The following is a 96,066-nucleotide window of genomic DNA, read 5'->3' as shown; positions in this document are numbered from 1 at the left end:
GGGGGCCTGTGGGGGTCCAACGGGGCCGTGCCCCCGGCCGCGGGGCCCGGGCCGGGTACAAGGGCCTACCCCCGCCCCCGCCCGGGGGCGGGGCCGGGGGCCCGCCCGCCTCGTCCTCCCCCACCACACCCGCCGTCCCCCGCGCCGCCCGCACGTCCAACCGCATCGGCCGCCCCAGCCCCACCCTCCCCAGCTCGTCCCGCAGCTGCCGCTGCACCAACGCCGGCTCCGCAGCCCCGGCCAACGAGATCCGGATCCGCCGCCGCCCGACCCGGATCCGCAGCCGGTCGATCCCGTCCAGACCTGCCGCCCGGTCCGTCAGCAGGTGCCCGACACCGGTCCGGTCGATGGCCGCCGTCGTCCCTCCGTACGGCCGCAGTACGAGCCACCTCCGCAGCCCGGGGGCGACGGCCAGCCACAGCAGCCACCCACCGAGCAGGGTCGCCGCCCCGGCCCCCACCAGCACCCAGAGGTCGTCGAGGTGCCGCGTCGCCAGCTCATCCGCGATCTGCGCCCGCCACCTCCGCGCCGGCTGCCCCACCCGCACCGCGACCACGTCGTACAGCAGGGCACCCGCCACCACCAGCACCGCCGTCGCCACCAGCGCGGCCGCGGCCGTACGAGGCGCCCGCAGCCGCCGTACCTTCCCCGACCGACCCCCCGGACCAGCCCCCTGGTCCGCCCCCTCGGTCCCCTTCGCCCCGGAAGCCTCCGTACTCACGACGCGCCCCCTGTCACCAACTTCTCGACCACGACCACCACTTCCGACACCCTGGTCCCGGTCAGCCCCACCACCCGCTCGGCGATCCGCCGCCGCACCGCCCCGGCCAGTGCCGCGATGTCCGACGGAAACGGCAGCTCCACCGTGACCCTGACCGTCACCGTGCTCCCCGGCACGGTCACCGAGACATGCGGCGGCGCCCCCTTCGCCCGCCCGGCGGGCCAGGCCTCGGCCAGCACCTCCCGGACGGCCCGAGCCGCGATCCGGGCGTACACCCGATCAGCCACCCGAAGCCGCCCCCGGCGTCCGGGCACGGAACCCGAAGCCGGACCGGCGACCGAACCGGAAGCCGAAGCCGGAACCGACGCGGGCCCCGCCATCAGCGGCGCCGGTCGCGGCCGCGGAGCAGCTCCCCGAGGTCGCCCAACTCGATGTCGCCCTCCAGCAGGCGCCCGACCACGAAGCCGACCAGTCCGAGCACGGCCACCAACAGGAAGGCCGCGAACCCGCCGAAGTACCCGGCGAAGCCGAGGGCCATGCCCACCACCAGGCCGACGATGGCCAGGTTCATCCGCTACTCCCTCGTCTCCCGCTACCTCGTCCAGCCGGACCCCGGCCCGCCGCCTCCGCCACGGGCCTCACCATCGCGCCGCTACTTGAGCTTCGGCCGCTGACCTGACGTCGCGACCGGTTCCTCTTCCTCCTCGTACTCCGGTTCGTCCGGCAGGTGGACGTCGTTGACCGCGATGTTGACCTCGACGACTTCCAGGCCGGTCATCCGTTCGACCGCGTTGATGATGTTCTCCCTGACCTGCCGGGCCAGTTCGGGAATGACCACGCCGTACTCGACCACCAGGGCGATGTCGATCGCGGACTGCTTCTCGCCGACCTCGGCCTTGATGCCCCGTCCGACGCTGGGCTTGCCGCCGGGCACCCGGTCCCGCATCGCGCCGAAGGTGCGGGCGAGCCCGGAGCCGAGCGCATGGATGCCGGTGACCTCACGGGCCGCCATCCCGGCGATCTTCTCCACCACACCGACGGCCAGCGCCGTACGGCCGCGTTCCTCCACCGGCTTGGCGCCGCCCCCGGCGCCGGGCGGCGAACCGGGGGGCGGACCGCTGCCGGCGTGCTTGTGCATGGTCGCGGGCGTCGGAGTGTCAGGCATGGGCACATCTCCCGTCGTACGGCTCCAGCTATATCGCAAACCTCCCCAACTCTGGCATTCCGCCGCGTCCCCCGCCCGCCGAGCGGCGCCAACCCGACGCCCGTCCGGCCGTACGCGGACCCCCACGGCCGTACGACCCCGCACCCCGACCGGAACGCCCCCGGCGCCGCCGGCGCCCCCGGAAACACCGAAAGGGCCCGCCCCCGGGAGATCCCCCCGGGGGCGGGCCCTGCGTCGGTGCCGTACGGCGGTCAGTCGCCGATGCCGGCGAGCTCCCGCAGCCGACGGGCCTGCGCCGCCCGTTCGGCCGAACGCTGCTCGTCGAAGGAACGCCCGGCGGCCCCCTGCAGCAGGGCCTTGGTCTCGATCACCGCTCCGCGCGGAGCGGCCAGCAGGGCCGCCGCGAGGTCGCGGGCAGCCGCCTCCAGTTCCTCCCCCGACACCGCCAGGTTGGCCAGCCCGATCGCGGCGGCCTCCTCGGCACCCACCCAGCGTCCGGTCGCGCAGATCTCCAGTGCCCGCGCGTAGCCGACGAGTTCGGTGAGCGGCTTGGTGCCCGCCAGGTCCGGTACGAGGCCCAGCGAGGTCTCCTTCATCGCGAACCGGACGTCCTCGGCGACCACCCGCAGGTCGCAGCCGAGGGCGAGCTGGAAGCCCGCTCCGACGGCGTGGCCCTGGACCGCCGCGATGGAGATCAGGTCCGGACGGCGCCACCAGGTGAAGGCCTCCTGGTACGAGGCGATGGCGTCGTCCAGCTCCCCGTCGGCGGAGGCGGCCAGCTGGAGGAAGGTGGGCTCACCCGGGATGCCCTCGGGGGTGAACATGGCCCGGTCCAGCCCCGCCGAGAAGGAGACCCCCTCCGCGCGCAGCAGCACCACCCGGACACTGCCGGGCAGCTCGCGGCCGGCGTCGGCGAGGGCGCGCCAGAGCGCGGGCGACTGGGCGTTGCGCCGCTTGGGCTGACACAGGGTGACAACGGCGAGTTCGCCTTCGATCTCCAGGCGGACGCCGTCCCGCTCCCAGCTCGGGGCCTGCGGGTCGGTGGCGGGGGCGGTCATGCGGGGACCTCCGGTGGCGAGGGACTTGGCTACCGGAGAGTAACAAATCTGGGCGCGCCAGGGCAGGGCCCCGACCCCGGAAAGATCGACAGGGCCACGAAGACCGGCAATGAGTGAAAGGAAAACGAACGGAGAAAAGAAACGGGGGACGGGCGACACCCCGGACATGACGATCGGCGGCCGGTCCACACGACCCGAGGGCGGACGCCCAGCCGACGCTCAGCTGACGTCTCCTCGGTCGGCGCCCTGCCGCCGCGTCATCCAGCCTATGGCTGACGAACCGTCAGGAACCTGCCCCGGCAGTCGCCTTGCTCTTGCCCCGCGTGGCACCGCCACGACCCCGGAGAATGACTCCGGATTCGCTCAACATCCGGTGCACGAAGCCGTACGAACGACCGGTCTCCTCCGCGAGAGCGCGAATGCTCGCCCCGGAGTCGTACTTCTTCTTGAGATCGGCCGCGAGCTTCTCACGCGCGGCACCGGTCACCCGGCTGCCCTTTTTCAGAGTCTCGGCCACCCGTGCCTCCTCGTAGCGTTGCTCGGTCAGATTCCCATGATCACCCATCCACCGCGTCCTGGCCACCCATTCGACAAGGTCGATGTCGGAAATGCGTGGTCCGCCGGTGGTGATCCGAGCGCATCGGGGCGCTCACACAGAGTGTGCGCCCCCAGGTGGAAGTCGCCATTCGCCGAGAAAGAGCTGATCAGCAGCGTCGGCCCGACCACGATCGAGTGGCGGGCCGACGGGAAGTCCTCAAACGGAATCCAGGTCTACTTCATTCCCGGACACGCCGAAAGGACTAGATATTCTCATCCGAAAAGCGGATGTCGCGTCTACTTCCGGTCAGGCGAGGGAGACCAGATCGGCGTAGGCCGGGCTCCAGAGGTCCTCCACCCCGTCCGGCAGCAGGATGATCCGCTCCGGCTGGAGCGCGTCGACCGCGCCCTCGTCGTGGGTGACCAGGACGACCGCCCCGGCGAACTCGCGCAGCGCGCCCAGGATCTCCTCGCGGCTGGCCGGGTCGAGGTTGTTGGTGGGCTCGTCGAGCAGCAGCACGTTGGCGGAGGAGACCACCAGGGTGGCCAGCGCCAGACGGGTCTTCTCGCCGCCGGAGAGCACCCCGGCCGGCTTGTCGACGTCGTCGCCGGAGAACAGGAAGGAGCCGAGGATCTTGCGGATCTGCACCAGGTCGGTGTCCGGGGCGGCCGAGCGCATGTTCTCCAGCACGCTGCGGTCCGGGTCCAGGGTCTCGTGCTCCTGGGCGTAGTAGCCGATCTTCAGGCCGTGGCCGGGGATCACCTCGCCGGTGTCCGACTGCTCCACCCCGGCGAGCATCCGCAGCAGGGTGGTCTTGCCGGCACCGTTCAGGCCGAGGACGACGACCCGCGAACCGCGGTCGATCGCCAGGTCCACGCCCGTGAAGATCTCCAGCGAGCCGTAGGACTTGGAGAGGTCCGCCGCGGTCAGCGGGGTCTTGCCGCAGGGGGCCGGGTCCGGGAAGCGCAGCTTGGCGACCCGGTCGTTCTGGCGCACCTGCTCCAGCCCGGACAGCAGCTTCTCGGCACGGCGGGCCATGTTCTGCGCGGCCACCGTCTTGGTCGCCTTGGCGCGCATCTTGTCGGCCTGGGCGTTGAGGGTCGCGGCCTTCTTCTCGGCGTTGGCCCGCTCGCGCTTGCGGCGCTTCTCGTCGTCCTCGCGCTGCTGCTGGTACTGCTTCCAGCCCATGTTGTAGACGTCGATGGCCGACCGGTTGGCGTCCAGGTAGAAGACCTTGTTGACGACCGTCTCGACCAGGTCGACGTCGTGCGAGATGACGATGAAGCCGCCCTTGTAGGTCTTCAGGAAGTCCCGCAGCCAGGCGATCGAGTCCGCGTCCAGGTGGTTGGTGGGCTCGTCGAGCAGCAGCACGTCGGAGTCCGAGAAGAGGATCCGGGCCAGCTCGACGCGGCGGCGCTGACCACCGGAGAGGGTGTGCAGCGGCTGGGCGAGGATGCGGTCCGGCAGGCCCAGCGCGGCGGCGATGGTGGCGGCCTCGGCCTCGGCGGCGTACCCGCCCTTGGTGAGGAACTCGGTCTCCAGCCGGGCGTACTTCTTCATCGCGTTGTCCTGGGTGGCACCCTTGCCGTTGGCCATCCGGTCCTCGTTCTCGCGCATCTTCCTCAGCACGGTGTCGAGGCCGCGGGCGGACAGGATGCGGTCCTTGGCGAGGACGTCCAGGTCACCGGTGCGCGGGTCCTGCGGGAGGTAGCCGACCTCGCCCGAACGGGTGACGGTACCGGCGGCCGGCAGGCCCTCGCCGGCCAGCACCTTGGTGAGCGTGGTCTTGCCTGCGCCGTTGCGGCCGACCAGGCCGATCCGGTCGCCGGCGGCGACCTTGAAGCTCGCGGACTCGATCAGGATTCGGGCACCGGCACGCAGTTCGAGGGCGTTGGCGGAAATCATGGCTGGGTACTACTCCTGGGACGTGGGCGGGCGGCCGGGTGCGACGGACCCGGGGCCGGTTGACGTGAGGGGGACTTCATCGACGGTCGGCGCGGCCTTCGTGGCGCCGCCGCCCGCTATTGCCCGGAGAAAATAGCCATGGCGGCAAGTCTACCGGGCCCCGCACGGCCCCCGGGGAGTCGCCGGCCAGGGGGTGCCCGCCGCTCCGCGGGCCGTCCCGGCTACTGCGGCTGCGCGGCCGGCCGATCCCCCACGGGGGCGTCGATGGCGTCCGGGGCGGGGGCGGGCGCTCCCGCTCCCGCGCTCGCCGGAGCCTGGGCCTGGGCCGCCGACGGATCCGCGCAGCCGCCCTGCGGACGGACCGCCGCGAACGGGGCGTCCACGCTGCCGCAGGCCGTCTCGGGCGCGGCTGCCCTGGTGTCGAAGACCCTGGGCGGGACGATCGGGCCGTCGGTGATCTCCACCCTGCTGCGGTCCAGGACCTTGACGGTGGCGGTCGGGCCGGTGTTCGTCGTCCAGCCGCTGCTGTCCAGCCGGTAGCCGGTGATGCCGCCGGAGACGGCCTGCCCGCCGCTGTTGGCGCAGGTGCGCGGGACGAGCACGGCGTAGTCGGTGTGGACGGCGCGCAGCGGGTCGTAGACGCAGCTGCCGGACGGCTTGTCGTTGTAGCGCAGGTCGCCGTCGGCGTCGCGCAGGCCCATGGTCAGGTTCGGCGTGACCAGGGCGAGCCAGGGCGAGCCGTCCCGCTGGACGGTGTGCAGCGCGGCCGCGGCCCGCTGCTTGGCGAGCGCCGTGCGCTGGGCGTCGGTCCGCTTGTCGGCGCCGGGCTCGCCGTCGCCGCGCAGCCAGTCGGCCAGGCCGGGCACCGCCCGGTGCCAGCGCACCTCGTGGTCGCCGGGGCGCACCGAGGTGACCAGGCCGTCGTCCCAGACCACGATCGCGTTGTCGCCGGCCATCGCCAGGTGGAGCGCCTCGGCGCCCTCGCGGCGGTAGGACCAGGCCTGCTCGCCGGTCTGCTTGTGGAAGGCCTCCAGGCCGGGGCCCACCCGCAGGTCGAGGTCGGCCGAGCTGAGCGACTCGGAGTTCACCGGCGCCGCCCCCGCGTCGCCGGGTCCCGCCACCCGGTCGCCGAACGGCACCGGCTTGTTCGCGTGCGCCGCCGCTCCGGCCGCAAGGACCAGCATCACCGCCGAGACAGGCAGGATCGAGCGGGGGGTCAGTACACGCAGCGGCTTCCAGGACACCGCCGGAGCGTACCTTTCGCCGGGCCCGCGAGTCAGCCCGGTTCCGCCGCCCGCCCGTCCCGCCCAGCGCGCGCCCGGCACCGTGCGCCCTCCCCGCATGCCCGCCCGCCCACCTGCACCGTCGGGGCTCCGGCCGCTGCGCGGGGCGTGCCGGAGCGGGCCGGACGGGCCCGACCGGACCGTTACAGAGCTGATACATGGCCGCCGGTCGCCGAGCGTTGCGACAGACGGCGTTCGAATGGCGCCCACTTTAGGGTGACATTCGGCTTTTTCGCCCTCCGTCGGCCCTACTGTCGGCGAGCGGGGCGCCACGGTCCGTCCACGCCGAGACCGGGCGCCCCGCTCACGCGACGTCCGGAGGAGAGAGCATGCGAATCGGCCGCCTGACGCTGGCCGCCGCCACCCTGTTGCTGATGGCCACGGCCAGCGTTCCTGCCGGGACGCCGTTCAGCCAGACCGAACGGCACACCCTCTCCTCGGACGCCGTCGAGCCACGCGGCGCGGCCCCCCGCCCCCTGGTCCAGCGACCGGCGCACGAGCCCCCGTTCGGCGCCTTCGTCGGTTCCTGGGACGACTACATCCCGCAGATCGGCCGGTACGCACAGTGGCTGGGCGACGCGAACATGCAGGTCGGCCACACCTATCTGGCGGGCAACGGCTGGAGCGACGTCGAGGGCGAGCCGTTGGTGCTCGGCCTGTGGTCGCAGTGGCGGCAGGCCGACCCGTCCCGGCTGCTGGTGCTCGGCGTGCCGATGCTGGTGCCCAACGAGGCGGACGTCCCGGACGGCGAGGTCGCCAAACTGCTCGCCCAGGGGGCGCGCGGAGACTTCGACGGGCACTTCCTCAAGCTCGCGCGCCGGTTGGTCGCGCTGGGCGGCGCGGACACCGTGCTCACTCTCGGCTGGGAGATGAACGGCACCACGTACACCCACCGCTGCAAGCCCGACCCGTCCGCGTGGAAGGGGTACTGGCGGCGGATCGTCGGGGTGATGCGCTCGGTGCCCGGGCAGCGGTTCCGCTTCGACTTCGCCCCCAGCCGGGGTCTGGACGCCGTCCCGTGGACCAAGTGCTACCCCGGCGACGACGTGGTCGACATCATCGGCATGGACAACTACGACCAGCCCGCCGGGGGCACCTTCGACGACTACGTGCGCGAGCCGTACGGCCTCCAGGACCAGGTGGAGTTCGCCGCCAAGCGCGGCAAGCCGGTCTCGTACCCGGAGTGGGGGCTGTTCCGCAACGGCGACAACCCCGAGTTCGTGCAGCGGATGGTCGACTGGATCCGCACCCACGACACCGCTTACCAGACCGTCACCGACTACTGCCCGCACGGCTTCTTCCAGTGCGACCGCAATCCGCGCTCGGCGGCGAGGTTCAAGCAGCTGATGTCCGGTTCGAAGGGGGCGCCGGAGCCGTCCGGCGTACCGACGGCGCCCACCGCCCCCGTAGCGCCGGGCGTACCCGCGGTGCCGGGCCCGCCCGAGGCGCCCGAGACGCCGGCCGTGCCGACCGCCCCCGCCGTGCCCGGCGGTGCCGCCGCACCGAGCCGGACGGCGAGCCCGTCGGCCCGGCCGGCGACCGGCAAGTCGACGGGCAGGCCGACGCAGGCGGCGCACGCCCGGCACTGAGCGGTCAGCTGCGGCGGCGGGCCAGCAGCGCCTCCTTGAGCCGGGGGAAGCGGGTGCGCAGCTGGTGCGCCGCCGCCTGCCGGGTGCGCACCGCCCCGGCCCGGGCGGCGGCCGCCGGGGCCGCCCCCACCGGGCCGAGCAGCAGCCGCTGGTTGGACAGCCGGTCCGGCCGCCAGCGCTGCTTGTACGGCTCCTGGCCGCGCAGCAGGCCGAGCACCGGGACGCCCGCGCCGACCGTCTCGTCCAGTGCGGCGCTGAACAGCAGCCCGGCGATGTCCAGCCGCTCGCGCAGCACCGGGTGCGCGCCGTACATGTACAGCCCGCCGAAGGACGGGCAGAGCAGCAGCAGGTTCACCGCGACGAGCTGGCCGTCCAGGTGGAACCGGTGGACGGTGGCCTTGCCGGCGGCGACCAGACCGGTGGTGGAATCGGCCAGGTGCCGGGAGAACCGCTCGGTGCGGTGCTCGGGGGTGACACCGCGCGCCTGCCACTGCAGGAAGTGCAGCCGCAGCAGACTCTCCAGGGCCTGCGGCACCTCGGCCGCCGGGGTCGTGCTGACCGTCACCCCGGCCTCGGCGATCTTGCGGAGCTTCACCCGGCTGCGCTGGGCGGTCTTGCCGGGCACCCGCTTGAGCAGTCGCTCCATCGACACGGCCGGCAGGTACTGGCAGAGCGAGTCCTGGTGACGGCGGCGGCTGCCGCGCCAGTGCTGGTACACCCGCTGCACCGCCGCGTCGGGGTGCACCTCGCGCAGCTCCAGCCAGTGCCAGGGGCGGGTGAGCGGGAGGGTGGCGGCGAACTCGGCGGCGGCCCGGTCGGCGAACTCGTCGTCGAGCAGGACGTCGGTGTAGTCGATCAGCCCGCCGCCGAGGCCGGTCAGGCCGCCGAGCGGTCCGCCGCGGCGCAGGAAGGCGCCCGCGCCGACCAGCCGGCCGCCCCGGCGGACCAGCACCACGAGCAGGCTGCCCGGGCGGCCGTAGTGGCGCCACCAGGAGCGCTGCCAGGCGGCGGCCTGGAAGAAGGTGGCGGTCCGACAGCGGGCGGCCAGGTCGTCCCACTCCTCGGCGAGGGTGTCCAGGGCGTCGTCCTCGCGCCGCAGCTCGGTGGTCCAGGACGGCGCGGTCGACTGGGTGGGCAGGCTGCTTCTGCGGGTCTCGGTGCTCATCGGCCGCTCCCGGCCGGGGTCTTGGCCTGGGCGACGGACTGCTGCGGCACTGCGGGCTGCTTCGCCGTCGCGGGCGGCTCCTCGGCGGGGGCCTGCCCCGCGGCCGGGGGCTGCTCCGCCGCGGCGGGTTCGGCAGCGGGCTTCTCGTCGCCCTGGGGGTCGGCCTGGCCGTCGGTCTTCTCGCCCGCCTTCTCGTCGGCCTTCTCGTCGGCCTTCACGCCCGCGGCCCCGGACTTCGTCCTGGCCTTGGTCTTGGCCTCGGCCCCGGCCTTGGGCTCGGCCTCCCTCTCCGGCTTGGCCTCCGTCTTGGTCTCCACCTCGGTCTTGGCCTCGGTCTTGGCCTCGGTCCCCGTCTTGGTCTCCACCTCGGCTTTGGCCTCGGTCTTGGTCTCGGCCTTGGCCTTGGCCTCGTCCTTGGCCTCGGGCGTGACCCCGGCCTTGGGCTCGGACTTGGCCTCGGGCGTGGCCCCGGCCTTGGGCTCGGACTTGGCCTCGGGCGTGGCCCCGGCCTTGGGCTCGGACTTGGCCGGCTCCTCGCCGCGCGGGCGCGGCGGCGTGGGCGACGCGGCCGGCGTGGAGGCGGCGGGGACGCGCGCTGCCGGCGCGGCCTGCGGCGTTCCGGGGCTCGCGGCGGCCTCCGGCGTCCCGGCGCCACCGCGACGGCGGGTCATCATCACCAGCGCGCCCACCAGCAGCCCGGCCGCGCCGCCGACCGCGACGTCCAGCTTCCCCGAGGGCGTGGTCGGCTTGTCCGGCGCGGCGGCCGGGGCCAGCGTCACCAGCCGGACGTTGGTGTCCTTGCTGCTGGAGTTGGCGAAGGTGACCAGCGAGCGGGCCACCGCGTCGGCGGTCCTGGCGGCCTCCTGGGGGCGCTGCCCGGTGCCGGTGATCTCGATCATCGGGGCGTCCGGGGAGGTCGTCCCGTGCACCAGCGACGCCAGCTGGGACCGGGTGTGGCCGGTCTCGGCGGCCGCCACCGCGAGTACCTGCGGCTGACCGGCCAGCCGGCCGTACGCCTGGGCGAAGTTGGTCGCGAGCGCGGCCTCCCCGGGGATCTGCGCGACCACGAGGACGTAGGCGTTGGCGGCGTACGACGGGTGCGCCGCGACGGCGTACCCGGCGCCGGCCGCGGCGCCCAGCGGAACCGCGAGCACCACCGGCCACCAGCGGCGGACCAGGCGGCGGGCGCTTCGGCGCGGTGTGGTCATGGGTTGGCTCCTTGGGTCTGGTACGGCGTTCCGGCGGTGGCGGGCGGTCAGCCGCGGGCCAGCCGGTCGTAGAGGGCGCCCAGGTCGGCGGCGACCCGGGCGATGTCGTAGTGGCCGACGGCCGGGGGGTGCGGCAGCGGGTCGGCGGTGTGTTCGCTGAGCGGCCGCAGGTCGCGCAGCGCGGCGGCGTAGGCGGCGGGCTCGGAGGGGACGCGGCGGGCCTGCGGGGCGGCGCTGGGCGGCAGTTCGTCGAGCGCCGGGCACGCGCTGTGCCGTACCGGCAGCCCGGCCGCGAGACCCTCCAGGACGCCGAGGCCGAAGGTCTCCGCGGTGGAGGGGGCGGCCAGCACGTCGATGGCGGCCAGCAGTTCGGGCACGTCGTCGCGCTCGCCGGTGAGCACCAGCCGCTCCCGCACGCCGAGTTCGCCGGCCCTGCGCTCCAGCGCGGCGCGCTCGGGGCCCTCGCCGACCAGCACCAGCCGGGTGCCCGGGTCGAGGTCGGCGAGCGCCTCGACCAGCACGTCGAAGCGCTTGCCCGGGACCAGTCGGCCCACCCCGCCGACCACCCAGCTTCCGTGCGGCAGGCCGAGTTCGGCCCGCAGCCGGCGGCGTACGGCGGCCCGCTCGGCGGGCGGGAGGCGGTAGCGGGAGGTGTCGACGCCGTTCGGGATCAGCTCGATCCTGGCCGGCGGGACGCCCCAGGAGCGCAGCGTCTGGGCGACCTGGCGGGAGACCGCGACGGTGGTGCTGCCGAGCCGCTCGGCCGCCAGGTAGAGGCCCTTGACGCCGCGGGTGACCGGGCGGCCCTCGATCTCCCCGGCGTGCAGCGAGTGCTCGGTGGAGACCACCGCGCGCACCCCGGCCAGCCGCGCGGCCGACCGGCCGTACACCTGTGCCCGGTAGAGGTGGGTGTGCACCAGGTCGTAGTGGCCGGCCCGGACCAGCCGGACCAGCCGGGGCAGTGCGCCCAGGTCCCGGTTGCCGCGCATGCCGAGGTGGTGGACGGTGACGCCGTCGGCGCGCAGCGCGGCGGCGACCGTGCCGGGGTTGGTCAGGGCGAGCACCTCGCACTGCTGGTGCGCCGGCAGGTGCCGCAGCAGCAGGTGGAGTTGCCGCTCGGCGCCGCCGGCGGCCAGGCCCGTGACGATGTGCAGCACTCTCACGGCCGGCGCTCCCGACGGCCTCGGCGCAGCTCGGTGACAGCGTCGCGCAGCCGGTGCCGGCCCTGTTTGGCGCGCAGCCGCCAGGCGCCGTCGCGGTCGCCGACGTAGCAGCGGGGCAGGGCGAAGCGGCCGGTGAGCGGGGAGTGCGCGATGGCGCAGGCGTAGTCGTACCCGGCGTCGCGCACGGCCAGGGCGGCGGGGAGGTCGACGGCGCCGTACGGGTAGCAGAAGCCGGTGACGGGGCCGCCGACGGCCTCCTCCAGCAGGCGCCGGCTCTCCCCGGCCTGGGTGGCGAGGGCCTCGGCCGGCAGTCCGGGCAGTGCCTCGTGGCCGAGGCCGTGCGAGCCGATCTCCCAGCCGGCGTCGGCGAGTTCGGTGACCTCCCGGACGGTGAGCAGCTTCTTGCGCGGCCCTTCGGCGTCCCAGTCGTTGTCCCGGCCGAGCAGGTCGGCGACCACGTACGCGGTGGCGGTGAAGCCGTACGCCTGGAGGATCGGCACCGCGTACCGGGCGAAGTCGGCGTAGCCGTCGTCGAAGGTCAGGCCGACCAGCCCGTCGTCCCGGCCGAGGGCGCGGGCCCTCATCAGTTCGCGGACCGAGACGCCGTGCCGGCCGCTCCGGTGCAGCCAGGCGATCTGTTCGGCGAACCGCTCGGGGCTGACGGTGAGCCGGTAGGGGTCCTCCTTCTCGACCGCCACCGAGTGGTACATCAGGATCCACGGTGAGGCGGCGCCCGGGATCGGCGGTTCGTCGGCCGGGCGGCGGTCCCTGGGCGGTCGTGCCCGGTGCGGTGGTGCGTTGCCGACGCTCGCCCGGGCCGAACGGACGGTTCCCCGTTCATTGTCCATGGGGACGCTTCCCTTCTTCGGCGACGGTTGGCGGGTTGCGGACGGGCCTCAGGGCCCGGGTGACGGCGAGGACCGGGCCGCGCACCTCGCGGGCGCCGAACCCGGTGCCGAGGGCGGCGAAGGCCAGCGCGACGACGAGGCCTCCGAGGAGGGTCGAGAACAGGGGGTCGGCGGCCAGTCCGGCGGCGGCGGTGCCGAGCACGGTGGCGCCGCCGGCGGCGGCCACCAGCCGTCCGTGGCCGCCGAGCACCAGGCGCAGCCGCAGCGGGATGCCGCGCAGCACCAGGCCGTGCAGCAGCAGGGCGGCGGCGGCGGTGATGCCGGCCGCGTTGCCGGCGGCGAGCCCGAGGGCGCCGAAGCCCGGTGTGGCGAGCAGGCCGGTGGTGACGGTGACGCCGAGGCCGAGCACCATCGCGGCGGCCGGGTACCAGTCCAGCAGCCGGCGGCGGCCGTCCTCGGGGCCCGGGTCGTCGGCCCTGCGGACCACCGGGCACAGCGAGAAGTACGGTCGGATCATCACGCCGATCAGCGCCTGGGCGGGCAGGCCGACGCTGTACACCCGGATGACGTCGGCGGTGGCGGCGGTGTCGTGCGGGCCGAAGGCGCCGCGCTCGAAGAGCAGCGAGACCACCGAGGGGGCGCAGGCCATCAGGAAGGCGGTGCCGAACAGGACGACGGCGGCCGCCTGGCCGAGGTCCTTCTCCACCCGGTCACGGGCGGCGGTGAGGTCCCCGGCGGCGAGCGCCCGGGCGACCAGCGGGAAGGTGACGGTGCAGATCAGGATGCCCGCCGTCATGGCGAGCTGGGAGACCTTGGCGGCGTAGTTGAGGTGCGAGATGGTGCCGGGGGGCAGCGCCGAGCCTAGGTAGCGCTCGACGAACACCTGGGACTGCCGGGTGAGGGTGAAGGCCGCCACCGGCAGCAGCGCGAGCGGCATCAGCACCAGGGCCCGGCGCGAGCGGCGGCCGCGGCCGGTGCCCTGCCCGCCCGGAGTGCCCTGGCGCAGCCGGCGCAGGAACGGGCCGACCAGCAGACCGGCCATCAGCAGGCTGCCGGCCGCGACGCCGAGGGCGGCGGAGCGCACCCCGAGGAAGGAGTGCAGGCCGAGCAGGACGGCGAGGATGCCGAGGTTGTACGCGACGTAGATGCCGGCCGGGGCGGTGAAGCGGTGGTGGGCGCGCAGCGCGGCGGCCAGGTAGCCGGCCATGCCGAAGGGCAGCACGGTGATCGCGGTGATCCGGGTGCAGGTGACGGCCAGTCCTGGGTCGGTGAGGCCGGGGGCGAGCAGTGCGACCAGTCCGGGGGCGCCGAGGGCGGCGGCCAGGGCGAGGCCGCTGAGCGCGATCAGCAGCCAGGGCAGGGTGGCGCGGACCAGTTGGCGGACCGGGTCGGGGGCGTCCGGGTCCTCCTCGCGCAGCACCAGGGCGAGGGCGAAGGCGGGCACCATGAGGAAGGACATGGCGTCCTCGATCAGCAGCGGTGCGGCGGTCTCGGGGACGGTCCAGGCGACCAGGAAGGCGTCGGTGCCCTGGTTGGCGCCGAAGTAGCGGGCCAGCAGGAGGTCGCGCAGCAGGCCGAGGCCGGAGCCGGCGGCGCTGAGCACGGCGGTGATGCCGAAGGCCTTGGCGAGGAAGCCGCGCCGGGGGGGCTGCTGGGGCGCGGCGGCCGGGCCCTCCCCGGGGGCCGCGTTGCCGCGGGGGGCCGGGAGGCCGGTGGCGAGGGGGGCCGGCGGCTGGTCGGTGGTCACCGGGCAGCCTCCACGGTGGCCCGCTCTCCGCCGGGTGGCCCGGGGTGGGGCTCCCCTGCGGCGGCGCGGGCGGCGAGGCCGAGGACGACGGAGGTCAGCACGGTGGTGGTGCCGCCGATGTCGGCGTACAGGAAGTCGATCAGCACCCAGGAGAGCAGGGCGAGCGCGGCGAGCCCGGGGCCGCGACGGTGGCGCAGGCAGCCGAGCAGGAGGGTGAGGAAGAGCGCGGCGTAGGCGCTGATGCCGATCAGGCCCTGCTCGCTGAGCACCAGGAGGTACATGTTGTGCGGGGAGAGCAGCGGCTCGCGCTGGAAGCCGATGGTGGCGTCGGCGGCGTCGCTGCCGGAGGACAGCCGCAACGGGGCGTGGCTGTCGCGCAGTTGCTGGAAGGCCTTGGGCCCGGCGCCGTGCACGGGGTGGTCCTGCCAGATCCGGCCGGCCGTGGCCCACAGGTCGTAGCGGTCGGAGACCGACTGGTCGGGGGCGGCGGAGACGGAGCCGATCGAGCTGAGCCGCTTGGTGACGCCGGAGCCGCCGAGGCCGAGGCCGCCGACCAGGACGACCGCGGCGGCCAGGCCGAGGACGGCGCCGCGCACCAGCAGCCGGGCGTCGGCGCGCAGCAGCAGCACGGTGGCGGCGAGGCCGGTGGCGATCCAGCTGCCGCGGCTGAAGGAGACGGCCAGCGGGAAGGCGAGGAAGGCGGCGGCGGCGAACATCGCGCGGCGCAGCCGGACGTCGCCGCCCGGCCCTCGCTCGCCGAGGGCCAGGGCGAGGGCGGCGAGCAGCCCGTAGCTGACCACGCTGGACATCGCCATGATGTCGAGCGCGCCGAAGGTGCCGACGGCCCTGATCGGCTGGCCGGTGTAGGAGGCGCCGGTGTGGGTGAGGTACTGCTTCGCGCCGACCACGCCCTGGACCAGCGCGGCGAGCACGAAGGAGCCGAGGACCAGGCGCTGGTCGGTGCGGTCGCGCAGTGAGCAGAGCACCGCGGCCGGGACCAGGACGAACACCTGGGTGAGCCGGACGAAGCCGGTGACGCCGGCGGCGGGGTCGATCGAGCCGACGGTGGCGACGGCGGCGGCGACCACGACGGCGCCGAACAGCGCGCAGGTGGTGCGGTCGATCGCGGGCAGCCGTCCGCGCAGCAGGTTGAGCGCGGTGAGGGCGACCAGGGCCAGCGAGGCGAGGTCGGCGGCGGTGACGTGGACGGCGGCGGCGACGTCCTTCTCTCCGGTGGGCACGCAGACCAGCAGGACGGTGACCGCTGCCAGGCCACTGGTGCGGTCCGCGACCGCCGGGAGGGCCTTCCGTAAGACCGGGCGGGGGAAGGCGGGGAGGGTCAGGGCCACGCGGGGTCAGCTCCCGTCCGGGTGGAGCATCACGGCCGCGGTCCGGCACAGGATCTTGACGTCCTGCCAGAGGCTCCAGCTCTCGATGTAGCGGTTGTCGAACCTGGCCCGGTCCTCGATGGAGGTGTCCCCGCGCAGGCCGTTGACCTGGGCCAGGCCGGTGAGGCCGACCGGCACCCGGTGGCGGTCGGCGTACTCGGGGTGGGCCTGGCCGAACCGCATGACGAAGTACGGGCGTTCGGGGCGCGGGCCGACCAGGCTCATGTCGCCGCGCAGGATGTTCCACAGCTGCGGCAGCTCGTCCAGCGAGCTCTTGCGCAGCAGCCTGCCGACGGTGCCCATCCGGTGGTCCTGGGAGATGTTCCAGCGGGTGGCGGACTCGTGCTCGTTGCTCGGGCGCAGGGTGCGGAACTTGAGGACGGTGAAGACCCGGCCGTCCAGGCCGGTGCGCTGCTGGCGGAAGAGCACGCCGGGGCCGGTGTCGAAGCGGACGGCGAGGGCGCAGAGCACCAGGACGGGGGCGAGCAGCAGCAGGCCGGTGGCGGCGGCGGTGACGTCCAGGGCGCGCTTGACGGCCCAGCCGGGGCGGCGCGTCGCCGGGCGGCCGACCCGCAGACAGGGGAAGCCCCACAGGTGGTCGCCGCCGGTGACCGGGGTGGTGGGCAGCGAGCCGTACTCGCGCAGTGCGGGGACCAGCCAGACCTGGCAGCCGAGCCGGGCGGCGTCGCGCAGGGTGGCGGCGGTCTCGGCCTCGTCGGCGGCGCCGGCGGTGGCGATGACGTGCTGGACGCGGTGCCGGCGCACCTCGCGTTCCAGTACCTCGCGGCCGCCGAGCACGGGCAGGTCGGTGCCGCCGGGCAGCAGCGGCGGGTCGGCGTCGAGGAAGCCGACCGGGCGCATCCCGTACTCGCGGTGCTCGGACAGCGCGGTGGCGACCCGGCGGCCGAGCCGTCCGGCGCCGAGCACCAGGACGGGGCTGGGGTGGTTGCGGCGGAGCCGCCGGACCAGGTGGTAGAGGACGGCGCGGCCGGCGGCGGCGATCAGCAGCTGGGCGCCGAGCAGGGCGGTGAGCCGGGCGGGGCCGGCCGGGCCGCAGTCGGGCCAGTGGTCGCCGAGGCAGCTGGACAGGGTGACGGCGAAGGCGGTCGCGACCACGGCCCGGGCGGCCAGCGCGGGCAGTTCGTCCAGGACGGAGAGGCTGAGCCGGGAGCGGTAGAGGCCACCGGCCAGGTTGAGCAGGAGCAGCAGGGGCAGGAGGGCGGGGACGCCGAGCAGGGGGTCGAGCGGGGCGGCCGGGTCGACGGCCCGGTTGGCGATGCCGCCGGCGGAGCAGAGCGCGATGACGTCGGCCTGGACCAGGGCGAGCGACAGGGCCAGCCGGGAGCGGACCGCCCCGCGGGGCCGGCGGGGCGGCGTGACCGCCCGGGGGTACGTCGTCCCCGCCGGGCGGTCGAGCAGCCCCGTGCCGGGCCGGCGGGGGCCGGACAGGGGTCCACCCGCTCGCGGCACACTGTCGTGGTCAATGGTCATCAGCGCACGATCTCCCCTGCGGTGTGCCCGGGGTGACGGCGCCCCGGCACCGGCTGGCGCGGGGCGGCCGTCCCGGCCCGGTGGGCGCGGTCCTGACAGCACCTGCTGCCGCTGACGGCTTTCGGGCGTCCGGTGGCGGGGCCGATCGCGAATGGACCGATCACACAGGGACCGATCCCGAATGGAACGATCGCGAATGGGCCGGTCACGAAGGAATCGGTCACAACGGGCTCAGCCGAGAATTCCCGGCAAGAAATCCGAGCGAAGCAGGCAAAATCCGACAATACAGAACCAGGCCGTACAGTCCGGAAGTTGACTTGCCGTTTCATTCCAGCCGCCCATTAATAGGTATTTCGGATTTGACGCCTCGCCCCCGCGTCCGGTCGGGGGTGCGAATACGACAGCGCCGGAAACGGCGGGCATTCACGGCATGTGAAACGATCAGATCCGCTCTGGGACACGGGCCCGGCGCCGCCCCGCCGCCGGGCCGGCGCCCAGCAGGTGGCGGTAGAGGACGTCCACCTGTTCGACCACGGTCCGCACGTCGTGCCGGCCCGCCACGTGTTCGCGCAGCCGGGCACCACGCCGCTCACATTCGATCGGATCGGACAACGCGTCCCCCATTCGGGTGGCAAGCGCCCGTACGTCCTCGGGCGGGACCACCGCGTGCCCGAGCTCGGACGGCGGCAGGCACTCCCGGGCGCCGGACACGTCCGTCAGCAGCACCGGACGGGCGGCCGCCATCGCCTCCAGCGGGGCCAGCGCCATCCCCTCCCAGCGCGAGGGCAGCACCACCAGGTCGGCCGCCGCCAGCCACGGGCGCGGGTCCGGCACGTCCCCGACCAGCCGGATCCTGGCGGGCTCGGCGGTCCCCCGGACCAGCTCGGCCACCCGCTGCTCCTCGGGGCCGCCGCCGACCAGCGCCAGCCTGGCCCGCGGCACCCGGCGCAGCACCTCGGGCCAGGCGGCCAGCAGCACGTCCTGGCCCTTCTGCCGGCACAGCCGTCCGACGCACACCGCGAGCGGGGCGTCCAGGTCCAGGCCGAGCGCGATCCTGGCGGCGCGGCGGTCGGCGGGTGCGTAGTGGCGCACGTCCACACCGTTGGGCACCACCGCCCAGTCGGCGTGCAACCCCGCGGCCACGCCGTCGGCCCGCTCCTGGACGCTGACGCACAGCAGCCGGTGCGACCAGCGGGTGGCGAAGCGCTCCCAGCGCAGGGTGGCGGCGGCCAGCGAGCCGTCCACGGCGGCGAAGGACCAGGCGTGCGGCTGGAAGACGGTCGGCACCGCGCCGCGCACCGCGAGCCGGCCGGCCAGCCCGGCCTTGGCGCTGTGCAGGTGGACCACGTCGGGCCCGGCCGCCCGGACGATCCGGCGCAGCCGCCAGGCCTCGGCGGCCGTGCCGGGGCCCGGGGAGCGCCGGGCAGGCCAGTCCTGGACCAGCGCGCCCACCGCGGCGGCCTCCTCGGCCAGCCGCCCGCCGCGCGGGCAGGCGACCAGCACCCGGTGGCCGGCCTCCCGTTGGCCCCGGACCAGATCGGCGACGACGCGGGCGACCCCGCCGTCCACCGGTTGCGAAATGTGAAGGATCGTCATATGCACGGCGGCGAGCCTAGGGTGGCTCCCCCGTGCCGGGCGGCCCCCGTCACCCGCAGGTGGCGGTTCGGCCACCCGTACGGCTTTCGGCTCGTACGGGTGGCCGAGCTGCCCGAATCATCGAGCGATTCGATCGCCCTGACGGATTTACCCGCGTGAATCGCGCGGGCGGGGATTCCGTTGCCCGACGAGGCCCGCCGGAAGCCGGTGGCCCCGGCGGGCCTCGGTGAAACTCAGCGGGCCTCGGCAGGCCTCAACGGGCCGCATAGGCCTCAATGGGCCTCATCGGGCTCCCGCCGGCCTCAGCGGACTTCGTCGGCGAGGTTGGCCAGCACCTCGTCGTGGATCCGGTTGAGGCCCTTCGGGGCGAAGGTCCGCTCGAAGAAGCCGCCGATGCCGGTCGCGCCCTGCCAGGTGGCGGTCACGGTGACCTTGGCGCGGCCCTCGCCGACGGCGGCGACGGTCCAGGTGATCACCATGCTGGAGTTGGCGTCCTTCTCCACCAGGCAGTCGGGCTGGGGCGCCGAGACGGTGAAGAGGCAGTCGCGCACCCGCTTCTCGGTGGCCTGGAGCTTCCAGTGCACCTGGGTGCCGGCGCCGGTGCCGCCGACCCGCACCTCGTACTCGCTGTACTGCGCGGGCAGCAGCTTCGGGCGGGTCACCTGGTAGTCGGCCAGCGCCTCGTACACCCGCTCGGGCGCGGCGTCGTAGACCCGCTCGGTGGTGGCCTGCACCTGTCCCATGACCTTGCTCTCCTCGTGTGGTGGGTACGGTCTGTCCGGCAAGCCAATCACAGGGTCGCGCCCGCGACGCGGCGGGATAGGGTGGCCGGTGTGCTCGATCTGGTGACTGCTGTGCGCTACGTCGACCCGCTGCGGGCCGGCGGCTCCGTCCCCGGCGTGGTGGAGACCGACGACCTGGGCACGTACGTGGTCAAGTTCACCGGGGCCGCGCAGGGCCGCAAGGCGCTGATCGCCGAGGTGATCGTGGGCGAGCTGGCCCGGCGGCTGGGGCTGCGGGTGCCGGAGCTGCGGCTGGTCGACTTCGACCCGGCCGTCGCCGCGGACGAGCCGGACGCCGAGATCCAGGACATGCTCAAGGCCAGCTCCGGCCTCAACCTCGGGATGGACCTGCTGCCCGGAGCCCGCGACTTCCGGCCGGGGATGATCGCGGTCGACCCGGCCGAGGCCGGCCGGGTGGTCTGGCTGGACGCCCTGACCGGCAACGTCGACCGCACCGTGCACAACCCCAACCTGGTGGTCTGGCACGGGCGGCTCTGGCTGATCGACAACGGCGCCGCGCTGATCTTCCACCACCGCTGGGCGGGCGCCGGGGCGGCGGTCGGCAAGCGGTACGACCTCAGCGCGCACGCGCTCGGCGGCTCGGCCCCGGACGTCCGGCTGGCCGACGAGGAACTCGGGCCGCTGGTCACCGTGCCACTGCTGGAGGAGGTGCTGGCGCTGGTCCCGGACGAGTGGCTGGCCGACGAGCCGGGCTTCGACTCGGCGGACGCCGTCCGGCACGCCTACGTCGCCCACCTGGCCGCCAGGGTGGTGCTCTCCGGACAGTGGCTGCCGGAGGGCTTCGCCACACCCGAGCAGCTGCGCGAGGCGGAGCGGCGCCAGGCGGCCAGGACCCGGGCCGGGCGGCCCGCCTGGCTACAGGAGGTGCCGGACCTGCACGGCAAGCCGTCGGTGGAGACGGTCTGGGAGAACCACGTCGACGAGGGCTGACCGGGCCGGGCGGCCGTGGCCTCCCGGACGGTGGTGCTCCGGCATGTGGGCATCCCGGTGTGTCGGCATCCCGGTGTCCGTACGCCGGTGGGCTCCGGTGGGCTCCGGTGGGCTCCGGTGGGCTCCGGTGAGCGAACGCGGCCGGGGAGCGGGACCTTGTGGTCCCGCTCCCCGGCCCGGCTTGTTCGGATGTGTCCGCGGTCAGCGCGTCAGCGCCACCACTGGACCGACTTCTCGGCGTTGATCAGGCCGGCGCCGTAGAAGCCGTTGTCGTTCACGCCGCCCTCGCAGGTGGCCTTGTAGGCACCGGTGCCGCCCGGGTTGAACTCGCCGCTCGGGCACGGGACGGACTCGGCGTGGGTGGTCAGCATCTCGGTCAGCTCGTCCGGGCTGGCCCACGGGAAGGTGCTGGCGAGCAGCGCGACCACGCCGACGGCGTGCGGGGTGGCCATCGAGGTGCCCTGCATGTAACCGTACTTGCCACCGGGGAGGGTGGAGAGGATGCGGCCGTCCTTGTCCGGGGTGTTCGGCAGCTGGTAGCGGCGGTCGCCACCGGGCGCGGTGACGGACACGACGCCCTTGCCGTAGCTGGAGTAGTACGCCTTGACGCCCTCGGAGCCCACCGAGGAGACGGCGACGACGCCGGGCAGCTCGGTCGGCAGCGACAGGCAGTCGTTGGTGATCGGGCGGGTGCCGGGGGTGGTGTCGTCCGGGCTCGCCACGTCGACGGTCTTGTGCGCCAGGTCGATGTTCTCGTTGCCCGCGGCGGCGACGTTGAGGACGCCCTTGCGCTGCGAGAAGGCGACGGCCTTGCGGACGGCGTCCGAGATCGCGGCCTGGTCCTTGTCCGTCTTGCAGTTGAACATCCACGGGTCGACGAAGTAGCTGTTGTTCGTCACCTTGAAGCCGTGCTCGCCGGCCCAGACGAAGCCGCAGACCGCGCTCTCCGGGTAGATGAACCCGCCGTCGTCGACGACCTTGACGGCGGCCAGCTTCACGTTCGGCGCGACGCCGACGATGCCCTTGCCGTTCTTGGCGGCGGCGATGGTGCCGGCCACGTGGGTGCCGTGGTCACTGTTGGTCGGCTGCCAGGCCTTCCAGTCGGTGTTCGGCTTGCCGTCGATGCAGGAGACCGACTGCGCGGCGTCCACGTTGGCGGCGAGGTCCTCGTGGGTGGCGTCGATGCCGGAGTCCAGCACGCCGACGGTGACGTTGCGGCTGCCGGTCGAGATCTTGTGCGCCTTGTCCGCACCGATCTGACGCATGTCCCACTGGTAGGCGTCGTACGGCTCCTGGCCCGCGGCGGGCGCGGCGGCCGGCTCGGCGGCGACCTCGGCCTTGCCCTGGTCGGCCGCGACGATGCCCTTGGTGCGGCTGGCACCGACCGAGTCGACGCCCTTGGCCAGGCGCAGCTTCTCGGCGAACTTGGTGTCGTTCGAGCGGGCGATCACGACGCCGATCTGCTCGTACGACTGGACCACCGTGCCGCCGAGGCCGGCGACGGCCTTCTCGACCTTCTGCACCTGCCCGTGGTTGGCCTTGGTGTTGACGACGTAGCTGAGCAGCGGACCGGTCGTCGAGTCGGCCACGGGGGCCGCGACGGCGGTGCCGGCCGGCAGCGCCAGGGCGCCGGCGGTGGCGAGCACGAGGCCCACCGCCGCATACCGGGTGCGGCTGATCCGGGGAACTCTCATGGGGGTTGGCCTCCCGAGTCGTCAGGCGGCAGCTGCGGTTGGCAGGTGCACTGGGAATGACCGGGACGCTAATGAAGATTTACTGAAAAGCGCAAGGGGTAGTCATCTAATCGTCACATCTGAACCAAGAACAGGGGTTACCGGCCCTCGGAGTTCAACAAGGGCAACAGAGTTCCAGAGTGTTAAAAAGTGATGGTTCGCCGACGTGCGGCCGCGCCCGTCACACCGGGGTTCACACCGTGGTTCACGGCGTGCTTCGCAGCACGGTCCGCAGCGTGGTCCGCGCCGCGGTGACCAGCGAGGAGCCGGCGAGGGGGCAGCGGGGGGAGCAGCCCGGATCGCAGCGCTACAACGCGTACAACCGAAGCGCGTTGCCGGCTGCGATCTGCCGCGCCACCCGCTCGGCGTCGGCCGCGGCGCAGGCGCAGTCGGCCTGCCAGCTCGCCAGCACCCCATGCAGTCCGTGTCGGAACTGACAGGTGCCCACCAAATACAGTTCGGGCAACCCGTAGGCATCGGTGGAGAACAGCAATTTCCCGAACGGGGCCAGCTCCAGCATCTCGCCCAGCACCGCCGCCACCCGCGGACCGGTGTACGAGGCCGTCAGCCCGAGGTCGGTGTACACCGTCGGGAAGGCCTGGGCCAGCCAGGCGGCCTGCCGGTGGTACGGGTAGCCGTGCAGCAGCACCAGCGGGACGCCGCTGGGCTCGGCGGCGCGCACGAAGTCCGTCAGCAGCGACGGATCGGCCCCGTGCAGTGTGAGGTCGGGGTCGCCGAAGCCGGTGTGGAGCTGGAGCGGCAGACCCAGCCCGGCGCAGACGTCCACGGCCGTCCAGAGCAGGTGGTGCAGCAGCACCGGGTCGGTCAGCCGGCCGCTCCCGCCGCGCAGGTGGGCGCCGGCCGCGGCCACCACGGCCGTACGGTCCGGGCGTTCGGCGGGGGCCGCCAGGCCGTGCCGGTAGGCGAGCACCGACTTGACCGCGACGGCCCCGGCGGCGGCCGTCGCCAGCGCCTCGGCGACGGCCGCCGGCCAGGCCTCGGCGACGGACGTCACCGTCTCGGCCACCGACTCCAGCCGGACCACCTCGTACACCGACGCCCCGGTGGCCTCGGCGAGTTCGGGCAGCGGCAGCAGCTCGTGGCCCGCGGCGGCGGTCAGCCCCGTGTCCACCAGGCAGATGTCCAGCCCGGCCGCCGCCAGCAGCCGCCGGGTGGCCTCGGGGGCGCCCAACTCCCGTCGCCGGGCCAGGTAGTCGGCCGCCGGGGCATGCGCCGGCAGGCCGAGCACGGGCGGGCACCAGCGCCGCACCGCCAGGCCCAGCGCGCTGTCGAAGGGCGAGCAACCGGGCGCGGGCGGACGGTCGGACTCGGTGAGCAGCCCGGCCAGGGCGTCGTCGGTGAGCTCGGCCGCCACCACGCTGTGGCAGTGGTGGTCGACCAGCGCGGGCTCCTCCGGCCGGGCCACCGCTCAGTACCGCCAGCGGGTCGCCGCGACCAACTCCTCGGGTGTGGCGGCGGCGTACTGCGCCTCCTCCGCCCGGCGCACCGCCAGCACCGCCTGGTGGAGCGGCTCGCCGAGCGTCTCGCGCAGCACCGCGGAACGCTCGTACGCGGCGATCGCCTCGGCTGGGCCCGCCGGCAGCCGGGGCACCGTGCCCGGCTCGGCGGCCGCCGGATCCCCGGTGAACTCCGGTGGCAGCGCGCGGCGCTGGTCCAGCCCGGCGAGGCCGGCCGCGATCACCCCGCCGACCACCAGGTACGGGTTGGCGCTCGCGTCGAAGCACTTGACCTCGGCGTTGGCGGCGGCGGCCCGCTCCCCGGTGGAGCCGGTCACCAGGCGCAGCGCGGCCTCGCGGTTCTCCAGGCCCCAGCACTGGTAGGCGCCGGCCCAGTGCCGGGGGACCAGACGCAGGTACCCGGCGGGGCTGGAGCAGCCCAGCACCAGCAGTTCGGGCAGCGCGTCGAGCACCCCGGAGAGGAAGCCCTCGGCCTCGGCGGTCAGGCCGTGCGGACCCGGGCCGCCGTGGCCGAGGTTGCGGCCCTCCCGCCAGAGGCTGACGTGCAGGTGGCCGCCGTTGCCGACGCTGCCGGCCTCGACCACCGGGGCGAAGGAGACCCGCAGGCCGTGCCGGGCGGAGACGGCCCGGACGGTGTGCCGGACCAGGACGGAGGTGTCGGCGGCGGCGACCGGGCCCTCGGGGGCGACCGAGACCTCGAACTGGCCCGGGGCGTACTCGGGGTGGATCTGGAGGACGCTCAGCCCCTGCCGGCCGAGGGCGCGCAGCACGTCGCGCAGGTAGTCGGAGAGGTCGGTGAGCCGGTGCATCCCGTACGCCGGCCCGTGCGTCGGGTAGCGCGGCTCCTCCGGTGGCGCGCCGGCCAGGGCGACCGTCCACTCGACCTCGATGCCCGCCTTGAGGCTCAGGCCGCGCGCGGCCGCCGCGGCCTCGGCTCCCCGGGCGAACAGCCGCTGGCAGCCCGGGTGCGGGGCGCCGGCCTGGGTGTACCTGTCCCCCGGGGCCCAGGCCCAGCCGGGCTGGGCGGCCAGGGGGACGATCCGGTCGAGGTCCGGGTAGAGCCTGAGGTCCCCGGTGGGGCCGCCGATGATCGGGCTGGTGGTGATCGCGTCGTCGGCGAGGAACACGTCGAAGCAGGGGGCGGTGCCGACGCCCCACTGCGCGGTGTGCACCAGGCCGTCGAGCGGCACTGCCTTGACCCGGGTGATGCCGGCGTTGTCCACCCAGGTGACGGCGACGGCCTCGACGGCCTCGGTGCGCAGCCGGTCGGCGGCCTCCTCGGCGCGCCGGGCCCGCTCGCCGCGCGGTGGCAGCGCGACGGCCGCCGCGGTGCCGAACCGTTCGGCGGCGACGGGCCGTTCGGCGGCGGGCTGCTCGGCGGGACCGGGCGCGGTGGGGCCGGCGGTGGCGGTTCCGGTGGTTCCGGTGGTCATGTCCTCATGCTGCCCCGCCGACGGGGGCCGGGTAACTCCCCTATCGGGTGGTCCGCTTGGCCGCCCTGTTCACCCGTTCACTCGTTCGGGGCGAACCTGGCGGTCAACTCCCCCGCCGTGATCCGTTCCAGGGTGTCGGGGGCGGCGTCGGTCGGGCCAGGGTGGAGCCGGTAGAGCGTGCCGCACACCCCCGCCGGGGCGGGCACGTCGGCGTGCACCAGGGCGGCGAACGCCCGGGCTCCGGTGAGGCGTTCGGCGATCAGCCGGGCGGTGTCGTCCGGCGGCCGCTCGGTGTGCCGGTCGCTCCGGCCGCCCGCCCGCAGCCGTTCGGCGAAGGCGGCCACCCGTTCGTCCGCGCCCCGGCGGTAGACGTCGAGTCCGCGGCCGGTCCGGTCGCGGACCAGCACCTCGTCGCTGCCGGCCGCGCCGACGGCGCAGGCGAGGTCCCACAGGGTGGCCCGGGTGCCGGGCGCGAAGTGGGCCGTGACGTCGGCGGCCAGTGCGCCGATCTCGGCGTGGTGCCGGGCGAGGTTGTGGAACCCGGCGGCGGCGCCCACGTCGAGGTCGGTCCAGGTGTGGCTGCGGGTCCCGAGGTCGACGATCATCGGCACGCGGATCCTGGCGCTCCCGGCGAGGTCGAACCGCTGGCGGACGCTCCCGGGGTGGAAGCCGCCGGTGCGCCGGCGGGTCGCCTCGGCAGGGGTCAGCGCCATGAACCCGGCGAAGGCCTCGGTGAGGTCCTCGAAGGGGACGTCGTTGTAGCTGAACACCACCACCACGGCGTACCGGGCACCGGCCTCGCCCAGCGCGGGCAGGTCGAGGTCGACGAACTCGGTGGCGCCGTGCGGCGGCGGGGCGCTGGTGTAGTCGCCGGAGTGGACGGCGGCGCGCGGCCCGGTGACCAGCCGGGTGTAGTCGCACAGGCCGGCGAACCGCCACTCCTCGTCGTAGAAGGCGACCGACAGGTCGAGGTCCACCCTCTGGTGCGGGCGCTGCATCCAGTGCAGGAAGAGCCGCAGCCGCTGCCCGTCCGGGAGGGGCTGCACGCTGCCGCGCGGCACCGCGACCAGGGTCCTGGCACTGGCGCGTTCGGCGAAGGGCACCACCAGGTCGGCCAGCGCGGCGTCCAGCACGGCCACCTCGTAGCGCTCCGCACCCCGGGCCGACTCACCGGCCCGGCGCAGCAGTTCGGCCTCGATCAGGGCGCAGACGGGTGCGCTGAGCGCGGCCGGGACGGGCGTTCCCGGGTCGGCGCGGGCATGCGCCGAGGCGACCCGGCCGCGCGGGAAGTACAGCCGCCGCTCGCCGTACTCGCGCGGCGCGCGCAGCCGCCCGTACGCGCCGAGCAGCGGTCCCGGGGCGACCGCGCGCAGGGCGGCGGGCAGCGCCCCGGCGAGTTCGGCGGGCAGTGGCTCGTCGGGCAGCCAGGTGGCGTGCACCCGCAGCAGGTGGTGCAGCCGGCGCACCAGTTCGCCGGGGCGGCGGGCCAGCAGTCGGACGGCGGCGGGCAGGTCGCCCTGTCCGAGGGCCTGCTCGACCCGGGCGGCGAAGGTCTCCACGGTCAGCCGGGTGTGGCCACCGGGGGCCTCCCGCCCCGCCCCCGAACGGTTTTCCGGCTCCGACCCCTTCCTACTCGCGAGTAGCCTCGCTACAGTGGCCGGACACGCACCACACCGCCGGGCTTCGGGAGCCGCACCGGCGGCAGGCCGCGGTCGCCGTTTCTCCGGCGCTCGCACGGTGCGCCTTCACCGGCAGGTGCCGCGGACCGCGGCGGGCCGGGTTCCTCCTCTCATTCAGGGTCGCTTCCTTCACCTTCGAGCGCCTGAACACCACGGCACATCCGCAGTTCGGCCGGAGCGGACCGGCGGCTGCCCGGGTGCGCCGACACCCCCGTCATCTCCCCAGCCCCCGCGCGTGGACCCTCCTCCGGCGGCTGCCGCCCCCGGCGTACGGGCGCGGCGGCGTGCCCGCCGGAGCACGCGCGGGCCCTTCATGACTAGGAGTCAGGACAGATGGAGCGTCCCTTCCCCACTGTCGCCGTCGTCGGCCTCGGCACGATGGGTGCCGGCGTCGCGGTGGCGGTCGCCAAGAGCGGCCGCCGGGTGATCGGCATCGAGGCCACCGAGGAATCGGCCGCCCGGGCGCTGGCCCGGATCAAGGAGGCCACCGCGCACGCGGTGCACCGCGAGCGGCTCACCACCGAGGAGCGCGCCGGACTGCTGGACCGAATCTCGGTCGGCCACGAGCTGGCGGCCGCCGCCGGGGCGGACCTGGTGATCGAGGAGGTGCCCGAGCAACTGGAACTGAAGCGGGAGGTCTTCGCCGAGCTGGACCGGATCTGCCCGGAGAGCACCGTGCTGGCCACCGGCACCACCGCGCTGTCGGTGACCCGGATCGCCGCCGCGACCGCCCGTCCGGAGCGGGTCCTCGGCCTGCACTTCTTCAACCCGGTGCACGGCATGAAGCTGGTCGAGGTGGTCCGCACCGTGCTGACCTCCGCGCGGACCGCCGAGGACGCCGCTGCCTTCGCCCGCGACCTGGGCAAGGAGCCGGTGGCGGCCGGCGACCGGGCCGGCTTCGTGGTGAACGGCCTGCTGTTCGCGTACCTGAACCAGGCCGCCGCGATGTTCGAGTCCAAGTACGCCTCGCGGGAGGACATCGACGCCGCGATGCGGCTCGGCTGCGGCCTGCCGATGGGACCGCTGGCGCTGCTCGACCTGATCGGCATCGACACCGCGCGCACCGTGCTGGAGGCGATGTACGAGCAGTCCAGGGACCGTCTGCACGCGCCCGCCCCGATCCTCGGCCAGCTGGTCGCGGCCGGACTGCTGGGCCGCAAGACCGGCCGCGGCTTCTACGCCTACGAGGCGCCGGGCTCGTCCAAGCCGGTGGACGCGGCGGCCGGACCCGCGCTGCCGAAGGTGCCGGGCCGGGAGGTGCGCACCGTCGGCGTCTGCGGTTCGGGGACGATGGCCACCGGTATCGCCGAGGTGTTCGCCAAGGCCGGGCGCCCGGTGCTGCTGGCCGCCCGCAGCCGGGAGAAGGCCGAGCGGGCCAAGGCGCAGCTGGCGAAGTCGCTGGAGCGTTCGGTGGCCAAGGGCCGGCTGTCCGCCGAGGCCCGGGACGCCGCGCTGGCGCTGGTCACTCCGGTCGGCCGGTACGCCGAGCTGGCCGAGGTCGACCTGGTGGTCGAGGCGGTCGCCGAGGACCTGGCGGTCAAGCGGGAGCTGTTCGCCACCCTGGACGGGATCGTCAAGCCGGGCGCGGTGCTCGCCACCACCACCTCCTCGCTGCCGGTGATCAGCTGCGCGACCGCCACCTCGCGGCCGCAGGACGTGATCGGGATGCACTTCTTCAACCCCGCCCCGGCGATGAAGCTGGTCGAGGTGGTCTCCACCGTGCTGACCGCGCCGGACGTCACCGCGACCGTGCTGGCGCTGACGGCCGAGGTCCGCAAGCACCCGGTGGAGTGCGGCGACCGGGCCGGCTTCATCGTCAACGCGCTGCTCTTCCCCTATCTGAACGACGCGGTGCGGATGCTCCAGGAGCACTACGCGACGGTGGACGACATCGACACCGCGATGAAGCTCGGCTGCGGGTACCCGATGGGTCCGTTCGAGCTGCTGGACGTGGTCGGCCTGGACGTCTCGCTCACCATCGAGCAGGTGCTGCACCAGGAGTTCCGCGAGCCCGGGCTGGCCGCCGCACCGCTGCTGGAGCACCTGGTCGCGGCGGGCTGCCTGGGCCGCAAGACCGGCCGCGGCTTCCGCGACCACGCGCGCCGGTGACCACGCCGCAGGCCGGGGGCGGCCCGTACGAGGCACCGTACGAGACGCCGCGCGAGAGCCCGTACGGGGTGTCGTACGGGTCGTCGCTCGGGGCGCAGCCGGCCGGACCGCACTCCCCCGGGCCGCAGCCACACGCGGGCGCGGCGCCGGGGAACAGCGCCCCGCCGTACGGCTCCGCGCCCTCAGCGCCCTCAGTGCCCTCCACTCGTCCCGGTTGGAGCCCGGGGACGGTGTCCTCCCGCTGGCCCCGCCCGGCGGTGGCCGGCCCGGTCACACCGGTCCGGCGGGGAAGGGCCGCGGCCGCGCCGTCCGGGCCGTGTAGCGTTCCGGACATGGATCGGGTTCAGTCAACCTCCCCGCAGCACCCCGCCGGGCCGCACCGCGGCGCCGACCGGACCGCCTCCTCGACCGGGGGCACCGGGCCTGACGGCGGGCCGGGCAGCCGCCGGGCGGCGGCGCAGCGCCAGCAGATGCGTCAGGACCTGGCCACGGCCGCGATGGAGCTGTTCGCCTCGCAGGGCTACGAGGAGACCACGGTCGACCAGATCGCGGCCGCCGCCGGGGTGGCCCGGCGCACCTTCTTCCGGTACTTCCGGTCCAAGGAGGAGGCGATCTTCCCGGACCACGACGACACCCTGGTACGGGTGGCCGACCTGCTGGCCAGCGCCGAGCCGGAGGAGCACCCGCTGGACGTGGTCTGCCGGGGCATCAAGGAGGTGCTGCGGATGTACGCCTCCACCCCGGGGGTGTCGGTCGCGCGGTACCAGCTGATCCGTCAGGTCCCGGCGCTGCGCGAACGGGAGATCGCCGTGGTGGCCCGCTACGAGCGGTTGTTCACCCGCTACCTGCTGGGGCGCTTCGACACCGGCGAGTCCATCCCGTCCGGCTGGCAGCGCGGCGGCGAGGACGACTCGATGCTGGCCGAGGTCTCCGCGGCGGCGGTGGTCGCGGCGCACAACCACGTGCTGCGGCGCTGGCTGCGGGCGGGCGGCCGGGGCGACGTGGAGGAGCAGCTGGACCACTCCTTCGAGGTGATCCGGCGAACCTTCTGGGCCTCCAGCGCACCGGGTGCCAGACGCCGGGGATCGGTGGTGGCACCGGGTGCCAGTGGGACCCCCGGGGACACCGGCGCCGAGAGCGCACTGAGTGCCAGTCCCGGAGGTGAGGTGCTCATCACAGTCGCCAGGACGGACGCTCCACTGGACGTCGTGGTGGACAGCATCCGGGCCGCACTGAGTGGCGCCCGACAGCTGTAAGCGCAGCATTCACGCAGGTCAGAGCGATATCGAGGGCCCGCGCCGAACGGTCGGCGCGGGCCTTCCCCATGCCCGCGCGACGCGCGTCACGCAGCCTCCGAAGCCGTCGGAATTCCTGGCACCCGGTGTCTTTACGAGTGGCACAGGGTGCCACTACCTTGTTACCCACCAGTCGCGGCGCCGCGGCTCCCCACCTCGGCGCGCCGCGGTCCGGCGTTCCCACACCCCGGGAACAGTGCCAGAACGGCCCGGTCCACCCCCGGGCGCCAGCCTGACCCGCCCACCACCCACTTCAGCGAAGCCGGTGTCCGCTCCCGGCTCCCCCAGACGCCCTGTGCCCCTCACACAGGTACGCCTTCGGAGGCAGCCATGCAGGAAATCCTCGACGCGATCCTCAGCCCCGACACCACGTCGGCGGACTTCGCGGCGATCAAGCTCCCCGAGTCCTACCGGGCCGTGACGCTCCACAAGGACGAGGAGCAGATGTTCGCGGGCCTCGCCAGCCGCGACAAGGACCCGCGCAAGTCCCTTCACCTCGACGACGTCGCCCTGCCCGAGCTGGGCCCGGGCGAGGCCCTGGTCGCCGTCATGGCCAGCGCGGTGAACTACAACACCGTCTGGAGCTCGATCTTCGAACCGGTCTCCACCTTCGGCTTCCTGGAGCGCTACGGCCGGCTGTCGCCGCTCACCGAGCGCCACGACCTGCCGTACCACGTGGTCGGCTCCGACCTCGCCGGCGTGGTGCTGCGCACCGGCGCCGGGGTCAACGCCTGGAAGCCGGGCGACGAGGTCGTCGCGCACTGCCTGTCGGTCGAGCTGGAGTCCCCGGACGGCCACGACGACACGATGATGGACCCGGAGCAGCGCATCTGGGGCTTCGAGACCAACTTCGGCGGTCTGGCCCAGCTGGCCCTGGTGAAGACCAACCAGCTGCTGCCCAAGCCCGGTCACCTCACCTGGGAGGAGGCCGCCTCCCCCGGCCTGGTCAACTCCACCGCCTACCGCCAGCTGGTGTCGCGCAACGGCGCCGGCATGAAGCAGGGCGACAACGTGCTGATCTGGGGCGCCAGCGGCGGCCTCGGCTCGTACGCCACCCAGTACGCGCTGGCCGGCGGCGCCACCCCGATCTGCGTGGTCTCCAGCGACCAGAAGGCCGAGATCTGCCGCGCCATGGGCGCCGAGGCGATCATCGACCGCTCGGCCGAGGGCTACCGGTTCTGGAAGGACGAGCACACCCAGGATCCGCGCGAGTGGAAGCGCCTGGGTACGAGGATCCGCGAGTTCACCGGTGGCGAGGACGTGGACATCGTCTTCGAGCACCCGGGCCGGGAGACCTTCGGCGCCTCGGTGTACGTCACCCGCAAGGGCGGCACCATCGTCACCTGCGCCTCCACCTCCGGCTTCATGCACCAGTACGACAACCGGTACCTGTGGATGTCGCTCAAGCGGATCGTCGGCTCGCACTTCGCCAACTACCGCGAGGCCTTCGAGGCCAACCGCCTGATCGCCAAGGGCAGGATCCACCCGACCCTGTCCAAGGTCTACTCCATGGAGGAGACCGGACAGGCCGCCCTGGACGTGCACCACAACAAGCACCAGGGCAAGGTCGGTGTGCTCTGCCTGGCCCCCGAAGAGGGCCTCGGCGTACGCGACGCGGAGTTCCGCGCCCGGCACGTCGACGCCATCAACCGCTTCCGCAACGTGTGAGACGGGTCCGATGACTGAGCCCCAGAAGCGTGACCGTCCCTGGCTGATGCGCACCTACGCCGGCCACTCCACCGCGAGCGACTCCAACGCGCTCTACCGGCGGAACCTGGCGAAGGGCCAGACCGGTCTGTCCGTCGCGTTCGACCTGCCGACCCAGACCGGCTACGACTCCGACCACGTGCTCGCCCGCGGCGAGGTCGGCCGGGTCGGCGTCCCGGTCGGGCACGTCGGCGACATGCGCACCCTGTTCGACGGCATCCCGCTCGAACGGACCAACACCTCCATGACGATCAACGCCACCGCGATGTGGCTGCTGGCGCTCTACCAGGTGGTCGCCGAGGAACAGGGCGCCGACGTCGCCAAGCTCACCGGCACCACCCAGAACGACATCGTCAAGGAGTACCTGTCGCGCGGGACGCACGTCTTCCCGCCCGGCCCGTCGGTGCGGCTGATCACCGACATGATCGCCTACACGGTCGGCAGCATCCCCAAGTGGAACCCGATCAACATCTGCAGCTACCACCTCCAGGAGGCCGGGGCCACGCCCGTCCAGGAGATCGCCTACGCGATGTGCACCGCCATCTCGGTGCTCGACGCCGTGCGCGACTCCGGCCAGGTGCCGGCCGAGCGGATGGGCGAGGTGGTCGCCCGGATCTCCTTCTTCGTGAACGCCGGTGTGCGCTTCGTCGAGGAGATGTGCAAGATGCGCGCCTTCGCCCGGCTGTGGGAGAAGGTCACCCTGGAGCGGTACGGCGTCACCGACCCCAAGCAGCGCCGCTTCCGCTACGGCGTCCAGGTGAACTCGCTCGGCCTGACCGAGGCCCAGCCGGAGAACAACGTCCAGCGGATCGTCCTGGAGATGCTGGCCGTCACCCTCTCCAAGGACGCCCGGGCGCGGGCCGTCCAGCTGCCCGCCTGGAACGAGGCGCTCGGCCTGCCGCGGCCCTGGGACCAGCAGTGGTCGCTGCGCATCCAGCAGGTACTGGCGTACGAGTCGGACCTGCTGGAGTACGGCGACCTCTTCAACGGCTCCGAGGTCGTCGAGACCAAGACCGCCGAGCTGCTGGCCGGTGCCGAGGCGGAGATCGCCAAGGTGCTGGAGATGGGGGCCAAGGCCGGCAACCGCGGCATCATCCCGGCCGTCGAGTCCGGCTACCTGAAGTCCAACCTGGTCGCCTCGCACGCCGCCCGCCGGGCCCGGATCGAGTCCGGCGAGGACAAGATCATCGGGGTGAACTGCTTCGACACCACCGAGCCGAGCCCGCTCACCGCCGACCTCGACACCGCGATCATGGTGGTGGACCCGGCCTCCGAGCAGTCCGTGCTCGCCGCCCTGGAGGCCTGGCGCGCCGGGCGCGACGAGACCGCCGTCCAGGCGTCGCTGGCCGAACTCAAGGCCGTCGCCGCCACCGAGGCCAACCTGATGCCGGCCACGCTCGCCTGCGCCCGGGCCGGCGTCACCACCGGAGAGTGGGCCTTCGCCCTGCGCGAGGTCTTCGGCGAGTACCGCGCCCCCACCGGCGTGGGCGGCGCCCCCGTCGCCGTGGCCGCCGAGCCCGGCGGCGAACTGGAGCAGGTCCGGGCCGCCGTCGCCGCGACCGCCGAGGAGCTGGGCGCGGGCAGACTGCGCCTGCTGGTCGGCAAGCCCGGCCTGGACGGGCACTCCAACGGCGCCGAGCAGATCGCCGTCCGGGCCCGCGACGCCGGGTTCGAGGTGGTCTACCAGGGCATCCGGCTGACCCCGGAACAGATCGTCTCCGCCGCCGTCGCGGAGGACGTGCACTGCGTGGGCCTGTCCATCCTCTCCGGCGCGCACAGCGAGCTGGTGCCCGACGTCCTGAAGCGGCTGCGCCGCGCCGGGGTGGAGGATGTCCCGGTGATCGTTGGTGGCATCATCCCGGCAGCGGACGGCGAGGCCCTCAGGGCCGCCGGCGTCGCCGCCGTGTTCACCCCGAAGGACTTCGGCATCACCACCATCATCGGCCGGATCGTGGACGAGATCCGGCTGGCCAACAAACTCCAGCCGTGGACGCCCGCACCGACCGCGGCCACGAACTGACCAGCTGACCAGCTGACCACTGGGAAGGAACCCTCGATTCTTATGACTGCTCCCCACCCGTCGCCCGCCACCACCCTTCCTCCGAGCGGCTCCGCCGCCGGCTTCGACCGTCTGCGCCCGCGCCGCTCGTGTCTCGCCGTGCCGGGCAGCAACCCGCGCTTCCTGGAGAAGGCCCAGGGCCTGCCCGCCGACCAGGTCTTCCTCGACCTGGAGGACGCCTGCGCCCCGCTGGTCAAGGAGAGCGCCCGCCACAACATCGTCGACGCGCTCAACAACGGCGACTGGGGCGGCAAGACCCGCGTCGTGCGGGTCAACGACTGGACCACGCACTGGACCTACCGGGACGTGATCACCGTGGTCGAGGGCGCCGGCCCCAACCTCGACTGCATCATGCTGCCCAAGGTCCAGGACGCCGGGCAGGTCAAGGCGCTCGACCTGCTGCTCACCCAGATCGAGAAGACCATGGGCTTCGAGGTCGGCCGGATCGGCATCGAGGCTCAGATCGAGAACGCCAAGGGCCTGATCAACGTCGACGCCATCGCCGAGGCCTCGCCCCGGCTGGAGACCATCATCTTCGGCCCCGCCGACTTCATGGCCTCCATCAACATGAAGTCGCTGGTCGTCGGCGAGCAGCCGCCGGGCTACGGCGCCGACGCCTACCACTACATCCTGATGCGCATCCTGATGGCCGCCCGCGCCAACGACCTCCAGGCGATCGACGGGCCGTACCTCCAGATCCGCAACCAGGAGGGCTACCGCGAGGTCGCCCGCCGCTCGGCCGCCCTCGGCTTCGACGGCAAGTGGGTGCTCCACCCGGACCAGGTCGCCGCCGCGAACGAGATCTACTCGCCCTCGCAGGAGGACTACGACCACGCCGAGCTGATCCTCGACGCGTACGACTACTGCACCTCCGAGGCGGGCGGCGCCAAGGGCTCCGCGATGCTCGGCGACGAGATGATCGACGAGGCCAGCCGCAAGATGGCACTGGTCGTCTCCGGCAAGGGCCGGGCCGCGGGCATGCAGCGCACCACCAAGTTCGAGATCCCGGAAAGCTGAGGGCCCGAGGCATGCAGTTCGGACGCACCTACGAGGAGTTCGAGGTCGGCGCGGTCTACAAGCACTGGCCCGGCAAGACCGTCACCGAGTACGACGACCACCTCTTCTGCCTGCTCACCATGAACCACCACCCGCTCCACATGGACACCAACTACGCGGAGAAGACGACGGACTTCGGCAGGAACGTCGTGGTGGGCAACTACGTCTACTCGCTGCTGCTGGGCATGTCCGTCCCTGACGTCTCCGGCAAGGCGATCGCCAACCTGGAGATCGAGTCGCTGCGCCACGTCGCGCCGACCTTCCACGGCGACACCGTCTACGGCGAGACCACCGTGCTCGACAAGTGGCCGTCCAAGTCCAAGGACGACCGCGGCATCGTGTACGTCGAGACCAAGGGGTACAAGCAGGACGGCACGGTCGTCTGCATCTTCCGCCGCAAGGTGATGGTGCCGACCGAGACGTACACCAAGGAGCGCGGCGGCGAGCAGCCCGGCCGTCCGACCCCGCTCTCCTGATCCTCTCCCCTTTATAAGGGGGACCCTCCGTCCGTGGAGGATCCCCCCTGCCGAGAGACCCCGGACGGGCAGGCCGCCGTCATCGGCCGCGCCCCACCCGGTACCGGGGGCCCTGCTGCCGCAGCCACGCCGGCAGGGCCCCCGCAATCCCCCCCCCCGGGGGGATTCCCCGACCTTCCGCAGACCCTCAGACCATTTCGGAGCCGCACGATGGGACGCCTCGCACAGACCGAAGGCCTCACCGAGATCCAGCGGGACATCCTCGCCACCGTGCGGGATTTCGTCGACAAGGAGATCATTCCGGTCGCGACCGAGCTGGAACACAAGGACGAGTACCCGACCGCCATCGTCGAGGGCATGAAGCAGCTCGGCCTCTTCGGTCTCACCATCCCCGAGGAGTACGGCGGCCTCGGCGAATCGCTGCTCACCTACGCCCTGGTGGTCGAGGAGATCGCCCGCGGCTGGATGTCGGTCTCCGGCATCGTGAACACCCACTTCATCGTGGCGCACATGATCAACGCCCACGGCACCCAGGAGCAGAAGGACCACTTCCTGCCGAAGATGGCGGCCGGCGAGATCCGCGGCGCCTTCTCGATGTCCGAGCCGGGCCTCGGGTCCGATGTTTCGGCCATCTCCACCAAGGGCGTCAAGGACGGGGAGTTCTACGTCCTCAACGGCCAGAAGATGTGGCTCACCAACGGCGGCACCTCCACCCTGGTAGCGGTCCTCTGCAAGACCGACGAGGGCGGCGACACCCCGTACAGGAACATGACCACCTTCCTGATCGAGAAGGAGTCCGGTTTCGGCCCGAACCCCGGGGTTCCCGGCCTGACCGTGCCCGGCAAGATCGAGAAGATGGGCTACAAGGGCGTCGACACCACCGAGCTGATCCTCCAGGACGTCCGGATCCCGGCCGACCGCGTCCTCGGCGGCGTCCCCGGCCGCGGCTTCTACCAGATGATGGACGGCGTCGAGGTCGGCCGCGTCAACGTGGCCGCCCGAGGCTGCGGCGTCGCCCGCCGCGCCTTCGAGCTCGGCATCTCCTACGCCCAGCAGCGCTCCACCTTCGGCAAGAAGATCGCCGAGCACCAGGCGATCCAGTTCAAGCTCGCCGAGATGGCCACCAAGGTCGAGGCCGCCCACCAGATGATGGTCATGGCCGCCCGCAAGAAGGACGGCGGCGAGCGCAACGACCTCGAGGCCGGCATGGCCAAGTACCTCGCCTCCGAGTACTGCAAGGAGGTCGTCGAGGACGCCTTCCGCATCCACGGCGGCTACGGCTTCTCCAAGGAGTACGAGATCGAGCGCCTCTACCGCGAGGCCCCGATGCTGCTCATCGGTGAAGGTACTGCGGAGATCCAGAAGATGATCGTCGGACGCCGGCTCCTGGAGGAGTACCGGATCGCCGAGTGACCCCCCCGGCCGCCCGTTCGACGGACCACGTCGCCGGGCGGCCCCTCGAACCGCCGGTCGACGGGCGTGCGGGCCCGTCCCGGCGGAGCGCCGTGCCCCGTCACGGGCCCGGCCTGGTCCGCCAGGGTCCGGCACGGCCCTCCGGAAGCGGCCCCAGGGCGTACAGCTGCATCGACGCGCCCTGCGGCCGCTTCCGCACACCTGCTCGCGGCCGCTACGGCCGTTACGCCCACCGGGTTCCGTTCGCCCACCCGTTGAGACAAGAGTCACCAGGCGTGTCCGGGCCCTTGGGAACCGGACCGGGCCGAGCTACGGTCGTGGGAGTGGACGCGCACACGCGCCGCCACCGGACACCTGAACGAGCAGGCGGGTTGCCCACCCACCGTGTGCTCCCGATAGCATCCACCGGGACAGCAAGCCGTCCCTCTATTACCGATTCCGCGGTGGCCCCCGTCCAGCGGCCATGATCCCCCGCGACAAAGGTCTTCGATGCCCATCAGCCCGTCCCCTCACACCTCCGTCACGGACCGCGATGCCCTCGCAGCCCCGACGGCCGGTCGGCGACCCCGCGTGACCATCGCGCGCGGAGCCACCCCCTGGTTCGTCCCCACCCTCGCCACGGCCGCCGTGACCACCGCCCTCACCAGGCGCAGCGGCAAGTGGGCCCTGGCTGCGGTACCCGCCTGCGCACTCGGCGCCGGCATGCTGTGGTTCTTCCGCGACCCCGAGCGTGAGATCGGCACGGGCAGAGTGATCTCCCCCGCCGACGGCGTGGTGCAGAGCATCGATGCCTGGCCGGACGGCCGCACCCGGGTCGCGATCTTCATGAGTCCGCTGAACGTCCACGTCAACCGCGCGCCCCTGCCGGGCACGGTGACGTCGGTCGAGCACGTCGCGGGCGGCTTCGTCCCCGCGTTCAACAAGGACAGCGACCAGAACGAGCGGGTCGTCTGGCACTTCGACACCGAGCTCGGCGACATCGAGATGGTCCAGATCGCGGGGGCCGTGGCCCGCCGCATCGTGCCGTACGTCGACGCCGGTACCAAGGTCGAGCAGGGCGACCGGATCGGTCTGATCCGGTTCGGGTCCCGGGTCGACACCTACCTGCCGGTCGGCGTCGAGGTCGGCGTCGAGGTCGGCCAGAAGACCACAGCCGGGGTGACGCGCCTTGACCGTGACTGATCCTGAGACAATCGTCGGCCTGGACGACGAGGAGACGGCCCTGCGCCGCCGCCGCTGGGCGCGCGACCGCGAGCTGCGCGCTCCGCGCTCTCCCCAGCACCTGTCCACCGCCGACTTCCTGACCCTGGGGAACGCCGTCTGCGGCTTCCTGGCGATCTACTCGATCACCACCGGGGTCCTGGTCCCGCACATCACCAACCCGGACGCCGCTCCGGACCGGCACAGCGCCGCCACCGCGGTCACACTGCTGCTGATCGGCTCGATGTGCGACCTCTTCGACGGCCTGGTGGCGCGCAAGCTGCGTTCCTCGGCCCTCGGGGCGGAACTGGACAACCTGGCGGACCTGATCAGCTTCGGCATCGCGCCGGCCTACTTCGTCGCGGTCTGGGGCATGGTCTCCCAGGGTTCCAACAGCAAGCTGTCGGCGCTCATCGCCATCACCGTGCTGCTCGCCGTGGTGCTGCGGCTGGCCCGCTTCTCGGCCGTGAAGATGCGGCCCGGGGTGTTCCAGGGCATGCCCTGCCCGATGGGCGCGATGACGGTGATCGCCATCGTGCTGCTCGACCCGCCGTTCCTGCCCGGTCTGCTCGCCATCTTCGGCGCGGCGTACCTGATGGTCAGCCGGATCGAGTACCCGAAGCCGCAGGGGCTGCTGGCCACCGCCACGCTCTGCTGGATCGTGGTCTCCATCGGCTGCCTGGCCGCGTGGGCCACCGGCCTGCCCGGCGGCGACAGGCTGATGCACGTCGGTGCGTTCGCCCAGATCACCCTCGCCGCGATGGCGCCGCTGCTGGTCATCCGCCGCAAGGTGGGGCAGAAGGTCGGCGACGTCCGCGCCCGGCGGGCGGAGTCGCGGGTCGGCTGATCCCCGCAATTGTCATAAGAGTCAGGGCCCGGAACCTGTTGGTTCCGGGCCCTTCCTCGTGTGTCACAACAGCCGGGACAGCCGGGGCGTCGTCGGTACGGGCTCAGACACCGTCGGTACGGACGCCGGGGCGGCCGTCGCTGCGGACCCCGGACTCCTCCGCAATTGTCATAAAACTCAGGCGCCCCCGGTGTGCACGCTGAACGCCGAGCGCCGCGCCGCCCGGGCCACGACCGGGTCCGGGTGCACGCCCGAGACCGCCGTCAGCACCGAGGCCGCCCGCGGGTGCCCGGACTGCCGGGCCCTGGCGAAGAGCCGGACCGGGTCGCCGGCCGAGGCGCCCTCGACGTGGCCCACCAGCAGCTCCGTCTCACCGTGGTCGAGCACCGCGGCCGCGGTGTCCACCCAGAGCCAGGCCGCATCCTCCGCACCCAGCACGTCCGCCGGGGAGACGCCCTCGTCCGCGCGCTCCGCCAGCCAGAGCAGCGCGTAAGGACGCAGCACCGGCTCGTCCACCGACGCGCGCACCGCCTGCTCGGCCGGACCCCCGGCCACCCGCAGCGCCTCGAAGGCGAGCCCGCGCACCAGCGCGTCGTCGCCCTGAGCGGCGTCCAGCAGCTCGCCCACCGCCCGGTCCGCCGGACGCGCCGCGACCCAGGCGCGGAACTCGGCGCGGGCCGGGCCCGGCGAGTAGTCCGCACAGGCGTTCAGCAGCTCGAAGGCGCTCTGCTCGATGTGCCCGGCCGCGGTCTGCGCGACCGTGCAGATCTCCTCCAGCTTCGCCCGCACCGCCCAGTGGCCGAGCGGCGACAGCTCTGCGGCATCGTTCCTGCGCACCAGGGCGCCGACCGCCGCCAGGCCGTCCAGCATCCAGTCCAGGACGGCGGCCACGTCGGAGGGCGCGGGCGGGGTGTCGATCTGCGGCGCCCGGCAGGTGCCGCGGACGGCGGAGACGGCGGAGGCGGCGTGCGGCACGGGCGACAGGCCCGGACCGCCGAGACCGGCGCCGACCCGTCGCTCGTCCAGTCCGCGGCGCAGCAGCTCCAGCAGCTCGCTCTCGGCGACCGGGCCGTCCACCAGGTGCAGGAAGGAGAGCAGCTGCGGGGCCTGGTCCACGGCCTGCCCGGCCAGTACGGCGAACACGCCGCGCAGCGCGGCGGGCGGCACCGGGGCGAGCAGGGTCCAGGCGTCGAACAGCGCCGACCAGCCTCGCACCACGGCCTCGTCGTCGTGCTCCCAGGCGTGCAGGCGCCAGCCGGGGCCGGCTCCGCCGTCCCGGGCCTCCACCAGGCCGACCAGCAGCGCCTGTCCCCAGGCCTTGGCGGCGGCGCCGACGGTCATGGCCAGCGCCCGGCCCGCCGTCCGGGCGTCGTCCGGGAGCAGTTCGCCGCGCTTGTCGACCTCGGACAGCTCGCCGGCCCAGCGGGCGATCCGGACGGCGTCGACCAGCATCCGGCGGGCCAGCGGCGCCAGCTCGGAGGGTGCCGGGAAGCCCTCCGGCACGGGAACCCGGCCCCGACCGGGAGCCGGAGCGGGCCCTCGTCGCCGGGGTACTCCGTTACGGGGGACACCCGCCCCGCCCTGCCTGCCACCGGCGGGCCGTTGGGCCGTTCCGGGGAGACGGGTCACCGTCGCACCGGTACCGATCGTCGGCGGGAGCGGGGCATCACGGTCGCGCGGGTTCCGAGACGTCACGTCGAGCAGTCTTCCCCTTGTACCGGCCTTCTGTCACATCCGGTTGTCCGTACGACCGGGCGACCGCCTGTGCCACCTCCGCAAGATCGGGCAACCACGGCAAACTGCCTGGCCGGAAACGTGTGACACGGCCATGCCACCCAAGGCGCCTCCGTCGCCGGGAATGTCCGACCGGTCACACTGTGTAGCGACAGGGGTTGAGAGGAGGGGCAAGTTTTTGCCCCGGCCGAGGGGGTGGATTTCCTGGGGGAATCCCGTTCCGCCAACGCCCGGCGGGGCTGTCCAGCCCCAATCCGGACGGATGGCGCACGGACCGGCGGGGTCATAGTGCACGAGAAGTCGGCCGGTTCGACTTCTCGTGCCGCCCGGCGAAATAGAGAAACGTTCATTCGTGAACAGGTGAAGCTCTCGGGAAAAGCGCCGGAGCCCGGCGGGCCTCTCCCCCACGGGCACGTCCCGCCCTAGAGAAGCGGTGTGAGCCAGCGGCGGAGAAGCTCCGTGTAGTGATCGGGGGAGGCGTTCCAGAGGGTGGCGTGGCCGGCGCCGGGGAACGCCCGGAGGCTGACCACGTCGGGGTGGGCGGCGGCCAGCTTCTCGGCGGTGCGGAAGGGGGCGATCGGATCTGCCGGACTGTGCAGGAGGAGGGTGGGGACGCGCAGGTCGGTGCCCTCGGCGATCCGGCTGAAGTCGGCGAGGTCGACGCCGGTGCGACCCTCCGCGGCGAGGGCGCCGAGTTCGGCGGCGACGCCCCGGAAGCCGGCCCGGGCGGCGTCCCGGCGGGCGGAGGCCGGCAGGTCGAGCACGGGCGAGTCGAGGATCAGCCCGCGGATGGCGTACGACCAGGCCGAGCGGGCCGCCGTCTGGAGGACCATGGTGGCGCCGAGGGACCAGCCGTAGAGGATCACCTTGCCCGCACCGTTGTCGAGTGCCAGCCGTACCGCCGACTCGATGTCGCGCCACTCGGTCTCGCCGAAGTGGCTGAGCCCGTCCGGGGAGGCGGGGGCACCCTCGTCACCGCGGTAGGTGACGGCGAGGACGGGCAGCCTGAGCCGGTCGAGGACGGGGAGCACCGGGAGGGTCTGTCCGCGGTCGGACTCCGGGCCGTGCACCAGGATCACCCAGGTGCCGCGCCGGCCGTCGAGTCGCCAGGCGGGCAGGGCGCCGAGTTCGCCGTCCGCCGTGGTGTCGGTGAAGGCGAGGCCGAGCGCCTCGGTGGGGTCGCCGAGGTGGACGCGGGGAGTGAAGCGAACCTCGGTGCCGGGGGTGAGGGTGCCCAGGTCGGCGCGGACCAGCCGGCGGGTGACGCTCTGCTCGTCGCGGTGCAGGACCTCCTCGACGACCGCGTGCCCGCCGTCCGCCCACTCGACCGCCCAGCGGCCGGGGCGCAGGCTCTCGGGACCGCGGGAGAAGGTGATCCGTCCGGGAGCGAGACCGCGGACCACGACCGGCCCGGACTCCTGGACGGCGGTCGCCGGACGGACCATCCGCTCGGAGGCCCGGCGGCCGACCACCAGCACGGCGGCCCCGACCGCGGCGGCCGCCACGACGGCGGCGGTTCCCCAACGCATTTCGCTCCCCGCTCTGTTGCTCACGCACCGGACGGTGCTCGGGCACCAGTTCACCGGCGCCCCGCCCGCCCGGCCACCGGACTGGGCCATCCGGGTCATGCGGGCGATGCCCCGGCGGTGCTGAGGAGGTGCCAGAAGCCCGTGGCGAGGAGGACGGGGGCGATCGGAGGTACCCAGGCGGAAGGGGACGGGCTCGTCCCGGTGAAAAGTCACAAGAGTCACGAGAGTGGTGGGAGTGGCGAGACTGGCGACGGGAGCCGGCGAGAGCGGACCGGGCCGGTGCCGGGTCGGGCGATCGGAGGGGGCGTCAGCGATGTCCGGGTGTGACCAACCCCTCCGTGACCTCGGTTGACTCCCGGTTCTGGCCCGTGATGGGATCCTGGGGCCAAACGGAGGGCATGGAGAGGAAGCCGGTGGAAGTCCGGCGCGGTCCCGCCACTGTCACCGGGGAGCACGCTCGGAACATCGCCACGGCGGGCCGTCGAAGGCCGCTGGAAGGCTCCGAGGGTGCGTCCGACCCGGAAGCCAGGAGACTCTCGCCCCCGTCACGTCGATCCAGGGCGCGGACCCTGAGTGAGGACACGCACCCGATGCAGGCTGCCCCGCCCCGCCGGACTTCGAGCTGCCTTCCGCCGTGCGCCCGCTGACCCCGCGCCCGCTGACCCGCGCCGCCGCGTTCGCGCTCGGCGCCGTCGCGGGCCACGCCGCGGACGCCCGCTTCGGCGACCCCCGCCGGGGCCACCCGGTGGCCGCCTTCGGCAGCGCCGCGACCGCCCTGGAGCGACGGCTGTGGCGCGACGACCGCGCCGCCGGAGCCGGGTACACGGCGCTGTGCGTCGGCGCGGTCGCGGCGGGCGCGCTCGCCCTGGACCGTACGGTGGGCCGGCGCCCGCTGGGCCGGGCGGCGCTGGCGGCGGCCGCGACCTGGACGGTGCTCGGCGGCACCTCGCTGACCCGGGAGGCCCGCACCATCGGCCGCTCGCTGGCCGCGGGCGACCTCGCGGCCGCCCGCGAGCGGCTGCCGCACCTGTGCGGACGGGACCCGAGCGCACTGGACGAGCAGCAGATCGCCCGGGCGGTGGTCGAGTCGGTGGCCGAGAACACCGCCGACGCCGTGGTGAACGCGCTGACCTGGGGCGCCCTGGCCGGCACCCCCGGTCTGCTGGCCTTCCGCGCCGTGAACACCCTGGACGCCATGGTGGGCCACCGCTCGCCGCGCCACACCCGGTTCGGCTGGGCCTCGGCCCGGCTGGACGACCTGGCGGGCTGGCCGGGCGCCCGGCTGACGGCGCTGCTGACGGTGGCCGCCGCGCCCGAGCCCAGGACGGCCTGGCGGGTCTGGCGGCGGGACGGCTCCGCGCATCCGAGCCCGAACGCGGGCCAGGCGGAGGCGGCCTTCGCCGGCGCGGTGGGCGTTCGGCTGGGCGGGACGCTCCGGTACGGCGAGCGGGTGGAGCACCGTCCGGTGCTGGGCGCGGAGCTGCGCCCGGTGACGGTGGACGACATCGAGCGGGCCTGCGCGCTGTCCCGGCGGGTGGGCGCACTGGCGCTGGGTACGACGGTCTCGGGGCACGTCCTGCTGCGGGCGTTCCTGGGGAAGAAGAGGGGAAGGGCATGACGAACGCGCTGCTGGTCGCGGGGACGACCTCGGACGCGGGCAAGAGCGTGGTGACGGCCGGGATCTGCCGTTGGCTCGTCCGCCAGGGTGTGCGGGTCGCGCCGTTCAAGGCGCAGAACATGTCGCTCAACTCCTTCGTCACCGCCGGCGGCGCCGAGATCGGCCGCGCCCAGGCGATGCAGGCGCAGGCCGCCCGGGTGGAGCCGGAGGCGGCGATGAACCCGGTGCTGCTCAAACCGGGCGCGGACGGCCGCAGCCAGGTGGTGCTGCTCGGCAGAGCGGTCGCCGAGGTGGGCGCGCTGGACTACCGCGAGCGCAAGCCCGTCCTGCTGGAGCGCGCCCTGGAGTGCCTGGCCGACCTGCGCCGCCGCTACGACGTGGTCGTCTGCGAGGGCGCCGGCTCGCCCGCCGAGATCAACCTGCGCGACCGCGACATCGCCAACATGGGCCTGGCCACGGCCGCCGCCCTGCCGGTGGTGGTGGTCGGGGACATCGACCGCGGCGGGGTCTTCGCGGCGATGTACGGGACGCTGGCGCTGCTCTCGGCGGAGGACCAGCGGCACGTGGCGGGCTGGTTCGTCAACAAGTTCCGCGGCGACGCGCGGCTGCTGGCGCCCGGGCTGGAGATGCTGCACGAGCTGACCGGCCGTCCGGTGCTGGGCACCCTGCCGATGCTGCCGGGGCTGTGGCTGGACGCCGAGGACTCGCTGGACCTGTCCACCGTGGTGGACCGGGTGGACGGCCGCGGGCCGCTCGGCGCGGACGTGCTGCGGGTGACCGTGGTGCGCTTCCCGCGGCTGTCCAACTTCACCGACCTGGACGCGCTCGCGCAGGAGCCGGGCGTGCTGGTGCGCTGGGCGACCCGGCCGGAGGAGCTGGCCGACGCCGACCTGGTGGTGCTGCCCGGCACCCGGGCCACCGTCGCGGACCTCGCCTGGCTGCGCGAACGCGGCCTGGAGCCGGCCCTGAGGGCGCGGGCGGCGGCCGGGCTGCCGCTCCTCGGCGTCTGCGGCGGCTACCAGATGCTGGGGCGCTCGATCGTGGACGAGGTCGAGTCGAAGGCGGGCGCCGTCGAGGGTCTCGGCCTGCTGCCGACGCACGTGCGGTTCGGCGTGGAGAAGGTGCTGGCGCGGCCGGTCGGCGAGGCGTTCGGTCAGCGGGTGGAGGGCTACGAGATCCACCACGGGGTGGTGACGGTCGAGGGCGGCGGGGAGGTGTTCCTCTCCGATGGCCACGGGCAGGGCCTGGACGGCTGCCGGGTGGGCTCGGTCTGGGGCACGACCTGGCACGGCGCGCTGGAGAACGACGGGTTCCGCCGCGAATTCCTGCGCGAGGTGGCCGGGTTGGCCGGCCGGGCGTTCGTCGCGGCGCCGGACACCTCCTTCGCCGCGGCGCGCGAGGCCCGGCTGGACCGGCTGGGCGACCTGATCGAGGAGCACGCCGACACCGACGCGCTGTGGAAGCTGATCGAGGGCGGAGTGCCGGCGGCCGGATCGCTGCCGTTCGTCCCGCCCGGGGCCCCTGGGAGTGACGCATGAGCCGGACAGGACCGCGAGACCAGGCTGGTCCGCAGAGCCAGGTTGGTCCGCAGAGCCAGGCAGGACCGCGGGACCAGGCTGGTCCCGCGGAACCGGGCACGACAGGAGTGGGGTACGGCATGAGTGACGTCCGCTATCCGTTCACCGCGATCGTCGGCATGGCCGACCTGCGGCTCGGGCTGCTGCTGAACGCGGTCTCCCCGGCCGTGGGCGGCGTGCTGGTGCGCGGCGAGAAGGGCACCGCGAAGTCGACCATGGTGCGCGCGCTGGCCGGCCTGCTGCCGTCCATCGCCACCGTGGACGGCTGCCGCTTCGCCTGCGACCCGGCCGCGCCCGACCCGCAGTGCCCGGACGGGCCGCACGTCTCCCCGCCTTTCTCCGAACGGCCGTCCCAGCTGGTCGAGTTGCCGGTCGGCGTGGCCGAGGACCGGATCGTCGGCTCGCTCGACCTGGAGCGGGCGCTGGCCGAGGGCGTCAAGGCCTACGAGCCGGGGCTGCTCGCCAGGGCGCACCGCGGCGTGCTCTACATCGACGAGGTCAACCTGCTCCAGGACCACGTGGTGGACCTGCTGCTGGACGCCGCCGCGATGGGGCGCTCCTACGTCGAGCGCGAGGGCGTGTCGGTGCGGCACGCGGCCCGGTTCCTGCTGGTCGGCACGATGAACCCGGAGGAGGGCGAGCTGCGGCCGCAGCTGCTCGACCGGTTCGGCCTGACCGTCGAGATCGCCGCCACCCGCGACCCGGTCGAGCGCGCCGAGGTGGTCCGCCGCCGGCTCGCGTACGACGTGGACCCGGCCGGCTTCGCCGCGCGGTTCGCCGAGGAGGAGCGGGCACTCGCCGAACGCATCACCACCGCACGGGAGTTGCTTCCCAAGGTGGAGCTGCCGGATGTGGCACTGCGTCAGATCACCGCCGTCTGCGCCGCGTTCGAGGTGGACGGGCTGCGCGCGGACATCGTGATGGCCCGCACGGCCGTCGCGCTGGCCGCCTGGGACGGGCGCACCGAGGTGCTGGAGGAGGACGTCCGCAAGGCGGCCCGGCTTGCGCTGCCGCACCGGCGCCGGCGCAACCCCTTCGACGCGCCCGGACTGGACGAGGAGCAGCTGGAGCGCACGCTGGAGGAGCAGGCACAGGGCGACGACCCCGAGCCGGACCCCGAGCCCGAGGGCGACGGTCCGGGGCCCGACGGCGACGGCCCCGGCAACGGCGACGGCCCTGACGGGGGCGGCCCGGACGGCGGCGGGGCGCCCGATCCGTCCGACGGCGGCACTCCGGAGGCCACCGCCCCCGACGGCACCGGCGGTGCCGAGAGCGCCGAGGGCGGCGACGCACCCGCGCAGCAGCCCGTACCGGCCCAACACCCGGCCCAACACCCGGCCCCCGCACGGGAGTCGTCGCCGGTCGCGGCCGGAGACCCGTACCGGACCCGGCTGTTCACCGTCCGCGGCACCGGCCACGGCGCCCAGGGCCGCCGTTCCCCCGCCGAGACCACCGGCGGGCACACCGTCCGCGCCCGCCGCCCGCAGGGCGCGCTCGGCCGGCTGCACCTGACCGCGACCCTCCAGGCCGCCGCGCCGCACCAGGCCGCGCGCGGGCGCAGCGGTCGGGCGCTGGTGCTGCGCAAGGACGACTTCCGCGAGCAGGTGTGCCAGGGAAGGGAGTCCAACCTGGTGCTGTTCGTGGTGGACGCCTCCGGTTCGATGGCCGCCCGGCAGCGGATGACCGCCGTCAAGGGCGCGGTGCTGTCGCTGCTGATGGACGCCTACCAGCGCCGGGACAAGATCGGGATGATCACCTTCCGCGGCTCGGGCGCCGAACTGGCGCTGCCGCCCACCTCCTCCGTGGAGGTCGGCGCGGCCCGGCTGGAGTCGCTGCCCACCGGCGGCCGGACCCCGCTGGCCGCCGGCCTGCTGCGCGCGCACGAGGTGCTGCGGGTGGAGCGGCTGCGCGACCCGAACCGGCGCCCGCTGCTGGTCGTGGTGACCGACGGCCGGGCCACCGGCGGGCGGGACGCGCTCGCGCAGTCGCACCGCGCGGCCGCGCTGTTCGCGGCGCAGGGCGCCGCGAGCGTGGTGCTGGACTGCGAGTCGGGCCCGGTCCGGCTGGGGCTGGCCCACACCCTGGCCGGGCTGCTCGGCGGCACCGCCGTCAGCCTGGACGAGCTGCGCGCCGAGGGCGTGGCCTCGCTCGTCCGCGCCAACCGCTCCGAGAACCGCTCCGAGAGCCGTTCGACCACCACCATGCGAAAGGCGGCCTGACCGATGCCCAAGGGTGTCCCCGAGAGCGTTCCCGACGACGGCATGACCACCCGCCAGCGCCGTACGCTGCCGATCACCGCCGTGCACACCGGCCCGGGCAAGGGCAAGTCCACGGCCGCGTTCGGCATGGCGCTGCGGGCCTGGAACCAGGGCTGGCCGGTCGGGGTGTTCCAGTTCGTGAAGTCCGCCAAGTGGAAGGTCGGCGAGGAGAACGCGCTGCGCGTGCTCGGCGCCTCCGGCGAGGGCGGCACCGTCGACTGGCACAAGATGGGCTCGGGCTGGTCCTGGATCCAGCGCTCCGCCGAACAGGAGATGTCCAGCGAGGAGGCGGCCAAGGAGGGCTGGGAGCAGGTCAAGCGGGACCTCGCCGCCGAGACCTACCGCTTCTACGTGCTGGACGAGTTCACCTACCCGATGCACTGGGGGTGGATCGACCCGGACGAGGTGGTGGCCGTGCTCAGGGACCGCCCGGGCAGCCAGCACGTCGTCATCACCGGCCGGTACGCGCCCGAGGCGCTGACCGGATTCGCCGACCTGGTCACCGAGATGACCAAGGTCAAGCACCCCATGGACGCCGGCCGCAAGGGCCAGCGCGGTATCGAGTGGTAGACCGTTGAGCAGCATTCCCCGCCTCGTCGTCGCCGCGCCCTCCTCGGGCGCCGGCAAGACCACCGTCGCCACCGGCCTGATCGCCGCGCTCGCCGCGCGCGGACTGGCGGTGTCGCCGCACAAGGTCGGCCCCGACTACATCGACCCGGGCTACCACGCGCTCGCCGCCGGGCGCCCGGGCCGCAACCTGGACGCCTTCATGTGCGGGCCCGAGCGGATCGCGCCGCTGTTCCTGCACGGGGCGGCGGGGGCGGACGTCGCGGTGGTCGAGGGGGTCATGGGCCTGTTCGACGGGGCCTCCGGGCGCGGGGAGCTGGCGTCCACGGCGCACGTCGCCAAGCTGCTGCGGGCACCGGTGGTGCTGGTGGTGGACGGCTCCTCGCAGTCCCGCTCGGTGGCCGCGCTGGTGCACGGCTTCGCCTCCTGGGACCCGCAGGTGCGGCTCGCCGGGGTGATCCTCAACCGGGTCGCCTCCGACCGGCACGAGCACCTCCTGCGCGAGGCGCTGGAGGAGGGCTCCGGCGTACCGGTGCTGGGCGCGCTGCGCCGCTCGGCCGCGGTCGCCACGCCGTCCCGCCACCTCGGGCTGATCCCCGCCGTGGAGCGCTCGGCCGAGGCCCTGAAGGCGGTCGCCGACATGGGCGAACTGGTCGCCTCCTCGGTCGATCTGGACGCGCTGCTCGAACTGGCGCGGACGGCGCCGGAGTTGGACGCCGAGCCGTGGGACCCGGCGGCCGAGGTCACCCCGGTGGCCGGCCGGCCGCGGATCGCGGTGGCGGGCGGCGCCGCGTTCTCCTTCTCGTACGCCGAGAACGCCGAACTGCTGGGCGCCGCGGGCGCGGAGGTGGTCCCGTTCGACCCGCTGCACGCCACGGCGCTGCCCGAGGGCACCGCCGGACTGGTGATCGGCGGCGGATTCCCCGAGCTGTACGTGCGCGAGCTGAGCGGCAACGACCGGCTGCGCGCCGCCATCGCCGCGTTCGCGGCCGCGGGCGCGCCGATCGCCGCCGAGTGCGCCGGGCTGCTGTACCTGGGGCGGGAGTTGGACGGCCTGCCGATGTGCGGCGTGCTGGCCACCGACGCCCGGATGACCGAGCGGCTCACCCTCGGCTACCGGGAGGCGGTCGCGCTGCACGACTCCCCGCTGGCCCCGGCCGGCACCAGGCTGCGCGGCCACGAGTTCCACCGCACGGTCTGCGAGCCCGGCGCGGGCGAACTCCCCGCCTGGGGCTGGCGCCTGCCGGCCGGGCCGCGTACGGAGGGCTTCGCGGAGGGCAACGTGCACGCCTCCTACCTGCACCTGCACTGGGCGGGTGCGCCGGCGCTGGCGGCGTCGTTCACGTCCGCGGCGGCGGCGTTCGCGGCGGGGGCGGCCGGGGCCGCGGGGGCGCCCGGGGCGGCGTAGGGCGCGACCTCCTGGCGCACTGCCGGTCCCCGATGCCCTGCCGGCCTCGATGCCCTGCCGGCCCCGACGCCCTCCGGCGGGGAAACGCCGCGACGCCGCGGGGTGCCCGGCCTATGCTGCGCGCATGCATGTGATCGTCCTCAACGGCGGGTCCAGCTCGGGCAAGTCGAGCATCGCCGGACGCCTCCAGGAGTTGCTCCCGGAGCCGTGGCTGCACCTCGGCACGGACACCATGGTCGACGCGCTGCCGCCCTCGCTGCGCAGCGGCGGCGAGGGGATCGGCGGACTGGAGGACGGGGACGGCACGGTCCGGGTCGGTCCGGTGTTCGCGACGCTGGACGCCGCCTGGACGGTCGGCGTGGCGGCGATGGCCCGGGCCGGGGCCCGGATCGTGGTGGACGAGGTGTTCCTCGGCGGCACCGCCTCGCAGGCCCGGTGGCGAGCGGCCCTGGAGGGCCTGGAGGTGCTCTGGGTCGGGGTGCGCTGCGACCCGGCGGTGGCCGCGGCCCGGGAGGCCGCGCGAGGCGACCGGGTGGCGGGGATGGCCGCCGCACAGGCGAAGTCGGTGCACCGGGGCGTCACGTACGACCTGGTGGTGGACACCTCTCGGGCCTCCGCGGCGGACTGCGCGCAGGTCATCGCCACGCAGGTCATCGCCGCACAGGTCGAGACCGCGCGGATCGGGGCCACGCGGGCGACGGCCGGCGGTTCGCCCGACGCCCGGGCCGACACCGCCTCGTAGCCCTTCGCGCTACTCCCGGTCGAGCAGCACGGTGAGGTAGCACGCCATCTCGGCGCGCAGTTCCTCCGGCGCCGGGATGTGCCAGTGCCCGCTGCCCGCCGTCGCGTTGAACAGCACCCCGTCGCACCAGCGGATCAGGCGGCGGGCGTCCGCCGTCGGGTCGGCCGAGCCGCACCGCGCGAGCAGGACGGCGGCGAGGTCGGCGAAGCGGGTGCCCAGACGGTCGTAGACGGCGCGCAGTTCGGGCCGCCGGGTGGCCTCCAGCGCGAGCTCCAGGCGGGCCAGGGTGAGCCGGCGCCCACTGGTGAGCGCCCGGTACAGCACGTCGGCACCGACCCGTACGAGGAGGGCCCGCGCGGCGGCGGGGTCGGGCGGCGCCGCGGCGGGGGCCTGCCCGGTGAGGACCGGGTGGTCCTCGGTCTCCCGCTCGACGATCCGGGTGAGCGCGAGTTCGAGCAGGGCCGCCCTGGTCCGGGCGAGGTTGGAGGTCGAGCCGGCGGGCAGGCCGGCCTCCTCGTCCACGGCGCGGTGGGTCAGCCCGCGCAGACCACGCTCGGCGATCAGGGTGACGGCGGCGTCGGCGATCAGGGTCGGGCGCGGGGGCGTCATGGGTCCGATCATGGCCTTTCTCCTCGGGCGATCCCAATTCACTACAGCAGTAGTGTCCCGCGAACTACACCTGTAGTACGGTGCTGGCAGACGGAGACTACAGATGTAGTCCGAGGAGAGGAGCCCTCCCGTGGACGCCCAGCAGGACAGGCGGCAGCGCAGGCAACAGGACGGCAGGCACCAGACCGACAGGCAGGCGATCGTCATCGGCGGCGGCATCGGCGGACTCACCGCCGCGCTCGCCCTGCACCGCCAGGGTGTCCCGGTACGCGTCCACGAGCGCGCCGAATCTCTCGAACCGGTCGGCGCCGGGCTCGTCCTGGCCCCCAACGCCCTGCGTTCCCTCGACCGGCTCGGCGTCGGCGAACGGCTGCGCGCCCTCGCCACCCCGCACCCCGCCGTCGGCCTGCGCCACCCCTCCGGCCGCTGGCTCGCCCGCACCAGCACCTCGGCCCTGGAGGCCTGCTTCGGCGACATGATCGCCGCCGTCGCCCGCGCCGACGTCATCGCCGCCCTGGTCGACGCACTCCCGGAGGGCACCGTCCGCACCGGCTCGCCCGCCACGCTCGTCACCCCCGGCAGCACCGCCGAGCCCGCCGTCGTCCGCACCGGTGACGGAGAGGAGAACGCCGCGCTGGTCGTCGCCGCCGACGGCATCCGTTCCGCGACCCGCGGTCTGCTCTTCCCGCGGCACCCCGGCCCCCGCTACAGCGGCTTCACCAGCTGGCGCACCGTCGTCACCCCCGGCCGTCACCCGGCCACCGCCGGCGAGGTGTGGGGCCGCGGGCGCCTCGCCGGGATCGTCCCGCTCGCCGACGGCCGGGTCTACGTCTACGGCGCCGCCCTCGCCCCGGCCGGCGAGCGGGCCGCCGATGGCGACGAGCGCTCCGAACTCCTGCGCCGGTACGGCGACTGGTGCGCCCCGGTGCCGCAGCTGTTCGCCCTCGCCGAGCCCGGGCGCGTGCTGCGCCACGACGTCTGGGACCTCACCGACCCGCTGCCCGCCCACCACCACGGCAGGGTCGCCCTCCTCGGCGACGCCGCCCACGCGATGTGCCCCTTCCAGGGCCAGGGCGCCTGCCAGGCCATCGAGGACGGGCTCATCCTCGCCTCCCTGCTCACCCCCGCCACCGACCCGGCCGCCGTCCTGCCCGCCTACACCGCAGCCCGGCTCCCCCGCACCACCGCGGTCGCCGCCGGCTCCCGTCGCATCGGCGGCCTCGTCGCCCTCCGCTCCCCCGCCGCCACCTGCCTGCGCACCGCAGCCCTCACCCTCGCCGGACTCCTCCCCGCCCGCACCCTGCTCGGCCCCTCGGCCCGGACGTACGACTGGCAGCCACCGGACCTGGGCGAGGCGGGCTGAGAGCACCCCCGGACGCCGACAGCCGAGCGCGGTGGGCTGAACGACCGGCTGTGTGTGCCGGGCGCGCGCCGGCGAGCCGCGCGCCGGACGTCCGCGTCACGCGCCCTTGCCGAAGGTCCCCCTGAGCGGGTCGCCCCGGTGACAGGCGGCGCAGCGCACCCGGGTGTAGATCGCCACCGGTCCCATGAAGACGTCCTCCCGCCCGTCGGCCGGGGACTCGGAGGCGGCCGGCTTCCCGCAGTCGAGGCAGACCCGTCGGGAGCGGGCGGCGACGGAGCAGGCGCGGCAGATCAGGTGGGTCGGGTGTTCCGCGTGCACGACGACCGGCTGCGGCCCGCCGTACAGCAGGTGGTCGCACCACGTGCAGGACTCGTCCGCCTGCGACGCCAGCATCCGGGCCCTGGTCTCCTGCTGCCACTTCGCCGCGTTCTGCAGCGGCACCCTCACCGGCGGCCCCCACCCGGCGGAGGTGAGCCACTGGGCGCCCTCCGCACCGGCGGCCCGCAGCTGGTCGTCGACGGCGATGTCCCTGGGGGTCTTCTCTTTCATCGGGGCCTCTCCTCCGGTGGGCTTCCACGGGGGATAACGCCGCCGGGACACCGCTGGACACGCGGCCCGTCGGCCGCGGCCGACGGAACCGCAGGCGAAACCCGTACCGAGCGCCCCCGGAGCGCGCCGGCCCCAGAGTGCGCCGGCCCCGGCTCAGAGGATCGGTTCGGTGTCCCCGTGCGCGACGAGGAGCTTGCGCAGCAGGGCGTCCAGCCGGGCGCGCTCGTCCTGGTCGAGGGCCGAGAGGATGCGTTCCTCGTTGCGGACGTGGCCGTCCATGGCGCCGTCGATCAGCTCCTTGCCGGCCGGGGTGAGGCGGACCAGGACGGCGCGGCGGTCGGTCGGGCAGGGGTTGCGCTCGACCAGGCCCTTGGCGGACAGCCGGTCGACCCGGTTGGTGATGGCGCCGGAGGTGACCATCGCGGACTTGAGCAGCGCGCGGGCGTTGAGCTCGTACGGCTCGCCGGAGCGGCGCAGGGTGGCCAGGACGTCGAACTCGGAGGAGTCCAGGCCGCAGCGGGTGAAGTACTCGCGCAGTGCGTTGTCGACCCGGACGTTGAGCCGTCGCAGCCGGCCGACCAGGGCCATCGGCCCGGAATCCAGGTCGGGGCGGGCCCTGGCCCACTGCTCGACGATGTCGTCCACGGTGTCGCGCTGCTGCATGCCCGCCGCCTTCCCGGAGCCGTCTGTGCGAAGCTGCCGGGTCGCCCACCCGTCCGAAGCCGTCCGGGCGACCCGATGCAGATATCTTAACATTCACATACTTGACGTTCGCCAACTCCCAGGCGTAAAAATACCTCAACGTTCAGATAATCAACGTTCAGGGGAACGTCATGGCCGTCATCGACCGCAAGCGCGCGGGAATCGCCGCCACCGCCGCACTCGCCCCGGCAGCCTGGGGCACCACCTACCTCGTCACCACCCAGCTGCTGCCCGACGGCCGCCCGCTGCTGCTCGCCGCGCTCCGCGCGCTCCCGGCCGGGCTCCTCCTGCTGCTGATCGGCCGCCGACTTCCCAAGGGGCGCTGGTGGGGGCGCGCAGCCGTACTCGGGATGCTCAACATCGGGCTGTTCTTCCCGCTGATGTTCGTCGGCGCGTACCGCCTGCCAGGCGGCGTCGCGGCCACCATCGGGGCGATCCAGCCGCTGCTCGTCGCCGGGTTCTCCATCGGTGTGCTGCGTGTGCGGCCGGGCCGGCGGGCGGTGGTCGCCGGGCTGGTCGGGGTCGGCGGGGTCGCCCTGCTGGTGCTCAAGAGCGGCGCGCGGCTGGACGGCGTCGGGATCGCGGCGATGGTCGCCGGGGTCGCGCTGATGGCCATGGGCACCGTCCTCACCCGCCGCTGGGGGCGCCCCGAGGGCGCCACCCTGCTCGACCTCACCGCCTGGCAGCTCCTGGCCGGCTCGGTCTTCCTCGTCCCGCTCGCCGCCCTGGTCGAGGGCGCGCCGCCCGCCCTGAGCGCCGCCAACCTGGCCGGCTTCGCCTACCTCGGCCTGTTCGGCACCGCGCTCGGCTACGTCCTCTGGTTCCGCGGCATCCAGCAGCTCGGCGCCGGCCCGGCCTCGTTCCTCGGCCTGGTCAACCCGGTCGTCGCCACCCTCGGCGGCCTCCTCGTCCTCGGCCAGACCCTCACCCCCTGGCAGGTCCTCGGCCTCCTCCTCGCCCTCGCCGCCCTGCTCGCCGGCCAGTGCCCCGCCCGCCCCACCCCGGCACCGGTCGCAGCACCGGCCCCCACCCCCGCCCCCGCCGCGACACCCGCTCCGCTCCCCGAACCGGCGGCCGCCCGCTGAGAGCCCTCGCACACCTGCGCCCCGCCGAACCCGTCCGGCGGGGCGCAGACACGTACGGCGGGCGGTGGGCGACGGGCGGCACCTGACGGGCCTCGCGACCGGTCGGCGGCACAGCGGAAGCGGCCTCCCGGAGCGCCGGGCCGGCGGCTCGGCGCCACCGCCCGCCCGCAGGAGCCACGGCCCCGCTGGAACAACCGCCGGTTCAGCCGGTGGCGCGGATGTAGATGTCGGCGGCGCCGGCGAGGCCGCCGGGGATGGTGGCGACGTAGATGCGGCGGGCGGTGGGGGCGTGGGCGGGGAGGTCGGTGGGGGTCGGGTCCGCGGTGGGGGTGGGGCTCGGTGCGGGGGTGGGATCTTCCGGCGCGAGGTCGGTGGCGGGAGCCTCGTCGGCGGTGGGGGCCGGATCGGCGTCCGGGTCCACGGGGTCGGCGGGGTCGGCGGCGAGCTGGCCGGCCTCGGCGGCGGGGGCGGCCTCCGGCGAGGGGCTCTCGCTGGGCGTCGCGTCGGCGGACGGGGCGACGGACGGGGTCACGGACTCCGTGGACGGGGCGGCGGCGGTCGGCGGCGAGGACTCGGGGAGTTCCGAGGCCTCGGCCGGCTCGTCGCCGCCGAGGGCGGCGAGCAGGTCGGGCGGGAGCGGGGCGACCGGCCCCGGCGTGGGGAGGTCGTAGGCGCTGAGGAAGTCGCCGAGGCCGGGAGCCCTCCCGCCGCCGAGGCGGTAGTGCAGGTAGGCGACCGGGGCGCCGTCCGAGGTGTGGGTGTAGACGGCGCCGACCGGGACGTAGAAGCGTCCTGCGCCGGGGTGCTGGGAGGGGTGCAGGCCGGCCAGGCGTTCGGCGCGGTCCCGGTCGGTCTCGCGGCCGGTGCGGCCGACGGTGAACGCGTTGACGCCGCGCACCACGAGGGCGGCGGCGACGGACACGCACAGCACCAGTCCGACGGCGACGGTGCGCCGCAGGACCGGTCGGCCGTGCAGGGCGGGCCAGGAATCGGTCACCATGCGTTCGGGCGGGATACCGTCCACGGTTGTCTTGCTCCCCCGTTCGATCAGGGCGCTCGATCGGGACGTCCGGCCGGTACGCCCGGCCCGGACGCTCGACCGGCACGTCACACTCTGCACGACGTGGGACCGTAGCCGAGAGTTCCTCAGCCCAGGTAGGCGGGGGCCACCGCGGCCTTGGTGACCTGCTGCGCGCCGCCCGAACCGTCGGCCGGAACGGTCCACAGGTCCGCACCGTAGTCGCCGGGCAGGGCGTACACCAGGGTGCCGTCGCCGGACCAGAGCACCTGGTCGTCGATGTTGCGCCGCTCGGCGGTGGCGGTCTCGGTCATGGTGGCGAGGTCGAGCACGTAGAGCCGCCACGGGGCGTCGACGGGCAGGCCGGGAACGCGCTTCTTGTACGCGACGCGGGTGCCGTCCGGGGAGAGCGAGGGGCACTCGACGTTGTCGTGCAGGGTGGTGAGGGTGCGGGCGGCGAGGTCGCCGCGGACCAGGTGGGTCCGCCCGGCGCTGGCGAGGGTGGCGTGGAAGGTGTTGTCGTCGGCGAAGGTGACGCCCCAGATGTTGACGTCGTGCGCCTGGTACGGGTGTCCGTCCAGGACGACCGCGAAGTCCTCCAGGTTCTCCCGCAGGTTCCAGTCCCTGACGTCCACGATCGAGGTGCGGGTGGAGAAGTCGCTGCCCGCGTACGAGTCGCCGCTGACGAAGACCGTCCAGGCGGCGAGGTGCCCGGAGGGCGAGACCCGGGAGCGGGTGGGGATGCCGGCGGCGGGGAAGGACCGGAGTTCGCGCAGGTGGTCGTCCAGGACCACGGCGCGGTAGGTGTCCTCCAGCGCGCCGTGCTGGGCCTGGAGGCAGATGCCGGTGCCGGCGGCGGCGTGGAAGCGCAGGCACTGGACGCCGGAGGCGGTGCGCGGGCCGTCGGGGCGGTCGGCTGGGACGGTGGTGATCTCGTCCCGGTGCGGGCCCCAGGCCATGTTGCGGAACAGCAGCTGCCGTCCGTGGCCGGACGCCCCGAGCGACACGGCGCCGGAGGCGACCTCGGGACCGCCGGGCTGGACCTGGTCCCGACGGGCGGTGCGGTCGGCGGCGTGGAGCACGGCTCCGGTGCCGACCGCACCGAGCAGCACGACGGCGACCAGCAGGACGATCACCCTGGTCCGGTTCTGCAGGTTCACGGCTTCTCCTCGGCGGCGGGGGCGGGTTGGGACGTGCCGGTGACGGGCCCGGCCGCGGTTCCCGGTCTCCCGTCACCGGCGGCGGCCGCATCGGCTTCGGACGGGCGCAGCACGGCCGCCGCGCCGAGCACGCACAGCGCCAGCGCGCCCGCCGACCAGCCCAGCGCCGCCGGGCCGCCGACCGCGCCCCACAGCGCGCCGAACAGCAGCGAGCAGGCGAACCTGGCCAGCGCCTGCCCGGTGCCGACCAGGGCGAGCCCGGCGCCGCGCTGCCCGGCGGGCACCGTGTCGGCGGCCGCGGCGGCGAGCACGCCGTCGGTGGCCGCGTAGAAGGTGCCGTGCAGCAGCAGGACGCAGAGCGCCGCGGGCACCCCGCGCAGCGGCGAGAGCAGAAGCCCGTACGCGAGCAGCAGCACCCCGTGCCCGGCGAGGAAGAGCCGGTGGCGGCCGATCCGGTCGGCGAGCGCGCCGAGCGGGACGGCGAGCAGCAGGAAGGCGGCGGCGGTGCCCAGCGGCAGCAGCGGGAACAGGCCGACGGGCAGGTCCAGCCGGCGCTGGACGAGCAGGTAGAGGAAGGAGTCGCTGACGGTGGTGAGGCCGAGCAGGACGGCGCAGAGCGTCAGCCGGCGCAGGCCCGGCAGGCGCAGCAGGGTGAGACTGTCGCGGAGCGAGGGGGTGGAAGTCGACAAGTCGTCACGACTGCCGCGGTTCGGCACGAACAGCAGCAGGATCAGCACGCCGAGCGCCGCGACGCACGCGCTGACCGTGAACACCGCGTCGTAGCCGTGCCGCTCGCCGCCGTCGGCGAGCAGCGGGCCGCCGGCCAGCCGCAGCACCAGGAAGGCGGTGAGCGGGCCGAGCAGGGCACCGGCCGTGTCCATCGCCCGGTGCACGCCGAACGCCCGGCCGCGGTGCGCGGGTTCGGTGGCCAGCGAGATCATCGCGTCCCTGGGTGCGGTGCGCAGGCCCTTGCCGGTGCGGTCGACGGCGATCACGGCGCCGATCAGCGGGACGGTGTGGACGAACAGCAGCAGCGGACGGCACAGCGCGGACAGCCCGTACCCGACGGCCGCGACGGCCTTGTGCCGGGCGGCGCCGTCCCGGCCGCGGCGGTCGGCGAGGTGGCCGCCGACCAGCCGGACCAGGGCGCTGAAGCCGTTCTGGATGCCGTCGAGCAGGCCGAAGCCGAGCGGGGAGAGGCCGAGACCGGTGAGCAGGTAGAGGGGGAGGACGGCGGTGACCATCTCGGAGGAGATGTCGGTGACCAGGCTGACGGTGCCGAGGGCGATGACCGCCCCGGGCACGGTGCGCAGGGCGGCGCCCCGCCGGGCCTGGCCGGTGGCCGGCGCGTCGGGGGCCTTCGAACTGCGGGAGTCCGCGACGTACACGGGCGTCAGTTCCGGATTCCGGTGGTGGCGGTGCCGCGGCCGGCCGGGCCCCGGGCGGGACGCGCGGAGGAGGAGGAAACGGAGGCAGGGGCACCGGCCGTGGGCGTGCCTGGGGTGCGCGGTCGTGCGAAGGCCATGGGGGTCCTCCGGATGTCGGGGCTTCCCGGGCGGGAGCGCCGAGAACAGTAGGAGCGCCGTGGTGTCGTGTACCTCACAACGGAGGTGAAGAACAGGCGAACAGCTGCCGCGCCGGGCGGGCCCGCCGGCACGGACCGGCGCCGGAGGTCGCACCTGTCGCGATTGACCCGTTCCGGCCGGGCGTGGTGGGATCTCCGGAGCTTGTGACGAAGGAGTGCGGCACGTGATCGGACTGGTCGCAGCCGTCCCGGCCGACGGGCCCGAGGACGCCCCGGTCCTGCGGATCGCCGCCCCGGACGACCGGCACGACGGGCACCGCCGGGACGACCGGCACGACCGGGACAGCGAGTACGAGCGGGACGACCCGGGCGGCAGCCTGCCGGTCCTCCCCCGCACCCTGGTGGCCGGCATCGGCGCGAGCAGCCGCGCCGAACGGACCGAGGTGCTGCGGCTGCTGACGGACACCCTCGCGGAGGCCTGCCTGGCCCGCTCCGCGGTGGCCCGGCTGGCGACCGTGGCGGGCAAGGCGGACCACCCGGCGGTGCGCTGGGCGGCCGAACACCTCACCGGGGTACCGGTGGACGAGTACCCGGCGGCGGCGCTGGCGGGAGTGCCGGTGCCGAACCCCTCCGCCGTGGTCGGCGCGGCCGTCGGCACCGCGAGCGTGGCCGAGGCGGCGGCGCTCGCGAGCGCGCCGGGCGGGCGGCTGGTGGTCGCCAAGCGCAGGTCGGCGGGGGCGACGGTCGCGATCGCCCGGGCGACGGTGCCCGGACGGATCGCGCTGCTCGACCTCGGCCCCAAACCCGGCCCCGTCCTCGGCCCCGGGTCCGGGTCCGGGTCCGGATCCTGCGTATCGGGGCCGCGGGTCCGGGCGGAGCTGCGGAGCGCCTCGGCGGTGGTGGGCACGCCGGCGGCGGTCGCGGCGGTGGCCGGTGTGCTCCGGCCGGACACCTGGCGGATCGCGGTGCCGGACGGCCCCCGGGCACCGCTCGACGCCTCCGGGAGGGCGCTCGACCGCACCGGGACGGCCGTCGCCCTCGCCTCCCACGGCCACACCGTGGCCCTGGTCACCCTCGGTGACGGTGCGCGGCTCACCGTGCCGCCCGGCCCGTACGAGGTCCACCCCGTCCACCTCCGGCCCTGACCTCCCGCCCGCGCCCGAACCCGACCGCCCACGCCGTCCACATCGCCCCCACCATCCGCACCGCCCACAAGGAGACCCCACGTGACCGCCCCCGAACCCGACCTGCGCCACCACGGCGACGCCGAGGTGCGCGCCGACGGGCTCGGCCTGGTCGACCTCGCCGTCAACGTCCGCACCGGCACTCCCCCGGCCTGGCTGCGCGAGCACCTCGCGGCCACCCTCGGCGACCTCGCCGCCTATCCCGACCAGAGCGCCGCGCGCGCCGCGGTGGCCGCCCGGCACGCCCGCCCGGTCGAGGAGGTGCTGCTCACCTCGGGGGCGGCCGAGGCCTTCGTCCTGCTCGCGCGGGTACTGACGTCACGTCACATCGTCGTCGTGCACCCGCAGTTCACCGAGCCGGAGGCGGCACTGCGGGACGCCGGGCACCGGGTGCACCGGGTGCTGCTCTCCCCCGGCGACGGGTTCCGGCTGGGCGCCGTCCCCGAGGAGGCTGACCTGGTCGTCCTCGGCAACCCGACCAACCCGACCTCCGTCCTCCACCCCGCCGAGGCCGTCGCCGCGCTGGCCCGGCCAGGGCGCACCCTGGTGGTGGACGAGGCGTTCATGGACGCCGTGCCGGGCGAGCGGGAGTCCCTGGCCTCCGTCCGCGACCTGCCCGGCCGGGTCGTCGTGCTGCGCAGCCTCACCAAGACCTGGGGCCTGGCCGGGCTGCGGATCGGCTACGTGCTCGGCCCGGCCCCGCTGATCGCCGACCTCGGCGCCGCCCAGCCGCTCTGGCCGGTCTCCACCCCCGCGCTGGCCGCCGCCGAGGTGTGCAGCGGCCCGGACGCGCTCGCCGAGGCGGAGCGGGCGGCGGCCGAACTGGCGCTCCGGCGCGAGCACCTGGTGAAGGGACTGGCCGCCTTCCGGTCGGTGCGACTGCACGGCGAACCGGCCGCCTCCTTCGTGCTGGTACGGCTGCCGGAGGCGGCGGCGGTCCGGGAGCGGCTGCGCGCGCACGGCTTCGCCGTCCGGCGCGGGGACACCTTCCCGGGGCTGGGCCAGGAGTGGCTGCGGATCGCCGTCCGGGACGAGGAGACCACCGACCGCTTCCTCGACGCCCTTGGGGCCGTGCTCGGTTCGGCGTGACGGCAGGCCCGCCCGGGCGGACGGCCGCGTTCAGTCCATCGTGATCCGGTCCCCGGTCCTGATCACGCCCGGCACCACCACCCGGGCGTACACCCCCGCGCAGGGCAACGCCGGCATGCCGTCCAGCGGCACCACCCGGTTCCGCTCGGCCGGGATGCGCAGCGCCTCGGGGCGGCGGGGCAGCGGCCCGTGCCGCAGGGTGGGGACGGCGCAGCGCGGGGTGGGCGCGATGACTCGCAGGCGCAGGGTCGGGCCGATCGCCAACTCCCGCCCCACCCAGGCGTTCTCGACGTAGCCCTCGCCCTCGGTGCGGATCACCAGGTTCGGCCGGTAGCGCTCGGCCTCGCTGCCGGTGGCGCGCAGGGTCGAGGTGGTGATCAGGTGCAGCGGCGCGAAGTCGAAGAAGCCGCCGTCCGGTGCGGCGCGGCCCAACTCGTTGACGGTGAAGTCGGTTTCGGCCGCGCTTCCGCGAGCCAGCACCTCCTCGGGAACGGCCCGTTCGACGGTCGCGCCGGGCGGGCGCTCGTCGATCAGCGCGACCTCGCGGCCGAGCGCCTCGGACAGCTCCCGCTCGTCCGCGCCCCGGCCGTCCGGGCCGCTGACGGCCACGCGGCCGTCCGTCGTGGTCCTGGCCGTGTACCCGAGCAGGCCGGCCCACAGCCGGGGGCGCTTGGCGCTGGCCACCCGGCCGGTGGCCAGGTCGAGCAGCGCCCGCTCGCGGTCGCCGGCCAGGCCCCGGCCGGTCACCTCGGCCCGGTCGAGTTCCTCGCCGAGCAGCCCCTTCACCGGGTAGCGCCGCAGCCGTTCGACCGTACCGGCCACTCGCGTTCCGTTCGCTCCCGCCTCGGCCACGCCCGTCACTCGTCCTCCTCCGCCCATTCCCGCAGAGCCTCGAAGTGCAGCTCCCGCAGTCCGATCCGCGGGTCGACCCAGAGGGCCAGTGCCGGGGCCGGGTGGTTCGCCTCGATCCACTCGATGTCCTGCGGGCCGAGTTCGTCGTCCACCCAGACGAACGGGCGCCCGGCGGCCCAGGCGACCACGTCCCTGGTCTTCCAGTGCAGCCCGTCCGGGTCCTCCCGGAACTCCTCCGTCCAACGGATGTACGGGAGTTCGGGCAGACCGAGCGGCGGGGCGATGAAGGTGTTCGCCTCGTCCATCCAGAGCGACGGGTCGCCCTTGCACCTCCAGGATGCAGGCTCGTGCCGCTGACTGGAGAGTGGAACCATGGCTCGCAAGCCTGCCGGACCGGTGCGATACCTCGACCTGCTTCTGCGGAAGTCGCAGGTCGTGCGGGGTACGGCTGCGCGGGACATCCTGTCACTGAAGGCACAGGAGACGCGGGGCCGGGCGTGGGGTAAGCAGAACGGCTACACGATCCGCCGTGTCTTCCGCGAGAACCTTTCGGCCTACAAGAAGGGCGTGAAGCGACCGGACTTCGATGAAGCGGTGCACGCCCTTCTCGAAGGGGACTCGGACTGCCTGTGGGTGTACGACTCCTCCCGCTACTCCCGCCAGGGTGCGGGCGATGTGCTGAAGATTCTGGACGTTCCGGGCAAGCGTCTGGTGTTCGACCTGGACCGTCTGGACACCGAGATCCCGGCCGACCGCGTCCGCATCGTCGGCAAGGCGGAGGACGCCCGCGAGTACAGCCGGGTCCTGTCGGAGAAGGTCCGGGACACCAAGGCCCAGCAGCGCGAAGAGGGCAAGTGGCTGACCATGCCGCCCTTCGGGCTGAAGGTCACGAAGAAGCGCAAGCTCAAGCACGGCAAGCTGTGGCCGGTGGCCGAGCGCATCCACCGGGAGGCTGCGGAGGGCAAGTCGAACCGGAAGATCGCGCTCGGGCTGACCGCCGACGGCTTCCGGGCGACCCGGGGCGGCCCGTTCCGCTCGAATACGGTCGGCAAGATCCTGCGGAACCCCGTCTACCTGGGGTGGCAGATCGTGACGGTGAACGGGCACGCCCAGCTGTACCTGAACGCCAAGGGCAAGCCGGTGCGGGTGTTCGCCAAGGGGGTGGAGGGCATCCCGCAGGAGGTCTGGGACAAGCACCGGAGGATCGCGGCCGGGTTCGAGCGGCGCAAGAATCTGCCGACCGTGGACGAGCAGTCGAAGCCGGTCGAGCGCTCGCCTGCGTCGGGGCTGATGTGGTGCGACGGCGGGGGCCGTGACCCGAAGAAGGGGCACTTGGCGACGATCCACGGCCAGTCGTTCCGGTGCGGCCGGCTCAACCTTGGGATGGCCGACTGCCCCGGCCCGGTGACCGGCATGCGAACCTCGGTGGAACGCGTTCTCGCTGAGGAGTGGCACAAGAAGCTGACCACCTCTGCTCCGCTGAGTCCCGTGATGGCGGCCGTCGCGGAAGGCTGGGTGGTCCTCTCGCAGCCGGAGGAGAGCCAGAAGGAGTCCGAGGCCCGAGGCCAGATCAAGCTGGCGGAGGAGGCCGTGGCCCGCCTCGACCGCCTCAACGCGGGCGGGGCCTACACCGGCCGCGACGGCGAGGAGACGTTCATCAAGCTGCGCCGGGCTGCGGTGGAGGACGTGGAGAGCGCCCGGAAGGAGTGGGAAGCGGTGGCGAAGCCGATGGCGGACATCTCGGTGTTGAGAAATCCCAAGCGGTGTCTGGAGCTGTGGGAGACCTCGGACGCCCACTACCGGGGGCAGCTGCTGCGGCTGGCGATCGAGCGGGTGTTCCTGTTGAAGGCCCCTTACCCGGGGGCGCGGCTCACGGCGGACCGGCTGGTCATCGTGTGGAAGAAGCCGCGGGCGTGGAAGCCGCCGGAGAAGGGGGATGGGGAGAAGGCGGAGGAGTCCGGGGCAGACGAGTCCTGAAACGAGGAAAAGGCCCCCGGTCAGCACTGTGCGAGCAGTGCCGGCCGGGGGCCTTGACGTGGGTCAGGTGGACAGGATTCGGAGCAGGGCCAGGGCGAGGCGGCGGGTGCGGCCGATCTCGGCCAGCAGTTCCACCGCGTGGTCAGGCACGTCGGAGCAAGCCAGCAGGGTCCTGGCCTCCGTGGTGCTGAGGTACTGGGTCAGCAGATACTCGCCGTTGCAGCGGTCGGCCTGGAGCCTGCGCAGGGTGACCTCGGCGATCACCCGGTGGTCGGGCCCGCTCATGCGGACATCCAACCACCGAGGCTGTCACCAACTGCAATCTTCGATGTCGGTGGCGAGGTCGAGTGCGACGTGCTCCGGGAGGGGGACGACCGTCCGGGTGAGCTGTCCGGGCGCGTGGTGCTCGGTCTCGATGACGATGACGCGTTCGCCCGCCGGGGTGCGGGCCTCGTAGGCGCGGGCCGCCTGGTGGACGACGGCGTGGATCACGGGGAGGGTCACGCCGCTCCCTTCAGCAGGTAGTTCGCCATGGCGATCTTGGAGGCGACTCCGGCGTCCGGGCCGAGAAGTTCGGAGGCGCGCAGGAACGCGCGCTCGCGTTCCGCGGTGCCGTCCTGCGGCAGCATGACGTCGGCGAAGGTGGGCAGCGCGGACGGTATCTCGGGGATGGCGGGCTGCGGGGCGGTGAGCTGGTCGGCCAGGACCGGCTGCGGGAGGGCGGCCGGGGAGGTGGAGCCGCCGGCCACCAGGTAGGGGTTCCCGTCCTGGCGGGCCTGCTCGGCCTGGCGGGCGGCTTCCATCTCCCCGAGGCGTCGGGCGGCCTCGGCCTCCTCCTGGCGCACGCGCTCGATCTCCAGCACGGTGGTGCGGGACTGCGCGGCCGACTGGATCAGGGTGTTGCCCAGCGACTCGGCGACCTCCGGGTTCAGGTAGATGGACGCGGTGGTCTCGCCGCAGTGGACGAGTAGGCCGATGTCGCCTTCGCCGTCCACGTGGGTGCGGGCGTAGTCGCGAGGGCCGTCGTACTTGCAGGGGAAGCGCTGCTCGTCCAGGCGTACGGTCTCAGGTGCGGTTGTCATGGGGCTCTCTCTCCGTCATCTAGGTGAACAGGGCCAGGAACGCCTGGACTTCGCGGGCGGAGTGGCCGGAGTCGTAGCGGACGGTCTGGCCGTCGTGGGCGATTTCCAGGCTGTAGCCGTCGCTGTCGTCGTGGTCGGCGAAGACGCGCACGGTCGCGCCGCAGGGCAGTTCGTGGGTTCCGACTGGGGACTTCATCGCGCGTTCCTTCCATGGGAGTTCGGCACGCTTGAGGCGGGGTGGTTAGCAGTGGTGTTCACGCGGTGGCCCGCAGCTTCTTGAGGGCACGCGACCAGGTGGCCTTGACGCTGCCGGGGGTGCTGCCCAGCGCCTCGGCTATGGCGGTGGCGTGCAGCTTTCCGGCGTCGGTGAGCATCGGCGGTCCGTCAAAGCCGAACGCGCAGCGGGCGATGGCGGCCTCGGTCGGCGACATGCCGGCCAGCAGCTCGGCGGCCTTCGCCCGCGCGGCGGCGGCGTAGCGGGTGGAGGTCTCGGCTTCCACGTCGCGGTCGATGATCGCGCCGGTGGCGTGCTTGCCGCGCTTGGTGCCGGTGACCTTCACGCCCTTGCAGCGCACGGCGTCGCGCGAGATCTCCAGGGGGTTGTGCGCCAGGGAGGGCTGGAGGTCGGTGCACCAGCCCTCCGTGGTGGCCGCGCCGACGACCGGCCGGCCGTCCTTGACCGCGAGGCGCAGGCGGGCGGTGCGCGGGGTGGTGCCGAGCGGGGTGTACTCGACCAGGCGGTCCGGGTCCTGGGCGGTGGAAGCGTCGAGCGCGCTGTCCGGCACGGCGGAGATCGGCACCGGGCGGTCGAACGCGGCGGCGACGATGTCGGCCTGCTCGGCGGAGAAGCGGCGGCCTGTCACCGGGTGGTTGACCAACTCCGCCTTCGCGGCGTCGAAATCGCCGTCGCTGCGGGACAGGGCGCCCATGAACGCGGCGGAGGCCGAGCGGGGCACGCCCGGTGCGTTCTCGCGGGCGCTGACCGCACGCCCGTCGAGCTTGGCCCGCTGGAAGGCGTAGGAGGTGAACTCCGCGCGGTTGTCGGCGTCGACGTCCCACGCGTGGATCGCGCGCCAGAACGAGAACCGCATCTCCTGGGCGATGTCCTGGGCGGCCTGGTGGCTGTCGCCTTCCATCTGCGCTGCGCGCTTGCGGGAGACGGACCGGGCGATGCCCTCAAGTCCGTTCAGGATCTCCTCCGTTGCGACCCGGCCCCGGTCGAGTTTGCCCATGCCGGTCAGGGCGGGCAGCGGCTTGGGGGCCTGGGCCTGGAGGATCAGTGCGGGGGTGATGCAGGGGGAAGACATGAAGATTCCTTGGCATGTACAGAACATTGATGAGGGCATGAGGCGTCGCCGCGCGGGGGACCGCAAAAGGGCATGGCGAAGCCACCGGCCGGCACTCAGGCCGCATCAGGGCATGACAATGCCCCGGCGGGCAACGGCCGCGTCGGGGCATGAAAAAGCCCCTGCCGGTTCGGGGTCAGCCGAAGGGCAGGGGCGTGAAGGGGCCTGTCGTCAGGTCAGGCCGCGAGAACTCCCGCACGGCTTCGGCGTGGTGCCGATGCCGCAGCGAGGGTGAGCCGCCGCGAGCGCAGGGCCATGCAGCGGGAGAGACGTAGGTGCAGGGCGCGCTCCACGCGCGCCCGATGGGGTAACGGCCGGACAGACCGGTGGATGTGCAGGGCCGCTAACGTCCGCAGCCACGTCCAGGCGGACACCCACCCGGAAGGCTCGTCGGCCGGCGACTCGACGCTGAAGCGACTGCCGTCGGTGATGCCCATGGCGAGGCGGACGGCCAGCGCCAGGGCAGGGGTGATGGTCCGGGCGACCTCCCGGCGGACTCGGGCGATGCGGCGGAGGTACCGGCGAGCACCGCCGGACCGGGACCATCCTCCCCGCCGCATCGCTACTCCTTGTTATCGGCCGCGCATCCTCCGGCGCGGCGTGCGAGGGGAGCATAGGCATGTGTCCGTTGTGTGCTCAACAAGTGAAGAGTTGGTAAAAAGATCGCTTATGTCCGAATCAAGCCCCTTACCTGCATGTATGTACGTAAAGGGTAGGTAATGTGAGTTGAGCCTCATTTGCCGTGTTTGCGGAGGTATGAGGCCCCGAGGTCGAGCCGGGCGGAGGAGTCGCCGAAGTGCCCCAGGGCGGAGTTCTCCCCCCGGCACAGAAGCCTTCTGACGGCCTGTCCGTGGGGCTTGTCGTGGTCGTGGTCGACCACGAGACGGTCGCCTGTGGCGGCCTTCTGCCCGCAGATCGCGCACCGCCACCGCTGCTGGCGGCCCATCCGTTCGTAGTCGCTCAGTGTGATGCCGTAGACCCGGCGCAGCCGGGCGTCCCGGCGCTTGCGGACGACGGCCGGGTCCTTGCCGGCCCGGTTGTTCGCGGCCTTCACGCATCGTCGGCAGACGGTGGCCCGGCCGTTCGGCGAGCGCTTGCGCCGGGCGAACTGGGCGAGTGGCTTCTCGTCGTCGCAGACCGCGCAGAACTGCGTGTGCGCGCTCTCCGGCTCCCGGTCACGCCGCATAGGCCCACTCCTTCGGCAGGCCGTAGCCGTCGGCCCAGCTCGGCCCGTAGACCTCGGCGTCGGTGTCCAGGGGCACGCCGGCGAGCGTCATCCTCATGGCCTCGGCGCACGAGCGGGCGACGTCCGCGGCCTCCCGCTTCGGAGCGGTGCCCACGACCTCGTCGTGCACCCACATGGTGAGGTAGGGGGTCAGGCCCTGGTCGTCCATCGTGATCAACGCCTGCCCCATCGTGTCCCTGGCCGTGGACTGGCACGCGTACGCGACGGCCTTGTACACCTTGTCGCGGTCCAGGTGGAGCCTGCGGCCGACCACCGTGGTCATCGTGCAGCGCTCCGCCAGCGCGACCCGTTGCATCTTGCGGGCCCACCTCTTGATCCCGGGGAAGGCCCGGCCGTAGCGCTGGAGGGTGTCACGCATGACCTCCACCTCCTGACCGGTCTGCCTGGCCAGCGTCGCCGCCCCGCCCTGGTACGCGGTGCCGAGTCCGGCGATTTTGGCGAGGGTGCGATCGGCCTTCGAGTACTCCTTGCCGTACATCATCTCGGCGGCGAACCCGTGCAGGTCGTGCCCGGCGGCGATGGCCCGGATCATCCGGGACTCCCCGGACAGCGCGGCCAGCACCCGCAGCTCGACGGCCTGCTGGTCCACCGAGAAGTAGACGTGCCCCGGCTCGGCGACCACGCACCGGCGCACTTCCCAGCCATGGGAGGGCAGTTGGGCCATGGCCGGGTCGGAGTGGCTGGCGCGGCCGGTCTGGGCCCCCAGAGGGTTGATCTTCGGGTGGATGCGGTCGAAGGCGTCGCGGTTGTTCAGCATCGCCTCGGCGTAGGACGTGGACCACTTCCCCGCGCGCTTCGCCCGCAGCACCGCGTCCGCCAGGACGTTGGGCTCGCGCATCCCGAGGCGCTGCCAGTCCTGGTCCAGGTCCGCCAAGGGCAACAGCACCTCCTTGGCCACCGACAACGCGCCGCTGTCGGTCTTCTCCGTCAACCGCTCGCCCATGCCCAGCAGCGCGCCGGCCACCTGGTCCGGGGAGTTCACCGAGTCCACGCCGAAGCGGGCCGCGATGTCGGAGAAGAGCTTCTTCTCGTCGGCGAGGCGGCCCACCAGGCCCTTGGTGTACTCGGGGTCGATGAGCATGCCGGTGCGCTGCAACTTCGCGCAGACCAGGGCAAGACGGTGTTCGTACGGCAGCAGCGCCGAGCGCAGCCCCTCCGCCTGGTACCGGGCCAGCAGCTTGGGCAGCAGCCGGGCGACGAGCAGGGCGTCGAGACCGGCGTACAACTCGTAGACGTCGTGCGAGAGGTCGATCCGCGCCCAGCCGTTCTCCTTGGTGAGGCCCATGCTGTTGAAGACCTTCGTCAGGTCGTTCTGCGTGTCCGGCGCGGCCGGGTCGACGTACCAGGCCGACAACGGCTTCAACGACAGGCCGACGCCGCCCTCGTAGTCGTGGCGGCTGTCGAGCAGATGGGCTGCGACCCGGGAGTCCTGGGCCCGGGGGTAGAGGTCTTCGAGCCGGATGCCCAGCTCGGTGTCGACCTTCAGCGCGTCGAACGCCAGGTTGTGGGCGACCATGTTGGGGAGCGCGGCCAGCGCCTCCCGGGCGGCCTCGCGGAACGGGCCGCCGAGTTCGACGGGGATGACGTACGCGGTGTGGGTGTCGCCGAACTGGACGAGCCGTATTCGGTCGGTCCAGGCCAGGCCGGTGGTCTCGGTGTCGAAGCCCAGCAGGGTGCCGGCCGCCGCGTGGGCGGTCCACCAGGTGCGGAACTCCCGCAGGTCGTCCCAGCGTTCGGGGACCTTGATCTCGACCGGCTCTCCGGCCAGTCGGTACGGGTGTACCCGCATGTGCTCTTTTCCTAGTCGTTGGTGATGTCGAAGACTCCCGGCCCGGCCGGTGGCTGGTCGGCGAAGCGGACGCCCAGCAGCATCCGGCCCTTGTTCATGCGGTGCTGGCGGATGCCGCGCTCGTCCAGCGCGGAGATGAAGCCACGGCGGGTCCACGCCTTCTCGCCCTGGGCCTCGCACCAGTCGCGGTACGCGGTGTAAGCCTCCTGCGCGGGGACGTGGCTCTTGTCGCTGCCGGTCCTCACCAGGACGTCCGTCAGGAACTCCGCCAGCGCGTCCGAGTTCTCCTTGAAGTTGCTGGTGGCGGTCTTGATGCAGTCGGGCTCCTTCAGGCCCTCCGCGTACCACTCCACTGCGCCGGCCACCGCCCACGCCGCGATGCCCTCGGCCTCCTGGCGCAGGGTGGCGAAGATGCCGTGGTCGCGCTCTTCCGGGGCGAAGTAGCGGTCGAACTTGATCAGCTTCACCCGCCTCCACAACCCGGTGTCCTGGGAACGGAACTGAGGGGTGTGGTTGGACGCCAACCACAGCAGGAAAGTCGGGGCGTACGTGAAGAAGTTCTCCCTCATGAACCGCGCGGTGAGCCGGTCGGATCCGGTGGCCCTCTTCAGCACGGACTCGCTCATCGCTTTGCCCGCCTCGCCTTCGCTGGCCATGACCATCCGGGCCCCGCGCAGCGCGGCCAGGTCGGCGGGGATGCTGCTGCCCCGGTCCTCGAACGTCTCGAACCTGGTGGTCTCGCTGAGCGCGTCGAAGACGTACGACAGGGTGTCCAGGAACACGCTCTTGCCGTTCGCGCCGACACCGACCAGCACCGCGAACGCCTGCTCCGCAGTGCTGCCCGTGATGCCGTACCCGCACAGCCGGCGGATGTAGGCGGGCATCAGCGGCTCGTTGGGGAACACCTCGTCCAGGAACCGCAGCCAGCGCGGGGCCGTCGCCTTCGGGTTGTACTTCCACGGGAGCGCCTTGGTCAGCATGTCCGCCGGGTCGTGGGGCTGAGCCACGCCCGTACGCAGGTCCACCGTGCAGTCGGCGAAGCTGAGCAGGTGCGGCTGGTTGTCGAAGTCGTCCACCTCGCAGTGCACGCCCCGCACCGAGGCCAGCTCGCGCATCAGGTCATCGATCCGCCTGGCCATGGTGAAGCCCTTCGCGGCCTTCGCCAGCGGCAGCGCTGCGACCTGCTTCTCGTACTCGGCCTCCAAGGCATCCCCGGCCAGCTTCAGCGCCAGCGCCTCCCGGATGACCGCCTTCTCCCGGGCCAGCGTCTCGACCATCGCCGCGCCGAGGTCGTGGGCGGCCTGGCGCACCAGCACCTCGTTGCGCACCCAGTGCGTCCCGCTCCAGACGTGGAAGCCGACACCGTCGGCGTAGCGGATGCCGCCCTTGGTGTACTGGACCAGCGCGTGGGCGTTGACGATGTCGCTCGCCCCGTACCGGGACGCCGCTTCGCGGTAGGCCGCCACCGCTTCGGCCGGCGGCAGCGTCAGCGCGGGCCGGTCCGGCTCGTACGGGGTTGTCAGGCTGTCGATGGCGTACGTCACCGGGTCTCTCTCCATACTGCGTAGTCCTTGAAACCGGCGGGAAGGGTCAACCGCCGGGCGGGCAGGCCCCGTTCATGGAGCGCGGCCAGAATGGTCTGGGCGAAGGCACGGCCCGACCTGTCGTTGTCGCCGCACACCCGCACGTCGCGGCCGGCCAGGCCGGCGGCCAGCGCGTCCAACGTGGCGGGATCGTTGTTGAGCAGCGCGGCCCCGCGCACCCCGACGGCGTTGTAGCCGTCGGCGACCACGGCCAGCGGGTCCGACAGGCCCTCGGCGACGATCCACGGCGCGCCGGGGTCGGCCCCGGGGAACACCCCGTACCGCTGCCACTCGAAGCCGTCGGGGTTGGCGAGCGAGATCCACCGGCCGGGGCAACGCCCCGAGAGGTCCCGGCCCTGGGCGCCCCTGGCCACTCCCGCGAAGTCGGCCATCGGCACGACCAGGCGGGGATACCGGACGAACGAGGTCGGAACCCACTCGGGGCACGGCTGCGGGCCCGGCCACCAGCGCAGACCCAGCCGGTCCTGCTCCGCCGCGCCCAGACCGAAACGTCTCTGTGCGTAGGCGACAGCCGGGGCGGCATCGTCACCGGCCGGCAGGCTGTCCAGCCACACCCGCAGCGCCGCCGTCAGGAACGGGGAGACCGGCTCCGGCCGGGCCTCGGCGACGGCGACCAGGCCCTCCGAGTCCACGTTGAACAGGTTCCGGGGCAGCAGGTCCATCCCGGCGACGATGTCCTCGAAGGCGCACCCGGCGCGGCAGGCCAGGCCCACCATGCCGTTGGTCTTCAGGTTGATCCACAGCGACGGCTTCCCGTCGTCGTGCGCCGGGCAGCGCGCCACCCACTCGCCGCTCTGGTAGTCCCGCCACTCCTCCAGGCGGTCCAGGATCGCCGACATGCGCAACGGCCCTCTCCTCTTCGGTTAGTAACCGGCCTCCCGAAGGGCCTTGACGATCGCCGCGTGCGTGCGGATGGAGGTGACGGCGTACCCGTCCTCGGTCTTCGCGCGGGGCTTCTTGACGTACGCGACGCCGAACGGCATCCCGGCGTTCTTCGCCTCGGCCTCGGCCTGGCGGACGTACGAGGCGAGGTCGTACGACTTCTCCGCCTTGCACTCCCCGGCGAACGGGCGTACCCCGAGGTCGCCGATGTCGTTCACGCCCTCCTGGACGTTGCGCCGGATGTTGTCCGGGTCCAGCGGGTCCTTCCAGCGCACGGCGCGGTCGCCGTCCTGCCAGAACTCCCGGTACTGGCCGAGCTGTTCGTTCAGGTAGTCGGCCACCGCGGATTCCCACGCGGTGCCCTTCGCCTTCGAGCGGTTGGCCACTAGGCGGTCACCACCGTCAGGGCCGCGCCCCGGAACACGGCGACGGCCGCGGCCTGCCAGTAGCGCAACCAGTCCTCGCGTCCACGCGCGCCGGCCAGGAACACGATGGTGTCCCCGGACCCGGCCCTGTACAGGTCCCCGATCGCCGGGGCGACGCCCAGGCCGATGCGGTAGGTCACGTCTCCTCCTGAGGGCGCTGCTCGCGGAAGTCGACGGTGTGGGCCGCGTCGGAGGCCCGCAGCAGTCGGCACGGGGACGCGCCTTCGGCGGCAAGAGCCCGTGCTCGGGTGCGCAGGAAGGTCCGCCGCTGCTCGGGCGGGACCTTCCACAGCGGGGTGAAGTGGTCGCTCACCGGGCCGGGCCCTCCTCCGGCAGATGGGCCCAGGAGGTCCGGCGGGCGATGTGGCGGCACGCTCGCTCGGAGATGTTGAACGCCTCCGCGAGCGCGGCGAGGCTAGCGCCCAGGTCGGCCGCGCGCCTGATCGCGTAGACCTTGCGCTCGGTGAGCTTGGCCTGCGAGTTGCGGGTGCCGGCCGACGGCGGGCGCGGGGACTCGCGGAAGGCCATGCGCATGATCTCCTGCGCCCGGTCAACGGCGGGCAGGGGGTTGACGAGGCGGGCCGGAATCGGCTCCGCGCTGGTCGGGGTGTGCAAAGGGGTTCTCTCTCTGTCAGGGGGTTCCGAGCGCAGCGACCAGCTCGGCCACGGCGTCCAGGCTGTGCAGGTAGGCGCGGTTCGTCTGGACGGGGTCGCGCAGGGCCGCCAGGGCTTCCACCAAGCGCCCCACCGCGTCCCCGGCGGGTCCGGGAATGCGGTCTTCGATGTCCTCGGTGGCCTCGAACATCCGAGTGACGTACGTCTCCACTCGTCGGCCCTGCGGCACCGGCAGCACTGTCCCGGGAGGCTCGTCGGAGATGGCGGCCTCGGCCTGCTCCAGAGTCACCCCGTCGGTCTTCTTCGCCTTCGGCGGGTTCGCCCGGCGGTAGTACTCCGTCCATGCCTTCGCGGCAGGAAGCTCCACATCCATGCCCGGAACCAGCTCGGTGCGCGGCGGGACGTGCCCGTCCTTGGCGAGGAGATCCCACGTCCTGACGTATGCCTTCACGGTGTTGCGGGACCTCCCCGCGCCCTGCGCGAAGGTCTCGGCCGACACCTTCATGTCAGAACTGACATGAGCCGAGGTCCCACTCAGCTCCACGCACCGGGCGGCGAGCAAGGCAAGGAACGCCTTGCTGCTGGCCTTGCCGAACAGCTCGGCGTCGACCTCCCACGCGGTCACCGCTGGGCACCCATCGCGTGAACGATCATCTGGACCGTGGCGGCCAGGCGCTCGGGGACCACGACGTTGACGAAGCCGGGCGGCGGGGAGTCAGGGAGGACCACGGTCAGTGCCGGGGCTGCCCGGCGGACGGCATCGGGCAGTGCCCTGATCGCGTTGGTGTAGTGCGGGGAGAGCTGGTTCTTCTCGTCGGCAACGACGTACAGGATGCCGGGGCCAGAGAGGATACCGGCGCGGGCCGCCATCTGCTCGAAGGTCAGCCCCGTGCGGTCCCGCTGCTCCAGCAGCTCGGCCGCACGCATGCGCGCGGGCAGGCTCTGGCACGGAGCTGCGGCCGGGGCGGGCTTCTTCGCCTGGGCTCGAACGGCCGCCTCGGTCCGGCCGAGCAGCCGGGCGATCTCCGCGAATCCAACGCCCTCGGCGCGGAGCAGCGTTAGGCGGCGCTTGTCCGCAGGCTCCCAGGCCCGCCCGTGGCGCTGAAGGCCCGCGTGGTTGATACAGGTGTTCATGTTTCTCTCTCCCGGGAAACGGGAGCGGGACCGGCCCCCGAGGGACCGGTCCCGCTGGTGGTGGTGCAGGTGGAGCGCCGTTAGAACGGCGGCTCCTCCTCGACGGCCGCAGCCGGGGTGTCGGTGATCGCCTGCTCGTATGGCTTGATGACCTTGGCGGTGAGCTTCTGGTAGTCCACGTCCCGACCTGCCTTGCTCGTGTACTGCACGCGCTCGTTGACCAGGTGGACCAGAGCCGGGCCGCCGATCTTCGCCAGCGCGTTCTTCAGCGCGGGCAGCTCGCTGATCAGCGTCCAGCCCGACGTCTTGTAACGGAAGACGCCCAGGTGCGGGTCGTGCGCGAGCCGGAAGTTGATGCGGATGTCCGGCTTGGGGCCCCGCTCGTCCTTCGCCCGCGACCGCAGTTCCGCGATGGTGCGCGGGCAGCGGCACGGCGCGCCCACGTCCTCCGGCGGGCTGAGGAAGGTCCGGGTGTTGCAATGGTGGGCGAGCTTGCCATTGACCCAGTGCTTCATGTCGAACTCGATCGCCTCCGGGCCGTCGATGACGACCTCGACGCGGTCGGTGTCGGTGTCCACCGCGATGGCGTCCTCGGCTTCGGTGTCCAGCTCGTGCGGCGTGCCGCCCAGCAGCTCCGCCACCGCCTCCGCGGTGGCCGGTACCGCGCTGGTGACGCGCCACTTGTGCAGGGCCCGGGGGAAGCCGCCAGCCGGGTCGGGCTCGTAGGCCCGGAAGGTCCCGGCCACGTCCGGGCGGGCGTTGGCCTCGGCGCGTTCCGCGCGCTCCGCCAGCTCCGGGTCGCTGTTGAAGATGTTGTCGAGTGCGTCGCTCAAGTGCTTCCGTTCTGTCGGGTGCGGGCCGCCGGTCGAGCGCCCCGTCGCTTAAGTCGGGGTGGTTAACCAGCCCCGTGGGGGTTAAGTCGGAACGGCTATAAGGCCCGGGTCAGGAGGCGCGGCGAGCGGTGCCGGTCAGGCGGCCGGCCTCGTTCTTCCAGGCCACGCGGCCGATGATCCCGGCGTCCGAGGCCCGGTCGTCGGCGAAGCGGCGGCGCAGGGTCAGGAACCGGTCGAAGATCGCGTTGTCGATCGTCACCGGGCGGAACTCGGCCCTCTGCGGGGTGATGTGGAGCACCGCGCCGGCATCGACCTTCGGGAACGCCCGGATCTTGCGGTCCACGGTGATCAGGTCGTCCGCATGGGCGTACGCGGCGAGCTGGTAGGCGACCGACAGATACACGCTCTTGGCGGTCTTCAGGTCGCCCAGAACCGTCCTCCCGTTGATCTTCACCATGAAGTCGAACGAGCCCGCGTACCCGTGCTCACGGGACCAGGCGACGTCTTCGGCGTGCAGCAGCTCGGGCTGGTAGCGGTCGAGCCACGCCTCGATGTGCGGCACGTACGGCTCAACGTCGTGGTGCGGGTACGGCACCTCCTCACCGCGCAGCCGCAGCTCGAAGTAGTCGTGCACCAGGCTGCCCACATCCGCGCGGACCTTGGTGTACCTCTTCGCCGCGTACTTCAAGAAGTCCACGGCCGCCTGCCGGTCGCGGGCGGCGATGCGCTGGACCACCTCCAGGTCGGTCACCGCGGCCTCGGCCGCCATGCCGGCCGACCAGTCCTGAAGGAACGGCTTCGCCTCCATGCTCAGGATGGACGTCACCGAGGGGGCGAGGTCGCCCGACTCCGGGTGGACGTAGTACCGGCTGCCGGACTGGTAGATCGTGCGGACGCCGTCAGACATGGGCTCTCGATTCTGTTGGAGGGCATGGAAAAAGGCCCGCCCCGGCCGGGGCGGGCCACCGCGCAGCGGCGCGGGATCATGCAGCGGCGAGCAGCGACGGCAGGGTCTCCACGTAGCCGGGCACCTCCGCCTGGATGCGGGCGTTCGCGGCCTGCTCGTCAGCCTCGCGCTCGTCCGGAGACAGCGCGTCCGGCACGGGCGTGTAGACGAAGAGGACGTTCTCAATCGCGGTCGCGGTGCGGTCGATCGCGTCGAAGCGGTCGCGCAGGGTCATGCGGTGGCCTCCAGGGCTTCGCGGATTCGGGTGTGGAAGTCGGGGAGGGAGCCGGTGTTGGGCACGGTCCGGTCGGCGTGCTCGGGGCCGAGCTGTTCGCTCGGATGGTCGCCGTTCGGGGCACCCCGGTCGATGAACCACACCTCGAACCCGGCGGCGCGCAGCGCGTCCACCTCGTTGACGAAGCGCACATCGGTCACGACCACCGGCCCGCCGGCCGCAGCAGCGGCCCGCAGGCACCGGGTGATCCAGAAGTCCGGGTCGACGTGGCGGCGGACGCCCTCGGTGCCGAGCCGCTGCAAGAACCGCCGGGCCGCCGGGAACTTGTCCTTCACGGCCTCCCAGCCGTAGCGGTTCACCGCTTCGGCCAGGTGGACGGGGGCCGGGGCGTGCACGCCCAGCAGCTCGGTGCCCACCACCGGGTCGATGTCGTACGCCATGACCTTGAGCGGGTCGGCCAACGCGAGGCGGTTGTACCCGTGCGCCGCCAGGACGCCGGCCGCCGTGTCCTTGCCGGACCGGGCCCGGCCGATCAGTGCGATGCTCTTCAAGTCCGCACCTCCTCACCGTCGTTGAGGCGCCCCGGTTAGCAGCCGACGGCGAGGGCCCGGAAAGAAAAAGCCCCGCCCTCCCGGGGTGGGGGAAGACGGGGCCAGGAGGACGGGGTCAGCTCAGGGACTCATCCAGCGCGAGCAGCACGGCGCGGGTCTCGGCGAGCTCCCGGCGGAGCTGGTCCCGGGTTTCCGAGTCCAGGGAGGCCACGGCCTGCGGGGTGAGAGTGGCGAGCGCCTGACGGAAGCTACGGACGACCTGCGGGCTGCGGACAGGGGGGACCGCCAGGTCGTCCCCTTCTCCGAAGGCGATGCGGCTGGCGACCTGAAGCGCCCGGCGGTTTGCCGAAACGATCTCCTTCTGGGCCTGCGGCACGATCCGGTAGTACGCGAAGATCTCGTCAGAGGACGCCAGGCCCGGGAACCGCTTCTGCCGCTCGGCGGGGTCGTTGTCCAGGCTCCGGACGTAGTCGACCCGGACCTGAGACATGGCTGCGCGGATGCCCTGCCGAGTCGTCTCTCGTTCCTTCTTCAGCTCTTCCCGGCGCTCTGTGGAATCGCCCGGAGTGGGCTTGAGGCCAGCGGCGTCCAGCAGATCGGACATCCATCGCTTGGCGTCGTGGCTGTCCCGTCGCAGGTCGGGCAAGCCCTCGCTGTTCGTGAACAGCAATGTGGTCTCGAACACCACCGTCGCGAGGGGACCGTACTCACGCGCCCGCGCGGAGGCCAGCAACGGGAGAGCCCGGTTCATGACCTCCTGTGTGCCAGGAACCTCCTGCCAGTGCGGTGCCGTCTTCTTGGGGGGCAACGGGTTCCTCTCAGATCGAACAGGGACGTAGGCCAACCAGCGGCGCCCGCCATCCATTCCACCATGCTGGCTCCGGGGACGAGAAAAGGCCCCGACCTGCCACAAGGCGGGTCGGGGCGGGGTTCATCGCTTCGGCTTCATCTCGTCCGTGCCGACCACGGAGGCGGGCGCGGTGTCGGTGTGCGGGCACGCGCAGCACTCGGCGAGCGCTTCGACGCGGGCCGCCTCGCTGTTGGCTGCGTCGGTCTCGTGCGTGACCACGTGCTTACCCGCGGAGTGCCCGCCGGCCATCGCGGCGAGGGCGAGCAGCAGGCCGATGACGGCTTCGTTGGTCTCGATCCCGGCGAGTTTCGGCATGACGGTGCCGAGCACGGTGAGCAGTGCGACGACGGCCGAGCGGGCTCGCACGGGGTTGTCGGTGATCCAGGTCTTCAGGTTGTCGATGGGGTCAGCCCTTCAGGCGTGCGACGACGTCGGTGATCAGTGCGGTGCCTCCGGCGAGTCCGGAGGCGACGACGCCGTAGCGCCAGCGCTCCAGGGCGCGGACGCGGTCCTCGTGGTCTTTGAGCGTCTGGTCTACGGCGTCGCCGCTCTGGGCGAGGGAGCGGACGTCTTCTCGGACCTCGACCAGGGTGTCGTAGATTTCGCGCGGGCCGATGACGACGCCGCCCAGGCGCTCGTCCTCGCTGGCCATCAGTAGCCCCCTGAGTTCCAGGCGATCGACTCGAACGAGCCGTAGGTGGCGTTCGCGTAGCGGACTCCGGCGATGATCGAGTCCACGGGGTTGAGGATGTTGCGGTGGCCGGGCAGGGAGTAGGCGTCGAACGTCGGCTTGATGGTCTGGAGGAGGCCGTACGTCCCGCCGTACGCGGCTTCGTTGGAGTCCCAGTGGTTCTCGGCGAGCGGGTTGCCGCCGGACTCGACCATCGCGCGGTGCTCGATCGCCGCAGCGGACGGGACCAGGTCGCCGTTGGCCCGCAGGATGTCCCGGGCCTTCTCGATCCACCCGGCGAGGTCGTCGGAGTAGCCGGTGCTCGGGGTGGCCGGCACCTCCTCGACCTGCGGGTCCGGGGTGGGTTCGACCGGTGCGGGCACGGCGCGCTCCGGGGCCGGGGCCGGGGCCTTCGGGGCTGCCGGGCGCGGGACGGGCGCGGAGCCGTCCGGGATCACGATGTCCTGTCCGGGGAAGATCAGGTCGGGGTTGGCCACGGTGGCGGTGTTCGCGGCGACCAGGGCTTCCAGGGTGACGCGGTAGCAGGCGGCGATGTCCCACAGGGTGTCGCCGGGAACGACGGTGTGAACCGGCGGGGCGTCGGCCGTCGCGGTGGCGGTCGGCAGGCTGATGACCTGGCCGGCCTCGATCCGGTCCGGGTTGAGCACCTGCGGGCTGGCGTTGACCACGGCGTCCAGGCCCACGCCGTAGCGGGCGGCGATGGCGGCAAGGGTGTCGCCCGCTGCGACGGTGTGGGTGGCCGCGCCCGGGGCCGGTGCGGGCAGCGGGTCCGGGCTGGGCGCAGGCTGCTCGGTCTCGGCCGGGTCCGTCTCCGGGGCGGGCGCCTCGGTGGCCGGATCGGCGGTCGGGGCGGCCGTCGGCGACGCTGACGCGGCGGGCACGGTGATCTCCTGGCCTTCGGTGATCCGGTCCGGGCTGTCGATCTGGGGGTTCAACGCGAGCAGCCCGGCAACGGTGGTGCCGACGGCGACGGCGATCCCGCCGAGCGTCATGCCCCGGCGGACGGTGATCGTGCGGGTGGCCGGCGGCTGCGGCGCGGGCGCGCTGCCGAACTCGGCGAGCAGCCGGGCGAGCTGCTTCGGGCCGGGGATGCCGTCGGCGCTGTCGGTGTCGCCCAGCTTGAGCTGCCAGGCGCGGAAGCTCTCGGTGTCGGCGGTGCCCCAGGCCGGCCCGGGGCCCTCGGTGTAGCGGGAGCAGCCCGCGCGCACCAGGGCGTGGCCCATGGCGGTGATGTGCTCGCCGCGCGCACCCGGGCCGTACGGCTTGCCGTTGATGGTGACGGCCTGGCCGGTCGGCGGGTTGGGGGCGGTGGTGCCGCCGGAGGTGAAGGCGGGGCGGCCGACGCCGAGCACGACGGAGCGGGGGCGGGTCTTGCGGGCGACGTAGCCGCCGGAGCCCTGGCCCGCGCCGTCGCCCCGGGCGGTGTTGCCCTCGACGGTTTTCACGCTCTGGCCGGGGGCGGAGTCCTCCAGGACGATGCCCACGTGGTCGGCGGTCGGGCCGCCGTCCCAGCTGAAGAAGATGATGTCGCCGCGCCGGAACTGCTCGCCCCGGCCGTGCCACCGGCCCTTATTGCGGAAGAACTGGACGTGCGAGGGGCAGTAGGCGAACCGGCCGACGGCCGTGGCCTCGCCGCCCTTGTCGGCGCACCAGGAGGCGAACATGTCGCAGAAGGGTTCGTGGTTGAAGCCCGGGGCGTACCACTTGCCGAAGGGGGTGTCGTAGTAGCGGCCGTTCGGGCTGATGCCGCCTCGGTAGTTCTGGTCGGCCCACTTCAGGGCCTCGGTGATCATGGCTTCGCGGGAGATGTAGCGGGTCCTTTCAGCAGGAAGGCCCCGCCCGGGAGTTCGGGCGGGGCTGCTGTGCGGGTGGCAGCTGCGGGTCAGGCGTAGCCGGGCGGGAGCGGGACGGGGGTCCAGGTGCCGGCCTCGGTCGCCTTCGGGGCTTGGTTGAACGGGAGGGCCATGGCCACGCCGGGGTCGACGGTGCCGCCGCCTTCCACGTCGGTGCGGGTCTGGAGCAGGACGCGCTGCCACTCGCCGGGCTGTCCGCCGCCGGTGGGCAGGACCCAATCGAGCCTGACCCAGCCGTTGTTGAGCGCGCCGCCGGTGTACTGCCATTCCGCGGTGACCGCGCGGGCCTTGTCGACGTCGAACAGCCGGAGCCAGACGGTTGCGCCGGTTCGGCTGGAGACTCGGCAGTCCAGGCGCAGGACGGGGTGGGCGATGCCGGCGGTGGGGATGGTGGCGGCGGCGCGCCAGGCGGTGGCGACGTCCAGGCCGGGCCGGTAGGGGGTCATGGGCAGGACCGCGCCGAGGGCGCTGGCGGTGCGTTCCATCGCGGCCAGGCGGGTGTCGATGTCCTGGAACTCGTCGGCGAGGGTGGGGCGGCCGTAGACGGTCATGCGGCTGCCTCCAGTTCGCCCTTCACCCAGTCGTCCACGCGCTCGAAGATCGTGACGGGGACCAGGCTGAGGGTGGTCTCCTCGCCGGTCCGGGTGACCTTGGTACTGATCTCTTGGATGACGTACTCGGCGTCGATGCCGGGCCAGCGGGCGGTGCGGGCGCGCACGCGGATCTTGTGGCCGACGCGCAGTTCGGCGGCGGAGTACTCGCCGCCCGGGTGCAGGGTGACCTCGGGGACGGTGATCGGGAATGCGCCGACGGCGATCATGCGTTCGGCCTGCGCGGTCAGGGTCTCGACGCGCACCACGCTGTTGTTGGTGGCGATGGACGCGAGGCGGGGGATGCGGCGGCCGTCCTCGGTTTCGAGCGCGCCGTTGTACCACCAGCTCTTGAGCTGGCTCCAGCCTTCGCCAGCGCCGTTGACGCCGGTCTCGGTGCACATCTTGTCGCCGTCGGAGGTGACGGAGGTGACGGTGCAGTTCGCGCCGTGCTCCAGGACGATGCCGGTGTCCACGCCTCCGGCCGGGTACAGCCAGCGCATCCGGTTGCGGATCACGCGGGCTTCCACGTCCCAGTCGTGGTCAATGCGGAAGTCGATTCCCTTGATGACTGCGCCGAGCTGTTCGACCGCTTCACCGACACTCTTCCACTCGTACCAGGGGTAGGTGCGCTCTCGCTTCACGGTGTCCAGGTCGGGGTCGAAGGTGAGCGCGCCGGGGCCGTTGCTGCCCCAGTAGCCGTACTCGCCCGGGGCGACCGGGGAGGGGTTGTCGGAGAACTGCTGGATCAGCTCCCGGGCGATGGTGGTCTGTTCGCGCGGCGTGGTGCCGGTGGAGTACCCGAGGTTGATCATGTTGCGGCGGTAGTACTCCCACAGGCCGACGCAGTCGAGCGTCATCTCCTCGGCGGCCAGGTCCACGTTCCAGGTCAGCAGCGGGCCGCCCCACAGGACGCGGCTGCCGCGTTGGACGTGGGCGATGATCCGCCACGGCGAGATGAGCGACCAGTCGAGTCCGGCGAGGGGTTCGGCGGCCAGTGGCACGCTGAAGGAGGCGGCCCCGGGGGCGTTGAGGATCGAGCGGTAGTTCAGCGCCGAGACGGGCAGCTCGGCCAGCAGCCGGCCGCCCTTGAACTCGGAAAGGATCACGCGGTAGCTGTCGTCCATCAGGCCGCCGCCACGACGGCTTCGGCGCAGGACGTCCACGCCGAGACGAACTTGACGTTGTTGTTCTCCGTGTGGTCGGGAGAGCAGACCGTCGCGACGGACAACGGGGTGCCGGCCGGTACCCGGACGGTGGCGCAGCCCCGGGCGTCCCGGGAGTCACCGGCCCGCACGTACTGGGGGCGACCCGCGCGGCGGCGCTCCCCGTGGCCGACGACCAGCGGGGTGATCCACCCCTCGCCGAACTCGCCCCGGTAGCTGACTTCGAAGCTGACCGTCGCCAGGCGCGGGTAGGGGGTGGCCGGGGCGGTGAACTGGTGCCAGCCCTCCGCGCCCCATGCGCCCTCTCCTGCCTGGTAGGAGGCGTCCAGGCGGACGGCCCCGGGGACAAGCGGTGAGGTGGAGTTCGGCCCGGTCACCTTGTGCACAGCGGTGCTGACCGAGTCGTAGACCAGGGAGCCGGCCGGGGCACCGGTGGCGGCCTGGGCGATGCCCTGGGCCCCGGCGGTGCGCAGGTGGCGCAGCGGGGTGGTGTCGAGCTGCCCGGCGACGACGAAGCGGACGTCCTCGATGCCGGTGATGCCGGTCTGGTTGATGGAGACGATGGCCAGGCGGATGCAGTTGGAGGGCACCGGCCAGTCGCGTGCGCCGGGGGTGGACTCGGCGAGCACGGCGATCGACCAGCCCTTGGCGCCTTCCTTGGTCACCTGTGCGCCGGAGGCGGCGGTGGCGTACGGAGTGCCGTCGGCCGCGTAGGAGACGGGCTGCATGTACTGGTCCGCCGTGGTGCGGATATCGGCGAGCTGGGGGCCGGCCGGGACGGAGTCGGGGTCGGCGAACGCGACGACCAGGTCTTGGCGCGCGGCCTCTCCCGGCTTGGGGGTGGAGCACTGGAGCTGCACCGAGGCGTCCAGGTTCGCGAAGTGGACCGCGCCCTTGTGGGACACGGCCACGTCGTCGGGCAGCCACACCGACCCAGCGGCCACACTGACGCGCGGCGTGGGGTTGTCCACCTTCTCAACCAGCAGGGCGGTGGGGCCCGAGACGCCGACGTGGGCGCCCCGGGTTCCGCCGATCATCGTGCGCAGGTCCAGCGCGTCGTACCTGCCTTGCTGAATGAACAGCGGGGCGCGGAGTTCAACTGCCAAAGAAACAGGGGTCCTTACATCCAGGCGGAGCGCCACTGCACGTCCGCTGTGACCCCGGTGGGGCCTTCCAATACGTCGAGTTGAACGGTGCTCGCGCCGGGAGGCAGCGAGAACCACTGCGAGGTGGATTCGACCTGGCCGAAGCGGGACGAGCCGTTGAGGGTGATGCGGCGGCGGGCCATGTCGATCACGAGGGCGTCACCGCGGCCGACCTGGAGTCCCCGGGTGCCGAAGCGGCGGCGCACGCCGCCGTGGACGAGGGTCAGCGAGGGGTCGCGCACCTCCCCGGAGCGCGGGGTCAGGCGGACGACGGGCCAGGTGTCGACCGAGCCGGTGTTGGCAATGTCCGGAGCGGCCCGGGTGGAGGGCCCGTCGCCGAGGTCGAACGGGAACGTCAGCGGGAAGATCGGCCGGCCTTCGCGGGGCGCGGCCACGGCCACGGTCGCGGTCGCCTCGTCGGCCGAGTACAGCCGGGGGTCGGTGGCCGCCAGCTCGACAGTGACGCGGCGTCGGCCGATGTGGAAATCACGGTCGACGGTCACGGCGCGCTTGCGGACGCGGGCCATGATCCGGGCCGTCCCGCCGGCCACCCCGGGGAACGCGAAGGCGAACGGCCGCTCCTCGCCACCGGGCGCGAACGCGGCCAGCAGCGCGGGAAGCTCGTGGTCGTCCAGGGCCAGCATCGTCAGTGTGACGGTGCGCGCGCCCATGTAGTCGGTGCCGGGTGTGAGGCCGTCGCGTTGCAGAAGCTCGGCGTCCGAGGTGCGCACGTCCGGGGCGTCCAGGAGGCCGGACACCTCCTCAAGCACGACGGAGGAGTCCTCACCGAGCAGCAGCCCGCCCCACGACGCCGTCCACGGCTGGCCGGTGTAGGGGTTGTGGGCGCTGGGCTGCGGGCCGATGTCGGGCCGCGAGGGCGGGGGCAGGTCCGGCAGGGTCCGGAACGTGATGGGCTCCGACCAGGCGTCCAGGTCGGGACCGGTGCTGTGGTAGCGGACCCGGTACTCGGTGTCCGGCTCCAGCGGCGGGTCGTCGCCCAGGGGGCCCTGGTCGCCGACCAGGGCGGTGCCCGGCCAGGCCGGGTCTTCGGCGTCGTAGTGCGCCTTGCCCGTCGTGGTGTTGGTGGTTTCGACGTCCGTCCACGCGCCCGCGACCTTCGTGAAGAAGACGCGGGCGCTGTGGGCGGTGACGTCGCCGATGAAGGGTGGGGAGAGAGCCCCGATCTCGCTACCTCCCCGAGGTCTTCAGCTCCCACGCGATCTGCTTGCCGATCTCGTGGGCGTTGGCGTTGGTGGTGGCGTGGACGGTGATGTTCGGGCCGTAGCGCTCCCGGCCGGTGGCCTTCGCAGAGGTCTCCGGGTGGCGCAGGCCGGCGGCGGCGCGCTGGCCGTAGCCGTAGGCGTCGAGCGAGCGCAGCCCGGAGGCGACGGGGCGAAGGGCCTGCTCCAGCGGGCTCGCGTACGCGGCGGCCGGCATCGCGGCGAACGCCATCGGCGCGGCCATCAGTGAGCGCGGCGCGATGGCCGGAGCGGCGGCGGGCGCGGCGGCCTTGAACGGGTTGAGGGACGAGATGATCCCGGAGACGACGCCGCCGACGCTGATGCTCTTCATGCCGTTGACCAGGCCTTGGATCGCCGACTTGCCCTTGTCGAACAGCAGCGAGCCCAGGTCGCCGATTGCGCCGAGGATCTTGCCCGGCAGGCTGGAGACGTAGGAGACGACCGTGCCGATTCCGGAGGACACGCCGCTGGCGATGTTCGACCAGGCCGAAGTCACCGTGCTGACGCAGGAGTTCCACGCGGACGACGTCCAGGACTGGACGTTGTGCCAGGCCGTCGAGACGGCGGAGCCCACGGACGAGGCCGCCGAGGAGACGGTGGAGGTCACGGACGACCAGGCGGACGAGGTCCAGGAGGTCACGGAGCCCCAAGCGCTGGACGTCCAGGAGGAGACGTTGTTCCACGCGGTTGAGACGGCGGAGGCGACGGAGGACGCCGCCGAGGAGACGGTGGAGGTCACGGACGACCAGGCGGACGAGGTCCAGGAGGTTACGGCCGACCAGGCCGAGGAGACGGCGGAGCCCACGGCGCTGGCCGCTGACGAGACGGTGGACGTCACGGACGACCAGGTGGACGCCGTCCACGAGGTCACCGCGGACCAGGCTGCGGAGGTGGCGGCCGTTAGCCCGTCCCAGGCGGCTTGGACGGCGTGCCAGGCCGCGACGGCGGCGACCGCCAGGGCGTTCCAGGCGGTCATCGTGATGTCGAAGCCCAGGACGAGGGCGCGCAGGCTGAGGTCGACCAGCCGCATCATGGCGGCCGTGGCCTCGGCGTTGTCCTTGAAGACTTGGAAGAACTCGCGCAGGGTGCCCGCGAACCACGAGATCGACGCGGCGATCTCGGGCGAGAACTGGACCGCCAGCGAGGCGATCCCCTGGAGGAAGGCGTCGAGCAGCCCGTTCAGCGGGGGCAGCAGGGCCTTGAGCCGGTCGCCCCCGTTGGCCAGGACGAGGAAGAAGTCGCCGAGGCTGGCCCCGATGCCGACGAGCGCGGCGGGCAAGGCGTCGGTGAACGCCTTCATCCCCGGCGAGTTCATCGCCGCCGTGAGCTTGGGGAAGAGGACGTCGGTGAAGTCCAGGATCGACTTCACCATGGGGCGTACGAACTGCGCCCCTGAGTCGAAGAACGACTTCAGGACCGGCTCGGCCTGCTTGAACCAGGCCGTGACGTCCTTGACCGCGCCGCCGAACTCGTGGCGCATGGCGGCGGTGGCGGGTTTCAGCGCCGCCGACGCCTTCTGCATCGCCTCCTCGGCCTTGTCGCCGAGGGTCTTCATGTCGCCGGCCGCCGCGAGGGCCGCGAGGCCGAGCGGCAGGACCGGCAGGGCCGCCAGCGCCAGGACGGCGATCAGCCCGGAGGCGACGACCGTCACCCACGAGGCGATGGCCGTGACCAGCACCAGCAGCGGCAGTGCCGCTGCGGCGGACTGGGCGAACCCGGCCGCGATGCCCAGAGTGCCCTGGGCGGCCGAGGCGATGCCCGAGCCGATGCCCTGGAGGGCGGAGGCCGTCTGCTCGATCGAGAGGGTGAAGAGCCTCCCGAAGTTCCGGGCGGCCTCCGCGACCCCCGAACCCAGTTCCCGCAGACCGGACTTGATCCGGTCGAAGCCGCCCCGGGCGAGGTGGACGTTGACCGCCAGCCGCCAGCGGCGGCCGGTGAACGCCCGCAGCCGGGCCTCGGCCGGCGCGGTGTCCGCGTCGGCGCTGACCCGCGCTCGCCGCTCCCGGGTGAGAGCGGCGATCCGGGCGGCGGCCTCGCCCGTGTCGGCGACGACGTTGACCCGGACGTTGCGGTCGTGGGTCAGTTCCCGCAGCCTGGCGTTGACGCCCGTGGTGTCAAGGTCGAGCTTGACGGAGAGCTTGGTGTACTTCTCCAGCATCTCCAGGTAGTCCTTGAGCTTCCTGCGGAAGTCGCTGGTGTCGGGCAGGACGCGTACGTGGACGCGTCCGGCTTCCTTGCCGCCGGGGCCGGCCACAGGCTCACCTCCTACGTGAGTCGGACCGGCGCGGGCCGCGCAGGCACGGCGGAGCGCGCGAGCACGGCCGCCGGAAGGCGGAACGGGGTTGCAAGGGGGGAAGAGGGCTCGGCCACCGCCGGACCCCCACCCTCGCCGACCTCGCGCTGGAGCGCGGCGGAGAAGGGGTTGCTAGCGCCGGAGCTGCGGCGGGCGCGCTTGGCGTAAGGGCGCGGATAGGGCTGCGGCTTCTCCACGCTGCGCGGGTTCTTCGAAGCCTTGGCGACCTGGACATGGGTGAGCGCCTGCACGGCGTCCACCAGGTCCGCCAGGACGTACGCCTTGGCATCCCAGCCCAGGGCCTCACGGCCACCGCGCAGGGCGGCCAGCGTCGCCGAGTCGTCGGGGAGCGTCCCGATCAGGGCGAGGACGAAACGGGCGGAGTGCCGGCCCCGGACCCAGTCCAGGATGTCCACGCCGAAGAATCGGCGCAGGTCGGCGGTGATCTCCGCGCCGTGCTCGTCCAGCAACCTGATCAGGCCACGGCTTCCCCCGGCGCGGCCTCCTGCATCCACCCCTCAAGGATCTTCATCTGCTCCGGCAGCGGCAGCGCGTCCACGGACTCCCGCATCGCCTTCTTGTCGGAGGCCACCGCGACCAGCAGCGCGGACATCGCCTCGATCCTGCGCTCGTTGCTCACCTTCTCCGACTGGACGACGTCCAGCAGAGCCAGCGAGGCGGTCAGGTCCTTGCCGGGCAGGGCCTCGATCCGCCGCAGCCGCAGCTTCTTGCCGTTCTTGGCCGTGAACTTCACGCCCTTGCCGATGTGCTTGCGCTCGGCCTCGGCGGCGAGAACTGCGAAGTCAAGGGTGGTGCTCAGGGGGAACTCTCCTTGTGGGGTGGCGTGTTGTGCGGAGGCAGGCGCAGAGGCCGCACCGCTCTTCGAAGCGGGAAGCGTGCGCCCCGGGGACGGGTCAGGCCGCAGGCTTGAGACCGGTGTCGAGATCGAACACGGGGGTGACGGAGCCCAGCGGCGTGCTCTGGTTGAGGGCCACGACGGTGGCCCTGACCGGCATCTCGCCGAGTGCGGCGGGGTCCATGGTCACCGAGTCCGCGCCGATGATGCTGGTCTTCGGGTAGTGCCAGACCACGGCCTTCGTGCCGTCCACGGCGGCGACCATCAGCGCGCGGTTCTGCGCGGCCGGGGACGTCGGGATCGAGAACAGCCCCTTGGGGTCCAGGCCCTTGTCGGTGCCGTAGTACAGCCGGTAGGACTCCGCGGTGAAGTCCGACAGGTTGATCGTCACCGCGTAGGTCTTGCCGGGGTCGGTGGTCTTCAGCGACTTCTGCTGCCAGCTGCCCAGCACCTCGGGCTCGTCGCCGTCGACCGACATCTCGATGCCGTTGTCCAGGCTCGTGTTGCCGATGGACTTCCAGGTCAGGCCCTCGGGGCCCCACTTGGTCGAGTCCTTCGGGTCGAAGCCCGGCTTGCTCAGGTCCGGCAGCGCGGTGCCCGGCGGGGCGACGTAGATGTATCCGGTGCCCGGTACCAGGACCGGGGCGTCGTCAGCGGCCAAGCCGACTCCTTTCCGGCCCTCAGCGGGGCCTTGTAGCGATCATGTAGTTGGCCGAGAAGCGGTAGAAGTCCGGCTGGGCCTCGGTCATGGGGTCGGTGGTCATGATCGGACCCGTCGCTTCCCGGATGCGGGAGAGGTAGCCGTCCGTGTTGCCGAACTGCTCGAAGCACAGGCGCACCAGGCCGGCACGGGCACGGCGGGCCAGCAGGGAGGCGTCCGCGCGCGAGGTGGCGTAGGTCTGGACGGTGAACATGCCCTCGTCGATGTACCGGCGGTCCTTCATCGTTCCGCCGACGCGGCGGGCGATCACGAGGCCGCCGGCCTTGCGCAGGGCGGGCTGCCAATCGGTGGGCAGGTAGACGGCGCAGCGGATGCCGGGGAGTACGGTGCGCAGGGCGTCCAGGACGATGCGCTCGGAGTCGGGCATCAGGTACGGCTCACGGCTCACCACAGGGCGGCCTCCATCGCGTGGATGCCGTCCACGTAGCGCCCGGCCCGGTGGTTGAAGCCGCCCCAGTTCTTGTGGGCGGCGAGGGGGTCTTCGTTGAGGATGGCGTAGCCCTTGGCGTGCCGCTTCACCTTCAGCCCGGCGATGAACTCGCCGGTGTCGATGTGCAGGCTGGCCTTCGCGACGACGCGGGCCTTGCGCTCCTCGGCTTCGAGCTTGAGGGCGCCCATCACGCCGGGGAGAGCGGCGACCACGGAGTCCAGGTCAGGACGGATCTCCACCACTTTGGCCGCCCCCTTCCACGATCACGGTCACGAAGCGCATGCGATCGCTCGCGCCGTGGTGGGCGCGCGGGGCGTCCACCACGGTCCAGCGGGTGCCGGGGTCGCCGTCGTCGGCGAACTCCAGGGCGGACCACTTGTCGATGACGGTGTCCGGCGGGAAGACGACCTTGCGGCGGATCGGCGGGGACCAGCCGACCTGAGCGCCGACCGGGGCCCGCCAGCCTGCGGCGTCACCGACCGGGGCGACCCAGGCCGAGTAGGTGTTGCTCGGCCCGGGTGCCGGCCGCCGGTCGCCGTAGCCGTCATCGACCATGACCACGGTGTGCACGGTCACGCGGGTGCGCCCGCGTTCCAGCAGGCTCACACCGGCCCCCAGGAGTCCTCGGGGTCCGGGAACGGGTAGCCGGTGCGCAGGCCACGCGAGATCGCCTCGCGGCGGCCCTGCACGGACTTCAGCCCACCGCGGCCTGCCACCCGCTCGATCAGCGTGACTTCGCCCCGGGTGAGGGCGAGGCCGATCGGCGTGCCGTCCGGCATGCGGTAGGAGACCTCTCCGGCCTGCTCCTGCACGTACCCCTCGGGGTTGCGGAAGCGGCGATCGGCGACGGCCAGGGCCAGGGTGCGGATCACCGGCGGGTGCCGCTCGGGCGACCACGCGGGGTGGCCGGTGCCGGCGATCACCCAGAACGCGTCTTCGAGTGCGGCGTTGGCCCGCTCCCAGTCCGGCGTACCGGGCTCGGGGGCGGGCCTGCCGAGCCGCTTGAAGAGGTCGGCGACGTCCAGCGCCACGCTCACCCCTACTTGGCGGGCGCGGCGGCCGGCTCGCCGGTGAACGTCACCTTGATGCCACGGACCTTGGTGATGTTGGCGGGCTTGGACCAGTCGGTCTCGCCCTTCTTCAGGTCGGTGACCAGGGTGGCGCCCCAATACGAGGAGAGGAACGAACGCTCCATCGCCGCACCGCTGTTGTAGTCCTTGATCCAGCGCAGGGAGAAGCCCTCGGCGGACTGCCGGCCGCCCTTCGCGGACTCCGGAACGGACGGCGCGCCGGAGACGAGCTGAATCGCGGAGCGGTGGAAGGCGTAGATGCCCATCGGGTTCAGGACGCCGTTGGTGGACTCCACGATCTTGAAGCCGTGGACGCGGCCGAGGGTGGACTCCTTCAGGGCCGCGCCGCCGTCGGCGTGCTCGGCGGCGTTGAGGACGGAAGAGGAGTTCAGCAGGTAGAACGCGGCCTCGGACCCGAGGACGGCCGTGCGGCCCTCGGCGGGGATGTTCTCCTTGTTGAGCTGCACGCGCAGGCGGGCGAGCGCCTTGCGGATCATCTGGCCGGCCTGCTCGTCGGACGCGGCCTTGGTGAGGTCGACCGGGATCTTCGCGGCGGTGGCGACCTCGGGGAACTCGTTCATCGCCGCCGCCACCTTGTTCTCAAGGCGCTCGGTGATGGAGTCGATCTGCGGCACCATGACCTGCTCGCCGAAGCTGAGGAGGTCGAGCGACAGCTCGGCGTCGGACAGGTCCACCGCGCTGTACGCGTGGGTGTCGATCTTGACGGGCATCAGGCCCTCGTTCAGGTTCTCCGACTGAATCCAGGTGGAGGTGTCGTTGAACTTGCGCTTGGCGTCGATGGCCTCCTCCGCGCCGCGCAGGCGGGCGGGGCGGCGGATGTTGATGACCTGGCCGGTCGCGTTGACGAACTCGGACGCCGCGCGGCGGTCGAACATGTTCGCCAGGACCACGCTGTCCTTCAGGTTCGCGAGAGCCTGGGTGACCAGCTTGTCCGGGTTCTGGAAGGCGTTGGCACGTGCGGGGTTGATGCTGATGGCGCTGTTCCTCGGGAAGACGAAGAGCCGCCCCGGGGGTAGGGCGGCTCAGGCGGGACGGGTGGGGGTCAGATGCCGTAGCGGCGCTTGCGCAGTGTCTCGGCCAGGCCCTTGTACGGGTCGGGCTCGGAGTGCGGGGTCAGCCCGCCCGCGCCCAGCAGGGGCTTCGGCGCGGCGACGGCGGCCAGCTGCTCGGCGTGCGTGCGCACCGCGGCCTCGTCACCGCCCTGGACCAGGGCCGCGAGGACCGGCGGCAGGGCGTACTCGGCGGCGATCCGGTCGCGAAGGGCCTGCTCCTGGAGCTGGGCGACCTGCGCACGCAGCTCGTCCGCCTCGACACCGGCCTCGGTGGAGCGCTCGCGGGTGGCGTCCAGGTCCGCCTGCATCTTCTCGTACAGCGCCCGGTAGTCCGGCTCCACCGGAGCCGGGGCGGCCGGAGCCTGCTCACCGCTCTCCACGGCGGGGGCCTCGGGCTGCTCGGGCGCGGGTGGGGTGTCCGGGTGGGCCACGCCGCCGGGGATCGCCTCGGCCGGGGTCGGGGTCTCGGGCATCGGGGTCTCGGACACAACTCTCCTAAGTCTTCGTGGTCTTGCTGTAGTAGGTGCGCCAGTCCGCCAGCGAGCCGCCGCCGAAGTCGCGCCACATCCGGGAGAACCGGTCGTTGGCGGCGGGGAGCTGGTAGCGGCGGGAGAAGATCGGGACGGCCTGGCAGTGGCAGTACGGGTGCGCGCCGAACGCGGCCGTGCGCTTGGACTTGTAGATCGCGCCCCGGCCAGCCATGAGCGCGCAGAAGTAGCAGGGGCTCGCGTCGGTCTTGCGGTAGTAACCGATCGCCCCCGGGTCGTCCTGGAGCGCGGAGTGGATCGCGTCGCGGCCGGCATCCTGGACGAGCATCCCACCCGCCCCGGAGCCGCCGGTCTTCAGCGACTCCAGGAACTCCTTCTCCCAGGCGATCAGCTCGGCGTCGTCCAGCGCCGACGAGCCCCGGCCGGCGCGTTCGCGCTCGTGGCGCTCCACCCGATCGCCGACCTGGTGGCGGAACGCTTCAGCGGCCCGCTTGGCCTCGCGCTCCAGATCGGCGGCGGGGAAGGGGTTGCGGACGTCGACGGGCAGAGGCGTGCGCGGTCCGGAGCCGGTCCGCGTGCCCGTCAAGGTGTTGAAGTCGGACCACAGGGAACCGAGCGAGGCACCCGGGCGGTAGCCGGGGCCCCCGATCACGCGGCCGGTCTCCAGCGCCCGCACCAGGCGGTAGAAGGCGACCGACAGGGCGTAGGAGGCCGCCGCGGATTCACGGACCGCCGCCGCGTACGCGGCCTCCAGCTCGCTCAGCGAACCGGCGACCTCGCGGGCCTCGACGGCGGCCAGGGCCTCGGCCCAGCGGGCCGCGAACTCACCGGCCAGCGCTTCCTGCGCGAGCTGGTACACGGCCACCGCCCGCAGAATCTCGGCGCTTCGCGGGGTCCATGCCACCGGCCGCCTCCTTCTGCTGCTTCAGGGCCTCGGCCTCGGCGGCCTCCGCCTTCCGGGCGGCCTCCTCGGCGGCCTTCACCGCCTCGTCAATGTCGGCCTGGCTGAAGCCGGGCACCTTGCGCAGCGCCACGCTGAGCGGGACGCCCTGCTGCATCAGCTTGACCATCGCATCGGCCGCCTGGGCGAGGGATCGGGTGGCCTTCTCGGCCCACTCGACCTGGCTGCTGTCCTGCTCGATCTCGCCACGGCCGGCCGCGCGGGCGCACAGCCGGAACACCGACTCCCACGACTCGCCCAGCGAGTCCTGGAGCGTGGACAAGAAGCGCTTGAACGAGGTCTCGGCGGCGGCCAAGGCGTCCGCGCTCAGGTTCACCAGGTTCGACCCGGCGAGGTAGTGCGGCGGCACGTCGGCCAGGCCCATGATCTCCTCGACGGTCTGACGGCGGGACGCCAGCAGATCGCCGGTCGGCATCGCCGGGAGCTGCCCGAACTTGGCGTCCGAGTTGGGCGCCATCAGCAGCGTGGACGGGTCCAGCGAGGGCACGTCGTAGACGGGCTCGCCGGTCTCCGGGTCGCGGACCGGGTCGCCCGTCTCGGGGTCCAGGCGTTCGGCCGGCGCGAGGCCGGTGGCGAAGCGGATCGCGTGCGCGCCCCAGTGCTCGTTGAGCAGCAGGGACAGCGTCTGCTGGTTCAGCCTGTCCTGCGAGACGATCAGCGGCTCGACCAGGCCCCGGGTGCGGCCCCGTAGGTCCACCGCCGGGGAGAACCGGACGACCGGGCAGACGTTCATGCCGTGCGGCTCGGTGGCGAGCACCGCGGCCTCCGGCTCGGCGTCCAGGTCCACGGTGTGCTTCGCCGCCCCGTCCCACAGGAACGCCAGCGTGCGGTGCTCGTCCGGCTGCTGCTCGGGCACGTGCAGCGCGTACACCGGGTACTCGTCCCACGCCGGGTCGGCGTAGACGGCCACCGTGCTGATCGCGTCGTAGGCGCGGATCATCGGCTCGCGGCGGCCCTTGCGCGGGTCGGGGGTGACCACGGCGTAGGCCGCCCCCGAGGTCAGCGCCGCGCGGTGGACGGCGTTCTGCCGCTCGTCCAGCCGGTTGGCCTGCCAGTACTTCCACTCGTAGGCGTTCTCACCCGAGCCGGGTTTGCGGAAGCCCTGCACCCGCAGGGCGTTCAGCGGGGCCTCGACCGCGAGGGCGCTCACGTTCACGATCGACCGCTTCACGAGGTCCTTGAACTCGCTGTTCGCCTTGGCCGGCATCCACGGAGCGCGGTGCAGGCCGCGGGCGTAGCGGTCGACCAGGTTCAGACGTTCCTGGTCGCGGTCGATCAGGCCCTTCGCGTGCCGGGCACGCTGGAGGACGACGGGGAGGGAGGACATCAGAACCCTCCTCGGGTCTGTAGCTGGCCGGGGGCCTTCGGGGGCTTGAGCTTGCCGCTCTCCATGAGGCGGCGCAGGGCGATCCAGGCGATCACCATCGTGGCGTAGAGGTCCACCTTCAACTTCGACTCGCGCGACTCCTTGCCGAACGAGATGCCGTACTGGTTGGGCCTCTTGCGGGCGTTCATGGTGTGCCGGGTCAGCGAGTAGTCGCGCACGTGCGGCAGGGCCCGGGCCTCGATCGCGCCGACCATCGCCATGTGCTCGGTGGTGATCTCGCGCTGGTTGGCGCGCATGTCGAACCCGACCGACGACTTCCCGGACGCCTTGATCAGCAGGCGCTTGCCGTACCTTTCGGACCAGTCGGCGATGCGGCCCTCCCAGCCGTTCACGTCGGCGAAGAACGCGACGACGGTGTACTTCTGGAAGACGTGGTCGACCATGTCGTTGACCTCGGCCCCGTCGACCTGCCAGTCCTTGCCGGCCGGGCCGTCCGGCTTCTCCCACAGCGCGAGCGGCTGCACCAGGCGGTCCCGAACTCTCATGGCCAGCAGGCCTGTGCTGTCGTCGGTCTTGCCGCCGTCGAAGGCCAGGACGATCCGCTCGCCGGGCTTGATGCCGTCGGCCGGCTCGACCGTGGCGAGGTCCCAGGTGTCCCGGTCGACCAGCGCGTCATCGTGGCTGGAGAGCTGGTTGAGGTACTTCCGGCGGCTCTCGTCCTCGGTGGTGGAGGCCGACCAGATGTCCTTCATCACCCGGTCCGGATTGATCCAGACCGAGTCGCCACGGGCGCACAGGATCGCGGCGCGCAGCTGGTCCTCGTCGGCGAGATCGACGCCGGGCGGAGCCTCCACCGAGTCGTAGTAGATACCCGCGTCCCGGTTGACCCCGTCGCGCTGCTTCTCGAAGGCGTACCAGGTGCCTTCGGCGACCGACTCCTCGCCGATCACCGGCGCATTGGTGATCTCCATCGTCCGCCCGCCCACCTTCGTGGCGTTCGGGCGGATCGTCGCGGCCAGGCGCGGGCCGTGGTTGCCCTCGACCCAGTGCCAGGTCTCGTTGAGCAGCGCGAAGGAAGGCCGGCCGCCCTCGGCGGCGCGGAAGGACGACGCCTTGGCCTCCAGACGGCACTGCCGGCCGTCGGTGTCGGCCTGCGAGGCGTAGCAGACCTCCTGGCCGAGCTTGATCGCGTACCGGTCGATGGCGGCCTGGCTGAAGATCGTGCTCAGCGCCGACATCGTGTTGACGTTCTGGCCGGCCGCGGTGGCGAAGATCTGCACCCACGCCTCCTGCGGCGGGCCGCCGACCGGCGAGCCGTCGGGCCGGAAGCCGACCAGGCGGCACGGGCCGACGAACTCCATCGCGGCCACGGACGCCATCATCGGGTCCTTGCCCCAGCCCTTCAGCCTCCGCAGCGTGCCGGACTCGTGCCGGAATCCGCGACCCCAGGTCTCGGGGTTGTTCGGGTCCTCGGGCACGGCGTCGTCGCGCAGCTCGTACCAGCGGGCCAGGATGCGGCACTGCTCGGGGGTGTACTTCCAGTCCGGCCGGAAGGCGTGCGCCGACCAGCGCAGCAGCTCGCCCGCGAGGGTGCGGTGCGGATGCGGAACGGTGTCCGCGAGGGTACGGACCGGCTCATGGTGAAGCAGCGCAGCCCTCCTCGGTCCGGGCCCTTACATGTTCAAAAAGACATGTAGTCGTCATGTCAGAACTGACATGACGACCGCCTCAGGTCCCCTGGGCCTGCCTGCGGGCGCGTTCCTCCAGCAGCCGGGCAGCTTCGACGGAGACGTGCTCACCGGCCGCGAAGGGCGAGTTCATGTCGTGGGCCCACAGTTCGCGGGCGACGGCGTGCGGGACCTCGGAGTCCAAGCACGCCTCGTAGTAGACGATGGTCCGCGCGATGCGCAGGGACTCGTCCGAGGGGCCGACGGCCCGTGCTGCCTTGCGGCGTGCCACGGCGGGCTCCTCTCTCAGACGCGGTTTCCCCAGCGGGTGGCGATGGCGTCGCGGGCGTTGTGGCCGCGCTTCGGGCCTTCGCCCTCACCGCGGATCTTGGCGAGGTGGCCGGCGGCCTGCGTCCGGTTGAGCTGGGCCTGCGCGATACCGGGGTGCAGCACCATCATGTCCTTGCGGTTCCCGCCCTCGATCATCTGCCCCTCGCGGCGCACCACGGCGTCGAGCTGGGCGGCGCGGGCGAGCATCGGCGCGGCGATGTCGATCAGCGCGAGGTCGGTCGGCTCCAAGTCCAACTCGGTCTCGTACAGCTCGATCAGCGCGGCGCGGATCTTCGCCGGGTCCTTCTCGGTGGGGTCGACGTTCAACGGACCTCCCCGGGGTGGCGTCGGCGGGTTCGGGCGGGCTGCCAGCGGTCCGCGGCGGCCCTCTTGCGGGCTCGGCCGGCGTCGGCCGCGTCCTTGCGCAGGACGTGCCAGTCGCACAGGGCGCGGAGGTTGGCGGGCTCGTCCGAGCCGCCCTCGGAGGCGGGGACGATGTGGTCGCAGTGGCGCGCCGGTTCGGCGCAGGGCTCGCCGGTGTCGTACCGGAGGTGCTGGCACATCCAGCCGTCGCGGTTCATCACCGCGCGGCGAAGCCGGGCCCAGTGCGGAGGCAACGGGGTTGTCCGGCGCGAACTCGCGTGCACGGTGGCCTCCTTGGAGCGCAGGACCCCGCCAGGTGCTCGACCACGACCGGGGAGAGAGGACCGGAAGGGGAGCGTTGCCCTGGCGGGGCTACGACGGAGGCCGGCCGGGTGCCGCTGCAACAGGTGCGCGCACGCGCGTAGCTGCCTCCACATGTATTAAGGCGCCTCGGTTAACGCTGCCGACGCCCGCTGCCTCACCCTACGTGTTCAGTGCGTGGCAATGAGTGCATCATTGCTGGTCACGCTGTGTAGATGATCCAGAAGAAGGGGTCGGCCGGCGTTCGTATCGGATCTGGGCTGCTATGACGCTCCGGGCAATAAAGGAACGCGCGCGGGAGGCACCCCCCGGG

Annotated in this window: 95 protein-coding genes, 1 pseudogene and 1 riboswitch; of the genes and pseudogenes, 22 read left to right on the top strand and 74 right to left on the bottom strand. The window is 73.2% G+C overall.

What is annotated here, in order from left to right; translation table 11 throughout:
* The 8 genes from ACIQOW_RS33150 to ACIQOW_RS33115 form a co-directional block, all read right to left on the bottom strand.
* Positions 1-601: DUF6286 domain-containing protein (locus tag ACIQOW_RS33150; protein WP_401091245.1), on the bottom strand; the 601-nt coding region annotated here is incomplete at its 3' end.
* Positions 602-717: 116 nt separating this feature from the next.
* Complete coding sequence (locus tag ACIQOW_RS33145) at positions 718-1,008, bottom strand: hypothetical protein (protein WP_401091243.1); 291 nt, start codon at positions 1,006-1,008, stop codon at positions 718-720.
* Positions 1,009-1,100: 92 nt separating this feature from the next.
* Complete coding sequence (locus ACIQOW_RS33140) at positions 1,101-1,292, bottom strand: hypothetical protein (RefSeq protein WP_188300456.1); 192 nt, start codon at positions 1,290-1,292, stop codon at positions 1,101-1,103.
* A gap of 81 nt (positions 1,293-1,373) precedes the next feature.
* On the bottom strand, positions 1,374-1,886 hold the full coding sequence (locus tag ACIQOW_RS33135; RefSeq protein WP_401091241.1) for an Asp23/Gls24 family envelope stress response protein: 513 nt from the start codon (positions 1,884-1,886) through the stop codon (positions 1,374-1,376).
* Between the two features lie 251 nt (positions 1,887-2,137).
* The gene (locus tag ACIQOW_RS33130; protein WP_401091239.1) at positions 2,138-2,944 is read right to left on the bottom strand and encodes an enoyl-CoA hydratase/isomerase family protein; all 807 of its coding nucleotides are present in this window, start codon (positions 2,942-2,944) and stop codon (positions 2,138-2,140) included.
* Between the two features lie 283 nt (positions 2,945-3,227).
* Positions 3,228-3,461 (bottom strand): helix-turn-helix domain-containing protein, encoded by a 234-nt coding sequence (locus tag ACIQOW_RS33125; RefSeq protein ID WP_188300454.1) that lies wholly within the window; start codon positions 3,459-3,461, stop codon positions 3,228-3,230.
* 327 nt (positions 3,462-3,788) lie between these two features.
* A complete protein-coding gene (locus tag ACIQOW_RS33120; RefSeq protein ID WP_401091237.1) occupies positions 3,789-5,387 on the bottom strand; it encodes an ABC-F family ATP-binding cassette domain-containing protein in 1,599 nt (532 codons plus the stop codon).
* A 221-nt stretch (positions 5,388-5,608) separates the two neighbouring features.
* Positions 5,609-6,631, bottom strand: a complete 1,023-nt coding sequence (locus ACIQOW_RS33115; protein WP_401091235.1) for a hypothetical protein — start codon at positions 6,629-6,631, stop codon at positions 5,609-5,611.
* A 368-nt stretch (positions 6,632-6,999) separates the two neighbouring features.
* Here ACIQOW_RS33115 and ACIQOW_RS33110 point away from each other — a divergent pair, with 368 nt between their 5' ends.
* A complete protein-coding gene (locus ACIQOW_RS33110; RefSeq protein ID WP_401091233.1) occupies positions 7,000-8,259 on the top strand; it encodes a glycoside hydrolase family 26 protein in 1,260 nt (419 codons plus the stop codon).
* A gap of 4 nt (positions 8,260-8,263) precedes the next feature.
* On the opposite strand, the gene ACIQOW_RS33105 is transcribed toward ACIQOW_RS33110, so the two are convergent.
* The 9 genes from ACIQOW_RS33105 to ACIQOW_RS33065 form a co-directional block, all read right to left on the bottom strand.
* A complete protein-coding gene (locus ACIQOW_RS33105) occupies positions 8,264-9,424 on the bottom strand; it encodes a GNAT family N-acetyltransferase (protein ID WP_401091231.1) in 1,161 nt (386 codons plus the stop codon).
* Positions 9,421-10,632: a hypothetical protein gene (locus ACIQOW_RS33100; RefSeq protein ID WP_401091229.1), complete on the bottom strand. Its 1,212-nt coding sequence runs from the start codon at positions 10,630-10,632 to the stop codon at positions 9,421-9,423. Before ACIQOW_RS33100 ends, ACIQOW_RS33105 begins: the two co-directional genes overlap by 4 nt.
* Positions 10,633-10,679: 47 nt before the next feature.
* A complete protein-coding gene (locus ACIQOW_RS33095; RefSeq protein WP_401091227.1) occupies positions 10,680-11,795 on the bottom strand; it encodes a glycosyltransferase in 1,116 nt (371 codons plus the stop codon).
* Positions 11,792-12,643 (bottom strand): polysaccharide deacetylase family protein, encoded by an 852-nt coding sequence (locus tag ACIQOW_RS33090; RefSeq protein ID WP_401091225.1) that lies wholly within the window; start codon positions 12,641-12,643, stop codon positions 11,792-11,794. Before ACIQOW_RS33090 ends, ACIQOW_RS33095 begins: the two co-directional genes overlap by 4 nt.
* Positions 12,633-14,390, bottom strand: coding sequence for a lipid II flippase MurJ (locus tag ACIQOW_RS33085; RefSeq protein ID WP_401091224.1), 1,758 nt, complete (start codon positions 14,388-14,390; stop codon positions 12,633-12,635). The genes ACIQOW_RS33090 and ACIQOW_RS33085 overlap by 11 nt, the downstream gene beginning before the upstream one ends.
* The gene (locus ACIQOW_RS33080; protein WP_401091222.1) at positions 14,387-15,739 is read right to left on the bottom strand and encodes an O-antigen ligase family protein; all 1,353 of its coding nucleotides are present in this window, start codon (positions 15,737-15,739) and stop codon (positions 14,387-14,389) included. The genes ACIQOW_RS33085 and ACIQOW_RS33080 overlap by 4 nt, the downstream gene beginning before the upstream one ends.
* Positions 15,740-15,745: 6 nt before the next feature.
* On the bottom strand, positions 15,746-17,269 hold the full coding sequence (locus tag ACIQOW_RS33075; protein ID WP_401091220.1) for a sugar transferase: 1,524 nt from the start codon (positions 17,267-17,269) through the stop codon (positions 15,746-15,748).
* A 441-nt stretch (positions 17,270-17,710) separates the two neighbouring features.
* Positions 17,711-18,865 carry a glycosyltransferase gene (locus tag ACIQOW_RS33070; protein ID WP_401091218.1) on the bottom strand — a complete coding sequence of 385 codons (1,155 nt, stop codon included), beginning with the start codon at positions 18,863-18,865 and terminating at the stop codon, positions 17,711-17,713.
* 302 nt (positions 18,866-19,167) lie between these two features.
* Positions 19,168-19,608, bottom strand: a complete 441-nt coding sequence (locus tag ACIQOW_RS33065; RefSeq protein ID WP_401091216.1) for an SRPBCC family protein — start codon at positions 19,606-19,608, stop codon at positions 19,168-19,170.
* 90 nt (positions 19,609-19,698) lie between these two features.
* Between ACIQOW_RS33065 and ACIQOW_RS33060 the strand changes: the two genes are divergently transcribed.
* Positions 19,699-20,598, top strand: coding sequence for a HipA family kinase (locus tag ACIQOW_RS33060; protein ID WP_401091214.1), 900 nt, complete (start codon positions 19,699-19,701; stop codon positions 20,596-20,598).
* Positions 20,599-20,807: 209 nt separating this feature from the next.
* Here ACIQOW_RS33060 and ACIQOW_RS33055 read toward each other — a convergent pair whose 3' ends face one another.
* The 4 genes from ACIQOW_RS33055 to ACIQOW_RS33040 all read right to left on the bottom strand — a co-directional run bounded on the left by ACIQOW_RS33055 (position 20,808) and on the right by ACIQOW_RS33040 (position 26,801).
* Complete coding sequence (locus tag ACIQOW_RS33055) at positions 20,808-22,292, bottom strand: S8 family peptidase (protein ID WP_401091213.1); 1,485 nt, start codon at positions 22,290-22,292, stop codon at positions 20,808-20,810.
* A 346-nt stretch (positions 22,293-22,638) separates the two neighbouring features.
* Entirely contained in the window at positions 22,639-23,757 is a 1,119-nt protein-coding gene (locus ACIQOW_RS33050; protein ID WP_401091211.1) for an amidohydrolase family protein, read from the bottom strand.
* A 3-nt stretch (positions 23,758-23,760) separates the two neighbouring features.
* On the bottom strand, positions 23,761-25,242 hold the full coding sequence (locus tag ACIQOW_RS33045) for a glutamine synthetase (protein ID WP_401091210.1): 1,482 nt from the start codon (positions 25,240-25,242) through the stop codon (positions 23,761-23,763).
* A 77-nt stretch (positions 25,243-25,319) separates the two neighbouring features.
* Entirely contained in the window at positions 25,320-26,801 is a 1,482-nt protein-coding gene (locus ACIQOW_RS33040; protein WP_401091208.1) for a hypothetical protein, read from the bottom strand.
* A 453-nt stretch (positions 26,802-27,254) separates the two neighbouring features.
* On the opposite strand from ACIQOW_RS33040, the gene ACIQOW_RS33035 reads away from it, so the two are divergent.
* The 9 genes from ACIQOW_RS33035 to ACIQOW_RS32995 all read left to right on the top strand — a co-directional run bounded on the left by ACIQOW_RS33035 (position 27,255) and on the right by ACIQOW_RS32995 (position 39,083).
* Positions 27,255-29,030, top strand: a complete 1,776-nt coding sequence (locus ACIQOW_RS33035) for a 3-hydroxyacyl-CoA dehydrogenase family protein (RefSeq protein ID WP_401091206.1) — start codon at positions 27,255-27,257, stop codon at positions 29,028-29,030.
* Positions 29,031-29,362: 332 nt separating this feature from the next.
* Positions 29,363-30,286, top strand: coding sequence for a TetR family transcriptional regulator (locus tag ACIQOW_RS33030; protein WP_401091204.1), 924 nt, complete (start codon positions 29,363-29,365; stop codon positions 30,284-30,286).
* A gap of 369 nt (positions 30,287-30,655) precedes the next feature.
* Positions 30,656-31,993: a crotonyl-CoA carboxylase/reductase gene (gene ccrA, locus ACIQOW_RS33025; RefSeq protein ID WP_401091202.1), complete on the top strand. Its 1,338-nt coding sequence runs from the start codon at positions 30,656-30,658 to the stop codon at positions 31,991-31,993.
* A 10-nt stretch (positions 31,994-32,003) separates the two neighbouring features.
* On the top strand, positions 32,004-34,052 hold the full coding sequence (locus ACIQOW_RS33020; RefSeq protein WP_188297305.1) for a protein meaA: 2,049 nt from the start codon (positions 32,004-32,006) through the stop codon (positions 34,050-34,052).
* A gap of 42 nt (positions 34,053-34,094) precedes the next feature.
* Entirely contained in the window at positions 34,095-35,108 is a 1,014-nt protein-coding gene (locus ACIQOW_RS33015) for an HpcH/HpaI aldolase/citrate lyase family protein (RefSeq protein ID WP_401091200.1), read from the top strand.
* An 11-nt stretch (positions 35,109-35,119) separates the two neighbouring features.
* On the top strand, positions 35,120-35,623 hold the full coding sequence (locus tag ACIQOW_RS33010) for a MaoC family dehydratase (RefSeq protein ID WP_401091198.1): 504 nt from the start codon (positions 35,120-35,122) through the stop codon (positions 35,621-35,623).
* Positions 35,624-35,833: 210 nt separating this feature from the next.
* Entirely contained in the window at positions 35,834-37,036 is a 1,203-nt protein-coding gene (locus ACIQOW_RS33005; RefSeq protein ID WP_401091196.1) for an acyl-CoA dehydrogenase family protein, read from the top strand.
* A gap of 489 nt (positions 37,037-37,525) precedes the next feature.
* Entirely contained in the window at positions 37,526-38,218 is a 693-nt protein-coding gene (locus ACIQOW_RS33000; RefSeq protein ID WP_401091194.1) for a phosphatidylserine decarboxylase, read from the top strand.
* Entirely contained in the window at positions 38,205-39,083 is an 879-nt protein-coding gene (locus ACIQOW_RS32995) for a CDP-alcohol phosphatidyltransferase family protein (protein ID WP_401091193.1), read from the top strand. The genes ACIQOW_RS33000 and ACIQOW_RS32995 overlap by 14 nt, the downstream gene beginning before the upstream one ends.
* 177 nt (positions 39,084-39,260) lie before the next feature.
* Here the strand turns inward: ACIQOW_RS32995 and ACIQOW_RS32990 are convergent, their stop codons facing one another.
* Both ACIQOW_RS32990 and ACIQOW_RS32985 read right to left on the bottom strand, forming a co-directional pair.
* Entirely contained in the window at positions 39,261-40,586 is a 1,326-nt protein-coding gene (locus ACIQOW_RS32990; RefSeq protein WP_188297309.1) for a hypothetical protein, read from the bottom strand.
* Between the two features lie 653 nt (positions 40,587-41,239).
* Positions 41,240-42,346: an alpha/beta hydrolase family protein gene (locus ACIQOW_RS32985; protein WP_401091191.1), complete on the bottom strand. Its 1,107-nt coding sequence runs from the start codon at positions 42,344-42,346 to the stop codon at positions 41,240-41,242.
* A gap of 402 nt (positions 42,347-42,748) precedes the next feature.
* A riboswitch (cobalamin riboswitch) is annotated at positions 42,749-42,882 on the top strand.
* Between the two features lie 98 nt (positions 42,883-42,980).
* On the opposite strand from ACIQOW_RS32985, the gene ACIQOW_RS32980 reads away from it, so the two are divergent.
* The 6 genes and pseudogenes from ACIQOW_RS32980 to cpt form a co-directional block, all read left to right on the top strand.
* Positions 42,981-43,964 (top strand): cobalamin biosynthesis protein, encoded by a 984-nt coding sequence (locus ACIQOW_RS32980; RefSeq protein ID WP_401091189.1) that lies wholly within the window; start codon positions 42,981-42,983, stop codon positions 43,962-43,964.
* On the top strand, positions 43,961-45,502 hold the full coding sequence (locus tag ACIQOW_RS32975) for a cobyric acid synthase (RefSeq protein WP_401091187.1): 1,542 nt from the start codon (positions 43,961-43,963) through the stop codon (positions 45,500-45,502). Before ACIQOW_RS32980 ends, ACIQOW_RS32975 begins: the two co-directional genes overlap by 4 nt.
* Positions 45,503-45,621: 119 nt before the next feature.
* On the top strand, positions 45,622-47,760 hold the full coding sequence (locus tag ACIQOW_RS32970; protein WP_401091185.1) for a putative cobaltochelatase: 2,139 nt from the start codon (positions 45,622-45,624) through the stop codon (positions 47,758-47,760).
* A 3-nt stretch (positions 47,761-47,763) separates the two neighbouring features.
* The gene (cobO, locus tag ACIQOW_RS32965) at positions 47,764-48,369 is read left to right on the top strand and encodes a cob(I)yrinic acid a,c-diamide adenosyltransferase (protein ID WP_401091183.1); all 606 of its coding nucleotides are present in this window, start codon (positions 47,764-47,766) and stop codon (positions 48,367-48,369) included.
* Positions 48,370-48,373: 4 nt separating this feature from the next.
* On the top strand, positions 48,374-49,774 hold the full coding sequence (locus tag ACIQOW_RS32960) for a cobyrinate a,c-diamide synthase (RefSeq protein ID WP_401091181.1): 1,401 nt from the start codon (positions 48,374-48,376) through the stop codon (positions 49,772-49,774).
* Between the two features lie 130 nt (positions 49,775-49,904).
* Positions 49,905-50,426: pseudogene (gene cpt, locus ACIQOW_RS32955) on the top strand (chloramphenicol phosphotransferase CPT); the annotation flags it as partial.
* 99 nt (positions 50,427-50,525) lie between these two features.
* Here the strand turns inward: cpt and ACIQOW_RS32950 are convergent.
* Positions 50,526-51,137: a TetR/AcrR family transcriptional regulator gene (locus ACIQOW_RS32950; RefSeq protein WP_401091179.1), complete on the bottom strand. Its 612-nt coding sequence runs from the start codon at positions 51,135-51,137 to the stop codon at positions 50,526-50,528.
* Positions 51,138-51,255: 118 nt separating this feature from the next.
* On the opposite strand from ACIQOW_RS32950, the gene ACIQOW_RS32945 reads away from it, so the two are divergent.
* Positions 51,256-52,488 carry an FAD-dependent monooxygenase gene (locus ACIQOW_RS32945; RefSeq protein ID WP_401091178.1) on the top strand — a complete coding sequence of 411 codons (1,233 nt, stop codon included), beginning with the start codon at positions 51,256-51,258 and terminating at the stop codon, positions 52,486-52,488.
* Between the two features lie 96 nt (positions 52,489-52,584).
* On the opposite strand, the gene ACIQOW_RS32940 is transcribed toward ACIQOW_RS32945, so the two are convergent.
* Together ACIQOW_RS32940 and ACIQOW_RS32935 are read right to left on the bottom strand one after the other, a co-directional pair.
* Positions 52,585-53,037: a hypothetical protein gene (locus ACIQOW_RS32940; protein ID WP_401091176.1), complete on the bottom strand. Its 453-nt coding sequence runs from the start codon at positions 53,035-53,037 to the stop codon at positions 52,585-52,587.
* A 153-nt stretch (positions 53,038-53,190) separates the two neighbouring features.
* On the bottom strand, positions 53,191-53,700 hold the full coding sequence (locus tag ACIQOW_RS32935; RefSeq protein ID WP_401091174.1) for a MarR family winged helix-turn-helix transcriptional regulator: 510 nt from the start codon (positions 53,698-53,700) through the stop codon (positions 53,191-53,193).
* Between the two features lie 170 nt (positions 53,701-53,870).
* Here ACIQOW_RS32935 and ACIQOW_RS32930 point away from each other — a divergent pair, with 170 nt between their 5' ends.
* Positions 53,871-54,824: an EamA family transporter gene (locus tag ACIQOW_RS32930; RefSeq protein ID WP_401091172.1), complete on the top strand. Its 954-nt coding sequence runs from the start codon at positions 53,871-53,873 to the stop codon at positions 54,822-54,824.
* A 202-nt stretch (positions 54,825-55,026) separates the two neighbouring features.
* Here ACIQOW_RS32930 and ACIQOW_RS32925 read toward each other — a convergent pair whose 3' ends face one another.
* The 3 genes from ACIQOW_RS32925 to ACIQOW_RS32915 all read right to left on the bottom strand — a co-directional run bounded on the left by ACIQOW_RS32925 (position 55,027) and on the right by ACIQOW_RS32915 (position 58,390).
* Positions 55,027-55,824 (bottom strand): hypothetical protein, encoded by a 798-nt coding sequence (locus tag ACIQOW_RS32925; protein WP_401091170.1) that lies wholly within the window; start codon positions 55,822-55,824, stop codon positions 55,027-55,029.
* Between the two features lie 146 nt (positions 55,825-55,970).
* Positions 55,971-56,996: a TolB family protein gene (locus ACIQOW_RS32920; RefSeq protein WP_401091255.1), complete on the bottom strand. Its 1,026-nt coding sequence runs from the start codon at positions 56,994-56,996 to the stop codon at positions 55,971-55,973.
* 2 nt (positions 56,997-56,998) lie between these two features.
* Positions 56,999-58,390: an MFS transporter gene (locus ACIQOW_RS32915; protein ID WP_401091168.1), complete on the bottom strand. Its 1,392-nt coding sequence runs from the start codon at positions 58,388-58,390 to the stop codon at positions 56,999-57,001.
* Positions 58,391-58,751: 361 nt separating this feature from the next.
* Here ACIQOW_RS32915 and ACIQOW_RS32910 point away from each other — a divergent pair, with 361 nt between their 5' ends.
* Complete coding sequence (locus ACIQOW_RS32910; RefSeq protein ID WP_401091167.1) at positions 58,752-59,672, top strand: cobalamin biosynthesis protein; 921 nt, start codon at positions 58,752-58,754, stop codon at positions 59,670-59,672.
* 81 nt (positions 59,673-59,753) lie between these two features.
* Positions 59,754-60,800 carry an Rv2231c family pyridoxal phosphate-dependent protein CobC gene (cobC, locus tag ACIQOW_RS32905; RefSeq protein ID WP_401091165.1) on the top strand — a complete coding sequence of 349 codons (1,047 nt, stop codon included), beginning with the start codon at positions 59,754-59,756 and terminating at the stop codon, positions 60,798-60,800.
* Between the two features lie 30 nt (positions 60,801-60,830).
* Here the strand turns inward: cobC and ACIQOW_RS32900 are convergent, their stop codons facing one another.
* A complete protein-coding gene (locus tag ACIQOW_RS32900; protein ID WP_401091163.1) occupies positions 60,831-61,661 on the bottom strand; it encodes an MOSC domain-containing protein in 831 nt (276 codons plus the stop codon).
* A complete protein-coding gene (locus ACIQOW_RS32895; protein ID WP_401091161.1) occupies positions 61,658-62,026 on the bottom strand; it encodes a hypothetical protein in 369 nt (122 codons plus the stop codon). Before ACIQOW_RS32895 ends, ACIQOW_RS32900 begins: the two co-directional genes overlap by 4 nt.
* Between ACIQOW_RS32895 and ACIQOW_RS32890 the strand changes: the two genes are divergently transcribed.
* A complete protein-coding gene (locus ACIQOW_RS32890) occupies positions 62,025-63,629 on the top strand; it encodes a recombinase family protein (RefSeq protein WP_401091159.1) in 1,605 nt (534 codons plus the stop codon). The two genes, ACIQOW_RS32895 and ACIQOW_RS32890, sit on opposite strands and share 2 nt — an antisense overlap.
* Before the next feature lie 63 nt (positions 63,630-63,692).
* Here ACIQOW_RS32890 and ACIQOW_RS32885 read toward each other — a convergent pair whose 3' ends face one another.
* The 43 genes from ACIQOW_RS32885 to ACIQOW_RS32675 form a co-directional block, all read right to left on the bottom strand.
* Positions 63,693-63,914: a hypothetical protein gene (locus ACIQOW_RS32885; protein ID WP_401091157.1), complete on the bottom strand. Its 222-nt coding sequence runs from the start codon at positions 63,912-63,914 to the stop codon at positions 63,693-63,695.
* Between the two features lie 24 nt (positions 63,915-63,938).
* Complete coding sequence (locus ACIQOW_RS32880; protein ID WP_401091155.1) at positions 63,939-64,133, bottom strand: hypothetical protein; 195 nt, start codon at positions 64,131-64,133, stop codon at positions 63,939-63,941.
* Entirely contained in the window at positions 64,130-64,711 is a 582-nt protein-coding gene (locus tag ACIQOW_RS32875; protein ID WP_401091153.1) for a hypothetical protein, read from the bottom strand. Before ACIQOW_RS32875 ends, ACIQOW_RS32880 begins: the two co-directional genes overlap by 4 nt.
* A gap of 19 nt (positions 64,712-64,730) precedes the next feature.
* Positions 64,731-64,907 (bottom strand): hypothetical protein, encoded by a 177-nt coding sequence (locus tag ACIQOW_RS32870; protein ID WP_401091152.1) that lies wholly within the window; start codon positions 64,905-64,907, stop codon positions 64,731-64,733.
* A 58-nt stretch (positions 64,908-64,965) separates the two neighbouring features.
* On the bottom strand, positions 64,966-66,018 hold the full coding sequence (locus ACIQOW_RS32865; protein WP_401091150.1) for a hypothetical protein: 1,053 nt from the start codon (positions 66,016-66,018) through the stop codon (positions 64,966-64,968).
* A gap of 772 nt (positions 66,019-66,790) precedes the next feature.
* Positions 66,791-67,243: an endonuclease domain-containing protein gene (locus tag ACIQOW_RS32860; protein WP_401091148.1), complete on the bottom strand. Its 453-nt coding sequence runs from the start codon at positions 67,241-67,243 to the stop codon at positions 66,791-66,793.
* Complete coding sequence (locus ACIQOW_RS32855; protein WP_401091147.1) at positions 67,233-69,092, bottom strand: DNA polymerase; 1,860 nt, start codon at positions 69,090-69,092, stop codon at positions 67,233-67,235. Before ACIQOW_RS32855 ends, ACIQOW_RS32860 begins: the two co-directional genes overlap by 11 nt.
* An 11-nt stretch (positions 69,093-69,103) precedes the next feature.
* Entirely contained in the window at positions 69,104-70,651 is a 1,548-nt protein-coding gene (locus ACIQOW_RS32850; protein ID WP_401091145.1) for a phage/plasmid primase, P4 family, read from the bottom strand.
* Complete coding sequence (locus ACIQOW_RS32845; RefSeq protein ID WP_401091143.1) at positions 70,633-71,535, bottom strand: toprim domain-containing protein; 903 nt, start codon at positions 71,533-71,535, stop codon at positions 70,633-70,635. Before ACIQOW_RS32845 ends, ACIQOW_RS32850 begins: the two co-directional genes overlap by 19 nt.
* Positions 71,536-71,559: 24 nt before the next feature.
* A complete protein-coding gene (locus ACIQOW_RS32840) occupies positions 71,560-71,964 on the bottom strand; it encodes a hypothetical protein (protein ID WP_401091141.1) in 405 nt (134 codons plus the stop codon).
* Positions 71,964-72,143, bottom strand: a complete 180-nt coding sequence (locus tag ACIQOW_RS32835) for a hypothetical protein (protein ID WP_401091139.1) — start codon at positions 72,141-72,143, stop codon at positions 71,964-71,966. Before ACIQOW_RS32835 ends, ACIQOW_RS32840 begins: the two co-directional genes overlap by 1 nt.
* Positions 72,140-72,316, bottom strand: coding sequence for a hypothetical protein (locus tag ACIQOW_RS32830; RefSeq protein ID WP_401091138.1), 177 nt, complete (start codon positions 72,314-72,316; stop codon positions 72,140-72,142). The genes ACIQOW_RS32835 and ACIQOW_RS32830 overlap by 4 nt, the downstream gene beginning before the upstream one ends.
* Positions 72,313-72,618, bottom strand: a complete 306-nt coding sequence (locus ACIQOW_RS32825; RefSeq protein ID WP_401091136.1) for a hypothetical protein — start codon at positions 72,616-72,618, stop codon at positions 72,313-72,315. The genes ACIQOW_RS32830 and ACIQOW_RS32825 overlap by 4 nt, the downstream gene beginning before the upstream one ends.
* Positions 72,619-72,634: 16 nt before the next feature.
* Entirely contained in the window at positions 72,635-73,243 is a 609-nt protein-coding gene (locus tag ACIQOW_RS32820; protein ID WP_401091134.1) for a hypothetical protein, read from the bottom strand.
* A complete protein-coding gene (locus tag ACIQOW_RS32815; protein WP_401091132.1) occupies positions 73,240-73,752 on the bottom strand; it encodes a hypothetical protein in 513 nt (170 codons plus the stop codon). The genes ACIQOW_RS32820 and ACIQOW_RS32815 overlap by 4 nt, the downstream gene beginning before the upstream one ends.
* Before the next feature lie 80 nt (positions 73,753-73,832).
* A complete protein-coding gene (locus tag ACIQOW_RS32810) occupies positions 73,833-74,585 on the bottom strand; it encodes a hypothetical protein (RefSeq protein ID WP_401091130.1) in 753 nt (250 codons plus the stop codon).
* 109 nt (positions 74,586-74,694) lie between these two features.
* A complete protein-coding gene (locus ACIQOW_RS32805) occupies positions 74,695-75,492 on the bottom strand; it encodes a hypothetical protein (protein ID WP_401091128.1) in 798 nt (265 codons plus the stop codon).
* A gap of 76 nt (positions 75,493-75,568) precedes the next feature.
* Entirely contained in the window at positions 75,569-75,766 is a 198-nt protein-coding gene (locus ACIQOW_RS32800; protein ID WP_401091123.1) for a hypothetical protein, read from the bottom strand.
* A complete protein-coding gene (locus tag ACIQOW_RS32795) occupies positions 75,763-76,317 on the bottom strand; it encodes a hypothetical protein (RefSeq protein ID WP_401091121.1) in 555 nt (184 codons plus the stop codon). The genes ACIQOW_RS32800 and ACIQOW_RS32795 overlap by 4 nt, the downstream gene beginning before the upstream one ends.
* 115 nt (positions 76,318-76,432) lie before the next feature.
* Entirely contained in the window at positions 76,433-77,005 is a 573-nt protein-coding gene (locus ACIQOW_RS32790; RefSeq protein ID WP_401091119.1) for a hypothetical protein, read from the bottom strand.
* A 243-nt stretch (positions 77,006-77,248) separates the two neighbouring features.
* The gene (locus ACIQOW_RS32785) at positions 77,249-77,533 is read right to left on the bottom strand and encodes a hypothetical protein (protein WP_401091117.1); all 285 of its coding nucleotides are present in this window, start codon (positions 77,531-77,533) and stop codon (positions 77,249-77,251) included.
* Between the two features lie 40 nt (positions 77,534-77,573).
* Complete coding sequence (locus ACIQOW_RS32780; RefSeq protein ID WP_401091115.1) at positions 77,574-77,819, bottom strand: hypothetical protein; 246 nt, start codon at positions 77,817-77,819, stop codon at positions 77,574-77,576.
* Positions 77,819-79,651, bottom strand: a complete 1,833-nt coding sequence (locus tag ACIQOW_RS32775) for a LysM peptidoglycan-binding domain-containing protein (RefSeq protein ID WP_401091113.1) — start codon at positions 79,649-79,651, stop codon at positions 77,819-77,821. Before ACIQOW_RS32775 ends, ACIQOW_RS32780 begins: the two co-directional genes overlap by 1 nt.
* A gap of 89 nt (positions 79,652-79,740) precedes the next feature.
* Complete coding sequence (locus ACIQOW_RS32770) at positions 79,741-80,262, bottom strand: hypothetical protein (RefSeq protein WP_401091111.1); 522 nt, start codon at positions 80,260-80,262, stop codon at positions 79,741-79,743.
* The gene (locus ACIQOW_RS32765) at positions 80,259-81,428 is read right to left on the bottom strand and encodes a hypothetical protein (RefSeq protein WP_401091109.1); all 1,170 of its coding nucleotides are present in this window, start codon (positions 81,426-81,428) and stop codon (positions 80,259-80,261) included. Before ACIQOW_RS32765 ends, ACIQOW_RS32770 begins: the two co-directional genes overlap by 4 nt.
* Positions 81,428-82,573: a hypothetical protein gene (locus ACIQOW_RS32760; protein ID WP_401091107.1), complete on the bottom strand. Its 1,146-nt coding sequence runs from the start codon at positions 82,571-82,573 to the stop codon at positions 81,428-81,430. The genes ACIQOW_RS32765 and ACIQOW_RS32760 overlap by 1 nt, the downstream gene beginning before the upstream one ends.
* Positions 82,574-82,587: 14 nt before the next feature.
* On the bottom strand, positions 82,588-83,382 hold the full coding sequence (locus tag ACIQOW_RS32755) for a phage distal tail protein (RefSeq protein ID WP_401091105.1): 795 nt from the start codon (positions 83,380-83,382) through the stop codon (positions 82,588-82,590).
* Positions 83,383-83,800: 418 nt separating this feature from the next.
* Entirely contained in the window at positions 83,801-86,107 is a 2,307-nt protein-coding gene (locus ACIQOW_RS32750; RefSeq protein WP_401091103.1) for a hypothetical protein, read from the bottom strand.
* 11 nt (positions 86,108-86,118) lie between these two features.
* A complete protein-coding gene (locus ACIQOW_RS32745) occupies positions 86,119-86,616 on the bottom strand; it encodes a hypothetical protein (RefSeq protein ID WP_401091102.1) in 498 nt (165 codons plus the stop codon).
* Between the two features lie 5 nt (positions 86,617-86,621).
* Positions 86,622-86,900 (bottom strand): hypothetical protein, encoded by a 279-nt coding sequence (locus ACIQOW_RS32740; protein ID WP_401091100.1) that lies wholly within the window; start codon positions 86,898-86,900, stop codon positions 86,622-86,624.
* Positions 86,901-87,060: 160 nt separating this feature from the next.
* A complete protein-coding gene (locus ACIQOW_RS32735; RefSeq protein ID WP_401091098.1) occupies positions 87,061-87,663 on the bottom strand; it encodes a hypothetical protein in 603 nt (200 codons plus the stop codon).
* A gap of 19 nt (positions 87,664-87,682) precedes the next feature.
* Positions 87,683-88,111 carry a hypothetical protein gene (locus tag ACIQOW_RS32730; RefSeq protein WP_401091096.1) on the bottom strand — a complete coding sequence of 143 codons (429 nt, stop codon included), beginning with the start codon at positions 88,109-88,111 and terminating at the stop codon, positions 87,683-87,685.
* Positions 88,108-88,392, bottom strand: coding sequence for a DUF5403 family protein (locus tag ACIQOW_RS32725; RefSeq protein ID WP_401091094.1), 285 nt, complete (start codon positions 88,390-88,392; stop codon positions 88,108-88,110). The genes ACIQOW_RS32730 and ACIQOW_RS32725 overlap by 4 nt, the downstream gene beginning before the upstream one ends.
* Entirely contained in the window at positions 88,376-88,759 is a 384-nt protein-coding gene (locus ACIQOW_RS32720) for a hypothetical protein (protein ID WP_401091092.1), read from the bottom strand. The genes ACIQOW_RS32725 and ACIQOW_RS32720 overlap by 17 nt, the downstream gene beginning before the upstream one ends.
* Positions 88,756-89,184, bottom strand: a complete 429-nt coding sequence (locus tag ACIQOW_RS32715) for a hypothetical protein (protein ID WP_401091091.1) — start codon at positions 89,182-89,184, stop codon at positions 88,756-88,758. The genes ACIQOW_RS32720 and ACIQOW_RS32715 overlap by 4 nt, the downstream gene beginning before the upstream one ends.
* Positions 89,185-89,192: 8 nt before the next feature.
* The gene (locus tag ACIQOW_RS32710; protein WP_401091253.1) at positions 89,193-90,170 is read right to left on the bottom strand and encodes a P22 phage major capsid protein family protein; all 978 of its coding nucleotides are present in this window, start codon (positions 90,168-90,170) and stop codon (positions 89,193-89,195) included.
* A 116-nt stretch (positions 90,171-90,286) separates the two neighbouring features.
* Positions 90,287-90,784, bottom strand: a complete 498-nt coding sequence (locus ACIQOW_RS32705; RefSeq protein ID WP_401091089.1) for a hypothetical protein — start codon at positions 90,782-90,784, stop codon at positions 90,287-90,289.
* Positions 90,785-90,791: 7 nt separating this feature from the next.
* The gene (locus ACIQOW_RS32700; protein ID WP_401091087.1) at positions 90,792-91,649 is read right to left on the bottom strand and encodes a hypothetical protein; all 858 of its coding nucleotides are present in this window, start codon (positions 91,647-91,649) and stop codon (positions 90,792-90,794) included.
* A complete protein-coding gene (locus tag ACIQOW_RS32695; protein WP_401091085.1) occupies positions 91,609-93,072 on the bottom strand; it encodes a phage portal protein in 1,464 nt (487 codons plus the stop codon). The genes ACIQOW_RS32700 and ACIQOW_RS32695 overlap by 41 nt, the downstream gene beginning before the upstream one ends.
* Positions 93,072-94,550, bottom strand: coding sequence for a terminase (locus tag ACIQOW_RS32690; RefSeq protein ID WP_401091083.1), 1,479 nt, complete (start codon positions 94,548-94,550; stop codon positions 93,072-93,074). The genes ACIQOW_RS32695 and ACIQOW_RS32690 overlap by 1 nt, the downstream gene beginning before the upstream one ends.
* Positions 94,551-94,800: 250 nt before the next feature.
* Positions 94,801-95,031 carry a hypothetical protein gene (locus ACIQOW_RS32685; protein ID WP_401091081.1) on the bottom strand — a complete coding sequence of 77 codons (231 nt, stop codon included), beginning with the start codon at positions 95,029-95,031 and terminating at the stop codon, positions 94,801-94,803.
* A gap of 14 nt (positions 95,032-95,045) precedes the next feature.
* Positions 95,046-95,396, bottom strand: coding sequence for a hypothetical protein (locus tag ACIQOW_RS32680; protein WP_401091079.1), 351 nt, complete (start codon positions 95,394-95,396; stop codon positions 95,046-95,048).
* Entirely contained in the window at positions 95,393-95,716 is a 324-nt protein-coding gene (locus tag ACIQOW_RS32675; RefSeq protein ID WP_401091077.1) for an HNH endonuclease, read from the bottom strand. The genes ACIQOW_RS32680 and ACIQOW_RS32675 overlap by 4 nt, the downstream gene beginning before the upstream one ends.
* Positions 95,717-96,066: the final 350 nt, after the last annotated feature.

It is taken from the genome of Kitasatospora sp. NPDC091335, from assembly GCF_044757205.1.
Classification (GTDB): Bacteria; Actinomycetota; Actinomycetes; order Streptomycetales; family Streptomycetaceae; genus Kitasatospora.
The sequence above is the reverse complement of the archived record's forward strand: the minus strand, read 5'-3'. Positions and strand labels throughout refer to the sequence as shown.

Coding starts and splice junctions, on each gene's coding strand:
- ACIQOW_RS33120 (WP_401091237.1), bottom strand. CDS start 5,387: ATGATTTCCGCCAACGCCCTCGAACTGCGTGCCGGTGCCCGAATCCTG.
- ACIQOW_RS32805 (WP_401091128.1), bottom strand. CDS start 75,492: ATGTCTGACGGCGTCCGCACGATCTACCAGTCCGGCAGCCGGTACTAC.
- ACIQOW_RS32770 (WP_401091111.1), bottom strand. CDS start 80,262: ATGACCGTCTACGGCCGCCCCACCCTCGCCGACGAGTTCCAGGACATC.
- ACIQOW_RS33100 (WP_401091229.1), bottom strand. CDS start 10,632: ATGACCACACCGCGCCGAAGCGCCCGCCGCCTGGTCCGCCGCTGGTGG.
- ACIQOW_RS32950 (WP_401091179.1), bottom strand. CDS start 51,137: ATGATCGGACCCATGACGCCCCCGCGCCCGACCCTGATCGCCGACGCC.
- ACIQOW_RS32970 (WP_401091185.1), top strand. CDS start 45,622: ATGAGTGACGTCCGCTATCCGTTCACCGCGATCGTCGGCATGGCCGAC.
- ACIQOW_RS33070 (WP_401091218.1), bottom strand. CDS start 18,865: ATGACGATCCTTCACATTTCGCAACCGGTGGACGGCGGGGTCGCCCGC.
- ACIQOW_RS32855 (WP_401091147.1), bottom strand. CDS start 69,092: ATGCGGGTACACCCGTACCGACTGGCCGGAGAGCCGGTCGAGATCAAG.
- ACIQOW_RS33020 (WP_188297305.1), top strand. CDS start 32,004: ATGACTGAGCCCCAGAAGCGTGACCGTCCCTGGCTGATGCGCACCTAC.
- ACIQOW_RS33035 (WP_401091206.1), top strand. CDS start 27,255: ATGGAGCGTCCCTTCCCCACTGTCGCCGTCGTCGGCCTCGGCACGATG.
- ACIQOW_RS32940 (WP_401091176.1), bottom strand. CDS start 53,037: ATGAAAGAGAAGACCCCCAGGGACATCGCCGTCGACGACCAGCTGCGG.
- ACIQOW_RS32860 (WP_401091148.1), bottom strand. CDS start 67,243: ATGCGGCGTGACCGGGAGCCGGAGAGCGCGCACACGCAGTTCTGCGCG.
- ACIQOW_RS33005 (WP_401091196.1), top strand. CDS start 35,834: ATGGGACGCCTCGCACAGACCGAAGGCCTCACCGAGATCCAGCGGGAC.
- ACIQOW_RS32870 (WP_401091152.1), bottom strand. CDS start 64,907: ATGAAGTCCCCAGTCGGAACCCACGAACTGCCCTGCGGCGCGACCGTG.
- ACIQOW_RS33090 (WP_401091225.1), bottom strand. CDS start 12,643: ATGGACAATGAACGGGGAACCGTCCGTTCGGCCCGGGCGAGCGTCGGC.
- ACIQOW_RS33045 (WP_401091210.1), bottom strand. CDS start 25,242: ATGACCACCGGAACCACCGGAACCGCCACCGCCGGCCCCACCGCGCCC.
- ACIQOW_RS32695 (WP_401091085.1), bottom strand. CDS start 93,072: ATGTCCTCCCTCCCCGTCGTCCTCCAGCGTGCCCGGCACGCGAAGGGC.
- ACIQOW_RS32765 (WP_401091109.1), bottom strand. CDS start 81,428: ATGGACGACAGCTACCGCGTGATCCTTTCCGAGTTCAAGGGCGGCCGG.
- ACIQOW_RS32875 (WP_401091153.1), bottom strand. CDS start 64,711: ATGACAACCGCACCTGAGACCGTACGCCTGGACGAGCAGCGCTTCCCC.
- ACIQOW_RS33015 (WP_401091200.1), top strand. CDS start 34,095: ATGACTGCTCCCCACCCGTCGCCCGCCACCACCCTTCCTCCGAGCGGC.
- ACIQOW_RS32895 (WP_401091161.1), bottom strand. CDS start 62,026: ATGGTTCCACTCTCCAGTCAGCGGCACGAGCCTGCATCCTGGAGGTGC.
- ACIQOW_RS32925 (WP_401091170.1), bottom strand. CDS start 55,824: ATGGTGACCGATTCCTGGCCCGCCCTGCACGGCCGACCGGTCCTGCGG.
- ACIQOW_RS33010 (WP_401091198.1), top strand. CDS start 35,120: ATGCAGTTCGGACGCACCTACGAGGAGTTCGAGGTCGGCGCGGTCTAC.
- ACIQOW_RS32975 (WP_401091187.1), top strand. CDS start 43,961: ATGACGAACGCGCTGCTGGTCGCGGGGACGACCTCGGACGCGGGCAAG.
- ACIQOW_RS33065 (WP_401091216.1), bottom strand. CDS start 19,608: ATGGGACAGGTGCAGGCCACCACCGAGCGGGTCTACGACGCCGCGCCC.
- ACIQOW_RS33140 (WP_188300456.1), bottom strand. CDS start 1,292: ATGAACCTGGCCATCGTCGGCCTGGTGGTGGGCATGGCCCTCGGCTTC.
- ACIQOW_RS33055 (WP_401091213.1), bottom strand. CDS start 22,292: ATGAGAGTTCCCCGGATCAGCCGCACCCGGTATGCGGCGGTGGGCCTC.
- ACIQOW_RS33135 (WP_401091241.1), bottom strand. CDS start 1,886: ATGCCTGACACTCCGACGCCCGCGACCATGCACAAGCACGCCGGCAGC.
- ACIQOW_RS32985 (WP_401091191.1), bottom strand. CDS start 42,346: ATGCGTTGGGGAACCGCCGCCGTCGTGGCGGCCGCCGCGGTCGGGGCC.
- ACIQOW_RS33000 (WP_401091194.1), top strand. CDS start 37,526: ATGCCCATCAGCCCGTCCCCTCACACCTCCGTCACGGACCGCGATGCC.
- ACIQOW_RS32885 (WP_401091157.1), bottom strand. CDS start 63,914: ATGAGCGGGCCCGACCACCGGGTGATCGCCGAGGTCACCCTGCGCAGG.
- ACIQOW_RS32930 (WP_401091172.1), top strand. CDS start 53,871: ATGGCCGTCATCGACCGCAAGCGCGCGGGAATCGCCGCCACCGCCGCA.
- ACIQOW_RS32845 (WP_401091143.1), bottom strand. CDS start 71,535: ATGTCGGCGATCCTGGACCGCCTGGAGGAGTGGCGGGACTACCAGAGC.
- ACIQOW_RS32780 (WP_401091115.1), bottom strand. CDS start 77,819: ATGGCCAGCGAGGACGAGCGCCTGGGCGGCGTCGTCATCGGCCCGCGC.
- ACIQOW_RS33130 (WP_401091239.1), bottom strand. CDS start 2,944: ATGACCGCCCCCGCCACCGACCCGCAGGCCCCGAGCTGGGAGCGGGAC.
- ccrA (WP_401091202.1), top strand. CDS start 30,656: ATGCAGGAAATCCTCGACGCGATCCTCAGCCCCGACACCACGTCGGCG.
- ACIQOW_RS32775 (WP_401091113.1), bottom strand. CDS start 79,651: ATGATCACCGAGGCCCTGAAGTGGGCCGACCAGAACTACCGAGGCGGC.
- ACIQOW_RS32865 (WP_401091150.1), bottom strand. CDS start 66,018: ATGTCTTCCCCCTGCATCACCCCCGCACTGATCCTCCAGGCCCAGGCC.
- ACIQOW_RS32935 (WP_401091174.1), bottom strand. CDS start 53,700: ATGCAGCAGCGCGACACCGTGGACGACATCGTCGAGCAGTGGGCCAGG.
- ACIQOW_RS32850 (WP_401091145.1), bottom strand. CDS start 70,651: ATGGAGAGAGACCCGGTGACGTACGCCATCGACAGCCTGACAACCCCG.
- ACIQOW_RS32890 (WP_401091159.1), top strand. CDS start 62,025: ATGGCTCGCAAGCCTGCCGGACCGGTGCGATACCTCGACCTGCTTCTG.
- cobO (WP_401091183.1), top strand. CDS start 47,764: ATGCCCAAGGGTGTCCCCGAGAGCGTTCCCGACGACGGCATGACCACC.
- ACIQOW_RS33075 (WP_401091220.1), bottom strand. CDS start 17,269: ATGACCATTGACCACGACAGTGTGCCGCGAGCGGGTGGACCCCTGTCC.
- ACIQOW_RS32815 (WP_401091132.1), bottom strand. CDS start 73,752: ATGAACACCTGTATCAACCACGCGGGCCTTCAGCGCCACGGGCGGGCC.
- ACIQOW_RS32800 (WP_401091123.1), bottom strand. CDS start 75,766: ATGACCCTGCGCGACCGCTTCGACGCGATCGACCGCACCGCGACCGCG.
- ACIQOW_RS33030 (WP_401091204.1), top strand. CDS start 29,363: ATGGATCGGGTTCAGTCAACCTCCCCGCAGCACCCCGCCGGGCCGCAC.
- ACIQOW_RS33110 (WP_401091233.1), top strand. CDS start 7,000: ATGCGAATCGGCCGCCTGACGCTGGCCGCCGCCACCCTGTTGCTGATG.
- ACIQOW_RS33105 (WP_401091231.1), bottom strand. CDS start 9,424: ATGAGCACCGAGACCCGCAGAAGCAGCCTGCCCACCCAGTCGACCGCG.